Here is a 108,266-nt window from a genome sequence, read left to right on the forward strand (position 1 = left end):
TAGCTCCGGACTGAAATTTCGGTAAGGAAAAGGTCGCTCAGTTCGCTGGCTCACTTCGCCTTACTGAAAATCTCGAAAGCGAAGCTTTCAAAAGAAGATTTTCAGTCCCCTTCGTCTAGAGGCCTAGGACACCGCCCTTTCACGGCGGTAACAGGGGTTCGAATCCCCTAGGGGACGCCATATTATCGCGTCACAGTCGATTAATACTGTGAAATAGGCTGGAGTTTTTTAGCTCCGGACTGAAATTTCGGTAAGGAAAAGGTCGCTCAGTTCGCTGGCTCACTTCGCCTTACTGAAAATCTCGAAAGCGAAGCTTTCGAAAGAAGATTTTCAGTCCCCTTCGTCTAGAGGCCTAGGACACCGCCCTTTCACGGCGGTAACAGGGGTTCGAATCCCCTAGGGGACGCCATATAGAAAAACCAGCCAAACGGCTGGTTTTTTTGTTTCTACCCCACACTAGTCTACTTTTATCGAGTTCCCACATACATTTTCTTCATGGCTTGTTACGATTACGATTCAAATTAAGAGGTGCATTATGCAGCAATATCCAATAGGGACTCCAGGCACGCCGTGGGGAGAAGAACAAAAAGCAGAGTGGAAAGCACTACAAACTGTAAAACGTAGTTATGGCGATGAGGTACTCACACCGTTGTCATCTATCATTCCAATCGGTTTTGAGCAGAAGCAGTACGGCGCATTGCCTTACGACGAAGCTCGTTTTCCGCTTTATGCGGTTGTTCCAACGTCAGTAGACAAAACAAAGCCGTCTGTATTGGTTACAGGTGGCGTGCATGGTTATGAAACAAGTGGTGTACAAGGGGCGCTTAAATTTATTAAACGTGGCTTGAAAGATTACGCTGCAGACTTCAATGTATTTGTCGTGCCCTGTGTGAGCCCTTGGGGATATGAAACCATAAACCGTTGGAACCCGATGGCGCTTGATCCTAATCGTTCCTTTTATGCTAATTCTCCTGCGCCAGAATCGGCTGAGTTGATGTCATTTGTTGAAAGCTTAGAGGTTGATCTTTTACTCCATATCGATCTTCATGAAACGACAGATACTGACAACAGTGAATTTAGGCCAGCACTCGCTGCACGAGATGGCGTAAGCCATGATAACTGGAATATCCCAGATGGTTTTTACACAGTAGCAAACTTGGCGAACCCACAACTTGCGTTTCAAAAAGCAGTTATCGATGCGGTAAGGCGTGTAACTCACATTGCACCAGCTGATGAAAACGGAAAAATTATCGGTGCAGATGTAGAAAGCGATGGCGTTATTTGCTACGACAAAAAAGCGTTATTCTTATGTGGCGGTATGACGGATGCTAATTTCGTGACCACTACGGAGGTGTACCCTGATAGTGAGAATGCTACACCTGAAATTTGCAATGATGCACAAGTCGCCGCAATTAGCGCTGCAATAGATTTCTTGAAATAGACGCTTGAACGTTTAGACGTCTAGATGTATATTGCCTTCTCGAGTGAGGAGGCGTCTTTGTATACATTTTCAGCAGTAATTTATGATGGCAACAGGCAACATCTTGTAAAGCAGGATGTGTCGGACTTGGCAGCATTTGAGGCATATTTACAGCAGCAATATGGTTGCTATGTATGTTTATGGTGTAACCAAGAACCGACTCAGTCTGTTTTGGATGTTATTGCTTCAACGAGTAACGGTACATTAGGTATTCCTGCACAACCCGCGAGTTAATTATGAAAAACCTATCGCCCTGCATAGCACAATGTAAGTTATCTGAAGATGATATCTGCGAAGGATGCAAGCGTACAATTGATGAGATAGTCGGTTGGGCTGCGTTTTCGCAAACACAAAAGCTGCAGGTAATGGAACGCTTAGACTTACTTAAAACTGTTTCGGACAGTCATAAACCTTAAACCCTTTTCGGACAGTCACAAAGCCCAATAATTAATTTAGGACAGTCACAATCCTAGATGGGTATAGTGAATAGCATAGCCTCATTCAATCTGCTACACTCTCGCGCCGAAATTCTGAACATCCTTGGAAATGCCACTCGCTATGAAAATTATGCTTGCTCCTATGGAAGGGGTAGTTGACCATTTAATGAGAGATATGCTGACACGCGTTGGTGGGTTCGATCAGTGCGTTACCGAGTTTGTGCGTGTTGTTGACCAAAAACTTCCTAAAAAAACCTTTTACAAACTTTGCCCTGAACTTCATAACGGCGGAAAAACGCCATCAGGTGTGCCAGTTAGAGTTCAATTGCTTGGGCAACATCCTGAATGGTTGGCGGAAAACGCAGTTACCGTAGCTGAGTTAGGCTCTCCGGGTGTTGATTTGAATTTTGGTTGCCCTGCAAAAACGGTAAACAAAAGCAAAGGTGGCGCGGTACTACTTAAAGAGACTCAAACGCTCTATAACATAGTTAAGGCCGTGCGTGATGCAATTCCCGATCATATACCCGTATCCGCAAAAATCAGGTTAGGGTTTGAAGACAAGTCACTTGCCATAGATAATGCAATCGCAATCACTGAGGCCGGCGCATCTGAATTAGTCGTGCATGCGCGTACTAAAACAGAAGGATATAAACCACCAGCCTACTGGGATTGGATTGCTAAGATTAAGGCACACACCACGATTCCTCTGGTAGCAAATGGTGAAATTTGGAATAGCGCGGACGCTAAACAGTGCCAGATGCAATCTGCATGTGACAACTTAATGATCGGCAGGGGCGCGCTTGCAATGCCGAACTTAGCTCAGTGCATAAAAAATGCTGAAGCACCTATGCCTTGGTCCGATGTAGCGGCGCTTTTGATTCAATACTCGGGGTATGAAATCTATGGCGATAAAGGACGATATTATCCAAATAGAATTAAGCAGTGGTGTGGTTATTTGAAAAAGCAGTATCCAGAGGCTGAAGTGCTTTTTAACGACATTCGTCGTTTAACTGTTTCGAAAGATATTGTCGACGTACTGTCACGCCAATCCTCTTAATTTTTTACGTGTTTACCCCTCACACGTTGCAGATTCCTTCAAGTTAGCTACGCTAACGAGGCACGTTGTGAAAATAAAAATAAAACTCCGGGGAAAACATGAAATTACATTCAACCAAACGCATTATTGCGCTGGCTTGTGTTTTTGCTTTTGTCGCTGTGGGATGCACAGATGAGAAGCAGGATAAAGCACAACAAAGTCAAAAAGTCGTTATCGATACTAACCCATACCCAAGCACTTACCGATCCATTGACGGTGGGCCCACGCTAATAACGAATGTCACCATTCTTGACGGCGTTGGTAATAAAATTGAAGGGGGAAGCATCTACTTTGTCGACGGGAAGGTCCAAGCAATAGGCAACTCTGGACAGTCACTAAATACTGCTGAAAATACGACGGTCATCAACGGTGACGGTAAGTGGGTAACGCCAGGTATAATCGATAACCACAGCCATCTCGGGGTTTATCCTTCTCCCTCTACTCGTTCTCATTCGGACGGAAATGAAATGACTAACCCTGTGACAGCGCAGGTTTGGGCCGAGCATTCCGTTTGGCCGCAGGACCCCGGTTTTGGTCGGGCACTTGCTGGCGGTGTCACTGCATTACAAATTCTTCCAGGTTCAGCTAACTTATTTGGCGGGCGCTCTGTGGTACTCAAAAATGTACCAAATCGTACCATGCAGGATATGAAATTCCCCGGCGCACCCTATGGAATTAAGATGGCGTGTGGCGAAAATCCAAAACGTGTTTATGGTCAAAAAGGCGGTCCAATGACTCGTATGGGGAATGTCGCTGGTTATCGTCAGGCATGGTCAGACGCCCAGGATTATATGAGAAAATGGGAAAGGTATGAGAAAGATTATGAAGCAGGCAAAGATCCTAAAGCCCCTAAGCGTGATTTGAAGTTAGAAACTCTTGCGGGTGTGTTAGCGGGAGATATACGTGTCCATATGCATTGCTACCGCGCTGACGAAATGACGGTAATGATGGATTTGATGCAGGAGTTTGACTATCAGATTGGTACTTTTCATCACGCGGTCGAATCTTACAAAATTGCTGACAAATTGAAAGAGAACAATGTGTGCTCTGCTATGTGGGCCGACTGGTATGGTTTCAAAATGGAAGCATATGACGGTATACGCGAGAATATCCCAGCCGTACATTCGGCAGGTGCTTGTGCGATTGTTCACTCTGACAGTGACTTGGGAATTCAGCGATTGAATCAAGAAGCGGCGAAAGCATGGTCAGATGGACGCCGAGCAGGTATCGATATTTCGATTGAAGACGCGTGGCAGTGGCTTTCAGCTAATCCAGCTAAGTCACTAGGAATTTTTGACAAAACGGGGTCGTTAGAGGTAGGTAAGCAAGCTGATATTGTTCTTTGGACTGGAGACCCGTTTTCGACGTACTCAAAAGCTGAAGAAGTTTACATAGATGGAGGATTAGCCTATTCACTAAATGATACAAACAGTTGGCCAGTGAGCGATTTTGAGCTGGGTCAAGTGGGCGAAGGAGACAATAAATGAATCGCATTGCAATAGTAATCTTTAGTTTGTTTTTCTCTGCAGTTGTGTTGAGTGAAAACATCGCAATTGTTGGTGGGCAGGTACACACGATGTCTAGCCAAGGCACGCTAAAATCGGCGACGGTTTTAGTTAAAAACGGAAAGGTTGAGCGTGTGATCGATGGTGTGGAGAGACCTGCTGGTTATCAAGTTATCGATGCTTCGGGTAAAGTAGTTACGCCTGGATTTATTGGTGCGATGACATCGTTAGGCCTTGTTGAAGTTTCGTCCTCATCTGGTGTAGTTGATGCAAGTGTTGAGAAATCACCAGTAACAAATAGCGGTGCGGCACTTGATGTCAGCTATGCCATTAATCCGGATTCATCGCTAATTGCAATTACTCGGTTGGAGGGCATGACGTCGGCTGCGACATCCATAATGGGCTCAGATTATATGTTCGATGGCATGGGAGCAGTTATTTCATTAAGCGACAATGCACCGCTTGTTAAAGCAAGAGCATTTATGAACGTAGATGTCGGAAGTAATGGTGCTGAAGCTGCTGGAGGCTCCAGGGCGGCGTTATGGGTTGCGCTAGAGGAGATGTTTGCCGAAGCAAAGGGGGCAAGTAACGTGTTGTCGCCGGAAAAAGGTTGGTACGGGATAAATACACGTAGCGATGTTGCAAGCCTAAAACAGGTGTTGAATGGTAGCGTCCCGTTATTTATGCGTGCAGACCGGGCAGCAGATATTCGCCAAGTTATCGAATTTAAACATCGGCATCCGACTGTCCGAGTTGTCTTGGTGCATGGAGTGGAAGCTTGGAGAGAAGCGGACGCACTGTCAAAGGCAAATATCCCCGTTATTATAGACCCTGAATATAACTTGCCAGGTGGCTTTGACCAAATGGGGGCCACGCTTGCTAACGCCGCTAGGCTTCATGCTACGGGTGTGAAGGTGGCGATAGGAATGGATACGCATAATATTCGTCTTGCTGCTCAGCACGCCGGAAACGCTGTGGCAAATGGGCTTCCTCATGAGGCTGGTATTGCTAGTTTGACAAGTGTACCTGCTGAGATATTAGGCGTAGAAAATACATTAGGCGTTCTCAAAAGTGGTGCGGTTGCAGATATCGTTGTATGGTCGGGCGATCCGCTTGAGGTAACAGAAGCGGCGGAGATCGTAATCTCAAACGGCAAAGTTATGCAGATGGAGTCTCGACAGACTAAACTTCGTGACCGATATTTGTTGCTACAGCAAACTGGTGCAGAGAAGCCTTCGCATTATTATCGCGAACTCAATTAGCATCCTTCGGACAGTCGCAATACTCCTCTGAGAAACTGTGATTGTGACTGTCCGATTTCTTTCACTTCCGTTACCTTTTCAAATGCTCGTTCGCTGAAACTGTAACGATGAGTACAATGGCGATAGCTCGATCTTAGTGTTCAAACATCGTCAAACATTTTGACTGTCCCAAATACCTCACGTCTTTGCATTTACTCATCAAATAACTTTATTTCAACGTTTCCCAGGGTCCAAAGTTTATTGGCGTAATAATTTGGCTACTACATTAGTATTCGGTAGGTGCCCGTAGTTACATGCATTTGCAAAATGCCTTATTGCTGAAGGTGAACCCGCAGAGCACTTAAATATATGCTCAAACTGACTAGACAACGTTTGCCAGGTATTAAGGGAGGTTTTTACGCTGTGTATCACAACGTACTTATTATTATGTGTAGTCGGCAACGTTGGTTTTTTGGACATTTGGCGAGTTTGGTTAAGTAGGCCCACATATTCACGTAGTGTAAAGGGCAAAGCATGACGACGGGTATTCTTTTCAGCATGACCTTTAAATAGCGCCAAATATTTCGGAGTCTTACCAACACGTTCAGCGTTAAGCCGATATTTAATACTGGTAAAATCAGAGGTGCTTGGTGTTTTTGCTATACCGGCTCGGATAGGATTTAAATCGACATAAGCCATAACCGCCGCAAGTGCTCTTTCGTCCAATATCGCCTGCGAGCGGAATCGACGTTCCCAAAAATAACCCGTGCACTTGTCTTCTTTGTTTGCCTTACGAGCAATGTATTCATTTAGCATGCGCATAAACCAGCTAATACACTGTAAGCGCTGGCGGTAAACAGACGCTATTTTGTGAACCTCTTTAACTTCATCATCCTTTAATTCCGATTTGTTTTTTACAGATAGGTAGCGCCGTATAATTGAAGGGCACTTATAAAATTTTCGCCATCTAAGAAGAACTTCATCCATACTCCAGCTGTCAGATCTGCCCTTCGCTATATGTAAAACGACATGAATGTGATTATGCATCACAGCATAGGCACATAAGTCGATGGCAAAAACGTCAGAAAGGCTATGCATCCTGTCCACAATCCATTGCCGCCGATGTTCATAATTTATTCCAGTCCTTTTATCTTTACCACAAAGAAACGACTGACGAACGCAGCGAGTAGTGCAGTGATAGAAAGGCGTTTCTTCAAGGTTGACTTGTTTATATCTTGGAAGCGGCATTGGTTTTCTCGATTTTGAAAAACAACTAGTATCTTCAATTTTCGAAAAATATGGGCCTGAGCAAAAGATTGGTTTTCGTACAGGTCGAGTTAGGGCTTTTTCGATGGATCTTTGTCTTTTAGAAGCAAATAAATAAAGCGCTATGTTTCTGACTGTCCTACCTGTTGTTCCCTGACTGTCCGATGTTCGATGTTAATGCGCGATGTTAATGCGACTGTCCGATGTTACCGCGGTCCGATGTTGCCGCGCGATACTTCCGACTGTCCGATATTGCCACAACAGCAAATAGAGCGCTAAAAAGCGCTCTATGGTTTGATGATAAATTTTATACCTTTTTCGTATTAACGAAAGAGTAGGGACTCACTTAAACGAATAAATCGACTCGAGATCCAACACGCCCATCGTTTTGTGGCGATGTTTGTTGCGTTGACGACGCCTCGGCAGGCTCGACTTGTTGAGGCTGCGATTGTTGTATTTGCTGGCGCTGCTGTGGCGCTTCGAGTAGCGTTGAAACCGGCGCAGAGTTTTGCGCAACTGATGATACGTCCATCTCAAATCCTCTCGTTAAACTTTATCAAAATATAGCACAATTATTCATCAGTGAAGATTAAATTTGTTAATTGTTCATACATAAAATCAGCAATTAATGGCTGTGCTTCCGCGTTTGGATGGATACCATCTCTTTGCATTAATTCTTCATTTAGCGCAATGTTTTCAAGAAAAAATGGGATTTTTACTACATTCTGGGTTGATGCAACACGTTCGTAATTGCCTTGAAACATCTCTGAATATCGCCGGCCATAATTTGTCGGAATTTGAATATCCTGAATAAAAACTTCAGCGCCACTTGCTTTGCTCGTAATCACTATTTTTTCAAGGTTACGCATTATCTTGTTCGTATTATGGCCTTGAAGTCCATCGTTGCCCCCAAGCTCAATGAAAACATGCGTTGGCATATGCTGTTCTAGTAGCCTTGGTAATCGAGCAAGCCCTCCATCCGTTGTTTCACCACTCACCGCAGCATTTACGATTTCAATCTTAATCTTCTCGTCTTGCCACTTATTTTGTAACAAACTGACCCAACCAAGTTGTTGCTCTAACCCATAAGCAGCAGATAGGCTGTCACCAAGAATTAAAAGAACCGCAGATTTATCATTATCCGTTTCGTAGCGCTGATCTGATAACGCTGAGTTTGGTATAAATAAGCCAAATAATGTGAAAGCAGCCAGTGCAACAAATACGGCCTTTTTGAACAGATGAATAAACACGAATTGATGACCCTTATATGATTAAAGCAGCACAAGTAACTAAGTCAGTAACTACGAGTGAAGGTACTTTACAGATCCTTCAACCAATTTCTTTTGAAGTCAAGCAAGGTGAGTCTGTTGCTATCATTGGTGCGTCAGGTTCCGGAAAATCTACACTTTTGGGGCTTCTTGCGGGGTTAGATGAAGTAACATCAGGAGAGATCTTTCTTGATGACCAACCTCTACACTCACTCGATGAAGAGCAGCGTGCAGTGCTACGTGGCAACACGGTAGGGTTTATTTTTCAAAGCTTCATGCTTGTACAAAGCCTTACTGCGCTTGAAAACGTTATGTTGCCGGCAGAAATCGCAGGCTTAGCTGATGCCAAGCAAAAAGCACTATCCATTCTTGAAGACGTTGGGCTTTCGCATCGTGCTCATCATTTTCCAAATCAATTGTCTGGTGGTGAGCAGCAGCGTGTTGCAATTGCTAGGGCCTTTATAACATCACCCAAGATTTTGTTTGCAGACGAGCCCACAGGGAACTTAGATGCGAAGAATAGCGATAAAGTTGAAGCATTACTTTTCAAGCTTAATAAAGAAAAGGGCACAACGCTTGTTCTAGTAACCCATGATAATAAGCTAGCTGAGCACTGCGATAGGCAATTAACGATGCAGGCCGGTTCACTTGTTGAAACCACGACTACACAAGAGGTTGTGTAAATGAAGATGGCATTGAGTCTTGCGTGGCGTCTTTTTAAGCACGAGGCGCGACGGGGTGAGTTGACTATCATCCTACTTGCGATTGTCTTATCTGTGGGGGCAGTTTTATCTTTGTCGCTTTTCAGTGAAAGGCTTCAGGGCGTGTTGAAGTCACGGAGCGCGGCGTTTATTGCGGCAGACGCGCAATTAAGGTCGGACAAACCCATTGATGAGGCATGGCTTACTCGCGCGCGTGAAAACGAACTCGCCACCGCTAAGCAAGTAAGCACGCGGTCTATGGTGTTCAACGGCGATATGATGTCCTTGGTAGATTTACGTGCCGTTAACAATGATTATCCACTTAAAGGGGCCGTATCGATAAGCGATGTACCGTTTGGCGTGAAAAAGGAATCGAACGAACTACCTAATTCAGGCGAAGCATGGATCCAATCAAGGTTATTTCAAACCTTAAATGTCAATATTGGCGATAAAATAGAAATAGGCGATGCTGTTTTTACCGTATCAAACGTACTGGTCGACATTCCAGATGCAGGCTTCAGTGTATTCAACACCGACCCCATCGTTCTTATGAATATGGACGACTTAGACAAAACCGCTGTCGTTGGGCCAGGAAGCCGTGCCCGCTTTATCGCCTACTTTGCGGGCGAAAAAAGCAACCTGAATGAATTCAATGATTGGCTATTTCCGCAGTTAAATGACGATTTACATTCATGGCGGACCGTAGAGGATGATGAATCGGCTATTGGTCAAAGTGTTGCAAGTGCTGAGCGCTATTTCTTGCTGGCCAGTCTGCTTGCAATAGTATTGGCGGCGGTTTCGATAGCTGTCGCAGCTCAACGATATGCACAACGCCACTTCGACCCCGTTGCGATAATGAAAACGTTAGGGGCTACCAAGCAAGTCATTCGTTTGGTATATCTATTACAGGTCATTTTTATTACGCTTTTGGGCATTATAATTGGTTTGCTTATCGGGTTTGTTGGACAGCAGATCGTTGTATGGGCACTCGCTGATAGTATTGATGTTGCGCTGTCCGTATGGCATTGGCGCCCAGTAATTATTGCTATAACGACTGGAGCGGCGTGCGCGTTATTGTTTTCGCTCTATCCACTGTTACAGCTTTTTTCAGTGCCCCCATTGCGCGTATTGAGAAAAGATGTTGAGAGCAGCGTGCGTTCTAGAGGTATTCAGTACGCAGCATCTGGCGGTGCTATTTTTCTACTTATGTTCCTATACAGCCAAGACCTTAGAATAAGTGCGATATTGTTCTTATCTGGCTCCGTCCTTGTCTTAGGCCTTCTAGGTGCTACCTATTTGCTCATCTCCCTTGGAAGAAAACTTGGCTCTGGCGCAATTGGGCCATGGCAATTGGCCTGGGCACGAATCAAACGACGTGCTATGAACAACAGTGTTCAGTTGATCAGTTTTTCAGTCACGATAATGCTACTGCTCGTTGTGTTGGTAATGCGAAATGACATGGTGTCGCAATGGCGCTCTCAATTGCCTGAAGGCACGCCAAACTACTTTCTCATTAACATCACTAGCGATCAAAAAGCGGGGTTGGACAGTCACTTTTCTGATAGCGGCGTTGAAATTGAAGAGTTTTACCCGGTTATCCGTGGTCGCTTCGCCGCGGTAAATGATGAAGGTGTAAATTCTGAAATTACCAAAGAGGAAGAGAAAGATCGAGAAGGCCGCCAAGGCTTGGGCCGAGAAGCAAACCTCACGTGGAGTAATACGTTACAAAAAGAAAATGAGATTGTTGAAGGAGCATGGCATGACAACAGTGTCATTGATGCTGGCATCGATACTTATCCTGTGTCGGTGGAAGAGGGGGTTGCTGAAAGGCTTAAAATAAAAATGGGGGATAGGCTTACCTTTAACGTAGGAAGCGAGATAGTAAAAACCCGCGTAACTAGTATACGAAAAGTTAATTGGCAGACGATGCAGCCAAACTTCTTTTTCGTAATACACCCGCAAGCTATGGAGGCTTTTAACCCGACGTATATTACGAGCTTCTTTTTACCATCAGAGCGTAAAGCGGAGCTAACAGAGCTTCTTAAACCGTTTGCCGCTATTACAATGTTTGATGTCGACGCTCGTATTAATCAACTAAGGGAGATAGTTGAGCAAGTATCCGTAGCGGTTGAGTTCATTCTCATTTTAGTGCTGCTTGCTGGTAGCTTAGTCTTAATAGCGCAGGTACAAGCAAGCATGGATGAGCGAAGGCAAGAACTGGCTATATTGAGAACGTTAGGGGCGAAAGGGAGCTTGATTCGCAAAAGTGTGGTGTATGAGTTTGTCATTATCGGCATCGTTGCTGGGCTTATGGCGGCATTTGCTAATGAACTCAGCTTATATCTGTTGCAAACAAATATATTCAAGATGACTGCGAGTTTGCACGTTGAATATTGGTTACTGTCGCCCGTGGTCGGTGCGGTAGTGGTTGGCACATTAGGCGCTGTAGCATGCTGGCGCTTGCTGTCGTTGAATACCTCGGAACTCCTTAAGAAAATGGTCTAACCGGTTTAGGACAGTCACATTACTGACTGCCCTAAACGCGTTAGCATGTTTTTTAAAGGTGCTTTTTTATTTTCGGACAGTCATAAAGTTTATGACTGTCCGAAATGAAGTGTGGTTAGGAATAAATGGCGTGAAGCGCCTCATCGACGGTTGGATAAGTAAAAGTAAACCCGGACTTTATGAGTTTGTCTGGCAATACTTTTTGACCCTCTAGAATCATATCTGACGATTCTCCCATTGCTATCTTCATAACAAATGCAGGCACATTAAAAAAGCAGGGCCTGGAAAGCGCCTTACTTAGTGAGTGAGAAAATGTTTTGTTGGTAACCGGTACCGGCGCGGTCATATTATAAGGGCCTTCGCAATCGGGCGAATTCAAAAGATGAATGATGGCAGCAACCATATCTTCAAGATGGATCCATGAAAGATATTGCTCTGCAGTCCCTAGCGTACCGCCAACACCTAGCTTAAATGGAAGCGCCATTTTGGCCAACGCGCCGCCATTTTCAGATAAAACAACGCCTGTACGCAGCGTGCAAACACGCGTTCGGTTATTCGTGACAGTATTCGCTATCGCTTCCCATTTACTGCATACATCATGCGTAAATTCTTTGTGAGGCATTGTCGACTCCACGACATCACGTTCACCTTGGCGCCCATAATACCCAATAGCAGAACCCGATATGAAAACACGAGGAGCAGAAGCACTTTCATTGATTTTTGCGACTAGCGATGCAGTGATCCCCCACCGGCTATCGCATATTTTGGCTTTCTGGCTGGTAGTCCACCGTTTGTCTGCTATTGGCTCACCCGCTAAGTTTATAACAGCATCAAATGCGCCAATATCTGCGATTTCGTTTACAGAATTCAAGTATGACAGTTCGCTCCCTAGCTTCGATTTTGCTGCGTCAGTATTGCGAGTCACTACAGTAATGCTATGACTGCTGCGCAAGCGTTCTACAAGTGCACTACCAATAAGCCCTGTGCCGCCAGTAAGCAATATGTGCATAAGTCCTCCGGTGTATCGTTATGTTACGCGGTTTTATTACACGAAAGTGTGAGCGATACAGAATCAGAAAAACGCAGCGCGTGCGGTTTATCCACTTCAACTTCAGCATAGCGTACAGAGTCATGTTCAGCAGCGATGCTCAGAACATCACCAGTAAGCTTTTCGAGTAAAGAGAAACGATTATCCTCAACTAACTTAATAATCGCCTTAGTGATAATTTTGTAGTTAAGTGCGTCGTCCATGTTGTCAGTGTTAGACGCGGTGCTTGCGTCGTAGTCAATCTTTACATTCACCACCACATCTTGCTTGTTTTTAATTTCGTCTTCGTTGATTCCTATGTAGGTGCGCAGTCTCAGGTTTTTAATTCTTATTGTAGCTAAGTTGAAATTCATAGTTGTCTCTTGTTTGTAGTTAGCGATAAGTCGTTGTAAAGTGATGTAGTTTAATTAGGAATGTAGCACAGAATGTCTATGGAACTGCGATCCCCAACAGCAAAAATCTTCATTGTTTTAGCATGTTTAGTTATTATTATGGCTGGCGTAAAGGCAGCAAGTGCCATTATGGTTCCATTTTTTCTTTCGGTGTTTATTGCCATTGCGTGTAGCCCTGTTATCCGTTGGACATCAAAATACGGCGTCCCGCGTTGGCTTTCAATTACCTTAGTTATACTGCTTATAGTTGTTTTTGGTTTTCTTCTTGCGGGCCTTGTTGGCCAGTCAATGACTGAATTTAAAGAAAATTTGCCAGAATACCGAGCCAAGTTAGATACAGAATTTGAATGGGTAGTGGCTAAACTCGCTGAATTCAATATTTACATTAACCGAGAGCTCATTGCTTCGCACCTTGACCCTGCTACAGCAATGTCAGTCGCAACAAACTTCATTAGCGGAATGGGCGGTGTGTTATCAAACCTGTTCCTCATTTTGTTAACCGTTATATTTATGCTTTTTGAAGCTGAATCGATACCTAAACGGCTACATATTGCGCTAGCCGATCCTGACATGAAGCTTAAACACATCGACAAATTCATTCGCTCTGTTAACAGTTATTTGGCAATAAAGACCGTGGTAAGTTTAGGTACCGGCCTTATTATTGGCGTGTGGCTTTATGTGATGGGTGTGGATCACTTTTTACTGTGGGCTGTGTTGGCATTTATGCTTAACTTTATCCCCAATATCGGCTCTATTATTGCCGCCGTGCCTGCCGTGCTGATTGCCTTTGTTCAGTTTGGTCTACCTTCAGCTGGCTTTGCAGCATTAGGCTTTTTACTCGTTAATACTATTATGGGGAATATGGTCGAGCCAAAGCTGATGGGCCGAGGAATGGGCTTAAGTACACTCGTTGTCTTTCTTTCATTGATCTTTTGGGGGTGGTTGCTCGGCACCGTGGGTATGCTGCTGTCCGTACCGTTGACGATGGTAGTTAAAATTGCGTTGGAGTCTCGCGAAGAGAGTAAGTGGATAGCGGTACTGCTATCGAGCGAAGGGGACGAAAAACCAGCAATCCAATAACGTTAGCTATTAGGAAACTTTATTTGAATGCTAGCCCCGCCCAAGGGGCTTTTTTCGATATGCAGCTTGCCTTCGTAAATCGCAACTAAATCACTGACTATTGCCATTCCTATCCCTTGTCCTTCAGCGTAGGTATCAAGCCGAGTACCCCTGGCCAACAACGTGGTGCGTTCGCTCTCTGGTATACCAGGGCCATCATCGTCAATTGCTATCGTTAGCCACTCTTTGTCTTGAATAACAGTAACGTTCACTATCGAGTCAGCCGCTTTACAGGCATTATCGAGAATATTTCCGCATAACTCCATTAGATCAGTTTGGTCACCTTTAAACACTGCCTCATCATTGCCATCTAAGCTTATCGTAAGATGCTTATGACCGTAGACTTTGTCCATTGCGTCTGCAAGTTTCAATAGTAATGGCCATACCGCTATTGACGCTTGCCACCCTGACTTTCCGGCGCTAGCGCGCTTTAGTTGCCGCTGGATGATATTATCTATTTGAGTTAACGACTCTATGGCCTCAAATGGCAATGAATTAGTTCCCATCGCCGCGGCAAGAGGCGTTTTAAGGCTATGCGCTAAATCCCCCAAGCTATTTTTGTATCGCGAACGTTGCTCAGCTTCAGACGTAAGTAAGCTGTTAATCGCGCGCTTGAGTGAATCAAATTCTACAGGATAGCGAGCCTCAAGCTGGTTTTTGTTACCTGTTGCGGCGTGAGCAATTTCACTAATTAGCTTTCTTACTGGGGCTAACACAAGGCTTATACCAACGATAATAAAAACAATCAGTACCACACAAAGCGTCGCTATCCATTGCCAAGCCGTGTTCACAAAGGTTTTTCGTTCCGCTGAAAACTGTGTTTTATCATTTAAAATATAAAAATGAACGGGTTCAAATTGATTACTCGATGCGAATTCGGCGGTGAATGCATATACGAAAAAGTTATCGGCATTGCCGATTGTTGTTTCGTAATTGTCTAGAAAAAGCTCGTTTCCTACATCAACCTGTAGAGAGGGGGCGTTAAGTGTGTATTCGAGGGTTGAGGCTGATTGCCAAATAACTGTATCTCGAAACACGATGACGCCAATATAGCCTGAGCCAGGCAAATTTAGCTGTTCCTCATAAAGCACTTCGGGCATGTAAGGAACATCACCATCGAGTTCGAATGCTGATAATAAACCTAAGTTCATCAGTCGAAGCTCACTCATTTTGGCTTGTGTCAGGCTTTTTGTATACGCTCCGTCGAGTATAAAAATAGTAAAGGGAGCGAATAGCGCCAATAAGACAACGGCAAGTATAATGCTTCTTACGCGCAGAGAGAGTTGCCTCATAGGTTTCTATTTATCCTATAGCCTCGCCCTCGCAAGGTTTCGATCGGTTTTATGGTTCCATCAGGGTCGAGCTTTTTACGAAGTCGGCCTATAAAAACTTCGATAACGTTACTATCTAAGTCAAAGTCTTGGTCGTAAATGTGTTCAGTTAGTTCCGTCTTGGATATTACCTTTTGAGGATTAAGCATAAGGTACTCCATTACCTTGTATTCATAAGCGGTAAGCTCAAGTGACAGGCTATTAAGTTGAATTTCTTCTGAAACGGTATCAAGTGAGATGGGGCCCATCTGAATAACGGGATTAGCTTGTCCTGACGCTCGTCGTATTAGCGCTTTTGCCCGGGCCAGTAATTCTTCATTATGGAACGGCTTAGTGAGGTAGTCGTCTGCACCTGAATCTAGGCCTTCTACTTTTTCTTGCCACCTGTCTCTTGCTGTAAGAATTAAAACGGGTGTACTTATATTCTCGCTGCGCGCTTTTCTTATGACGTCGAAGCCATCTAATTTTGGTAGCCCGATGTCAACAATAGCCAGGTCATAGTTATATTCTTGAAGTTGATAAAGCGCACGTTCACCATTATCTGCAAGGTCGACACTGTAACCACTCTCTTGAAGCAGGGTATCTAATTGGGTAAGTAACTTGCTATCGTCTTCTGCTACCAAAACTCGCATGTGTATTTAATCCTTACCGTTGGAGGCTTTAACTTTGCCTGAGCGTTTATCTACATCTACCGAAACAACCCGTCCCGATTTTTTTAACACTTTAACGCGATAACTTTTGGCTGTTTGTTCAACTTTTAAAACACGCCCTTTTTCTGCTCTTACTGCCTTTTCTGCAGCCTCACTCTTAGTAACAGCGGTATTCGATTGAGCATGCACGAGGTTGGAACTGCTTATAAGCAGAACGAAACCGAGTAATGTGGCATGTACTATTTTTTTCATTAAACCCCACCATTATTGCAAACAACGTCATTTCATTTATTCAGTATAAAGGACTGACCTGAATGAATACTGAATTTATTTAAGTAGTCTACCTTGCCAAACATCTTTCAACAATTCGGACAGTCACAACCGCTACCCTATATTTTGTGACTGTCCGAAACTTTATGACTGTCCGAAATGTTAAACCAGTTAGAAATGTGTGACTGTCCGAAACAGTAATGACAAATAAAAACGCCGGCATTGTGAGCCGGCGTTTGAGTCTTTACGTTATCGTTTACTTAAGCAGGCAGTACTTTCTTGTACGGTTTAACAGTTACTGAAGCGTAAACCCCTGCGGCTACGTAAGGATCGCAATCAGCCCATGCTTGAGCCTCTTCCAATGAGTTAAATTCTGCAACCACTAGTGAGCCAGTAAAACCAGCTGGTCCTGGGTCTGCACTATCAATAGCGGGAAAAGGGCCTGCAATAACTAAACGTCCTTCATCTTGCAACGCATTAAGGCGAGCGAGGTGGTCAGGGCGCGCCGCTAAGCGCTTTTCTAAACTGTTATCAATGTCGGTCGCACAAATCATGTAAAGCATCGTTTATCCTTTCCCCGTGGCCGCTTTCATCGAAGATACAAAATCACCAAGCTGTTTTAACATCTCTTGGCTATCGTCAAGGTGTGCAGCAATAATATTAACCGTTGCAGATCCTGATATTGCCCCTGCAGCGCCAGCTTCAATAGCTTCTTTAACCTGAACCGGCGTTGAAATACCAAACCCAAGCAACGCTGGCGCACACTCGTGTGACTTCAGTCGCTCGATAAGTTCAGATGCGGGAACATTGGCGGCGGTTTCAGCGCCGGTAACACCAGCACGGCCAAGCAAGTATGTATATCCTTTTGAATATTCGCCAATTTTTTCCATGGTTTCATCGGTCGCGTTTGGCGGCGCAATCAATATTTGAGAGATACCCGTTGCATCGGCCGCTTTTTGGAATGGCGCAGCTTCACGAATCGGTACATCGGCAATAAGAATAGAGTCAACACCTGACGCACTTGCTAGTGCATAAAACGCATCGATGCCTTTCGCCATGACCAAATTGCTATATAGCAATAAACCAATAGGTATTGATGGGTATTTAGCACGTACACGTTCAAGTAATGCCATGCACTGGCCCACGGTTACGCTATGTGACAGGGCACGAATGCTGGCTGCTTGAATTGTCGGGCCGTCAGCAATTGGGTCAGAGTAGGGGATACCTAACTCTAGTGCATCCGCTCCGCTTTCAATTAGTTGGCAAATAATGGCTTCTGATTGCGCAATATCTGGGTCACCAATCATGACAAACGGTACGAACGCGCCTTCATTGTTGTTGTCCAAACGCGCGAACATATCTGCATATCTATCCATTAAATATCATCCCCTAAAATATTGATAACGTGAGCAAGGTCTTTATCGCCACGACCTGAAAGGTTAACCACGATAATGGTTTCTTCTTCTGCTTCATCGGCCATGTTCAAAGCATGTGCTATTGCATGAGAAGACTCAAGCGCAGGAATGATACCCTCTTTACGGGCAAGCAGCTTAAACGCGTTTAGCGCCTCTTCATCTGTTACCGCTACATATTGTGCTCTGCCGATAGAATGTAGATAAGCATGTTGTGGTCCAACCGCTGGGTAGTCTAGCCCTGCTGAAACCGAATAGCTCTCTTCAATTTGGCCTTCTTTATCTTGCATAATGTAGGTATATGCACCATGTAAAATGCCTTTTGTACCTGTCACTATCGTTGCACCGTGCTCTTTGGTGTGAACCCCTTTACCGGCTGGCTCTACACCTACCAGTTTTACAGACTCTTCATCAATGAAGTCAGCAAACATGCCTATTGCGTTAGAGCCACCACCTACACAAGCCACTACTGCATCAGGCAGGCGACCTTCTTTTTCGAGAATTTGCGCTCTTGTTTCTTCACCAATCATGCGGTGGTATTCACGCACAATATGGGGGAATGGGTGAGGGCCGGCTGCCGTACCTAGCAGGTAATGCGCGGTGTCGTAGTTAGCCGACCAATCTCGCATAGCTTCGTTTACCGCGTCTTTTAGTGTACCTGAACCCGCATTCACCGGAATGACTTCAGCGCCCATTAAGCGCATACGAAAAACATTTGGAGCCTGACGTTCCACATCTTTCGCCCCCATGTAAATACGCGCTTTTAAGCCAAGTAGTGCGCATGCAAGCGCTGTTGCTACACCGTGCTGACCTGCGCCAGTCTCAGCAATCACCTCTTTTTTACCCATGCGCTTTGTCAATAGCGCTTGGCCTAACACTTGGTTTGTCTTGTGCGCGCCACCGTGAAGAAGGTCTTCACGCTTTAGGTAAAGCTTAACCTTTGGGTTGCTCACTAAGTTGCGTGATAAGGTCATTGCTGTCGGTCTGCCCGCATAATCTTTCAGCAACGACAGAAACTCTTCGTTAAAGCTAGGATCTTCTTTTGCGTCTAAAAACGCTTTCTCTAGCTGATCGAGTGCAGGAATGAGCAATTCGGGTACATACATACCACCGAACTCTCCAAATTTTGTATCTAACTGATTCATGCTATGTCCTGTAATGATTAATTTAGTATTGGCGGCAAACTGAGAAAAATGCGCTTAACTTCTCTTGAGACTTTTCGCCGGGGGCGGTTTCTACACCTGAATTTATGTCTAAAATGGCGCAACCCGCTTTGATAGCGTCCGATGCATTTTGTGCATTAATGCCGCCCGCTAGAACAATTTTATCTTTGTGATGGACTGCGTTAAGTAACGACCAATCAAAAGCTTTACCTGTGCCGCCTTTTTCTTTGCCTATTTGACAGTCCAATAAGACTTTATCGATATTACTATCGTTCAGTAATGCATTAAGGGTGGCTGGGAGTTGACCGTTTACGCCCTCCGCTTTCCAAATCTGACACGTGTCAGGTAGGGCTTGGCGTAACGTGGCGATATAGTTGCTGTCTTCACTACCATGGAGCTGCACGGCAGCAAGGCTTAGTTCACTTGCGGCTGAAACAACGCTCGCTTGTGACTCATTAACAAAAACACCAACGAATGCGCCGTCGGTTGCCTCTACCATCGCTTGTGCGGTTGACATTGTTACGTATCGAGGTGATTTTTCAGCGAAGATAAGCCCACCAAAATATGCCCCTTCTTCGAATGCAGTTTGTACTTGTTCGACCGACGTTAAGCCACAGACTTTCACCGCACCATACACCAACTTGCTAACAGCGCGTTTAAGGTCTTTTTGTGCCATTAATGCACTACCAACTAAAAACCCTTGGCATAGTGGCGCTAACCGTAACACGTCATCATGGGTATATATGCCAGACTCCGAGATAACTACAAACTCATGCGTAGCCTTGGATAACATAGGAACTAAGCGTTCGGTAGTCGCCAAATCGGTTGATAAATCACGTAAATTTCGATTGTTTATACCTATAATATTCGCTTTAAGCGCGATAGCACGTTCCATTTCTTCTTCATTGCTTACTTCGGTTAGTATGTCTAAAGAAAGCGCATCAGCGACGTCTGCCAACGCGGTGTATTCATCATCACTTAGTACGCTTAGCATCAGTAGTACCGCATCGGCATTGTAATGCCTTGCTAAGTACACCTGATAGGTATCAACGAAAAAATCTTTGTTGAGTACCGGTTGAGACACGCGTGCAGTCACGTATTCAAGATATTCAAATTTACCTTGGAAATATTTTTCATCGGTTAAAACAGAAATACCGGCAGCATGAGGAGTATAAGCCGCTAGAATCTCATCAAGGTCAAAATGTTCTCTTATCAACCCTTTTGACGGAGACGCTTTTTTGCATTCGAAGATATAACCGGCATTGGGTTCATTGAGCGATGCAAATAAGCTTTTTGTAGATGGCACTAATTGGTCTTGAAAGCTATCAAGGGGCAGCGATGTTTTTCGTGCCTCAACTTCTATGCGTTTATCCGCGACAATTTTCTCAAGCACATTAGCCATTCGTGCTTACCTCCTGAGTAATATTTGCTACCTGTTCTAACACGCGCAGTGGTGTCCCATCTTTCATCGCCTGCATCGCCATTTCTGCGCCGTCTTTAAATGAAGTGGCATGGCCGGAGACATTAAGCAATGCACTACAGTTCATGGCGATTGCTGCTCGGTGGGCCTCGTGACCTTCACCATGCAATGCAGCCTCAACATATTTTTTGTTTTCTTCTGGTTCGCCGCCCTCAATCGCAGAAAGGGGGTAAGCGGACAATCCGAAATCTTCAGCAGTGACGGTGCGTTTACGAATATCACCGTGTTCAAGATCGAAAATAATCGATTCACCATGCAGTGCAAGTTCGTCTAACCCGTCGCCGTGAACGATCATGGCGCGATGTTGGCCTAGCAGCATAAGGGTTTTAGCATAAGGTTCAAGCAGTTCAGGTGAATATACACCGAAAACCCCATGGGTTGGGCTTGCTGGGTTAGCGAGCGGCCCAAGTATATTAAACAGGGTTCTTGTCTTCAGGGCAGCGCGGACGGGGGCTGCGTAACGCATGCCTGCGTGATAAACCGGCGCAAAGAGAAATGTGAAATTTGCTTCATCTAAGCATTTTCTTGATAGCTCTGGCGTAATATCAAGCTGCAACCCGAATTGCTTAAACAAATCGGCCGACCCAGACTTACTCGATACGCTTCGGTTTCCGTGCTTTGCTACCTTTACACCACATGCTGCGGCAACAACTGCCGCTGCGCTTGAGATATTAATGGTGTTATGACCGTCGCCACCGGTACCAACAATATCCGCGAACGCATAATCTGGAGTGGGGAACGGCCTTGCATTGGCCACCATCGCACTGGCTGCACCGGCAATTTCGCTCGGAGATTCCGTTTTAATTTTAAGCGCTGTAAGCACGGCAGCAATAACGGCTTCACTTTGTTCGCCATGCATAATGCTGTTGAACAACGAGTACGCTTCTGATTGAGATAGGCTCTGTTGCGCGATTAATTGCTCTAAAATAGGCGTTATATTAAACATTGCTAAGCCCTTGTTGTGTTAAATAATCAATACTTTGCTTCAGTAATGCGCTGCCTTGTGCAGTAAGTATCGACTCTGGATGAAATTGGAAACCAAGCATGCGGTCTTGTTCGTTATACACAGCCATGATGACCTCTGAACCGTCGTCGTTAATGCACGACGCACACGCTAGCAGTTGTGGGGGAAGCGTTTCTGCCACTAGGGAATGATAGCGCGCGACATGTAATGGCTTTGGAAGGTTTGAAAACATCGCCTTGCCTGAATGCGTAATAGCCGACGATTTACCGTGCATAACCGTTTTAGCCCTTCCTACCACGCCGCCATAATATTCAACAATGGCTTGATGACCCAAGCATATTCCCAGTACAGGGTATTGTCCTGCCACAGCTTTTAGCAGTTCTGGCATACAGCCAGCTTCACTTGGCGCGCCAGGACCTGGCGATAGCATCAGTAGCACCGGCCCTTTCTTTGCTTGCGCCGCCATTTTATCAAGCAGTGTCGAGGGCGATACCGTGTTCCGATATACCTGAATAGCAATGTCTAATGTGCGTAGTTCATCCACCAAGTTGTAAGTAAATGAGTCGACATTGTCGAGGAGGAAAAGGGTAATTTGTTTGTCCATTATTGCATCTCCTCATTCAATGCTGCACGTATTGCGCTTATGACCGCTTGTGCTTTTGCGCGCGTTTCATCTGCCTCGGCTTGGGGAATGGAGTCATGTACCACGCCTGCACCCGCTTGAATAAAGGCCTGCTGATTTTTTACAAACGCTGAGCGAATAACAATACAGGTATCCATGTCGCCTTGACCGTTAATGTAGCCTACTGCGCCACCATAACTGCCTCTGCGTTTTTGCTCTATCTCGCGAATAAGTGTCGCCGCGCTGACTTTGGGGGCACCCACGAGTGTCCCCATGTTCATGCATGCTTGATAAGCGTTGAGTGCGTCTAAATCATCGCGCAATTGGCCTACCACGCGAGAGACTAAGTGCATCACATGTGAGTAACGGTCTACTTTAAGTAAATCTTTGACAAATCGGCTGCCTGGGCGACTTACTTTTGCCACATCATTACGCGCCAAATCAACCAGCATAATGTGCTCAGATTTCTCTTTCGTATCTTCACGTAAGTTTAACTCTATGCGACTGTCCAAATCGTAATCGATGCTACCGTCTTCGCGCTTTCCTCGAGGACGCGTGCCGGCAATGGGATAAATTTCAACCTGATTGGTTTCGCTATCATATTTAAGTGCAGACTCTGGCGATGCACCGAAAATGGCAAAGGTTTCATCCTGCATAAAGAACATGTAGGGGCTTGGGTTCTGTTCTTTTAATTTGGCATAAGCCAGTAGCGGAGAGGGGCAAGGAAGTGAAAATGTTCTTGAGGGCACTACCTGAAAAATATCCCCAGCCAAAATATGTTGCTTTAAATCTAGTACATCATTGCAAAATGCTTCATCGCTCTTGTCTACCTTCATTTCGTACGATGCGGGTGCCATGCTGCCTGAATTGGTCAGTTCCGGTGTGGCGGGCATATCATGTAAACGCTGATGAATTGCTTCAAGTCGCTGCGAGACTGAAAAGTACTGTTGTGCGACGTCTTTTCCACTAAACACACTGCCTATTAAATGTGTTTCTCGGGTTTGGTGATCAACCGTGATAAGCGTTTCAGCAAGATAAAAAACAAAGTCCGGACAGTCGTTTTCGCCCTCGTCGACCGCCGGCAAGGTTTCAAAGCCCGCTAGCATGTCGTAAGCAAATACACCGCCAAGAAAAACCGCATGGGGGTGTTGGCGAATAGGGATGATTCTATTTACAGCGATACGAAGTGCATCCATCACGCTGGCAGCTTTTAGTCGGCTGTCTTCATCAAGCTCGCCGCTTGCTTTGTCACACAACAGCGTAATAGTGTCATCAGAATGACTCGCCACGTGCATGCCTGGTGGTACGTGACTAATAAAAAGTGGTAATACTGAAGCACCATTATCAGAAAGTGCTTTTACCGTTACGCTATTTTCATTGCACTCTAACCGAAGGGCAGCGTCGATTAAAAGAAGGCTTTGTAAATTGTCTTTCGAGTCTATTTCCGCTGACTCAAGTAACAACGCATTTTTATTTCCTTTGCACAGATGTGAAAAGGCGGCAAGTGGATCGTCGATATATTGACCAACTTGTTCGATTGTTTCGACTTTTCCTGGTTCTGTTCCCAGATCAGCTAAACTCATTTTTGCCATTCTCCGACTGCAAAAAGATAAAAAAAAGGCCCGTTAAAACGGGCCTTTTTGTGTTTTTAATTACGCACCTATGCGCACACCGCCCGCTAATTCAGGGAGTGCCACCACCAAGCTGCAATTTTTGCTGCTGTTGATTTAATAGAAAGGTGCATAAAATTCTCGTTGTTTAGTTCAAACTTCAATAGGCATTGAAGTTGTTAGTACGTATACTCTGTCTATATAGAAGAAAACAATTTCACGATTGTGTCAACCAAATAATTGCATAAAACATTGAAAATAGATTTACATAGCCACACTCGATACTCAGACGGACACCTAACACCGGCCGAATTAGTGCTGCGTGCACACACCATGCAGGTGGATGTATTGGCAATTACAGACCATGATACCGTAGCGGGTTTAGATGCTGCACACGCGAAGCAGGCTGAACAAAAAAGACCGCTTAAAATCATTGATGGTGTTGAAATTTCTACGACATGGCATGGTTTTGACATTCATATTGTTGGTCTTAATGTTAATCGTGACTGTCCAACCTTTTTGGCGCGTTTAAGCGAGCAAGCGAATGCAAGGCAAAACCGTGCTGAGCTGATTGGAGAAAAGTTGGTTAAATGTGGTTTCAACGGCGTGTTGGAGCGCGCAATGGCGCTGGCGGGAGAAGGGCAGGTTACCCGTGCTCACTTTGCCCGCGTGTTAGTCAATAATTACGGCGTACCAACGATGGAAGCGGCGTTTAAAAAATATTTGGGTAAAGGTAAGCGTGCGGCGGTAAAAGCGCAATGGCCAAGTATTGAAACGGCAATATTGTGGATTCAAGAAGCCGGCGGCCAAGCCGTATTAGCGCACCCGGCCCACTATGATATGACCGCAAAGTGGCTTCGACGCTTGGTGTTACTTTTTGCTCAGTCGGGGGGCGATGCGATAGAAACGGCCTTCCCAGGTATTAATAAAACAAAACAAATGCTGATAAACGAACTGGCCTTAGAACATAACCTGCTAGCATCGGCAGGGTCTGACTTTCACTTTCCATCGCGATGGACTGAGCTAGGTAAAAACCTGGGTATAAACAGTGAATTAACCCCTATTTGGCAAACATGGCCGAACGAAAACCTCGTGTAGCCCTATACGCCAGCATTTATTCGAGATAAGAAATGAGTCAATTTTTTTATATACATCCAGATAACCCACAGCAGCGTTTGATCAATCAAGCTGTTGAAGTGATTAGAGAAGGCGGTGTCGTGGTCTATCCTACGGATTCTGGCTACGCAATTGGCTGTCAAATTGAAGATAAAAAGGCGCTAGAACAGTTATGCCGAATTCGTAACATTGGTAAAGACCATAACTTCACATTAATGTGCCGAGATATGTCTGAATTATCAATTTACGCCAAGGTCGACAATACAGCATTTAGACAAATTAAAAACAACACACCTGGCTCATACACGTTTGTATTGAAAGCCACTAGGGAAGTCCCCAAGCGCCTTCAAAATCCGAAGCGAAAAACAATCGGTATTCGTGTACCTGACAATAACATTGCACTGGCCTTACTTGAGGCGTTAGGTGAGCCGCTAATGTCTACTTCGCTTATTTTGCCTGGAAATACCATGGCGGAGTCAGATCCAGACGTTATCCGCGATAACTTAGAAAAACAGGTTGGTTTGATCATTCATGGCGGCTATATCGGCGAACAACCTACAACGGTGATTGACTTATCAGAAGACACGCCCGTTATTTTGCGCCTCGGAACGGGCGATCCGACACCTTTTGAATAAGTTAAAGTACGTTGACTGATCAACAAGCGCCACCATCATCCGTTCACGAGCCAGTGCAACAACCGCTGCCACTGGCTTTTATTAACGGTGAGGCGCTTATTGAGAAACCAGAAGATCTTTTTATTCCGCCCGATGCCCTTGAAGTTATCTTAGAGACTTTTGAGGGGCCGCTTGATTTACTGCTGTATCTTATCCGTAAGCAACGGTTCGATATTACCACATTACCTATTGCGGCCGTGACCAAGCAATATATGGAATACGTCGATACCATGATAGCGCTTAGGCTAGAGTTGGCGTCAGAGTATTTACTGATGGCCGCTATTTTAGCGGAAATTAAGTCGCGATTACTGCTGCCAAAGCGAAGTGATGACAACGACGAAGAAGACGATCCGCGAGCCGAACTTATTCGCCGCTTGAAAGAATATGAAGTCGTTAAACAGGCCGCAGAAGATTTAGACGTTCAGCCTAGACTAGGCCGAGATGTATTTACTGTGCGTGTTGATACGTCTGAACATGTCGCACCAATTCGCGTAGAGTCAGAAGTTAGTTTGGCTGAAATTGTGTTGGCATTTAGTGCTGCGATGAAAAGAGCACAAGCGTTTGAACATCATACTATTGAGCGAGAAGCGTTAAGTACTCGTGAGCGAATGTCACTTATTCTAAGTACGCTTAACAACGTTGAATTTATGCCTCTTGAAGCGCTGTTTACACTAGAGGAAGGGCGAGCTGGGGTAGTTGTTTCTTTCTTGGCTATTTTGGAGCTGGTAAAAGAACAGCTGATTTTATGCATTCAAGCAGGCCCTCACGCGAGAATTCATGTAAAATTAGGCAGCCATGAAGAAAATTAACACCACGCAATTGAAGCAATTGGTAGAGGCAGCAATTTTTGTTGCTGATAAACCCGTTACACGTCAAGTGCTTAAAGATACTGTGTTGAGCGAATTTACCGTAGCAGATAAAACGCTAAACAATGTGTTAAATGAACTAATATTAGATTATCAGCCAAGAGGCATTCAACTGATTGAGGTAGCTAGCGGGTTTCGCTTTCAGTCTGTTGATGCATTAAGCCCATGGTTGAGTAAATTATGGCAAGAATCTGCACCTAAATACTCAAGAGCAATGCTAGAAACATTAGCGCTTATCGCTTATCGCCAGCCAATAACCCGAGGCGAGATTGAAAGCGTTCGAGGTGTGGCGGTGAGCAGTAGTATAATGAAAACACTCACAGAACGAGATTGGATAAAGGTAGTGGGGCATAAAGAGGTGCCGGGTAGGCCAGCGCTTTATGCTACAACGAAAACCTTTTTGGACTATTTTTCACTTGCGTCATTATCTGAACTACCAAGTTCAGACGCTTTTGAAAACATGGAAACATCCAACTCGTCGCTTAAGGTGTTAAATGAGGCACCGTCTGATGATACAGACCGTGCGACCGATAACGAGCAAAAAAAGAGTGAAGTAATACATGACTGAAAAGTTGCAAAAAGTACTGGCTAACCAAGGGCTAGGCTCGCGACGTGAAATGGAACGTTGGATTGAACAGGGTCGCGTTTCAATAGATGGTACGTTAGCGACGTTGGGTGACCGTGTCGATGACACTGCAGCAATCCGTGTAGATGGGCATTTGCTTTCTCGACAAACTGAAAAACCTGTATGTCGCGTGCTGATGTATAACAAACCTGAAGGAGAGTTATGTAGCCGCCATGACCCAGACGGTCGTGATACCGTGTTCGATAGGCTTCCAGCTATCCGTTTAGGACGATGGATCACGGTTGGTCGTCTTGATATGAATACCAGTGGGCTGTTGTTGTTTACCAATGATGGTGAGCTTGCGAACAGACTAATGCATCCTAAATGCGAAGTAGAGCGTGAATATGCTGTGCGAGTGTTTGGTGAGGTAACAGGAAAAACGCTGAGTACGTTGAAAAAAGGCGTGAAACTTGAAGATGGTGAAGCGAAATTTTTAACTATATCTGGAACCCCAACCCCTGTTGGCGCGGAAGATGAAAGTATGAACCGTTGGTTCAACGTTACGCTTAAAGAAGGGCGTAATCGAGAAGTGCGCCGTTTATGGGAGTCTCAAGGCGTACAAGTTAGTCGCCTTATCCGAGTGAAATATGGTCCTATAGAACTTCAAAAACGCTTACCTCAAGGTGCTTGGGTAGAACTTGGTTTAGACGACCTTAATGCGTTGCGACAGCATGTTCAGCTGCCAGATGAAACCCAAACTATGGTTGATGTGCGCCAAGGCAAACTTGATCATGCACGTTTAAGCAGGATGAGACGCTCGGTTAAAAAGCATAAAGTACGTAAAGAGCATGGTGTAAAAAACCGTGTAGGGCGCGCGGCTAAGCGATAGCTCTCTGATTTATAATAAAAACGATTTAGCCCCTTGAGATATAGCGTCCATGGGGCTTTTTTGTATCCAAATTTAAGTTTATTTTCTTAGACTTTCCATAACACGCAATTGCATTGTAAATTAAATGTTAATATTGGCTCGCCTGATTTTGAAATATACTTTACGCTAGAGGTCGGTTTTCAAATGACGAGCTATTACTATGATTGCTGATATACAGCTGCCTGCATCGCTGAAAATTGGTGGCGGCGCATTATCGGACTTACCCAATGTACTGGCTACATTAGGTGTGAAACGCCCTTTTTTAATTGCCGATCCAATCATGAAGAAATTAGGAACTGTCGCGCAAGTGATCTCTCTTCTGCGCGGCGAGGGGATTGAGGCTGAGGCGTTTTGTGATGTGATGCCAGAGCCTGATGATTTGTCTATAGCCGGTGCGGTCGCACAGATTAAGGAAATAGGCGCTGACAGTATCATTGCACTTGGCGGTGGTAGCGCTATCGACAGCGCAAAAGCCATTGCCCTTTTGGTGTCACACGGGGGCAGCATGCGAGACTATAAAGTCCCGTTTGTGGTTAACCAGCAAAGCATCCCTGTTATCGCTGTTCCCACTACAGCAGGGACTGGCTCTGAGTGTACGCGAGTCACCGTTATCAGCGACAGTGATTCACATGAGAAAATGCTTTGTATGGGGCCAGGCCTTATGCCTAAAGCAGCTATCATTGATTACGAACTAACACTTACCGTGCCATTTCGTGTGGCGGCAGACACAGGTATTGATGCGTTAACCCATGCCATTGAGGCGTGGGTTAGTAAAAAAGCCAACCCGTTTAGCGACCAACAAGCGATTGCTGCTATGCGATTGATTGCCCCCAATTTGATAAGCGCATGTAAGGACGAGAACAACAAAAAAGCAAAAGAATCGATGATGTTGGGCGCCACCCTTGCGGGAATGGCTTTTTCAAATGCATCGGTGGCGCTTGTGCACGGCATGAGCAGGCCACTGGGCGTTCATTTTCATGTACCCCATGGAATGAGTAATGCGATGCTGTTGCCTGCCATCACAGCGTATTCGTTAACTGGCGCAGAGCAACGTTATGCTGAATGTGCAAAAATTATGGGGCTTGTTTCCGCTGACGCAGATAGCGCTCATAGTCACAGCGCGCTTATTACATTCCTCAACAAACTTAATTGTGAGCTTCAGGTACCGACAATGTCGCAATTTGGAATAGATAAGTCTCAGTATGAGGCATTGCTTGAACTAATGGCTGACCAAGCCCTTGCCTCGGGTTCGCCGTCAAACAACCCGCGAGTTCCACAAAAACAAGCACTGGTTAATTTGTACAGGCAGCTGTATTCATAGTGACAATGAGTTGCTGATTGTCTTGATTACCGTTGCTGGGTTACCCCCAATAACAATATTATCGCCAAAGGATTTAGTCACGACAGCACCTGATGCGACAACCACGTTATCACCCAATGTTACGCCAGGGTTTATCACCGCGTTACCGCCTACCCAGCAATTATGGCCAAGCGTTACGGGCTTAGCGAATTCGATACCTGTTGCGCGCTCGGTCGGGTCAAGAGGATGGGTGGCGGTGTAAATACCAACGTGTGGCGCTAGCATGCAATTATCACCTATGGTGACTTTTGCAGCGTCTAAAATGACACAGTTAAAATTTGCATAAAAGCTCTCGCCAACATGAATGTTTTCGCCATAATCGCATTTGAATGACGATTCTATATAAAGGCGTTTCCCGGTGGTGCCGAACAATTTTTTTAATAATTGTGTTCGTGTTTTATGCTCGCTTTGACATGTGGAATTTAAGATGTCGAGCTGCTTTCTACATTGAACGCGCAATGCGGTGAGTACTTTATCGGAAGGAAAGTAATTCTCACCGCTTAGCATTTTTTCTTTTTCAGTCATTATACAGGTTGTGTATGGGGCTATGCATAGACCTTACTGATTTGAATCATATCGCACAACCACTTTGTCGTTTAACGTTTGTGACTGGATGTCCAACGTCACGGGACGTTTAAGAATTATCTGCCCGTTAACTACCACAGACGAGGCGATAGTAAGCGTAGGTGGTTTGCTGTCGCCAGAATTCCAACTATCTTCACGGCTACGGTAAACGATATCGCCATTCACGACGGTGTCTCCGTCTAGTGTTATATCACCATTAAGTGAGATAACGTCTTTTTCTACCGTTGTGCCGGAAAGTTCGATATCGCCATTTACTGATTCGATATCTCTGCCTACATGGGTATGAGATGAAAGGGAGATATCACCATTGACCGTCTCAATATCGCGGCGCACTTTTAAATGTTCCTTTGCATCCACATTGCCGTTAACGATATCTATGCTTTTGATTAAAACATGCTCGCCGACTTCTAAGTTACCATTCACAATATCAACAGATTCAGCGGAAGCATGGTCGTCCATGGTAACGTTGCCATTTATCGACGAGATATCACCAGCGTTACGACGCTCTGAGACATTAATGCTGCCTATGATACTGCTTAAATCGTCTCCTTCTGCTGCGTTACTTTTACCTCCGTGGATAACACATCCCGATAGAAGCGTTACTGTTGAAAGGAGAATTACACTGGCGGCGGTAAGTTTTTTCATTGCGACATTCCTGTTTGTGCAGTTTTATTACACTGTGTAGTGCGATTGTTCTAATTGATTGGTTATATTCATGCACATTCATGCACCGTGCCATTTTTGAAAAAGCTATTATTATCATTGGTTTACTTTATTTTTTTAATTTCATCATCGATATACACAAAGCAATAAAGAGATGATTTGGTCTATTTGCTTAATTAGTAAGTTTTTTTACTAATAGTGGCCGAATTACACACAAAGAGATGGGTATTAGCTGAATTAGTGATCGGACAGTCATAAGTATTATCTTTATTGGACAGGCATAAAAAGCGCTTCGGACGGTCGCATCGGCCACTGCCGTTAGTGTCGGCGTAATGCTTGCATACTTTTATAATAGTTACATTGGTATAACGTTGCGATGACGTCGCACCCATATTTTTACAGGGAATGCATAAATGAAAGGTCTTAATTATTTAGGTGCAGTACATGCTCGATAAGCAGAATCAATTACGTAGAGCAAAGCGATTCGCTCTATTTTGCCTCGTCATTGCGGCAAGCGTTTTTGTTGCGTCGACCGTGGTTCAAAGCTACTTCCCTGAAATAGCCAATGCGCATTGGTTAGGCTTGATTAAGATGGCGAGCGAAGCGGCGTTAGTAGGTGGTTTGGCCGATTGGTTTGCCGTAACTGCGTTATTCAAACCAATTCCTGCCAAGTATCCGATACCGCACACGAATATTGTCGCGAGCAATAAAAACATTATTGCTGAAAATTTATCACAGTTTGTGAAAGAAAAGTTTTTTCATCCCGAAGCAATCGAACAGCTAATATCAACTTCTAATCCAGCCAGAGGAGCAGGTCGGTGGCTGTCACATGAGCAAAATGCTAAAAGGTTAAGTCGCTTTGTATGTGATGCACTTGTAGGTATTTTACGCGTGCTAGATGATAAGCCGGTTAAGGCGTTTATTGGTCGTACGGCGCAACGGGGGCTTCGCCAACTTGATCTTAAAAAACTTATTGCGACGTCTTTAGGTGCCATAACGCGAGATAGGCAGCATCAGGTTGTTCTTGATAAATTACTTGGGAAATTAGCGGCTACGCTTGCCGAGCCAGAAACACAACATTACATTGCTGATACGCTTGTAGTGTGGCTGAAAACAGAACATAACCGTATAGAAAAGCTATTGCCGTCGACATGGCTAAGTGAGCAAGGCGCGCTAATTGCTGTAAAAGCGGTTTCAAGCATATTAGATGATATTTATGAAGACTCAGAACATCCTTTAAGACATTCCTTCGACGAGCAAGTGCATGATTTCATCTATGAACTTGAACATAGCCCGTTAATGGAAGCGCGAATCGATGCGTATCGAGAGCAAATAATAGACGATCCTTCGCTGAATGCCTACTTGCAAGGCACATGGGAGAAACTTCAAAGCTGGTTACTGAAAAGCTTAAGCGAGAAAGAGGGGACCGCCGAGAGTAAAGTTGCGGGGTGGTTTTATGAACTTGGGATAACGCTGTCGAAGGACAGTGATTTAGCAAGTGCGTTTAATCAACACATTGGCGAGGCTGGCAAATACATGGCTCCAGAACTCGCTGACTTTTTAACTGCTCATATAAGAGATACGATTAAAGGGTGGGATGAAAAAGAAATGGCAGAGCAAATAGAGCTGAATATAGGCAGAGATCTTCAAAAAGTGCGCGTTAATGGCACCATAGTCGGCGGTTTCATAGGGGCAATTTTATACGGTGTTGAAATTGCTATTTTAGGCTAAATACGAGATTGTCAGCATCAACTTTACGTTTTAGACCGCCTTCTACTTCAGAGCGTTCCAATAAGGTGATTTGATAATGGGCCCCATATAAAGCGTTTACGGATGAGTCATCTACGCTAAATGGAGGGCCAGGCAATTTTTCTTGGTCGTAATCAAATGAAATTATAAGCTGCGGTGCAGATTGGGTAATTTCAATAATATGTGCACCGTAGTTTGCTCTAATATCGTTAGGTAGCGCCACTAGCGCAGCTCTATCGTAGACGCCATCTATTTTTCCCAAGTCATTAGATGACAAGGTGAAAATGTCTCCGACAAAAACGGTTAAGCCATCGACAGAATATTTAAGCCCTGTTGACGTGTTCTCAACCACTGGATTAACATCCAATTCTTCGAAAAGCTGTTGTGTAGCCACTTCACTCAGCTCTGCACCCACTACGGTACAGCCCTGCGATAAAAGCCAGCCAATATCTTTCGTTTTGCCGCACAGTGGGACGAATATGTTTGGGGCCTTGGCGGTGCTAAGCAAAACCGACGAATACTTTACCAGAAGTGCGTTACCTTGAGGCTCGTGAAAGGCAATTTCATTGTTTTGCCATTTGCTATGCCAAAAACTATGTTCCATTTACCACCTCAGAGGGAATAAAGTATTATTTTACCGTTTTATAGCGTGACGATCAGGCCACGCTATAAGTAAACCTATTGGTCTAGCGGTGTATTGAAGTCTTCGGAAAGTTCGAAATCGCCTTCTATTGAAACAATTCTTTCGTCTTCAAAGGTGATGATCATTTGCTTTTGAAAGTCTTCGCCGCGCTTTCTCATTCCGCGCTTCATATCGTAAACGTAATACCACGTGTCATCATCAAACGAGTCTTGAACTACTGGGTTCCCTAGAACATAAATTACTTGTTCTTTGGTCATGTCGATACGAAGCTTCTTAACGTCTCGCTCGTCTAAGAAGTTTCCTTGTGGCACATCTATACGATAAATCCAGTTACTACAGGCGGTCGATGTAAGGGTAATGCTCAGTATTACTAATATGTGTTGCAACTTCATGCGTAAATCAGTCCAGTATTGCTTTGTGTTGCCTAGTACGATTTGTACTTAGGGTGTTTTCTTGCACGCGCGAACGCATGCTACCTTGACAACTATGACCAATCAACTTCATTTTAGTTCGATACGGCGCTTTTAAGCAGTTCTTTTGCGTTTGCAAGCGCAGACTTGGTTACTTTGTCGCCAGCAAGCAGGCGCGCGAGTTCGTCGACGCGGTCTTGCTTCGTTAATGCAAGCATCTGCGTTTCTGTACTTTCGCCATCGGTAATCTTGGTCACGAAAAGCTGATTATGTGCCTGTGCAGCAACTTGTGGTAAGTGTGTTACACACATGACTTGCGACGTTTTGCCTAATTTCCGAAGTAATCCGCCAACGATTGATGCTGTAGGGCCGCTTATTCCTGTATCCACCTCGTCAAAAATCATAGTAGGTGTTGCGTTGTTGTCATTCGCAATAACCTGTATGGCTAACCCAATACGAGATAGCTCACCGCCTGATACTACCTTCTCTAATTTATCGGCATCTTGTCCTGGGTTTGTCGATGCCTTAAATGCGACAACATCAAGTCCGTTAGCACTTGGTTTCTTCAAAGGGTCGTAATCAACATCAATTTGTACCTGAGCATGCGGCATATTCATCTGTCGAATTTGCTTTTCAATATCAGCGGCAAGCGCGATAGCTGATTGCTGTCGATTATTAGACAATATCTGGGTTGTTGTCAGATACTCGTCTTTGCACTGGTTTACTTCATCTTCCAATGTGGTAAGAAGCGTCTCTTGTTCGCCAAGTGCGGTGAATTCTTCAGTCAGTGACTGGTGATGCTGAAAAAGGGCCTCGGGCATCACGTTGTGTTTACGGGCTAAATCCATCGCTTTTCCATACCGCGCTTCAACTTGTTGCAGGCGCAACGGATCGATTTCCAATGCGTCACAATAACTTCGAAGTTCGCTTGCTGCTTCTTCAACCTGAATAGAGGCTTCATTGAGCATAGCAATTATCGGTGTAAGTGTGGCGTCGTGCGCTTCGAGTTCGCCTAATCGTTCTATACTATGCTGAATTACAGAAAGTGCGTTGCCTTCATCATTTTCATAAAGGTTGTATACACTTGTTTGCGCTTGCTCAAGTAAGCTCTGTCCATTGCTCAACCTTTTGTGTTCCGTTTCCAGTTCTTCAAATTCGCCTTCTTCAATTGAAAACTCGTCTAACTCTTTTACTTGATATGTCAGCAGCTGCAAACGGTCTTCACGTTGTTGCGCCTGATTTTGCAAATCTGACAATAGTTTCTGCTTTTCTTTCCACTGCATATAAGATTGCTTTACGTTTTCTAACAACCCGTTGTGGTTGGAATAGCTATCTACCAAATTGCGCTGGTATTCTTCTTTAAGAAGTTGAAGATGTGTATTTTGTCCATGGATCGCAAGAACATACTGGCCTAAACTTTTGAGTTGCTGCAGTGATGCAGGTATACCGTTGATGAATGCTTTCGAGCGACCTTCTTTTGAGATTACACGTCGAATAAAACAACTGTTGTCATCTTCATCCGAAGTAAGTTCATGTTCATCGAGAAAATGCTTTGCAAGCGCGTTACCTTCAAGTGAAAAGTGAGCGATTATCTCAGCTTTTTGGGCGCCTTTACGTACGGCGTTGGCATCGGCGCGTTCGCCTAAACAAAGACTAAGCGCGTCGATAGCAATAGATTTACCCGCTCCCGTTTCACCCGTAATAGCGGTTAACCCATGCTCTAGCTGAATCGAAAGTTGTTTTACTACAGCAAAGTTGCTAATTGAAAGATGCGCTAACATAACTACACTTACCCATTTAACATGATATATATACAGTTAGTGTAAATATATACAGTATTTTGTTTAGGGTAAAGTATTTGTCGTTTAATTAAACGTATTTTGAAGAGGATTTTTGAAAATATCAATATATTCAAATGGATAAGGTAGGGCTTAAGGAGGGAGAATATATTCAAATGGTTGCAGGGTAACAAAAAACGCCAAAACGTTTGTAACGTTTTGGCGCTCAGTATACGATGTTATTGAGTTAGTTCGCCCGAACTCGATTCTAGGTGAGCTCTCACAAACCATTGAAATTGCTCTAGGTCTGCCAACTGGCCGGTAATCATATCTTCCGATACTGGGTCTATGTCACCCAGCGTCTCTAATGCTTTCCTGTGATCGCCGTTCACACCATTGTATACCGCATCTAGCGCCACTAGATGGTCTGTTACTAGCGCCTTGCCCAGCGCGTAGTCATCCCACGAGCGTGTTTCGACAATCGCTTTCGGTGTTCCTTTTGGTACACCACCTAATGTAGCAATGCGCTCTGCGATTGTGTCTGTCATATCACGAACAGCGTCCACCTGAGGGTCGAGCATTTCGTGTACGCCAATAAAATTTGGGCCTACCACGTTCCAATGAACATGTTTTAGCGTAAGTTGTAAATCAAGAAGTGCAGTTAAACGTTCCGCCAATACATTAATCGCTTTAGCGGCTGTGTCGTTATCCATTCCTGGTGCAGTAAACTTAATATTCTCGTTACTCATCATTACTCCTTATAAACTCTAATTGTCTGTCGATATTGCAATTTATTTTTTGCACGATATCAACGAACTCACAGTGATAGGTGCAACCGTCATACCGAAATGGTAGAGAATTTTTATTTTATCTACTTTTCAGTGTCTTAGCCGTTTTTGTAAGAGAGTTTAAGGAAATATTTGATGTGTAGAGAAAGGGAAGGAGAATGAAAAGAGTACAAGGCGTTGTAAGATTTTCGTACTTTTATCAGAAAGTAACAAACCTACACACGAAATAGTTTTGGTAACCTTTTTAAAGAGGGACCGATTCAGCGTTGAATATCAAAACGATTAAAGATGAGAGCGTGCGCAGTCAAGCGAACCATCGAACCACGCACACTTAATAGAGTTTACTGCCCCATCCTAACTTTTTACGTAGCACGTTGAAGTAGTCATAGCCTTTCGGGTGCACCAAGTGCAACTTATCGCCGCTCTTATTGATGCGTATTTCATCACCTGGCAGCACAGGAAGCACAATATGGCTGTCGCAGCTTAGTTGAAGCGAATCACTGTTCACTTTAGAGACTTTCATTGAAACTTGGCTGTCCGCATCAACTACAATGGGGCGACTGCTCAGTGTATGAGGGAACATGGGGACTAACGTAAGCGCATCAAGCTTTGGCATTATTATCGGGCCACCGGCTGATAGCGAATAGGCTGTGGAACCGGTCGGCGTAGCGACGATTAAACCGTCGCTTCTTTGGCTAAACACAAATTGATCATCGATATAAATCTCGAATTCCATCATGTGTGCCACTTTACCGTGATGCAGCACCACTTCGTTCATGGCCGAATTATTACTTTTTAATTTCTCATCTCTATATACGCCCACATCAAGCAAGAAACGTTTTTCTACAAAACATTCGCCGTTAAAGATATGGTCAAGCTGAGAGGCAATGTCATCGGGATGGATATCAGTTAGAAAGCCAAGGTTACCTCGGTTAACACCAACCACGTGGATATCAAACCGCGCAAGCACTCGTGCCGCGCCTAGCATACTGCCATCACCGCCAACGACAACCGCAAGGTCGGCATCTCTGCCAATGGTGACTAAGTTACTCGCGGTGAAATTATCAGTTTCTAATTCGCACGCGATGCTTTCTTCTACCAACAATTTGCAGCCTCGCGCAATAAGATAATCGGCAAGCGTATTAAGGCTATCGTGTGTGGCCGCGTGACGCGGTTTACCTATAAGAGCAACGGTTTGATAGGGCATGGAATGCTAACGTCCTTTCCTTTCCAATGGCAGGACATTAGCACACTTATTTTATGAAAGGAAAGCGTTACCTTGCGGTCCACCCCCCATCAAGGATCATTGCTTGACCGGTAATATTCCTTGCACTGTTAGAGATAAGGAATTTCGCCGTGTCAGCAAGCTCTTCAATGCTAATAAACTGCTTTTTCGGCATGGGCTCTAACATGATTTTGTTAATAACGTCCTCTTCGGTTAAATTGTGTTCTTTTGCTTGGGCGGCAATTTGTTGCTCGACCAAAGGCGTTTTAACGTAGGCTGGGCAGAGTGTATTGATGGTTACGTCACAATCACCGGTTTCTAATGCCACTGTCTTTGCAAACCCTAATAGGCCATGTTTAGCCGCCACATAAGCCGACTTATAGGGTGAAGCTACCACCGAATGAATCGAACCTACATTGATTATCCGGCCATAATTTTTCGCCCGCATAGCGGGTAAAAAAGCCTGAGTGAGGAGGGCTGGGGCGACCAGCATGATGTCTATTAACTGCTGCCATTTTTGCGCAGGGAACTGTTCGAGCGGAGCAACATGCTGTATGCCGGCATTGTTTATCAGTACATCCACGTGTCGTGATTCAAGCTTATCGTGAAGTGAAGCAATATGTTCTGCGTTGCACACATCAAGGGCAATAGCACTGCTGCTACCGCCGGCCTTAATAAGTGCTGATGCTGCTTGCTGTGCTGCGTCTTCATTGATATCTGCAATAATAATATGGTGGCCATCGGCCGCCATTGCTTCGGCAATACCAAAGCCAATGCCACTAGCGCCGCCAGTAATGAAAATTGTGCGTTTCATTACTCTGCTCCTTCACGCACTGTGTTCAACCCATGAAGCATAGCCTTAACCGCTTTAATCTGTGCTCCCTCACGATTGGCGTAGTCTGAAGATGTGTACCCCCACCAGTCCCAGCACCCCTGTGGGTTTAACGGCATAAACATAGATTTCTTAGTTTGTGGGTATAACACAATCATATCGTTATCGTCGGCCCACTCATTTAACCCGGTTTGAGTAACATAGGCATCGCCTACCGCGTCAGCATATTGATTACACCCATGAAAACTAATGTGTGCTTGGCATTGTTTACCGTCGGCGCAACGTTTAGGTACATACACAAAGCCTTCGGATGCGAGTGTTTTTGCGTCGCCGCCAGCAAGAGCTTGCTGGTCGATTGACACTACCTCTCCGCTAAGTGTATCGTCGGGTTCGGCAATGTCAGGAAGCAGATGCTTTAACATCTCACCCGCCGCATTATAGTTACAATTACCGATAAACGGTGTTTCAGATGTTATGCAATCACTACCACTGCTAACCGTCGGAAATGCATGTGCAATTGCTTTGTCATTCACATACTTTATGTTGTCGTCTGTAACCCACTCACTATACATAGCGTGAAGGCTATCGCTTACTTCAGCGACGACGCGGGTATCTTGCGTGCCGTGAAATAGCCATACCTTGTCATTGGCTAAGTTAGTAAGCGGTGCTATTTTGCCATTCGCTTCGTAGCGTTTTGCGGTTTCGTTTAACGCCTTTATATCAATAGGCTCATCAACCGTGTTTACGCATTGACGAAGGGCAACAGTAATATCGCCTTGTGCACACCAGTATGGGCCGCCTGCTAATACGCCCGAGCCAGACACCCAGTCGCTATGTGCAACGTGAAATTGGGTAGCCATGTAACCGCCAGATGACAACCCTGATACGGTGACATTATCTAGCTGCAAGTTTAACATTGGCGTGGCACCGGTGGCATATCCCGAGGTTGCAATACATAGCGCTGAAAATATCGTTTTTAACTTCATGTGTTATCCTTTTATTATTCTTCTAGAAAGCGGCGAATGCGCGTGCGTTGGGCCTGCACATTTGCAACGCCTTCAAGGTGTCCAAGCGAACCAGATAGCATATCAATGGCCGTGTCTTTCCCCATGCTGTTTAGCATGGCGTGGGTACGCTCAGAAAGGTAAGGCATTAACAATAAATCGGTATTCGCTGGAAGAAAGAGTGTTTTGGCTTTTATCGTACTGAGCCCTTTCTCCAAATTTTGTTGATGACCTGCTACGAATAACTGGCAGGCCCTCACTAAATAAAGAAGATGATTAGCATCCATATTTTTTGAACGGGATGCGGCTCTAGCGGTTAGCCAATTTACTATGGAATGCGATGTATTAATGTCTTGTAGTGGTGCATCTTCAAGGTTATTAAAACCCAGTAAATCAGCTTGAGAATTAAAGAACTCCGGTGATAGCGCATGTTGACTAATAAGCATTAACGATGCCGTTAATCCTTTCGATGGCGCAGTGTCTTTAGTGTAATTCCCGTTATTCCAGTTGCTGTCGAGCTTTATCGGCATTGCCCAATGCGCTAACGCAGCCGTCGTCCACCCGTCACTTTCCCCAGCACCAATTACAGAAATCATGCGAGGCACCCAGTCGGGGTAGGCGCTTGCCCAGTCAATAGCTTGCATTGAACCCATCGACGGGCCGACAACGGCGTAAAGTGACGTAATACCTAAACTTTCAAGAAGCGCTTTTTGTACATTCACAAAATCGCGAATAGTCACTACCGGAAACGATAAGCCATAAGGCTTATTCGTCTTGGGGTTAATCGACGCTGGGCCTGTTGTTATTACCTGTTCATCGTAAGCATTCAAGTTAACCAACGTATCAACACTAACAACGAAAAACCTGTTGGTGTCTATGGCTTTTCCTGGGCCAATAATGGCGTCCCAATACCCTGGTTGTGCATCTGTTGCTGCATATTTTCCCGCTGCATGCGAGGTACCAGAAAAGTAGTGGGTGACCAAAATAACGTTATCTTTGTTTGCATTTAACTTACCGTACGCTTCCCAACCAACGTGCACATTTTCAATCGTGCTACCGTTAAACGTTTCAAACGAAGGCAGGGTAAAACGCCGTTTTTCAACAAGTAGCGTTTCAGTGTTTGATGTTTCAGCTACTTCAGTAGTTGTGGCGTTGGCCGGTGTACCCAAAGTACTTAGAAGCACTAGCAATATCAGGGGGAACGCGAGGTTTTTTATCAGGCTCATAAATTATCCTTATTACATCACGCTAAAAAGCGTAATCGCCAAAGCAAGTCCAATTAGGGGCACTACCACAGTAAGCGCCGCTACTGACCAGTAAGCCGCTTTGTGGGTTTCATGGCATATTGCCCTTATGGTGGTGACGACATACCCGTTATGGGGCAGTGAGTCTAAAGCACCTGACGAGATAGATACAATACGATGAAGTTGCTCGGCCTCTACGCCTTGGTCGAGGTAATGCGGAGCAACGAGTGGCAATGCAATGGCCTGACCGCCAGACGCGCTGCCCGTTAAACCTGCGATAACGCTGACCGCGATGGCTGCACCAATAAGTTCATTACCAGGAATTTGCGTCATTAACTCGACAGTGTTTTGAAATGCATCAGTATTTTTCGCTATTGCACCAAAGCCGACAACAGCCGCCGTATTTCCTATGGCGACCAGCGCTCCGGTGGTGCCTAAGTTAATAGCCGATTGAAGGTCGTGAAAGTGCTTGTAGTTAATCACAAGCAAGGTCAGTACACCTCCGCCAAGGGCAAGAATAAGCGCCAGTTGTGCTAACGATTCGTGAAATAAAAACGAAATAATTAAAACTACAAACAAAGGCACTATGCCTGTCAGTGGGTGAGGGTAGTCACGCTCTCGAACTTCAGGATCGCTTTCTCTGGCTTCAAAATTTTCGCCGTTATTCACCGCTTTTCGGATCATTTTTGCTAGCCACCAATAGCCCAATGTCGCCATAAAGACCGCAACCACGAGACTGACTTCCCAAGCAGCAAAAGGCGATGTACCTAAATATTTAATTGGGATCCAATTTTGTATTTCAGGTGAGCCCGCCGATGTCATTGTGAACGTTACCGAACCAAATGCCATAGCCGCTGGAATAAAGCGTCTTGGTAGATTTGCATCTTTAAACAAGCTAACGGCCATGGGGTATACCGAAAATGCCACCACAAATACACTTACGCCGCCGTACGTCAATATGGCGCACGCTAACACAACCGCCATTACAGCCTGCTTGTAGCCTATCTTGTCGATAATCCATCGGGACACTGAATCTGCGGCGCCGCTGTCTTCCATGAATTTGCCGAACAATGCGCCAAGCAAGAACATAAAGAACCAAGAGGCGATAAAGCCAGAGAATCCACTCATGTATGCGCTGACAAAATTTAACTCGCCTGTAAATATCGCAATGTTGTTGGTTACTGCTACCAGTAAAGCGCACAGTGGGGCGGCAATAAACAGGTTCATACCACGGATAGTGAGTATAATTAGCAGCACTAGCCCGCCAACCAACCCAAACATACTTAACATAATTATTTTCCTTAAAAATCTGTGACCGCAGATAGATTGGAATCCGTTAAGCTATAGAATTATTTTGTTGTTATTTCAATGCTTTTCATCACTCATGCAAATGTAGCATGGAAAGAAAAGCACACAGTGTAGTGGCAGAGTGTGGCGCGACTTTGTACTAATTCCCATAGTACGATGGTACTACATACGAACCTTATAAAGTGCTCTAAAGTGATTTTGACCGCAGACATTGCATCCGACAGAACGTAAAAATATAAAATAAAAAAGGACTCACTATGTCACTATCCACACACTTTCAGCGTTACCCTCGTACTGTTTGTGCTGCCGCTGTGGCGACAGCGCTGATATCGTCTAACATCGCCGTTGCGCAAGAAACTGCAGCCGAAGCCAATGAAAAAGGAAAGCTTGAGCGAATAGAAGTAACCGCACGCAAAACCGTTGAATCTCTACAGGAAACACCCGTAGCTATTACGTCTATAGGCGCAATGGAGCTTGCAGAAAAAGGCATCACGGTACTCACCGAAGTTCAGCAATTTTCACCAAATACGACGTTGCAAACCAGTCGTGGCACCAATTCAACCCTAACGGCATTTATTCGTGGCCTTGGTCAGCAAGATCCACTGTGGGGATATGAGCCTGGCGTGGGTATTTATATCGATGATGTTTACATGGCGAGACCTCAGGGCGCTGTACTTGATTTGCTAGATGTACAACGTATAGAAGTACTACGCGGGCCACAAGGTACCCTTTATGGTAAAAATACCATTGGTGGTGCGGTCAAATATGTAACAAAAGAAATGTCGGGCGATGCCGAGTTCAATGTAGAAGCCACCTTGGGTAGCTACAATCAGCGCGATGTTCGTTTTACCGGCCAAGTACCGTTAATTGAAGATACGGTGTATTTAGGTGTTGGGTATGCCAACTTAAATCGAGATGGGTTTGGTGAGTATTTGATCAGTGCGCTTCCAAATCAAGATAAAGAGAACTACAACAAAGACTTGTGGGCAGCGAGAGTCACACTCGAGATTAATGCATCAGACGACTTATTCTTCAGACTTGGTTGGGACAAAACGGAAGATGATTCAAACGCAAAAGGGGGGTTCAGATTACTGCCTAGCTTACTAACCGATGCGCCGGTTCCTGACTCAAAATTTGATTCTTACACGAGTCTACCTACAGAAAATAAAGTAGAACTTGAAGGTTACAGCTGGTTAGCACGCTACAACGTATCCGATAATATGGAGCTGAAATATATTGGCTCACATAGAGAAAGTTATTCACCAACTAATATCGACTTTGATAATACGCCTCTACCTATTTTTGACGTGCCAGCTGAATACGAAGATTCCAATGACACGCATGAAGTTCAATTAAATTACACCGGCGACAGTTATGATCTTGTGTCGGGACTATACCTTTATGATGGTGAATCTTGTGGTAACTTTGACGCTATATTAGGAGTACTTGGGGCTTCACTTGGCGCGCCAGGTCTTACCCGTGAAGTCACAGGGTGTAACAACTCTGAGAGCTGGGCGGCGTATGCTCAATTCAATTACCAAGTAAACGATAAGTTGTCGCTATCGCTTGGTGCACGCTACACAGATGAAGAAAAAACAGCATTTGTAAACAATGGGCTAATTTTTGACAACGTGTATCCGAGCTCTGATTGGATAGAGGGGTATGTACGTCCTGATGGTCAATTAGTGCCTCAAGTGCTGGGCACTGACACCGACGGCGATGGTCTAGTTGATGCACCAGCGAAAGAAAGCTGGTCTCGATTTACGCCTCGTGTTGGCATCGAGTACCAAATGAATACCGACACCATGTTCTTTGCCAGCTACTCTCAAGGCTTCAAATCAGGAACCTTCAACCCACGAGCGCAAACTAACGAACCTGGTGTACGTCCTGAAGTAGTTGATAGTGTAGAAGTTGGTATGAAGAGTGATTTAAGCGATACACTCCGCTTGAACGTTACCTTATTTACTTATGATCACAGTGATAGACAGTATATTGGCGTCGAAGGTGACTTGTCAGACCCAACTGCGCTTGACCAACGATTACGCAATGCAGCAGAAACGGCGGCAAACGGTGCAGAAGTAGAAATGACATGGGTAGCATCTGAAAATCTACAATTCGATGTGGCCTATGGATTTATTGATTTCGAAATTAAAGAAAACAATGCGATCCCACCGATTATTGGCGCGGCAAGTACCCCTGAAAACACGTTAAACGTGAATGCTAACTATCTATTAGAAACCAGCGTTGGTGACATTGTTTTCAATGCTAATTACTACTATCGTGACGACTACCTGTTGTTTGAAACGAGCGACCTTATTGAGCAAGATGCTTATGGTATGGTGAACTTAAGTGCGCGATGGGAAAGCGTTGAAGGGGACTGGTATGCAGGTCTTCATGTGAAGAACCTTACCGATGAAGAATACCTTGTTGGTGGGTACGACTTTGTTACTCGAGATGATGCGGGTAACTTTGGTCCAGGCCTAGGCGGCGATACCACACTCATCGGGTATTACGGCGACCCTCGAACGGTTCATGTAACCGTTGGCTATCGCTTTTAAAAGCGACTGGTCCGATTCACATTTTTAAGCCCACGACAGCGTGGGCTTTTTTGTCTTAAATGAGGTTTATGTTCGTGCATGTAATCATGTCATGCGACGAAAACGCGTATTTAGCGTTAAATGACAGTGGTCTTTTGTAAAATAGAGCGTATGTTACAAGAACGCGAAAGCTAATTGTCGTTTTCGCATGGAGAATGAAATGCGTAAATGGTTTATCAGCATCTGCTTTTTGTTTTTGATTCCTCTGGAGTCGGAAATACGTGATGCTGCATCTACCACTCTGCCGGGAGAGCAATGGTCGCTGTTGGATAGTGCGACTGCTAGCGACACCGACTTAACACGTGATGACGCAAACACCGACCAAGACGATGTTGACGGCATACTAGCCTCTGTTGAATGGATATACTCACAACACCCCGCTGCTCATTTTTATACTGCGTTTTCTGTCACGTTACCCTTTTATGATCACAGAATACGCGCACCGCCAGTACTTCCTTTCCGTTAATAGTCCATCGCCCGTAGGGCATGTTTTTATTTATTATTGAAGGAAAGTAGTATGCATTCACTACCCCTATTTAAAGCTGAAGTGGTTGATCAACTAGCACATGCCACGCATTATAAGAAAGTGACGCTGTCATCACCCGCAGCCTCAATATTTACTGATTTCACCGAACATGAACCGCTTGTCATTGATTATGATGCAAAAGCTGAGTCGCTTGAGCATCTTATGAAAAAGTCTCATGTGAAAATGAAGTTAGTGCTGGATAAAAAAGGCGTATTTATAGGTATTGTTACTGCCGCTGATTTGTCTGAACGTCATATTATTCAAAAGGTTGCCCAGGGTACGCCAAGGGAGTTGCTAACCGCATTCGATTTCATGCAAGCAAAAAGTACGTTGCACTCGTTTGATTTTGAACATATCAAACACGCCACAGTGGGGGATATCGTCGAAACGTTAAAACATAATGGCCAGCACCATTGTCTTGTTATCGATAGAAAAGCACATGTCATCAGAGGCGTTATCAGTGTTAGTGACATAGCGCGAGAGCTACATGCACCGCTTGATATTCAGTCGCAGCCTTCTTTCGCTGCATTGTCGCGTATTATCGCGGCATCGGTGCTGTATTAGCCTGGCCGTTAGGATGTACTTTAAAACCACCAAGATATTGGTGGTTTTTTTTATCACTTAAGCTCTGCCCCCATGGTCTATTGTTTCTGTCATGTTATTATGGTGTTAATAGATTTAGTAGTTGATGGACCTCTCGTGCCGACCAGCATTTTAATTGCCGATGACCACCCGTTATTTCGCGCTGCCATGTGCCATGCGCTTAATAGTAGCGATAACCTGACACTAATGGAGGCCTCCACGTTTCCAGAAACCATGGATGTTTTGGCCAATAATGCCCATATAGATATCGTATTTTTAGATTTGGGTATGCCTGGAACTGAAGGCTTAAATGGGCTCTCTGAGGTTCGAGCTGAATATCCCGACGTGTTGGTTGTTATTGTTACCGCTCAAGATGCGCCAGATATCGTGCAGCGTGCGTTGACGCTTGGCGCAAGTGGATTTATTCCAAAATCTGCGTCGGTAGAGTGTATCGTTGAGGCGGTTAGCACCGTGTTAGAGGGTGAAACATGGTTACCTGAACACATGGGCTCTACTTTAGAACATAGTGAAAAAGTAGACGACTTTAGCATGCGTTTGGCGCAGCTCACGCCACACCAGCTGAAAGTACTTAAAATGGTGTCTGACGGCTTGTTAAATAAACAAATAGCTTACGAGCTCACCATTTCTGAATCTACGGTAAAGCAACATGTCTCAGCCGTATTAAAAAAGCTGGGCGTAATCAATAGAACAAAGGCTGGCATAGCATTTAAAAATACTATGCGAACCGGTAGTTAGTGTTGCTTACTTATTACTAAATGCTTTTTTCAGATAAGCATTAAACGCCGGCGCCGCCGCGCGCTTGTCTTTCTCTATCTGTTCTACTTCTGGCATGGCTTTGAGGGTTTCCATTAACGTCTTGCTTCCTGGTGCATGTTCATAAAGGTCAACATCAAATAGTTTTTTGGCCACAGGAGCTGCAAGGTCCATAGAATAAAGAAACATAATATCGGCTGCCGTGAGCGTGTCGCCCGCTATGAAAGGGGCAAAGTCGGCCGCACGTGCAAGGGATTGTGCCCCGTTAAACAAAGCACGTTTCACTTCTTTTTTCGTATTTTCATCTACTGGTACTCCCCAAAAAGCTTCGGTGTGGCAACGCCTTGCAGGCAGTTCAATATATAATTCTATTAGCTTCACCAACTCTTTCACCTTGGCACGAGCAAAGGGTTCAGTAGGGTAAAGTGGGGGCTGCGGTGCTATCTCATCTAGGTATTCAAGAATAACATTGGTCTCGACCAACACGCCTTGTTCGGTTTGCAACGCAGGCACTTTTCCCGTTGGGCTAATTGCTAAATACTCTGGCGTTTGGTTTGGGTAAGTCGTTACCGCTTCGTATTCTATCCCCTTTAGCGCCATCGCCAATTTAATCATGTTGTAATAGTTGCTAACGTCAAAGCCATACAATTTAAGCATAGTGAATCCTCAAAGAAGTGTTGTAATACATTCATGCTTTATTAAATAACGTGCAACATATCTGTAGTTATAGATGACTATAAAAGCCAATTTGCAAGTGATGTTGCTTTGAAAATAATCCGCTCGCTAAATTAAAACGTAAAACACACATACGAAAAATATAAAGCGTAAGCCGTGTTATCAAAAATTATTAAACGTTTAATCAATAGGCCCAGCCAGCGTTCATCAATTATTAAAAGCAGTGATGAGGCCATTTCGCTTTGGCAGGATACTGGCCAAGTTTATTATCTTGAAAACACAATTAAGCTTACATACACCTCAAATAGTGGTGAAATAACCCTCGAAAAACTGACTATTGATGGACTTCGAAGTGCGGTACAAGCGATTGACGCTATGCCTGATAATTCGCCGTTTGCGAGATCTAATGTTGCAAACCAAGACGATGCTTTTGTTATCAGCATCTGTGGCGTAACGTGGCAGGAAAATGACAACAGTGTTCGAATAAAGGCAATTCCTGAAGCGGCATTACTAAGAAGTAAAACCGCTTGTTTTAGCAAATCACAAGCAGTATTTAGACACGCATTGTTGCTTGAGCATGATGACCTATTAACGCCGGTCTCAGCCGGCGGGCAAGGTGGTGCATTTACGTACAACAGAATATCGCTAGCAGCTTTTACAGATCAAATCGCTCGGGCAAACGCTCGTATTGCGCCAAAAGGTAAACACACTATTACGGTGGGCATTGATAACTTTTCTACCGCATTTACCGAACATGAACAGCAGGCTATCGACACATTGCTACCACTTAATGACGGCAACAAGCTACAACAAAAATAAAACCATTGCTTATATTGCTTCACCTTTCCCCATATAATACGCCTTAACCAAAGGCTTAAAATTCCAGTTGATTAAATCCACATCAAAAGCATACGCGCCCACGTTGTCTGCCCAACGTTCGGATGGAATGCCAGTGGGCCACGTTTGAATATAAACCAGTTTCCCTTCAATGCAATGAAGTACTGATGAAGACTGCTCGCCAGTGGGCGATACATACTTTGTTTCAGATATCACAGAGCCCGGCTCGCAAGCCGCATTAAAGAAAACAAAGCCTCGGTATTCTCCCTTATCACTAAGCGTAATGAGGGCTGCATAATCTTCATCAAGATTAACCTTTCTTAGCGCTGGCGAATAGCCGTCTTCTTGCTTAATTTGAACGCCAATTGATTCATTTTGCCATTGCCAGCCTGTGCTGCCTAGATAATGAAGCGCACTATTCTTTGCATTGTGTGATCTCACTATTTGAAAAGACTGATAGGCGCTAATTGCAACAATGGCGAGCAATAAAGCGCCTGTAACATAAATCAAAAGCAAGTGGTTTTTTCGACTCATAGATGCTCCACAATGTGTGTCGTTATATACGACAACACAGAGAGGTTTGGATTACTCTTCATTTGGCAGAAGGGAATAGGATGTTTGGTTGGGAAGGAAGAAAAAAGTAGTACTGAACTCGAGAGCTAATAGGGCAGATAATCATTTTTTAATTTTAGCCACATAACGTTGTCAAGGCTTGCCTGCGCAGTATGAATATTACAAATGCTGTAACTTTGTATAAATAACCTATAATTACTATTGTTGTTTAACGTGTCCAAATCATTAGCCTAATTGAGCATATAATTTTAACTTTTTTTAATTATCATCACTTCAGCTTATTACTAAACCGGAATGTCATTGAAAATTGATAACAACGAGTTGAAGGAAAATGGAGAAACGCGAGAGCTGTTAACACAACTGTTAACGCCGATGGCTGCGGCATTCTTTTTTCTCTACATGCTACTAACGTTAAGCCATTACTTCTTACTTCCTGACGATTATAAATGGACACTGGTCAGTTTAGCGCTATTTACTACCGTGTTCAGTTTTGTATTAATGCGTAAGTCAGTAGAAATTTCAGCGCATCATCAACGTTTAGGTATTCTTTCACTCTTATTGTTAGGGTCAATAAATAGCCTTGCTCACCTGTGGCTTTCTCAATCGTCCGAACAAACTACAAACCTTTTTTTAGTCATTCTTGCTTGCGGCATTGTTTTATCTAATCGCTCTCAGTGGATAGCATTGATTACGCTTAATTGGGCTGGATGGCTTATTGTAAACGTCGTTGCTGATATTCCGTTGATGCTTCACTTTTTCTTTTCCATGTTAATGGGAACGTTATTAAGTTGGTTTTCACATTTGAGCCGACAAAAACTTGTCAGTAAACAGGTTGAATTAACGAAACAAAGAGATTACGCGGTTACACACGAAAAAGAAGCAATGGCTGCTAATGAAGCAAAAAGTGCCTTTTTAGCCAATATGAGCCATGAAATTCGGACACCTATGAATGGCGTTATTGGCATGATAGAAGTGATTAGCCGTACTAGGTTGGACGAGCAACAATCCAAGTTCGTTGCAACAATAAAACGTAGCGCAGACTCGTTAATGGTGATTATCAACGACATCTTAGACTTTTCGAAAATAGAAGCGGGAGAGTTAACCCTCGAACACATAGAGTTTGATTTAAACCAGTTCATGTACGAGGTAATTCAAGAGCAGAAATTTCAAGCTGATAAAAAAGGTTTGCGGATTGAACTTATTGCAGAAAGTGACAACATCACCAGGGTAGTGGGTGACCCCCTTCGCCTTAAACAAATCTTTAATAATTTACTGTCAAATGCGATTAAATTTACTGAAACGGGGTGTGTTACTGTTCACTATAATATAACGTTTTCCGAGGACGCACTCGTTCTAAACGCAGAGGTAAGTGATACCGGCGCTGGCATAGATGAAGCAGTCATCCCAATAATATTTGATTCATTCTCGCAAGCGGATTCATCAACAACGAGAAAATTTGGAGGTACAGGGCTTGGCCTTGCGATCACTAAACAGATTTGTGAATTGATGGGCGGAGAGATATCCCTAAAAAGCGAGGTAGGGAAAGGGTCGACCTTCGCGTTTTTTGTCACACTGATGGTTCCCGAACAGCCAGACAATGAGACGAAGGTTGCTAGCGTTAGTTCTCACCCTACTGACATGAATCTATCCGTACTATTAGTCGAAGACAATGAAATTAATAGGCAAGTCATGTTGGCTATTTTAGGTGGTATGGGCGCAGACGTTGACGAGGCAAGCGACGGTTGCAAAGCGCTAGATAAGCTGATGAAATCCCCTCCAATACCATACGATATCATTTTGATGGACTGCCAAATGCCTAATTTAGACGGTTACGAAACGACGCGTCGCATTCGTGCTGGTAGTGTAGGCGAGGACTTGTCATCTATCCCAATTGTCGCGTTGACCGCCAATGCTATGGAGAGCGAAAAACAAAAATGTTTTGACGCCGGCATGAATGACTACCTTACTAAACCGGTTAATATTGAATCGTTAACAGCGGTGTTGCTATCGTACCAGCGTAAACAAGACACCGCGCAAGTTTAGGCTTTTTATTTTTCTGTTTGTCTTGGTGTGTTATACGAGGGCTCTGACGGTTAGAGGCAATATACAAACTTAATAGGCAACGCATTATACATTGGTAGGGTTTAGCACATTATTTGTGCACAAGACTACAATATAGGGTATTTTATTATCGAACTTTTTCGTCACTATCTTTAGTATATACAGGGATGTACAGGAAGCGCGCTAATGTCATTAAAAACAAGATTGTTGTTCTCTGTCGTTCTACTTGTGTCTCTATCTGTCCTAGCGCTAGCTGCGTATACAACGTACGTCGCTGTTAATACTTCTACTACTGCATTAGCTGCCTCCTCAGAGGATAAAATGCGCCAACAAGGCGTTCAAACTAAGCAAGCAATTAAAAACTATTTGGCTTTCAATGAAAGCCAAATTAGAAATTTTTCGTCTTCTTCTCTCGTATTTAATGCCGCCAATGACTTTGTTCCCGCGTTTAATCGCTATACGGAGCAAAGAGGAGAGCTAACAAGCGCGCAAAAAAACACGCTTTTCGATTATTACAAAAATGATTTCGCAACGCTCTATAAAAAACGAAATGATGCAGTGCTATCTGAGCCTACACGGCTTGTGGAAGGCCTGACTAATACTTCCCAAGCGCTGCAATATGACTTTATAGCGGCATCTCAATTCCCAATTGGCGAGAAAGACAAATTAACGACATTGAGTAATAACAGCGATTATGCAAAGTCGCATGCAAGGTATCACGATGAAATCCGGCAGTTTCTTCAGGAATTTGGCTACTACGACATTTTTATTGTCGAACCCAAGAGCGGCGAGATTGTTTACAGTGTCTATAAAGAACTCGATTTTGCCACTGATTTGAAAGAAGGGCCTTATGCTGATACCGGGATTGGCAACGCTTTCTCTGCCGTTATAGAGAAAGGTGACAACAATTATGTCGCTATAAGTAAACTTGAGACCTATTTGCCGTCATATGACGCTATGGCAGGCTTTTTAGCGTCAGCCATTACCGACGGTTCGGGTGAGATAACAGCAGTTTTAATTTTTCAAATTCCTATTGATAGAATTGGCGCAATACTCACTCATAACCAAGAATGGAAAGACAGTGGGTTTGGCGACTCGGGAGAGACTTATCTAGTATCGCCAGATGGATTATTGGTTACCGAAAGTCGTTTCTTTTTAGAAGACAGAGAAAATTACTTAAAAGCAATTAGTGCGACTTCACCGAGCACAGCAAAGAAAATAAAAGACGCGGGGACGTCAGTCGGGCTTCAGAGAGTTGATAGTGTTGCTAGCGGTAAGGCACTAAACGGTCAAAAAGGTTTTGAAATGGTGAAAGACTACAGAGATGTATCTGTCTTTTCATCGTATTTGCCGTTAGCCATTGGGGAGCATACTTATGGGCTTCTCGCCGAAATTGATGTATCTGAAGCGTTAGCGCCTGCACAGCACCTGCAATCGAAACTAGTGTATTCAACTCTTATTGTGGCTGTTGTTATTCTTGTCTTCGCAGTAGTGGTTTCCCTTTTGCTTGCGAAGAAAATAATTAAGCCTTTGGAAGAATTAGGTGAGGCCTGTAGTGCACTATCAAGCGGAGACGGCAATCTTACCATTAGGTTAAACGCAACACGTATTCCTGAAATCAATAATGTGATAACACCATTCAACGCGTTTATTACGCAAATTCAGCATATCGTTGAGCAGATAAAAAATAATTCAGACAAGCTGTTATCCTCATCAGATGAATTAGCTGCGTTAGTGGAGCAAAGTAAAAAGGGCGTGGCGATACAGCTTGGTGAAACAGAAATGGTAGCAGCGTCAGTCGAGGAGCTTTCTGTGTCTATTGCAGAAGTATCTCGTAATACAGTTGAAACGAGAGACGCCAGTACGTCAGCCATGGCAAGTCTGAAAGAAAACATGGACCGAGCCGACCTCGCAGCAGGCAACATCAAGCTGTTGGTGAAATTAATAAGAGATTCTCAGAACGTTATCAGCACAATGCAAAATGAGGTGGGTTTGATTAATAGTTTACTGAGTGACATTACCTCTATTGCAGATCAAACAAATTTACTTGCTCTAAATGCGGCTATTGAAGCTGCAAGAGCAGGAGAAGCTGGGCGAGGATTCTCAGTGGTCGCCGATGAGGTGAGAGCGTTGGCTAATCGCTCTCAGGAAAGCACACACAAGATATCTTCAATAGTAGATCGAATGAATGATGCATCTAGCCTCTCGGTGAAAGAGATGGAAAAAGCGTCAACGGCAGCAGATGGCGGTATACATTTGGTCGACCTTGTTACTACTGCTATGAATGAGCTGTCTCATATCATTTCTCAAGTAAGTGCAATGGCTGAGACGGTAGCGACTGCCACCGAAGAGCAAAATGCGACATCTGATAGTGTAAGTGGTAACGTCAACAGTATTGCTGAACAAGCTGAAGAGCTTAATACGGGTATCGGTTTGGTAGCAGAGTCGGCGACGTCACTGTCTACTATGGCCAAAGAATCAAGCAAACTGGTAAGTGGGTTTACAGTGTGACAACACGCGCTTGCATATCTCTATGTTCTATATTTTGCCAAAGGATACGCAACCGCTTGTCGGATTTGTGGGTGAATTGACGCTAACTCCTCAAAAAATAAAAAATGATCAACTTTAAGCCGATGAAGTCTTTTGAAATGCTCATCGGTTAACGCGGTTTTCTCGATAAGAGCGCTTATTAGTGTTTTGTAGTCTTGTTTATCAATATTGTGAGTAGCAAGTTTTATATCTAGTGCAAGCATCAGAGCATCGCGACCATGGGGATAACCGCTATAGTCCTTTGGACGTTGGAACGCGGGATCAGATAATGCTTCTATCGCTTCATCAACGGCATAGTGCGCTAACTTATTGTATACAACCCCAGGATAAGTATTCTCATGGTGATAAAAATAGCGCTCTGTATCAGCGTAGTCATCGGGGCTACCAGCGAGGCATGCTTCAAAGCTAAACACACTGAAGTTTATATACTGAACGATGTTAAAAATATCATCCATAGAACGTTTACCAAATTTTTGACAATAGCGTTCGGTGAGGTGATATCGTTCAAACGGGTTCAGTTCGTTAATTTGTGCGAGAACACCAAAAGGAATGTCTTTAAGGGATTCCGTGGATGCCGCTATCGCGTCGACCCTGCGGGTATCCAAGGACTGGCTGCTCATTTTTTCATAATAGGCATCAACCAATGTCAGTGATTGTTGCTTTAGTAGTTGGACGTTCTCGGTGAAACTATTGTCGGCATTGATATAAACAAATACATCATCAATGCTTATTAGTGGCGGCACCAACGACTGTAGCGCTTTCTTCTTTTCACGACAGGTTTTCGCCTTTTCATTGAATTCGTCTATCAGCACTTGGCTTTGAAACGCATCACGTTTCAGTTGATTTTGTAGATGTAACGGTAATGCGGAATCAGGATGTATTGATAGTTTATCAATATGCTGAGGAAGAATCGATAAGCCTTTTAGTTGGTTTACGATAGGTCGTTCAAGCATCGCTATATACCCCGCCAACATTGGTTTTTTTGCATAGAGTGAGGAAACGATTTCAACGCGAAAACCGCGTTCACCTAATTCGGTCATCATCGCCTTTTGAATTTCGGTAAACTCGTTTTTCTTCTCATTTATTGCATTAAAAACAATGGTATTGAGAGGGTTAAAGAAAAACGCACTGTGTTGAAGATTAGGCTGAGAGAGGATGAGTTGCATTGCATGTAGTGACTCAATTTCAATCGCTGCTTGCAAAGCGGTTTGTAGCGTGTTGTGTTTTGTGTATACGGGTTCGTTATTAAAGGCAAAACTCGACAGTAATTTCTCTAATACTTCATTGCTTGCCCCTGAACGCACCGCTTGGGTGAAAAGCAAATGGCTGACTGGGTATTGTGCGGCGATATCGTCAACAAATGCTTGGGATGCGGTTGCCAAACTATGACCAATAACGACGTCGGGGGTTATAAGGAATTTGTTTCTTCCTCTTCTTATCGCATAGCCGTGTTTATCGTTGTTTTGCCTAAAGGCATGTGTAGCTTGCATGACTTTTTCAATATCTTGTTGCGCCGCAGCCTCAACTATATCTTGCAGAAGATAGGATGCATTTCTTATTTCATCGATTTCTTCTTGGGTAGGCTTAAATGGCGCACGCTCGAATTTCTGTTGTTGATTCGCTAGTTGAACGCGATGTAAATTTAACAGTGCATTTGAGGTGTCAAAATAGCCTTCTTCTTGAAGTAAGAACACGGCATCGCTAAGAATACGGCTATTATCTAGCGCCAGAAGTTCACTATTTATTGCATTTTTTACGCGCTGAAGTTTATCCCAAACCTCTGCGTTTTCTACTTCGCATTGACTGTAGGACTCACTTGCCGAGTAGATTTTTGTAGCGTTTTCTAATGCGTTTGCGGTGCGACCTGGCGTTAACGGAGCAGTCATCAGCCTATAGTTTTCAGGTTCGATAGTAGAGTCTGACGCATCGGTACTTGGTGCGGTGTTGTTGAACGCCTCTTCTTTCTCGTTTGTGACAAAGTATATACCGATGCCCAGCAAAGTGATGACGAGCGCGACAGCACCTAAAATAGCCTTTCGGTATCGATTATAGTCCTTTATAGTCACCGTTGAACACTCCATAGAATTGACTACTGTATAGCATAACTGTATTAACGAGGCTCATGATACGTTACTCACGTACAGGCTAAAACCAATCGATTTCTGCCTTTCGCGTTTTGCTCTCATTATTCGGTACGTATTAACTGAATCGCTGCTTTAAAATTCGTTTTAACGCGCTGGGTTTTATGGGTTTTGGCAAGTACGCTATCCCCATGTCAGCGGCCGTATCCCTTATCTCACTATTTCGGTTCGCAGTAATTAACAGGCGCAAATCGGGGCTGTGTGGCAGCAATGCGATTTCTCGTAAAACCTCTGTGCCCGTTTCACCAAAATTAAGGTGATAGTCTGCAATAATTATATCTGGCTTCATACCGCATGCCGCTAACGCTTCCTTCTTGCTCATCGCAGTGACGACTGTCGCTCCCCAATCTTCAAAGAGGGCTTTCATGGCGCAAGTAACTTGCTCATCATTTTCGATAAGCAGAAGCCGTTTTTTGTGCAGAAACTGTGACGGTTTCTCATCGTGCAGCGCTACGGCGTTGCTTTTTACGCTCTCCGTTATGCTTTGAGTCGCTTTTTCGCATTTAGGAACCGCAATTGCAAAACAGCTTCCTTTATTAAGCTCAGATTGTAGGGTAATAGTGTGGCCAAGCAGCTTACATACTCTGTCTACAATGGTTAATCCAAGCCCAATTCCCTGTGAACTGCGCGGGCTTTCTAGCTGGTGGAATTCACTAAAAATCTTTGTCTGTTGATTGGGAGCAATTCCAGGGCCCGTGTCGTAAACACATATGTGAAGTAACGGCGTGGCAGTCGTCGCTGCGTTTGCTGTTAGCTTTCTTCTTACGCCCACTACTACCGTACCCGTCTGTGTATAGCGGATAGCGTTAGATAATAAGTTTTGAATAATCCGTCGAAATAAATGTTTGTCGCTGTGGGTAAAACTGCTGGTTTTTATATAGTGAAGTTTTATGCCTCTTTGCTTTGCTATCAGGCTAAATTCCTTACATAGCGATGATAGAACGTCGTCTATCGCGAACGTCACTTTTTGCGGTTTCAGTACACCTGAATCTAATTTGGTCATGTCGAGCAGCATAGTAAGCAGTGTCTGTGCATTGTTGAGCGAGTTTACAACACCTTCTGACAGGCTAGAGAGTTCGCTACCTTTTGTCTTCTTTTCTAGCATAGACGCAAAAAGCGTGGCCGCATTGAACGGCTGCATGAGATCATGGCCGGCCGCAGCAAGAAATTTTGTCTTACTTTCATTTGCATCATCGGCTTGCTGTTTTGCGTAGCGAAGTTCCTCGGTTCGCTGCTCCACGCGAGCTTCTAGTTTACTTTTAGACTGCGTTAACACGTCTTGAATCGCGATATATTCGGTAATGTCGCTGTAGGTGGTAACATAGCCACCGCCAGGCAGGGGAGAGCCGTTAAGCTCTATTACTTTTCCGTCGGGCTGTTTACGAACGTATTTATGGCGACTACCTTTCAGCATATGGCCAATTCGTTTCTCTATTTCTTGCGGGGCTTCTTCGCCGTTACCAAATAAACCTCTTTGTGCGTTGAAATCTAAGATGTCGCTAATCGGCATCCCCGCTTTTAGAAAGCCTCTTGGATAATAGAAAAGCTCGACATACCGTTCATTCCACGCCAGCAATTGCAGTTTGTCATCCAATACACTAATACCTTGCTCTATATGCTGTACTGACGACTGCAATACTTCATGATTAAATTGGAATGACTGCGAGGCCTCTTCGACCCAATCTACAAGTTCGGGCAAGGAGTCTGACCCGGTGTCTGCAATCGCACCTAATAAAATACGAGCGCTAGGCCCGCCGACTTGGGCGGCTAATAGTTGCTCTACTCTGTTCAATAACGCATGACTTGCGTAGCCAGTAAGGTGTGCGCGAGATACGTCAACAGAAAGTTGTTTTAATAATGTATCGTGGCTGTCTTTATCAAGTACCCGTTGCGTAAGCGACATCAAGTCACTTACCTTCACCATCAATTGCGGCGAGGCAAGGTTGATATCTCTTACATCGCTTGCGCGACGGGGGGATGCCGACTTGCCGGTCAATAGTGCTACTAATACAAATGTCACGCTATTGGCAATTAACGAACAAACAAACCCTATGCCTAACTCAGCATCTGACGGCGGCGTATTAAAGTAATAACTCGACATTAAACTAGGATAAAGCAATAACGCGCACCAACATGTGAACCCAGCAAGAAGACCACTTACCGCTGCGGCCTTTTTACTTTTCTTCCAATACAGTCCGAACATCAAAATGGGTAAAGATTGGCTTAACAACGCAATTGCGATAATACCGCTTTTAACGAGCGGGGCAGCTTGGCTTACATTGAGGTGGTACCAAAGTGCTACCGACAGGACAACCAGTACCGTAAGCCGCCGTATGGTTAGTATTTTACCAGGCTGCATGGTGTGGTTTGGTTCAGTACGTAACCGTGCTTTTATCCACAAAGGGGTAACTACGTTATTGGCTATCATTATTCCAAGTGCTAACGTTGCGACAATAACCATACTGGTAGTGGCAGACAGCCCCCCAAGAAATGCAATAATAGAAACCTCGAGATTATTAGCATAAATAGGCAGCGCGAGTACGTAGGTATCGGAATTTACCGTGTCAGGTAACAGCATTTTCCCTGCTAGTGCGAGAGGAATAAGAAACACGGTCATCCCTAATAAATACATAGGAAAAAGCCAACGAGCGGTTCTAAGTTCACCTTCACCATTTAGCTCTACAAAATTCATATGAAATTGACGGGGCAGCACAAACATAGAGCAAATACCCAACATGACATGGGTTAGGTAAACCAAGGGGGCGCTGTCTGCATAAATCACATTGCTTGCGGCCTCGTTCGTCGACGCCTTCGCGACAAGGTCGAGTACACCGTCGAACATAAAGAAGCAAACAAATACGCCTACTGTCCAAAGAGCGATCAGTTTAAATAACGATTCAAAAGCGATAGTAAGAAGCAAACCGGGGTGCTTATCGGTAAGGTTGAGCCTTCGTGTACCGAAAACAATGGCGAATAGTGCCATTAATGCGGCAACGTAAACACTCACATTCTGATTTGTGTCGGGAACGCTGGGCGCGATGAGGCCGATACTCTTTGTTATGGCGTCGAGTTGCAGTGCTATATAGGGAATAACACCAATAAAGCACAGGAGTGTGATAAAGGCAGCAACTAAGTGCGAATGTTTGTATTTTAAGCCAATGAGATCTGCCAGCGACGTAATATTGTGTTGCTGGCATAGGCGACTGATATGAACAACAACCGGAAAGGCAAACGCCATGGTTAGTATAATACCCATGTAGGTTGGGACTATTGCCCATCCGTACTCAGCGGCTTGTGATGTTGTACCAAAAAAAGCCCAAGACGTGCAGTGAACGCCCAGCCCTAAGCTATAAAGTATCGGGTGTTGCCGATTATCTTTAAGCCGCCGTTCGCCCAAGAAGGCAATGACAAACAAGGTGATAAGGTAAACACCTATAATGCTACTTACTGTCCAGATGTTTAGCATTTACCAGCCCAAAAAAATACACTCGGTTACGTTAGCATATTTTAGGGGGCATAGTGCAATGCCATAGCGCGACTTTCTGCACTCAACATTTTTAAAGATCTATCCACAATTTTATTGTGGTTACCCTTGATCAAGCTAAAACCAGCCCCATAACTAAGCGCAACAAGGCAATTTGCACTGCACATCAGCCGTGTAGGGTAAACAACTAGATTTAGAAAAACGTTTGGAGGTAGGCATGAGCGATAATCGCGATGTGCAGGCAGATCAAGAAAATACAGTAGATGAAACTGTTCAAAGCGCTGAAGAAGCGCAGGTAGAAACATCTGAAGCTGAGAGTGTAGAGTTAGATGAAAATGCACAGCGCATTTACGAACTTGAAACTGCGCTGTCTGAAGCTCAGGCGACGATTAAAGAACAACAAGATGGCGTATTGCGTGCACGTGCTGACGCAGACAATGCACGCCGTCGCGCTGAAGGTGAAGTAGAAAAGGCGCGTAAATTTGCCCTTGAACGCTTTGCTGGCGAGTTGCTTCCGGTTATCGATAACTTAGAGCGCGCTATCGAAATGACTGATAGCGAAAACGAAGCGATTAAGCCCTTGCTTGAAGGGGTCGAAATGACGCACAAAACTTTCTTAAGCACTATTGAGAAATTTGGATTAACCCTTATTGACCCTCAGGGCGAAAGCTTTAACCCTGATTTACATCAAGCGATGTCAATGCAGGAAAGTGCTGACCACCAACCTAATACGGTAATGGCGGTGATGCAGAAAGGGTATCAAATTAACGGCCGTTTGTTACGCCCTGCCATGGTAATGGTATCGCGCGCGCCAAGCGGTGGTGTTGATACGCAAGCGTAATTCACGTTTTTGCGATAAACACACAAATATGTCAGTTTTTTTACTGACAAGTATTGAAAAGATTGGGGAATAACCCCACTAAAAGTACAGACTTTAGAAATTATTTCGGAGACACGAAATGGGTAGAATCATCGGTATCGATTTAGGTACAACAAATTCATGTGTCGCAGTTTTAGACGGCGACAAACCTCGCGTAATTGAAAACGCGGAAGGCGATCGTACAACGCCATCAATCATTGCTTATACAGCTGACGGCGAAACGCTTGTTGGTCAGTCAGCGAAGCGTCAGGCAGTAACAAACCCTGAAAACACATTATTCGCTATCAAGCGTTTAATTGGTCGTCGCTTCCAAGACAAAGAAGTACAACGTGACATCGACATTATGCCTTACAAAATCGTAGGTGCTGACAATGGCGATGCATGGGTAGAAGCGAAAGGCGAGAAAATGGCGCCTCCACAAGTTTCTGCTGAAGTACTTAAGAAAATGAAAAAGACCGCTGAAGACTATCTTGGCGAAGAAGTTACTGGCGCGGTTATTACGGTTCCAGCTTACTTCAACGACTCTCAGCGTCAAGCAACTAAAGATGCTGGTCGTATTGCAGGGTTAGAAGTTAAGCGTATCATCAACGAGCCAACAGCTGCTGCACTTGCCTACGGCATGGACAGAAAGCAAGGCGAAAACGTTGTTGCAGTATACGACTTAGGTGGTGGTACATTCGATATCTCTATTATCGAAATTGATGAAGTAGATGGCGAGCATACGTTTGAAGTACTTGCGACTAATGGTGATACTCACCTTGGTGGTGAAGATTTCGATAACCGCGTAATCAACTACCTTGTTGAAGAGTTTAAGAAAGACCAAGGCATCGACCTTCGTAAAGATCCGCTAGCAATGCAGCGTCTTAAAGAAGCGGGCGAAAAAGCTAAGATTGAGCTTTCTTCTTCACAACAGACAGAAGTTAACCTGCCTTACATCACCGCTGATGGGTCAGGTCCTAAGCACTTAGCCATTAAACTGACTCGTGCAAAACTTGAATCTTTGGTTGAAGATTTAGTAAAGAACTCGCTTAAACCTCTTAAGCAAGCGTTAGAAGATTCAGACCTATCGGTAGGCGACATCAACGACATCATCCTTGTTGGTGGTCAAACACGTATGCCGCTAGTTCAGAAGTATGTAACTGAATTCTTCGGCAAAGAGCCACGTAAAGACGTTAACCCTGATGAAGCAGTAGCAGTAGGTGCGGCAATTCAAGGTGGTGTGTTATCTGGTGACGTTAAAGACGTACTACTATTAGACGTTACGCCTCTGTCTCTAGGAATTGAGACGATGGGTGGCGTAATGACTGCGCTTATCGAGAAGAATACGACTATCCCAACGAAAAAGTCGCAAACGTTCTCTACAGCAGAAGATAACCAGTCTGCGGTAACGGTACACGTACTGCAAGGTGAGCGTAAGCAATCAAGTGGCAACAAGTCTCTTGGTCAGTTCAACCTTGAAGGTATTCGTCCAGCCGCGCGCGGTGTGCCGCAAATCGAGGTTACTTTCGACCTAGATGCTGACGGCATTCTTCATGTGTCTGCGAAAGATAAAGACACAGGTAAAGAGCAGAAGATCACGATTAAAGCATCTTCAGGCTTAAGCGATGAAGAAGTCGAAAAAATGGTAGCAGACGCTGAAGCGAACAAAGAGGCCGATGCGAAGTTTGAAGAACTCATTCAAGCGCGCAACCAAGCTGATGGCATGATCCACGCTACACGCAAGCAGCTTGAAGAAGTGGGTGACGCACTAAGCGCTGAAGATAAAGCGCCTATTGAAGAAGCACTTACAGCACTTGAAACTGCGTCTAAGGGCGAAGATAAAGCGGAAATCGAAGCGAAAACACAAGAACTTATTCAAGTGTCTAGCAAGTTGATGGAAGCGGCTCAAGCTCAGCAAGCTGGCGGAGCTGAAGGCGGCGAACAGCAAGCTTCTGGTCAAGCAAACGATGACGTTGTTGACGCTGAGTTTGAAGAAGTGAAAGACGACGACAAAAAGTAAGCTGTTGCGATAAGCCCGGTTCGCCGGGCGGTTTTAAGCAGTTCAGGCGCAGCAGGAATATCTTGTTGCGCCTTTGTTGTGTAAATGACTTGGTTTGCAAAGGCCAAAGCAGGTTATTTTCACAACAGTCAGAGGTAGATTCGATGGGTTAGCTTTTAAATCTGTCGACAGAAAGTAGGATAAGTAACCGATATGTCGAAACGTGACTACTATGAAGTACTTGGGATAGACAAGAGTGCTGGCGAACGCGAAATAAAGAAAGCGTATAAAAAGCTAGCGATGAAGTATCATCCTGACCGTACACAAGGCGATAAAGACCTGGAAGACAAGTTTAAAGAAATCCAGGAAGCCTACGAAATATTGTCTGATTCGAAAAAACGCGCAGCGTATGATCAATACGGTCATGCTGGTGTCGATCCTAATCGCGGTGGCGGTGGCTACGGTGGTGGTGCCGATTTTGGTGATATCTTCGGCGATGTGTTTGGCGATATTTTCGGCGGTGGTGGTCGTGGAGGCCGTCAATCTCGTGCACGACAAGGGTCTGACTTACGCTATAACCTTGAGCTTTCACTTGAAGAAGCGGTACGAGGAAAAAGTGTTGATATCCGCGTCCCCACATTGGTCGAATGTGACGTATGTGATGGGTCTGGTGCGAAAAAAGGGTCCTCACCTAAAACGTGCCCAACGTGTCACGGAAACGGTCAGGTTCAAATGCGTCAAGGATTCTTCGCTGTTCAGCAGACATGTCCTACATGTTCTGGGAAAGGCAAAATCATTGAAGACCCGTGTAATAGCTGTCATGGCCATGGTCGCAAAGAGAAAACGAAAACGCTTAACGTTAAAATTCCAGCAGGGGTTGATACCGGCGACAGAATTCGTTTATCAGGCGAAGGGGAAGCTGGGGAAAACGGTGCACCAGCCGGTGACCTTTATGTTCAGGTACATGTTCGCGACCACGATATTTTCCAACGTGATGGCAATAACTTGTATTGCGAAGTTCCGCTTAGCTTTACCACCGCTGCGTTAGGTGGTGAATTAGAAGTTCCCACGTTAGACGGTAAAGTGAAGCTTAAGATTAGCGCTGAAACACAAACTGGGCGTATGTTCCGTTTACGCGGAAAGGGCGTTAAGTCAGTGCGAAGCGGTGCGGTTGGCGATTTAATGTGTAAAGTGGTAGTTGAAACGCCAGTTAAGCTTTCAACACGCCAGAAAGAACTGCTTCAAGAACTTGAAGAGTCTATGGGTAAAGCATCAAGCAAGCATAGCCCTAAGGCACAAGGTTTCTTTGATGGTGTTAAAAAGTTCTTTGACGATTTAACGAAATAACGCGTTAACATTTTTATAGAAGCCCTCAATATGAGGGCTTTTTTATATTTGCTTTTAAAAATGTCAAAATACTCGTTTAAAACCTTGCTTAATTTGCGTGTATTCGTCACGATTAATGATAAGAAGGTAATTTCGCTATAGAGCGTTTTCATTACGCTACGTAGCAGGTAAAGCACGTTTAAACACGAAAGGGAAAGAGTAATGAAAAATGCAACTAATACCTTGGGGTCGATAAAGGCATTAACGGTAGCAGCAACATTGGCATTCGGCATTTCTGGTAACGTTGCAGCGGACGAAGTAACACAAGCGTCGTCTATGAAACATGCAAAAGCAGCAACCAATTATCGCCAAGCAATGTTTACGTTAATACGCAGCAACATGGCGCCATTGGGCGGTATGGCCAAGGGCGCATTACCTTATGATGAAAGTGTTATGATGACCAATGCCGTGCGTTTAGAGCAGCTAGCTGACATGATGACCGACTACTTATCTGTTGATACACGTAGCTTCAACGTTAAAACAGGTGCGAAAGACGCAATATGGAAGAACTTTTCTGACGTTGAAGGCAAGGTCTTAGCGCTTAAAACTGCTGCGCAAGGGTTACAAACGGCAGTTAAATCGGGCGATGAGACAGCGTATCGAGGGGCCATTGGCAAAATTGGCGCTAGTTGCAAATCTTGTCACGACGATTACAAAAAAGATTAAACAAAAAACGCGCCTAAAAGGCGCGTTTTTTTACGTTAACGCTGTGTTATTCGTCGGAATCACTGTCACGTTCTTGTTGTAATGTTGAATACTCAGTACGAGAGATGAGTTCATCATCATTACGGTCAATGCTATCAAATGCTTTCGTTACACCACTTCGCGATGCTTCTGCTTTCGTCAACGTACCGTCACTATTAATGTCCATCATATCGAATTCACTTTTTGCGATAATCGTGGTTTCGGTTTCAACCTTGACTTCTTTTTCAACGACGTCATCTTTTACTTCGGACTTCGCGTTTTCATGAAGCTCGTAGGTTAGCTTTTCATCTTTGGGCGGTACCGCTGGCGTGTCGTGCAGTTCAACCATGCTATGCTTCATTGCTTTTACCGAGGCAACGACATCACCGTCAAAATGCTGAGGGTGCTTTGTTACATGTCGATTAAACTCTTCCATCGAAATTCTCATGTCTGAGTTGGCATCAATTTTTGAAAAGTGCGCGAAAATTTCATCATCGTCTGCTTCCTCACGAGAGATATAACGATTATCGTCGTTATCTAAATCGGCAAACGTTGTATCAATTTTCTCTAAACCTTCACCGGCAACTACACTTGCTGAAAGGGCGGTGCCAATTAACGATGCTAATACTAACTTTTTCATATCAAACTCCTTGATTTCTAATCTCTGTACAACCTTTAACAGAGGTGATAATTCAAGTTAGTTCATTCATTTCACATGCCAATTGATTAAAACTCTTTAATATCAGTGCATTAAGTTGCATCACTAAGTGTGTGTATCATTATGATGTGCGTTATCTATACAAAACACTGCAATTATTACGCAGTCGGATAAACCGTGTCTTGTACACGCCTATTTAAGTTGTTGCTTAAGTGACTTTGCTATTTTTGCAGATTCTTCAAATACGTCTTTTTGATTGGCAAAATGAGGGTGGTGAACAAATTCGCACATCAACTTCGGAATATCTACTAGGGGCAAGACGTGGGTAGGGTGGTCGTTCATGAGTGCCTGAAGGGGTAAGTGCGGCTCATAGGCATCGGTCGGCGATTGTGCGACAGTAATGCCGCCTTGGTGAGTGGTTTCAATCATACCTTGCGTGCCGTCATCCAGCTTCCCGGTGAGCAGTATAGCGATTGAACGGTCTTTGTATTCACGGGCGCCAGATTTGAAAAGAAAGTCGATAGAAGGGCGCCATGGTTCGTCGTCAGGCAAATCAGAATAAAAGATATGATTATCGTCAACGCCGATATGTAAATTGTCTGGAGGAAGGTAAATGTGACCAGAACGCACCAGTTCACCCGCCTCAGCGACTTTCACTGGTAAGTTTGACTTCGCTTCTAAAAGCGGTAGTAATCCCGCTGAGTTTACTGTGCTGTCCCTTAGCCTATGAAGCAAAAAGAATACCGGAGAAGGAAAATCCTCCGGTAGCATAGATGCAAGCGTACTAAACGCGTTTACACCACCGGCGGAAGCTCCAATAAAAAACACGGGGTTAATTCCAGGGTATCGCGCAGATACATGAGCCAAATTATTTCCCTATATGTTTTTTCAACAATTTAAACAGCGATTTAATTTCTACTGGCTTGGGCAGAAATTCGATCATTCCAGCGTCTAAACAGCGCTTGATGATATCGTTGTGGACATGAGCTGACACTGCAATAACTTTTGTCTCTAGGTGTTTGCCATTGGATTGAATAAGTTTGAACCGCTCATAAAACTCAAAACCGTCCATTTCATCCATTTGTAAATCCAAAAGAACCAGAGAGTAGGTATTGTCCTTTAAGGTTTCTAATGCACGTTTTCCATTTTCTGCAACGTCATGCTGAACGCCAAATTCGTCTAAGTACGATGATATTATGAAAACGTTCGTTTCATTATCTTCGACAACAAGCACTTTCTCTTTGTCAGAGACGTCGAGTTTGTATGTTTCGTTGTGTTCCGACTCAAGGGGCTCTCTAATATGTTTTGGCGTGCGCAATGGCAGCGTTACTTTGAATGACGAGCCTTCACCTTCTTTGCTGTTAACCTCAATAGTGCCACCAATAAGCTTAACTAATTCTTTAATTATCGATAACCCTAGCCCTGAGCCACCAAACCGCCGTGCAATGCTAGAATTTGCCTGAGAGAACTTTTCAAATATTTGATTGACACTTTCCTTAGACATACCGATACCGGTATCTACCACTTCAATGACTAAATAGTAAATCGTTTGATTCCAGTTCCCGCTTGCTTTTACTTGTACCGAGCCTTCCTCAGTAAATTTAATTGCGTTTGAAAGCAGGTTAGTAACAATTTGCTGAACACGGAGTGGATCACCGATAAAATGTTCGGGTAAGTCGTTGTCCAGTACTGCTGAAATCGCAATGCCCTTCTGTTTCTTTTCTACAGAGTAGAGATCAATCAAATCTTGAATAGTTTCTTGAACAGAAAACTCTGTGTATTCGAGTGTAAGCTGCCCAGTTTCAAGTTTTGCAAAGTCTAGTAGGTCATTTAGCAGCGCTTTAAGTTTACCTGTCGCGTTATTTAAAATGGTGAGCAATCGCTCTTGTTTGACCTCATCTGCAATATTTAAACGAAAGACTTCGTTAACGCCCACTATGGCGTTCAGAGGTGTTCTTATTTCGTGGCTAACGTTTGCCAAAAACTCGGTTTTTGCTTGGCTTGCTCGATGAGCTACAAGACGTTTCTCTTCAAGTTCTTTCTGTTGAAGCATAATGGTAGTGTTATCAATGAAACTTAATATTGCACCTTCTACCTGATTATTCGTGGCCATAAACGGCATGATATGTACGTTAAAATGTTTGTCATCACCGATAACCTGAAGCACTTCTTCTTTTTCGGTATTAATAACTTTAGTGGTTAGTTTGATTATCTCATCTGACTTAAACGTTTTTTGTAAACGGCTGCCGAAATTCCCTAAGCTGTCTTGTAGGGAGAAAAACGCCTTTGCGGCGACGTTTGCCTGCACAGCACGAAGATTAATGTCGACATAAACTAATGGGAACTGAAGAGAGTTTTTAAGATTGACTAACTTATTAGTGACCACCTCAAGGGCGGTTGTCTTTTCATTAAGTTGATCGTTCATCGTCACCAATTCTTCGTTGGTTGACTGTAACTCTTCGTTAGTCGTTTCTAGCTCCTCATTAGAAGACTGTAGTTCTTCATTAGACGACTGAAGTTCTTCGTTCATTGATTGAAGTTCTTCGTTCGAAGTTTCAAGTTCTTCAATTACCGTTTGTATATGCTCCCTCGCCATCGAAAGTTCGTCTTCTAACTCTTTAACGCGATCTGAGTTTTCGTCGGCTAGCGTTTTTTCGCCTACCTCTTTCAGTTCCCCTAAGCGATTAAAACAAACTAATAAAAATGACTCTGACGCTTCTTCAACAGAAATAGGATAAACCGTCATTCTAACTTTATAGGCGGTGCCCTCTATTGAAAGTCGGCGGGGCTGTCCTTCAGCTAATGCTTTCGTTCTTATTGCTTTGTAAACAAGTGGACGAATTTCATGCTTAAAAACTTCAATAATAATCTCATTAAGATTAAGAGAAGGCTTTCCTTTTGAAAATTTTATATAGGTGGAGCTTTTTCCGTAGCTGTGTTCAATATCAAGGTTGTCATTAACCAAGATGCACGCATCACCGAGTTGCTCTACGAAGGTTTCAGGTAACTTGGGCGCAGACGAATCATCGACCGGGGGACGCGTATCGCTGACAGAGTTACCCACCGTTTTCCCACTTAAGTAGAAACGTTGCGGGTTAAAAGATGTCACGCTTCGCTTCTGAAAAATACGCTCTTGTGAATGGACAGTTCTAAAGATATCTGTCACTTGAGACGTACTTTCAGATTTGCCTAAGAACATATAGCCGCGTTCTCGCAGTGAGTAATGAAATATGCGATACACTTTTTTTTGTAGCTCTTGCTCAAAATAAATAAGCAGGTTGCGACAGGTTATTAAATCGATACGCAAGAAAGGCGGATCGTCCACAATATTATGGCCAGAAAACAATATGACGCGTTTAAGCTCATCAATAATTTCGTAACCGTTACTCTTTTTCTTGAAATACCGTTCTTTGTATAGAGGTGGCACATCAGCCATAGATGCTTCGCTGTATATTCCTTTACGTGCAATGGCAAGTGCATTTGCATCAACATCGGTGGCAAATATTTGATGGTCGCCCGAGGCGAGTTCATCTATCCCCCCCAAGGCTTCTGTGAGCATAATTGCAAGACTATAAGCCTCTTCACCTGTGGCACACCCAACCACCCATAATCGTAGCGGCTCGCCTTCACCTTTTTGTGAAACGATATCGTTAAGGACAGGTGACAGCTGTTTAAATGTGGCAGGGTCTCTAAAAAAGTTAGTTACTGATATCAAAATATCTTTGTACAGCAATTCAACTTCGTCGGTTTGACGACGTAAAAGGTCAACATAAGAATTAAAGTCATTTAAACGGTTTGCAAGCATTCGGCGTTCAATGCGGCGCTGAAGCGTTGCTTTTTTATACTGCTTAAACGAAACGCCACACTGCCTTCTCACTATATTTATAAGTTCGGCAAATCTATCTTTTGTCTCGCTAGCATCTATTTTTGCGCGTAATGCTTCGGGTAATTTAGAGCTTAAATCACTAAGGTGTTTACCTATTTCAGTCGGGGTTAAGATGAAATCGACACAGTCGGTATCAATTGAAGCATTCGGCATTCCGTCATACGCTGCTGACTCGGGTTCTTGGGCATAAGTACACCCGCCTGACGCGCGAATGACCTTAACACCATGAGCACCATCGGACCCTGTCCCTGATAGCACAACGCCAATGCTACGTTCGCCTTTTTGCTCGGCTAACGACTTTAACAACGTATTGACCGATGGTTTAGCAAGTGCTTTTGCATCAGGCGAAGCAAGGTGAATAGTATTATTCACTACGAATACATCGTACTTTGGTGGCGTGATATAAATAACGTTAGGTTGAGCTTCAATACCATCAACGATAGTTTGAACCCGCAATGATGTGACGCGTTGAATCAACTCGGTAAGCTTGCTCTCGTGCTTTGGCGACAAATGGAGTGCAATGATGTAAACCATATTAGCATCAGAGGGCAATACCTTGCACAACGATTGAATCGCATCGAGGCCGCCCGCAGACGCGCCTACTCCTACCCAGAAAAAAGACTGTTCAGCCTCTGGTATGTCCATCTAATTGTCTCAACAAATTCAAGTATCTATAACATTATAGTACCGTGCTAAAGCACCGAAAGCTAATGATGTTTAGTAATAGAAATGGTCAGTAAAAGCGAAGTTAAACTGATTTGGCGCGCTTAAACGCCAACATCAACAAGCCAATGCATAATATTTAGTAAAAACGATTCGTTTTGCTCTGCTCCGCTAGACGTCATCCCGAGGATATTTCCCGTTGTGGTGTCGCGTTGAGATGAAAACATCATTCCTTCAGAAAATACAGCAACGCGACCTTTACCTAGTGTTAGAACGGCACCTTGACTCCACCCGTCGATAGCAATTCTTGGTGTTGTGGCATTTACTTGAAATGGTATGGCTGGCTCGATGGATATTGCGTTCCTGCCAAGGTTAAGTAGCGATAGCGCGTTTTTCGGGACTGTAAATGCAGAGCCACCAAATGTTTTAACATGAGTGACTTGCTTATAGGCTGGCTTGGTAGTGCTTTGTTGTTGAATATAGAAAGGCAACGATTGCGTGTTACTGAACTGGGCTATACCATTTTTACTCGTCGAGCTTTCTTTTGGAGAAGTGGTGATATGCGCCGTGAGAGAGCGGTCTGTTTTTCTGAAAATCGCGCTTTTTACGTGCCCATTGCTAAACGTAAACCCAAGCGACTGCGCCAGGTTTTCTATCACTTTGGGGAAAGGAGTATGGTCTGCAATTAACATCAGTGCCCCACCTTTTGCTACCCAATCAGTAATGGCAGTCACCTCGTCACTATGTAATGCCTGATTATAAGGGGGATGCCAATCTTTTCGTGGTTTGTCGAGGGCGTTAGCAATAACTAAAACATCTGCTTGGGATAACGTCTTCAGCGTAAATTTTTCAGTATTGGCCCGCACGATAAACCCGTCGCTACGCAGCACCTGTGCGAAAGGCTTATATCTGCCCGTAATCGATAAGAAATTGTTGTGTGCATTGTCTACGATAACCGTAGGGCTATGGTGAGGGGCAAAACTCGCTACGGTGTTTTTGGGTTTAAAACTAGGATCTGCTTGCTGAGGACTTTCAGAGCAAGATGTCAGAACCATGATAAAGAAAATAGCGGTTAACCAGTTAGGGTGGGGCATCGACAACTCCTTGTGACAATCTGCACGCAACGAGAGCAGAGTAACATTGCACTGCAAACCGCACCATTAAGGCCAGTAAATTTCTTTTTCGTTTTTGCAAAGTTTACAAAGTATCTCATGAAAAAAATAAAATTTTGTTACGTATCAAAGCGTTGGGCTTGGAGTCATTCTTGCTTAACTATGAGTAATTATTCGTAAACTAGGCATATCTTAATGACTGAAATCTCCCAAAGTGTATATATTGCTTTCTTTTTGTATTTAGTAATGTTGTTGGTTCAATGGGCCGTTGCAACCGTGAGTAAGGCTAAGCAACCTAACGCGGTACCGGGAAAAATTGACAAAACACTTTCGCACGATAGCTTCGTGTTCAGGGCGCACCGAACGTTTCACAATACAATTGAAAATAGTCCGCTCTTTATTGGTACTGTCTTATTTTCGTTCTCGCTGGGCTACCAAGGTCTATGGTTTGCGGGACTGGTTTGGCTGTATTTACTCGCCCGTGTTGTTCATATGGTGCTCTACTACGTTATCGCAACTGAAAAAAATCCAAGCCCACGCAGCTATTTTTTCTTGATTGGCTTAGTTGCAAATATCGCGTTGCTCGTGCTTTTAGGGGTAAGGCTTATTTAGAAATTTGGGCGTGACGGTAGAAACAAATTTCGTTTTTTCAATGGCTTAATTAATCTACGCCTGAAGTCTTATACGTTACACAGGGTAGGGTGCGTTACGGTAAGCGAAAGGATTCGTTGCCGGACACCAACATGACATATTTATCTGAATATAGCGCTTCTACCAATGAACCAGAGCAATTTTGGCTCGAGAAATCGCAAGCGTTACCCTGGTTTACCTCTCCACCAGGTGCCTTATCAATTGATAATAACCAATATCATCAATGGTTTGCAGGTGGGAAGCTTAACACGAGTTATCTTGCACTAGATCATCATGTTATCGCCGGACGGGGTGATAAGACCGCGCTTATTTATGACTCGCCCGTTACTAATACGACCCAGTATTGGAGCTATTTAGAATTGCTTGATGCTGTAGCAACGTTTGCCGGTGCTTTGGCACGCTTGGGGGTAAAGAAAGGCGACACGGTGGTGATTTACATGCCGATGATCCCGCAGGCCACTATAGCGATGCTTGCGGTGGCAAGGCTGGGCGCGATTCATTGCGTGGTATTCGGTGGTTTTGCAGCAAAAGAACTTGCTGTAAGAATTGACGATGCGAAACCTGCGGTGCTCGTTACTGCGTCTTGTGGTATTGAGGGTAAAAAAGTACTGGCTTATAAACCCTTGGTTGATGAGGCTATTTCACTGAGCAAATATAAACCATCTAGCTGCGTAGTATTTCAGCGTCCTAATGTAACCGCTGACCTGACGCCTGACTATGACTATGATTGGCATCATCTCACAGAAACAAGTGAACCGGCTGAATGCATCGAGGTTGATGCGACAGACCCTCTTTATGTTCTTTATACATCGGGCACTACCGGAAAACCAAAAGGTGTGGTTCGTGATAATGGAGGCCATGCTGTGGCGCTGCATTATTCGATGGAGGCTATTTATGGTATTAGCCAAGAAGATGTATTTTGGGCTGCCTCTGATGTGGGCTGGGTTGTTGGTCACTCTTACATTGTTTACGGGCCGTTGATTAAAGGCGCGACCACGGTGTTATACGAAGGAAAGCCCGTTGGAACACCTAACGCGGGCGCGTTTTGGCGCGTTGTTGAAGCACATAAGGTCAATGTATTGTTTGCAGCGCCAACTGCGTTTCGCGCTATCCGAAAAGAAGATCCTAATGGACAGCTTATCGAAAATTACAATCTTTCATCGCTGCGCACGATATTCATGGCAGGCGAGCGTTTAGACCCACCGACGTACTATTGGACAGTCGAGAAAACCGGTAAGCCTGTTATCGATCATTGGTGGCAAACTGAAACCGGCTGGCCTATTTGCTCTAATCCTGTTGGCGTTGAAATGTTAAAGACAAAACCAGGATCGTCAAGCGTTCCAACACCTGGTTTCAACGTTAAGGTGCTTAACGCCAGCGGTGCAACGGAAAAAACCAATCAAAAAGGGGCAATCGTTGTATCTCTGCCGCTACCTCCGGGATGCCTATCAACTATTTGGCAAGATCATGAGCGTTTTAAAACGGGTTATTTAACCGAGTTTGAAGGGTACTACAGTACAGGTGACAATGGTTATATAGACGATGATGGCTATATTTTTATTATGGGGCGCACCGACGATGTGATTAACGTAGCAGGGCACAGGTTATCTACCGGAGAGATGGAAGAGATATTGGCATCGCATCCAGCGGTAGCAGAATGCAGTGTTATTGGTATTGCCGATAAATTAAAAGGGCAAAGTCCGGTAGGGCTTGTTTTATTAAAAGATGGCGTCGATATCGACGAGGAAACGTTAGAGCATGAACTGGTTAAAGCGGTTCGAGAGACTATTGGGCCGGTGGCAAGCTTTAAACGAGCCATTGTCGTGAAGCGCCTGCCAAAAACAAGGTCGGGTAAAATATTGCGCAAACTGTTGAGGCAAATTGCTGCAAACGATGCGTTTTCTATTCCATCGACCATTGATGACCCTGCCAGTGTTTATGAAATCGCGGCATTGATGCAAGATAAAGGGTTAGTCGCTGGACCTATACGTGAGTAACAACGCACAATAAAAAAGAGAGACAACCCTCTCTTTTTTATTGTGGAATATTTGGGGTTAAAAATAGTCGTCTACAACAGGCACAGGAGGATAGATTTCAATGGCATAGTACAACGCGCCTGCAACACACAATGAAATAATAACAGCCAAAAGCATGCGAGAGCTTTTGATGCTGTAATCATTTGTACGCTTTTTTCCGTGTAACATTGCTGGCACTAGAGGCTGCTTTTTATAAAAGGTATAAAAGGTTATGGCGCCAATATGAAGTGCTATCACATAAATAAGTGTGTCAAACGCGACATGATGTAGCCAATTCATCACCTCGATAGTATCGCTATCAGCCATTTGCCTATATGGGCCATCTAAAAATACATCGTCGGTCATAAATAACCCTGATATGCCCTGTACGGCAACAAGCACCAACATGATAACGACAAACCAACCGCCCAAAGGGTTATGACCCGCCGTCGGGGCGGCTTTTCTTGAAAATAATGTTTGTATGTATTTAACGACGGAAGAAGGACCGGTCACAAACTGTGAAAATCGCGCATACTTCGGCCCTATGACACCCCAAATGATGCGAAAAGCAATGAGGCCGAGCGTAAAGTAACCGATATAGAAATGCCATTGAACCGCATTATCCAACCACGCCGCAGTCACATATTGGGCCATTAGGCTGGCTACTAATAACCAGTGAAAAAGTCGGGTGGGAAGATCCCAAATTAACGCTTTTTTCATCATCATTGAGTCATTCGAAGTAATAGTAATATGCTATCGAAGCGTAACCATAAACACGAGCCTTTTGTTCTTATTTTTGTCCTGTGCACCGAAAACTATTGCAGGAGCAGCAAAGCCCTACTAGCTTAAATGGACTGCTTTTAGTCTCAAACGGTATAACATTCACATTGCAATAGTGTCTCTATTTGGCAAAATGCGTTCTATCGTTTATGAAATAAGAAAACTGATAATGAAAGTAGGTTTGTTTGGCGCCAATGGTCGCATGGGAAGAGTACTTGTCGAAGCACTCGATTTAAGTGAAGACGCAACGTTGAGCATTGCAACCGTACGTGATGATTCTGCGTGGGTGGGTATGAATGTGGGGGAGTTGGCAGGCATTGGCAACAAGCCAGTCACATGCAGCCCAATCTCTTCGCTTCAGCATGATAGTGCTGATGTCATGATTGACTTTACGCTTCCTGCGGTTATCGAAAGTAATTTGGCGTGGTGTGTTGAGAACAAGATGCCTGTAGTGATTGGAACAACAGGTCTCAATGATGCTCAGCTTGCCGCGCTTGATGACGCAGCTAAGCATATCCCGATTGTTTTCGCAGCTAATTATAGTGTTGGCGTAAACCTGATGCTTTCACTGGTCCGTCAAGCGGCCAGCGTATTGGGCAATACTGCTGATATCGAAATCACAGAAGCACACCATAGATTTAAACAAGATGCGCCTTCAGGTACTGCAATGGCCATTGGTGAAGCGATTGCTGACGAGCTAGGTCGCGACTTAAAAACCTGTGCAGTCTATGGGCGAGAAGGTAAAGAACCAGAAAGAGACCAAGGTACTATTGGCTTTGCGACCGTTAGAGCAGGAGATATTGTAGGTGAACATACCGCACTGTTCGCCGATATCGGTGAAAGGTTAGAAATTACGCACAAAGCATCTAGCAGACTGACCTTTGCGAAAGGCGCTGTTCATGCTGCACAATGGTTGCATGGCAGAGAACCTGGCCTATACTCAATGGCACACGTACTTGGTTTGCCGTCGTAAGTGGGTTCAAAATGCGTTGATGAACGAAGAGGCATCGCGATGCGGTCTTCTTCTGTGCATTAAAATTAAACACTAAGCTGTGGTTTTGGCGGTTCTAAACCAAAAAGGTTGTTAAAGCGGTATTTTACTAAATAAATGCAAATAAATTAGACATTTTCCGAGAGTCATGTATACTCGCCGGAATTTGCCAGAATTTCGCTTTTTGAGGCTTGAAACTAAGCTGAAGAACGCGGTTTTATTAGCTGCAAAGATCGTAAAACGGGGTGTGTGTTTTTCACTTGTCCCGTTTTTTGTGGGGTTTGAACAGGAAACTGTGCAAACGCATAGTTATCCTTAATCTGGAGGTTGACTTGGCTAATTCTGCCCTTTTGGTGTTAGAGGACGGTTCTGTTTTTAAAGGTACGGCGATTGGTGCGCAAGGCTCCGCCGTTGGGGAAGTTGTTTTTAATACTTCCATGACAGGCTATCAAGAAATTATTACCGATCCATCCTACGCTGAACAACTCATCACACTTACATATCCACACATTGGCAATACAGGCGCTAACGAAGAAGATGTCGAAGCAGATAAAATCTGGTCGAAAGGTCTTATCATTCGTGACCTACCGCTTGTTGCTAGTAACTTTCGTTCACAACAGTCATTATCTGAATACTTAAAAGCCAAAGGCGTAGTAGGTATTGCTGATATCGATACTCGCCGATTAACACGTATTCTTCGTGACAAAGGCGCGCAAAACGGTTGTATCATTTGTACAGATAGCTTAGATGAAGCAGATGCGTTGGCTCAGGCTAAAGCATTTCCAGGGCTAAAAGGTATGGATTTAGCGAAAGTGGTTAGCATCACCGAGCCAAAGACATGGACAGAAGGCAGCTGGGAACTGGGCAAAGGTTACGTCACACCAAGTAACTCGAAATATCATGTTGTTGCTTATGATTATGGCGTTAAGAATAACATCCTTCGTATGTTAGCTGACCGCGGCTGTAAGATTACGCTGGTACCCGCGCAAACGACAGCGCAAGACGTTTTGGCAATGAACCCTGATGGTGTTTTTCTTTCTAATGGCCCTGGCGACCCAGAGCCGTGCGACTATGCTATTGCAGCAATAAAAACCATAGTTGAAACGGGTACGCCGGTATTTGGGATTTGCTTAGGTCATCAACTACTCGCGCTAGCGAGTGGTGCTAAGACAGTGAAGATGAAGTTTGGTCATCATGGCGCTAACCACCCAGTTAAAGATCTGAAACGCAATGTGGTTATGATCACAAGCCAGAACCATGGTTTCGCGGTAGACGAGTCTAGCTTACCTGAAAACTTAGAAGTTACTCACGTTTCACTATTCGATAAGTCGTTGCAGGGTATACATCGCACAGATAAACCTGCCTTTAGTTTCCAAGGTCATCCGGAAGCTAGTCCAGGTCCGCACGAAGCGGCGCCACTATTCGACCATTTTATTGAACTTATCGAACAACATAAGCAGTAGGAACGCGTTACTATGCCTAAACGTACAGACATTAAAAGCATTCTTATAATAGGTGCTGGCCCTATTGTTATTGGTCAGGCCTGCGAATTTGACTATTCAGGTGCTCAAGCCTGTAAAGCCCTTCGTGAAGAGGGGTATCGTGTCATTTTGGTGAATTCAAACCCCGCCACGATTATGACCGACCCTGAAATGGCCGACGCTACGTATATTGAGCCTATTCACTGGGAAGTAGTACGTAAGATTATTGAGAAAGAGCGCCCTGATGCTATCCTCCCAACAATGGGTGGGCAGACCGCATTAAATTGTGCACTTGACCTTGATAAACATGGTGTACTTGCCGAGTTTGGTTGTGAACTTATTGGCGCCACGGCTGATGCGATTGATAAAGCAGAGAACCGCGAGCGTTTTGATAAGGCAATGAAAAGCATTGGCTTAGAGTGTCCTCGTGCTGAAATTGCTCATACGATGGATGAAGCGCACGATGTCCTAAGCCGTATAGGTTTTCCATGTATTATTCGCCCGTCTTTTACAATGGGTGGAACGGGCGGCGGTATCGCGTATAACATTGATGAGTTCAATGAAATATGTAATCGCGGTTTAGATTTGTCGCCTACGAGTGAACTGCTTATCGACGAATCGTTACTTGGTTGGAAAGAGTATGAAATGGAAGTGGTACGCGATAAAGCAGACAACTGCATTATTGTGTGCACAATCGAAAACTTCGACCCGATGGGCGTCCATACAGGTGACTCAATCACCGTAGCACCAGCACAAACGCTAACTGACAAAGAGTTTCAGCTTATGCGCAATGCTGCAATGGCAGTGCTACGTGAAATTGGCGTTGAAACGGGTGGCTCTAACGTACAGTTTGGTATCGATCCAAATACTGGCCGCATGGTCATCATTGAGATGAACCCGCGAGTGTCTCGTTCTTCAGCCCTAGCGTCAAAGGCAACAGGTTTCCCGATTGCCAAAGTTGCAGCGAAACTTGCTGTAGGCTACACGCTCGACGAATTAGCCAACGATATTACAGGGGGGTTAACCCCAGCATCATTCGAGCCTTCGATTGATTATGTTGTGACTAAAATTCCTCGCTTTAATTTTGAAAAATTTGCTGGAGCTAATGATCGCCTTACGACTCAGATGAAGTCGGTAGGTGAGGTGATGGCAATAGGTCGTAACCAGCAAGAGTCTTTGCAAAAAGCACTTCGTGGTCTAGAAGTGGGTGCTAATGGATTAAACTCCATGGTTGACCTTGATGATCCTGAGTCACGCAATAAGGTGATTTATGAGCTTCGTCAACCGGGCGCTGAGCGTATTTGGTACATCGGTGACGCATTCAGAATGGGAATGACCGTTGATGAGGTGTTTAACCTTACTAACATCGACCGTTGGTACCTTGTGCAACTTGAAGACCTTATTCTTCTTGAGGCAAAGGTTGCAGAGCATGGCCTACCGAATATCGACGCTGACTTTATGCGCACATTAAAACGCAAAGGGTTTTCTGACTCTCGTTTAGCAGAGCTAACAAAAGTTGCTGAAAGTGATATTCGAGAAACGCGCCGTAGCTTTGGTATTTCACCGGTTTACAAACGCGTTGATACTTGTGCTGCAGAGTTCTCTACTAGCACAGCGTACATGTACTCTACCTATGACGAAGAGTGTGAAGCAGCCCCTACTAATAATGAAAAGATTATGGTGTTGGGTGGCGGCCCTAACCGTATTGGTCAAGGTATCGAATTTGATTACTGTTGTGTTCACGCTGCGTTGTCTATGCGTGAAGATGGTTATGAAACGATCATGGTTAACTGTAACCCTGAAACGGTTTCAACTGACTACGACACATCAGATCGACTTTATTTTGAGCCGGTTACGCTAGAAGATGTACTCGAAATTGTTGCGAAAGAAAAGCCAAAAGGCGTCATCGTTCAGTACGGTGGTCAAACTCCGCTTAAATTAGCACGGGAGCTTGAGGCTGCAGGCGTTTCAATTATGGGGACGTCGCCAGAAGCTATCGACCGTGCGGAAGACAGAGAACGTTTCCAGCAAATGGTAAACAAACTCAGTCTAAAGCAACCTGCGAATGCGACGGTAACTAACGTCGAGCAAGCATTATTGATGGCTGAAGAAATTGGCTTCCCACTTGTTGTTCGCCCATCCTATGTATTAGGTGGTCGCGCAATGGAAATCGTTTATGACGTTAAAGATTTGAAAAGGTACTTAACCGAAGCGGTAAAAGTGTCTAACGATGCACCAGTCTTGTTAGACAGGTTCTTAGACGATGCCATTGAAGTTGATATTGATGCAATATGCGACGGAAAAGACGTTGTTATTGGCGGCATTATGGAGCATATCGAGCAAGCGGGTGTTCACTCTGGTGATTCTGCCTGTTCGTTACCGCCTCACTCACTGTCTAAAGACATTCAGGACACAATGCGAGAGCAAGTGCGTGCAATGGCCTTAGAACTTGGTGTGGTTGGTCTTATGAATACGCAGTTCGCCATCAAACACGGCGAGGTGTACCTTATTGAGGTTAACCCTCGCGCTGCGCGTACCGTTCCTTTTGTATCGAAAGCGACGGGCGTACCATTAGCAAAAGTTGCTGCTCGCGCAATGGCTGGTGTGAGCTTAGCTGACCAAGGCGTAACAGAAGAAGTGATTCCTCCGTTCTATTCGGTTAAAGAAGTCGTGCTGCCGTTTGCTAAATTCCAAGGTGTTGACCCACTTCTTGGCCCTGAAATGCGCTCTACAGGCGAAGTGATGGGGGTGGGTGACTCGTTTGAAGAAGCCTATGCTAAAGCTAACCTTGGCGCTGGTGCGCCGTTGCCAAAGTCTGGTAAAGCGCTCATTTCTGTTCGCAACAATGACAAGTCGAAAATAATCGAGTTGGCAAAAGTGCTAGTGGAAGCTGGGTTTGATATTGAAGCCACTCGCGGTACTGCGACGACGCTTTACGATGCAGGCATTAAGAGCTCTGTTGTTAATAAGTTATCTGAGGGGCGTCCGAACATTGTTGATGCTATTAAAAATGGTGAATACGCTTATATCATCAACACCACTGAGGGACGTAAGGCCATTACCGATTCAGTGTACATTCGTCGCGAAGCGTTGCTTAATAAAGTAACCTACACCACAACGATGAATGCAGCGTTCGCAACAATTAGAGCGAAGTCTGCTGATGATCGAAATAAAGTCTCATCAGTACAAGAGCTACATGCGAGGCTTAAACACTAATGACATAACGAAGGATACGCGGTATCCTTTCGTCATTACATTTGTGTGAATCAAAAAAAGTGCGCCTATTGGCGCACTTTTCTGTTAAATATTTATCAGCCAGATGAGACTGTATCCATGAGTCAGTATCCTATGACAGCACGTGGCGCAAACCTATTGCGTGACGAATTAAACGAACTTAAAACTAAAACCCGCCCTCGTATCATTGCTGATATCGCAGACGCGCGTGAGCACGGTGACTTGAAAGAGAACGCGGAATATCATGCTGCACGAGAGCAACAAAGCTTTTGTGAAGGCCGCATCCAAGATATCGAAGGTAAGCTTTCTAACGCTCAAATTATTGACGTCACAAAAATGGATAACAACGGCAAAGTGATTTTTGGCACTACCGTCACTATTTTGAACGTCGACAACGAAGAAGAGACAACATACCGCATTGTTGGTGATGATGAAGCGGATATTAAAAATAATCTTATTTCGGTAAATTCCCCAATCGCTCGCGGGCTTATTGGCAAGCAGCTTGATGATATGGTGACGATTAAAACGCCAGCCGGCGCTGTCGAAGTTGAAATCATCGAAGTTGAATATATCTAATCAGATATATCACCCATTAGTATCAAAAACACCGCTGTTCTGAGCGGTGTTTTTTTACATCTACATTACGTTCACTTTTGCGCCTGAGACTGCAATTACTCAACAACCTCCTTGCTTTATTAAAAAAAATTAACGTTAAACGTCGCTATACGCTGGCTGCTTTTTAATCAGCTTCTATACTTTAGTTCAAAATATAATTATAGCGGTATCGACTCACTTCCCTTTATCACCTCTTTAAAGGTGCTGTTGAAGATAGCCGTGTTGAATATGGCGCAGCCTTACAGCGCGACGCTAAGTTGTAAACCCTCAAAGCAATGGAGTGTGAGAACGTGTTTCTTCTACGAAAGCTATCAATACTACAACTCACTGTTATCAGCGCATGCGTGCTTGGGTTTTCGATAATATATCTGGCATATAAAGATGTAAGCCAGTCTTATCAAAAGACCCACTATGCCGAACAAGATGTCCAAGTGATCACGCTTATCGCGGCAGTGGAAAGGGTTGCCCATCACCATGCGGTAGAGCGTGGACTTACAGCGGGTTTTCTAGGGAACCCATCTGATGAGGCAAAGGCACGTTTGGTCGCGCAAAGAGAGAAAGCTGATGGTGCTGTGACCACGCTTTCCGCACTACTACGAAATCAACAACAAGGCCTGATTAATGCTGATAAAATTGTCGCGCCTTTACTCGAGTATATTGAGAGCAAGTCAGACATACGACGCGAAGTAGACAGCGTTAACGGTAAACGTGCTTTTTTATATTACAGTACACTAAATAGCAAAGCGTTAAGCGCCGCAAGCAGACTAACGCTAGAAATAAGCAATACAGAAGCAAAGCAATATTTATCAAACGTTTTACTGTTTGCTCAGCTAAAAGAAAAGTTAGGACAACGAAGAGGTAAAGTAAATGGTGTGCTCGCAAATCGCAGCATATCAACGCCGCTTATAAATGAGATAATGAGCTATGAGAACGAGATTGCGTATCTATCAAAAAAGCTTAAGTTAAGCCTTGAAACGAGTAAACAGAGCGCGTTTAGCGCGTTATTGTCTAACAGCAACTCGCAAAGAATTGAGGATATTACTCAGTCAGTTTTATCCGACGCTGTAAATTTCGACCTGTTACCATCAAGTTCAGAATGGTTTTCTATGGCGAGCGCGCAAATTTCTGATGTGGCCGGCTTTTTAAAACAAGCCGTCGAAAGCGTGGAAAGTTTTGCGATAGAACAGCGTGAAGAGGCAAACTTTTCACTGACCCTTACAGCTATCGTCATTGCCTCGGTCTCAGTATTTTTAGTACTAGTTTACAAAGCATTGCTGTCTATCCTAAATCGTCAACTCTCAAAGCTCGTCAATAATCTCGAAAAAATAGCAAATAACGGCGATCTTACCATCGATATTGCAATGAAAACAGATAACGAACTCGGGCAAATATCCCGCTCTGTCAACCTAACGATTTTGGCCCTTCGAGACTTAATCCGAGGACTTGATCAATCAATAGCCGCTAGTTCGAGGTTATCTGCTGAGTTAGAGACCTCGAGTAAGGCGATGCTGTCCGATGCAAGCCACACGCAACAGTTGACGACAAGTATTGCATCAGCCGTTGAAGAGATTTCGATGACAAGCAGAGAAATCGCACAATCTTCATTTGAAACATTATCGGCCAGTAAGCAATTAGAATCTCTTGCTAACGAATCACTTGATGCAAATGAAAAGGTAAGAGCGACAATGGACTCTCTGAGTAATGAGATGAGGGGGGTTCAGGCAAATGCTGCTGCAATGGAACAGCAGGTTACAGAAATTGGTGCAATACTAGAAACCATTAATGCATTGTCAGACCAAACGAATCTACTCGCGCTTAATGCGGCGATAGAAGCTGCGCGGGCGGGAGACCATGGCAGGGGGTTCGCTGTTGTAGCAGACGAGGTGAGGCAACTTGCCCAGCGCAGTCGCGCATCTTCAGATAAAATTTCAGAGTTACTTACTAGTTTGCAAGGTGCCAGCGTTGTTGTCGTTAACGACGTCAATAAGAACACTGAAGCCGTAATGCAGTCAGTTAATATTTCAAATGAAGGTCGCGTTATCGCTGAAAAGGTGAAGGCGGCATCTATCAATGTGGAGGCAATGGCAAACAACATGTCATCAGCTGCTGAACAACAGTCTATCACTATGCAAGAAGTAGCCAAAGATGTTGTAGAAGTAGAAGAAGCCGCGACCCACGAGGTGTCGATAGCGACTGAATTGTCGGCATTATCAGACAAAATGAAAGAGAACAACATGATGCTTCACAGAACAATGGAGAACTTTACCATCGATTAAAATGCGTTAGATGTGTCGTTGTATTCGCGTTATGCTCTTATCTAGTTCCCACTAAAGAGTAAGCGTTAATGAGTATAAAAACCCTCGACTCCACCATCGTTTATCAGAATAAATGGCTTACGGTTCGCGAAGATAGAATTGAGCGAGAAAGTGGCCGTGAAGGGATATACGGCGTAGTAGAGAAACCTGACTTTGCTATTATTATTCCCGTTGAAAATGGTTACGTCTACTTGGTTGAACAATACCGCTACACAATAAAAGAACGTTGTTTTGAATTTCCACAGGGTGCGTGGGAGTCAAACCCTGATGCAGACCCTAGCCTACTTGCTGCTGGCGAATTGAAGGAAGAAACTGGACTTACCGCCAGCAAAATGCAGTACGTGGGGTTTCAATACCTTGCCTATGGCTTTTGTAATCAGGGCTATCATATCTATTTAGCATCGGGGTTGACGCCTGGTGAACAAAAGCTCGATGTTGAGGAAGAAGATTTAAGGGTCTGTAAGGTTAGCCTTGAAACACTTCACGACATGATCTTATCTGGTGATATAAAAGATGCATCGAGTTGTAACGCCTACGGTTTGGCTAAACTGAAAGGGTTCATTTAATCGCTATGCCGCTGGGAAGAAGCAAAATCATGTGGCTTATCGTCGTGGTATTTTGTTTAACATTAGTTTCTCTCACAAAGTTAAACATGTTGCATGATGTCGTGCTTTATCTGTATGTCGCGGTGAATACAGTGACGTTTCTTATTTACGGATTAGACAAATCAGCAGCAAAAAATAATCAAAGACGTGTGTCAGAGCGCACTTTGCATCTTTTCGGGCTTGCTGGAGGCTGGCCTGGTGCTTTCGCAGCGCAGAACGCATTTAAGCATAAGCGAAGTAAACCGGCGTTTATGACGTTATTTTGGCTAAGTAGCTTTTTTAATAGTGTGGCGCTCTTAACGTTTATTGTCACTGGCGTTACCGAATGAGTTCGTTCGTTGCTGAAAAGTCACGTATGTCATGGCTTGTTACAATCGTGTATTTGCCTTCGCCTACGTTGTTTAGTTTACTCATGCTTTACCAACCTACAGCGTAATGTAAAAAGGAACTGTTATGACACTGAATCGAGCCGGCGGTATTGCTTCAATTATTTGTGCTCTCACCTATGTATTCGGCTTCGTATTTTTTTTCGGTATGCTTGGTACGCCATCAGATAATTCAGATACAGGGCGCCTACAATTTTTGATTGGCCAACGTGATATATTCTTTTTCGGATACATCGTTATTGGTGTCATATTTAGCTTAAGTTTATTGCTACTTAATCAATCGCTTCACCGTCGTTTCAATAAAATATCGCCTGTTATCGCAAGTTACAACGCAACATTAGGTGTGATATGGGCATCATTCGTGTTAGCGAGCACGTTTGTTTTTCTGGTAAGCCTTTCCTTTCTTGCCGATTATGCAAACGTCGACGAAAGTGGTGCTGTTATTGCGCTGAAAGCAACCAGTGTTGTAGTAGATGCCCTAGGCGGGGGAATTGAATTACTCGGTGCGCTTTGGGTTTTGTTAATAAGTTATGTATGCCTTAAAGCAAAGGTTTACCATAAAGCCACCCACGTGCTTGGCGTTGCGGTTGGCGTTGCCGGCATGCTGACACTGCTCACAGGCCTTTCCTTTTTATCTGAAGTTGCACTATTTGAGGCCACTGCAGCTGTGTTTGGTTTAGGTCAAATTGTGTGGTTTATTACACTTGGCATTCATTTATTGAACGATAGCGGTGATTAAGCTAGGCGTTTTATATTCATGTGCTCTGGTACTAAGTAGAGCGCACTGACTTTCTTAACTGTTTATTTCGCGCCACTATTGGCGCATAATCGTCTACGTCTTAGTCAAAAAAATAAGGCCCATCGCCTAAAAACCACTAAGCCATACTAATAATAAAACGTCTCCCACCGATAAATGGACTGCCTTACTCATGAAATACATAGTCATTGTATTCATAGCGCTTGCATTGCTAGGCTGTGAAGCTACACCTGTACAAAACGCAGGTCAGATAAAAACAAAAACTAAACTTAATACGAATATTGAATTACCCCTTCCTGTCTCTGTTGCCTATCACGTGGATAAAAGTACGCCTGAAAATAAGATAAACTTTTTCGGAAAGTTAGAAGATGCTACCGAGCTTGTAACGCAAGGCATATTTGAACGTTCGGAAAAGCTTAACGCTACGAGCGACTTTGACTATTTAATTCAGCTTGCGGCGGTAAGTGATTGGGATTTTATGTGGGGTGGATACGAATCTGATCTTGTAATCATTGTTAAAAACCGCAAAGGTGAAACGGTTTTCAAACGTAATGTAGAAAGCAAAGCGAGTGGTACCGGTGGGTTTTACGACCTTAATGCGGTATATAACGCGTTTGCTAAGAGTATCAAAGAGAATCTATTCGATTTTTTGAATACCAGCGGTAATAACTTAATTGTGTCAGACGCTGACAGAGCGAGCGAAGTTTCTATCAAAGCCTTTTTTGATGACATAAACCCAGAAGGGACCGGTACGGGTTTTTATATCGATAATAACGGTACGTTGGTTACTGCTGCCCATGTTGTCAGCGAGTGCATACTGGTTGAAGTGAACCATAAAGGACAAACTTACGTCGCTGATATTGGTAAGAAAAGTGCGCTGTTAGATTTGGCCGTACTCACCACGAATTACGCAAATAGCCACAGTATTTCTATCAGCAAAGATACGCCAATTAGTTTGGGTAAACCGCTATTCGCGACCGGCTTTCCATTATCGAATCTACTCTCTGATTATCCCTCCCTTACGGTGGGGAATGTTACTTCTCAAGGCGGTTTAAAAGGTGCCCAAGGAAGCTTTCAGTTCTCAGCGCCTGTTCAACCTGGAAACAGTGGTGGTGCAGTAGTCGATTATAAAGGGCAATTACTCGGTGTGGTTTCTGGTTCGCTTAATCAAGCGATGATGTTATCTGAAGCGGGTACGACATCACAAAATGTGAATTTCGCCATCGATACTTCTTTATTAGCCAAGTTTTTAGACAATGGTGGATTCGCATATAGTGCGAATGCGGCGTCGCCTAACTTTGAAGAAGCGTCGAAAAACGCGGTTGAGTACACTAATCAAGTGCTGTGTTATAAGTAACGGAATATTAAAAATGAAAAATTATTTTATTAGAATAATGCCAGTGTTCGTTTTCAGCGTGTTCGCACTTAGCGCTAGCGCGCAAGACAATGGTGCGCCAATATTTGAATATACCCATGAGGGCAAAGTCTATCCTCCTGTATTCTTCGTTACGAACGTTGACAACAAGTCAGTAAAATCAAAACTCGAAGAGTATGTGGCTTTTTCCGCGTTAGATGAAAAGGCGGTTGGATTACCGATCGGCGTAAGGGTATTAAAGGGACACAGAACAAAACAAGACGGCACGCAGGCCTCTACTCTTATGCTATCGGCAAGCACATTGGGCATTATTCCCATAGTCTCTAACACAGAGTTCAAAGTGCGTTATGATGTATTTGTTCAAGGTAAGTCGATAGAAAGTTTCGAATATACAATGGATTCTACCGACGTAGATAATCTTTGGACATCTGCTTACAAAGAGCATGAGACGTCTCCAACAGAAGAACGTTTTTTATTAGACACCATACCGCAGTTTCTAAAAGAGCTACGTCAATCTGATGTGGTGCAACAGACATTTGCAGAGTATTGGGAATACTTCAGCGAATAGTATTTGAGGCTGATATTAAAAGCGTGCAAATAAAAAAGCAGCGCCGCAAGGGCGCTGCTTTAAACCAGGGAAATCTACTTTATCTTGTGTCGCGCTAGTTTTCGATTAAGCGTGAACCGATTTCAATTTGTCTAGGTTTTTTCGCTTCTGGTATGACTCGCTCCATATCGATATGTAGTAAGCCATTCTCCATGTCTGCTGCTAACACCTTTACATGGTCACCTAACTGAAACTTCCTTTCGAAATTTCGCTCAGAAATACCTTTATGTAAAAATTTACGCTCCGCCGTTTCTTTCTCTTCGGCTTTCTTAGTGCCGGTAATCGTCAACGTATTGTCTTGCACTTGAATATTGACGTCCTCTTTGCTAAATCCAGCGATGGCCATGGTAACGCGATATTTATCGTCGCCAAGCAATTCGATGTTGTAAGGAGGATAGGTATTTTGCTTTTCTGATCGAGTAGCGGCATCAACAAGTGACGCTAAGTGGTCAGAACCAATGAATGAACGGTAAAGTGGAGATAGATCGATAGTACGCATAGTCATATCCTTTAAATTAAGCAATATGTAAAAAGTTTGTGCCCCGACAATTCGGCGGCGTTTAGTGTCGACCTGATGCTTCAGCGCCGACATAACAGATATGTGACTGCTTGTTCATTTTTCAATGTTTATCATGCAATATTATTTAAAAAAAGCCAAATGTTAAGCTTAAGCATCTGATTTTAAATGCTTTTAATTTTTAATTTTTAATTTTTTTATTCGGTATTGCGTTGTTCGCATCAAACCGCCTATATATAGTATTGCTATAGACTCATCGCAGTTCGTTTAACTGATGTGTTGTCGTGAGAAAAATGTGTTTACGTAGGTGGGGGAACTTTTGTTGCGAGAAAGTCTGTGCGGCCAAGAAGATAAAGCAACGGCAAATAGGTACGATAAACATATTACCATTACGGTAGGTATTGAACACTAATACAACAATTTAATCTTAAATACGGCGAAACAAGTGCTATAATTCAATATATTAATTGTCATACCAATTTACCTCTAGTGAATATGAAAAAAGAAGTTGTTGTTTTAAATTGTGGGAGTTCGTCTGTTAAATTTGCAATTATAGATGCAGAAACGGGCGAGGCAGGATTGACGGGTATTGCAGAAAGTCTGGGCAATAATGACGCTTCACTGTCTTATAAAATTGCGGATAAAAAGCAACGTGCGTCACTGCCTGACTTTGCCTCTCATACTGAAGCGTTAAACGCGATCCAACATATTATTGAATCGACGGGGGTAAAACCCATCGCGGTTGGGCATCGTGTTGTTCACGGTGGCGAGCAGTTTAAACAAGCTGCAAAGGTGACCAACGACGTGCTTGAGGCCATTGAACAGAATGCCAGTATGGCACCGCTTCACAATATGGCTAATTTAAAAGGGATTATCACCGCACAAGCAGCCTATCCCGAGTTACCCCATGTAGCCGTTTTCGATACATCTTTTTTTCAGAGTATGCCCCAACGCGCATACATTTACGCGCTTCCTATGTCGCTTTACAAAGAGCACGGTATTCGACGTTACGGCTTTCACGGCACAAGTCATAAGTTTATTTTGGACAGCGCTGCGGCCCTAATGAAAAAACCAATTCAAGATACAAGTATTATTAGCGCCCATTTAGGCAACGGTTGCAGTGTGACGGCTATTGAAAATGGGGTTGCTGTCGATACGAGTCTTGGCTTCACGCCGTTAGAGGGGTTAGTCATGGGCACACGATGCGGTGATCTTGACCCTAGTTTGCCCGGCGCATTACAGAAAAAGCTGGGTAAATCAGCTGATGAGATCAATGATCTGCTAAATAAGCAGTCAGGTTTGCTAGGAATTTCAGAATTAAGCAACGATTGTCGTACCTTAGAAGATGCAGCGCAAGACGGGCACGAGGGCGCAAAGCTTGCGCTAGAAATCTTCTGTTATCGTTTGGCTAAATATATCGCGGGGTACATGATTGCCACGCCATCACTCGATGCTATAACGTTTACTGGTGGTATTGGCGAGAATTCGTCGCTTATTAGGCAAACGACGCTCGAATATTTTGCGCACTTAGGTTTCGCGGTAGACAGTGAAAAGAATGAAGCGATGCGATTTGGGGCGAAAGGCGATATAAGCGCAGCGTCTTCTCGCTACCCCATTTTCGTTATTCCAACGAATGAAGAATGGGTAATTGCTAAAGAAGCGGCCAGCTTCGCATAACTAGGAGAAATTATGTCTCGTCGAATTATGCTTATCCCTGTTGGCACCAGTGTAGGGCTTACCACCGTCAGCATGGGTCTTGTTCGCGCATTAGAAGAACAAGCGATTAAAATAAACTTTTTTAAGCCAGTTGCCCAGCCTCGTAAAGGCGACAATGGCCAAGAACGTTCAACGGCTATTATTTCTCACCACGCAAGTGTGTCGCCAATTACGCCATTTTCTCCCGATTATGTGGAGGAAATGATAAGTAACGACAATATCGATGAATTACTTGAAGAAATTATAGAGCGTTTTGAGAACCATCAAAAAGAAGATGCGGTTACGGTTATTGAAGGGTTAGTGACTACGCGACATCATCCTTACGCAGAGCGATTAAACTTAGCGATAAGTCGCGCGCTAGATGCTGATATTGTTTTTGTATGTGTGCCAAGTAACGATGACCCCGTTGATATAAATCACCGGCTGGAGATTATCGTCGATACGTATGGCGGCCATAAAAGTAAGAAAGTTGTGGGATGTATATTTAATAAAGTTAATGCCCCTCTTGATGAACACGGCAGGCTTCGTACCGACATTGGCGTGATTGATGCGCAAGAGCACGATGAATTAAGAAGTGAGGCACTGCGAACACTGCCTATTTTTTCCAAAGGGTTGAGTTTATTGGGTACCGTGGATTGGAGCGCTGAGCTTTTATCCCCTAGGGCCATCGATGTATGTAAACACTTAAAAGCACGTTTACTTAATGAAGGTGATATCGCGACACGTAGATTAAGTAGCGTGACGTTTTGTGCACGTGAAATTCATAATATGACCCATGCGTTGAAGCCTGGGGCGTTATTAGTACTATCAGGTGATCGAAGTGATGTGTTTGTATCAAGTTGTCTTGCCGCGTTAAACGGGACAAAAATTGGTGCGCTTTTGCTTACTGGCGGTTACGAGCCCGATAGCAATGTGATGACACTATGCCGTCAAGCCATGGAAACAGGGTTGCCGATAATGTTGGTCACTAATAACACATGGCAAACGGCACAAAGTCTTCACGCATTTAATCAAGAAGTGCCTGTTGATGACAGTCAGCGTATTGAAAAGGTCATGATCCATACTGCGGAAAGCTTAGATGCAAAGTGGGTCAGCTCGCTTACCGAAAAAGTATCGCGACAAAAAATGCTGTCACCCTCTGCGTTTCGATTTTATCTTACTAATCGCGCTCGCCAGGTTAACAAGCGTATTGTGTTACCAGAGGGCACTGAACCGCGCACGGTGGTTGCAGCATCAATTTGCGCTAAAAGAGGGCTCGCACGCCCGGTATTGCTAGGCGAAGAGGCGGAAGTACGCCGAATTGCAGAGCAGCAGGGGGTGGTTCTCGGTGAAGGGGTAGAAATTCTTGCTCCTAGTGCAATTCGAAATGATTATATTAAGCCTTTGGTCGACCTTCGTGGGCACAAAGGTGTTACCGATGTGGTTGCTGGTGAATTGCTGCAAGATAACGTTACTTTAGGGACGATGATGTTGCAGCGTGACGATGTCGACGGGTTAGTCTCTGGTGCGATCAATACAACGGCGAATACCATTAGGCCGGCATTACAGTTAATTAAAACGGCAGAAAATGCATCGTTAGTATCCTCGGTATTCTTCATGCTGCTGCCTGACAAAGTATTGGTATATGGCGATTGTGCAATTAATCCCGACCCTAATGCACAGCAATTAGCGGATATTGCTATTCAGTCTGCCACGTCTGCGCAAATGTTCGGGATTGAGCCGCGGGTGGCCATGATAAGCTACAGCACCGGCACGTCTGGCGCGGGCAGTGATGTCGAAAAAGTAAGAGAAGCAACAAAAATTGCCCAATCATTGCGTCCGGATTTACTCATTGACGGTCCGTTACAGTACGATGCAGCGGCGATTGAAAGTGTTGGTCGGAGTAAGGCGCCTAATAGCCCCGTTGCAGGTAGGGCTAACGTATTTGTTTTTCCCGATTTAAATACGGGTAATACAACCTATAAAGCGGTACAGCGTAGCTTCGATCTAGTGTGTATTGGGCCTATGCTACAAGGCATGAGAAAGCCAGTGAACGATTTGAGTCGCGGTGCGCTGGTAGACGACATTGTATTTACTATCGCCCTTACTGCTATTCAGGCTGCTGCCGACCGGTAATACTGTGTTTTACAAAAAAGAGAGCGCGAAATGCGCTCCCTTTTTGGTTTGTCCTTGGAAATACTACCGTAGCCTTACGCTTTTTGCGCCCTTAAATACAAAGCGGCCCCTAATAAAAGGGCAGTCAGAAACCATACAGATAAGTCTTGCATAAGGTAATAAGGGGTGAACCCTTTTGTTGCATCAACCGGTGCGCTGATATTTGCCTCCTCAAATTGGGGGAGCATAGCGGTAACGTTACCTTTAAAATCAATAAAAGCGGTGATGCCATTGTTGGTAGCACGAATGACGGGGCGTCCCATTTCAAGTGCTCTCATTCTAGCAATTTCTAAGTGTTGCGCGGGCCCATGTGAGTGCCCGAACCACGCATCATTACTTACTGTAACAATCATATCAGTGTCACGATAGATATTGGCGGCAACTTGTCGAGGAAAAGCAATTTCAAAACAAATCGCTGGCGCAAGATGAATACCATTTGCCACCAAATTCGCCTGCCTAAAATCACCTCTAGCAAAAGAGGACATGGGCAGGTCAAATAACGGAGCAAGTGGCCTTAGCCAATCCTCGAAAGGAACAAACTCTCCAATAGGCAGTAAGTGATGCTTGGCAAACCGATTGTTGTGAAAATATTGATAAGTAGGGGAGGAGGCGTCCGGAGTTTGTTTCCCCAATACAATTAAGTTGTTCCACGCTTCCTCGGTTTCCCAATTATAATTTACGATACCTGTAATAAGCGCTGTATTCTCGTTAAACGCTCTTTCGTTAAGTTCCACAAGATAAGACTGAGCGAGGGGCTCAAGTTTTGGGACGGCAGCCTCAGGCCAAATAATAAGGTCGTTACTCCATAGCGTTTCGGTAAGTGCCATGTATTTGCGCATTGTTGGGGCATCTTGTTCTGGTATCCAGCGTAAAGACTGAGAAATATTGCCTTGCGCCATGCCCACCGAATAGGTTCCTTTGACCTCTACCCAATGATGGTGTTGTAACACCCAACCGCTGGTATAAGTAACTAAGGTGACAAGGCCCGCTTGAAGTAATTTTTGTGTATTGGTTGCCACGCCAAACATTGCGGCACATATAATTAGAAGGGCGGTAATGCCAGTCTCGCCAATAACCGGAGCCCAACCCGCCAGCGGGCTGTCTATTTGGCTATATCCCAATGATAACCATGGAAAGCCAGAAAGCATCCAGCTTCTAAGCCATTCAGAGACTACCCAGAAAAAAGGTAATGCTAAGGGCCATAACCGTGATGGGAATAGGCGTAGCGTAAGTGCTGTTGCCAATGCCGGGTAAAGTGCCAAATAACTTGAAAGCAAGACCATCAGCCCGACGGACGCTATGATTGGAAGGCCGCCAAAATCCGCAATACTGACATGCACCCAACTGACCCCTACGCCAAACCAGCCTAAGCCGAATAACCAACCGGTTAAAAAGGGACGGTGTGATAGTTTGATCGTTTGCCGTAACGCCAGAGCAACTGCCGGAATAGCAACCGGCCAAAAACTAAAAGGGGCAAACGCAAAGGTAAGGCTTGCCCCGCTTAATAACAGCAATAAATAAGGAATGAAGCGTTTCAGCGTAACTACTCCAAAGAAGGGATTGAAACCTTTAACTGGATCAAGCGACGCTTGTCTGAGTTGGTTACTTTAAATTGAATGTCACCGATGGCAACTTCGTCATTAGTTTCAGGCATATGACCAAACGCTTTAAGCACGATGCCGCCAATCGTATCTGCCTCTTCTTCACTGAAAGACGTTTCAAAGAAACTGTTGAACTCATCGACAGGTGTTAACGCTTTTACTGAATACGTCGATTTGTTAAGAGGGCGGATATCACCAGTGCCATCTTCTTCAATGTCGAATTCGTCTTCAATTTCACCAACGATTATCTCGAGAATGTCTTCGATGGTAACAAGCCCAGATACGCCGCCATATTCATCGACGACAATTGCCATGTGATAACGTTGTTGGCGAAACTCTTTAAGTAACACGTCAACACGCTTGCTCTCGGGAACAATGACAGCTTGGCGCAATATGTCACGAAGATTGAATTCACGTTCGGCATTAAAAGCGAAACTTAATAAGTCTTTGGCAAGTAGAATGCCTTCGATGTGGTCTTTGTCTTCACTTATTACAGGAAAGCGGGAGTGAGCGGACTCAAGCATGACAGGTAAAAACTCTTCTACCTTTTGCTCTACATCTATTGTGGTCATTTGAGCTCGAGGGATCATTATATCCCGCACTCGCATTTCATTCACCCCAATTACACCCTCGATCATTTCACGAGTTTGGGGATCGATAATTTCGTTCTGTTCAGCGTCAGTAATTACCGAGACTAATTCTTCTTTGTTTTTCGGCTCGCCAGAAATCGAGTACTTCAGTTTGTTAAACCAACTCTTGCCTGATGAGCCGTTGGTAGAGTGAGGGTTGTCGTCGCTCATAATGTCCATTATTTAGTTAATTCATCGCCAACGTTAAAGGGCTTCTTGAAGCCCGTCAACGCTTTATTGGCGCTTAGCATAAATTGTTACGTTAACCGCACCCGTCATTCTTTAAATTTAATCTAGAGAATGCAGCGCGTTACTTTCACTAAACCTATGCTTCGTAGGGGTTTGCAATACCAAAATTTTTAAGTATTTGAATCTCTTTCGCTTCCATTTCGTCAGCATCATCATCGTCAATATGGTCGTAGCCCAATAAATGCAATATGCCATGTACGGTCATATGCGCATAGTGGTCTTCAACTGATTTAGACTGGATTTGCGCTTCTTGGCTTATAATCGGCGCACAAATTACCAAGTCGCCTAATAAGTTTATCTCAATACCAGGCGGAGCTTCGAAGGGGAATGACAGCACATTTGTGGGTTTATCTTTACCACGAAACTGTGAATTAAGCGCTTGGCTTTCCTCTTCGTTGGTAAAACGAACAGTAACTTCTTGTTCGCCAATGCCTTCGAATTGAAGAACGGAATTCACCCACTTTTCTAACAGTGAAGCCGAAGGTATCGCATTTGCGATAGCATCAATGCCTTCATACGCTTGCTGATAATCAATGATTGCGGTCACTGTCAGTTACCTGTTTGCGCTTGATTGGCTTTGTTTTCCTGCTCGCGCTGCAAGCGAAGCGCTTCTTCTTTTTTCTCTTTCTTTATTAATTCTTGCTCAGCGTCGTATTGTTCATATGCACGAACGATTCGAGCAACTACCGGATGGCGAACCACATCGTCTGCGTTGAAGAAATTAAACGATATATCATCAACGTGATTAAGTACTTCTATGGCATGGCGCAGGCCAGAGCGAGTGCCGCGTGGCAAATCAACCTGTGTAATATCACCCGTAATAACTGCTTTAGAATTAAAGCCGATACGCGTAAGGAACATTTTCATTTGTTCTACGGTCGTATTTTGGCTTTCGTCTAAAATGATAAAGGCGTCGTTTAGTGTGCGCCCGCGCATGTAAGCGAGAGGCGCTACTTCTATTACGTTGCGCTCCATTAGCTTTTCAACTTTTTCAAAACCCAGCATTTCAAACAGGGCGTCATAGAGTGGGCGCAAGTACGGATCGACTTTTTGAGAAAGGTCACCCGGTAAGAACCCTAACTTTTCGCCGGCTTCAACCGCGGGGCGAGTTAGTAGGATACGGCGTATCTCTTGGCGCTCAAGCGCATCTACAGCAGCGGCAACCGCTAGGTAAGTCTTACCCGTACCTGCAGGGCCAATACCAAACGTGATGTCATGGTTGATAATATTCGCGACATATTGTGCTTGATTTGGGTTACGTGGCTTTATTACACCGCGCTTGGTTCTGATGTTAATTTCTTTTCCGTATCCCCCCGTTGCATCTTTCTCAACAGCACGCGCTTCTTGAATAGCTAGATGCACTTGCTCTGCATCAAGGTCTGGAATGCGTCCCTTGACCGGCTGGGTTTCTACGTACAAAAGCTTAAGTAATTCAGTAGCACTGTTTATTTGCTGAGGCTCACCCAACACTTTGAATGCATTATTACGGTAGGTGATTTCTACGCCTAATCTGCGTTCAAGTTGTTTAATGTTGTCGTCAAAGGGGCCACATAAACTCGACAAACGCTTACTGTCTGACGGTTCTAATTCAAATTCGTTACTTACCAATGTACTCAAGCTTCTGTATTCCTCACTAAATTAAAAATAGGTTTAGGCGGGGTTAAATTGAGCCACGCCTAGCTCATTAGGTAAATCTGCCTGATGCTTTGCCATGATAGATTGGGGCGAAATGGCAACACGCAAGCCCATTTCACTCTCACGGCGAATAACATCGCCCCGCAACGAATTGGTAAATACGTCAGTAACCATCACGTCAACAAATTCGCCAATCATATCGGGTGTGCCTTCAAAATTAACCACACGGTTATTTTCAGTACGGCCAGACAGCTCCATCGGGTTCTTTTTAGACGGGCCTTCCACCAAAATTCGTTGCTCGGTACCCACCATGTGGCGCGCGATACGAAGTGCTTGTTGGGTAATGCGTTGCTGTAGCAGGTGCAGACGTTGCTTCTTAGTCTCTTCACTTACATCGTCTACTGCATCAGCAGCAGGCGTACCTGGGCGGGCACTGTAAATAAAGCTAAAGCTAAGGTCGTAATCTACTGCCTGAATTAAATCCATCGTCGCTTCAAAGTCAGCATCGGTTTCGCCAGGAAAGCCAATGATAAAATCACTCGATAAGCTGATGTTAGGACGAACCTTTTTAAGTTTACGCATTTTTGACTTGTATTCTAACGCCGTATGTCCACGCTTCATGAGGTTTAATATGCGATCTGACCCACTTTGAACCGGTAGGTGTAGGTGATCGACCAATTCTGGTATGGACGAGTATGCATCGATGATATCGTCTGTAAACTCAACAGGATGCGATGTGGTGTAACGAATTCTGTCTATTCCATCGATAGAGGCAACCAGTTCAAGAAGCTCGGAGAATCGACAAACGGTTCCGTCGTGATGTTCACCACGAAATGCGTTAACGTTTTGCCCCAACAGGTTTACTTCGCGAACACCTTGTCCCGCTAGCTGCGCAATTTCTAAAAGCACATCGTCTACAGGTCGGCTAACTTCTTCGCCGCGTGTGTAGGGCACAACACAAAATGTGCAGTACTTCGAACAGCCTTCCATGATTGATACAAACGCGGTTGGCCCTTCTGCACGAGGCTCAGGTAAACGGTCGAATTTTTCGATTTCAGGGAAGCTCACATCAATCACTGATTTAGCGCCGCCCTGAAGCTGATTAATCATTTCAGGTAAACGATGCAGCGTTTGGGGACCGAATACTAAGTCGACAAAGGGCGCGCGCTGACGAATAGTATCGCCTTCTTGCGAAGCAACGCAGCCACCGACGCCAATGATAAGTTCCGGTTTATCATTCTTCAGTGTTTTCCAGCGACCCAATTGATGAAACACCTTCTCTTGCGCTTTTTCACGGATTGAGCAGGTGTTTAAAAGTATCACGTCAGCGTCTTCAGGGGCGTCTGCCACGCTATAGCCGTGTGTAGAGTCGAGTAAGTCTGCCATTTTTTCCGAGTCATACTCGTTCATTTGACAGCCCCAGGTTTTGATATACAGCTTTTTAGTCATAACAACTATTCGATAACCTGTTAGGTTCCAGTAAGTCGTTGTTAGCGCGAGTGATACATGCAGGCACGTATTGTTTAACTATTGCACTAACAAACAAAGTTAGAGGAAGATGTTCAAAATAGCCGCATATTTTACCTGTTCTCCACCGAATTTCCCAGTGGATTCGCCAGATTGCTGTCTATTTAATCTTTGCAGTTACTACCAGTAAAGATTTTGATAGAGATTCAATAATTGCCAGTTAATATTGTAAGCAATTTGATCCAGCGCAGCCCTTAATCACGTTTTTGTTTCAATGACATAGGCATTTGCGACATAATACATCGGTACGCAGAGGAGAACGAATGTACGATTTTTGTATTAATGGTGGCGGAATGGTTGGGGCGGCATTGGCCCTTGGTCTTGCTCAGCAAAATTATAAAGTGGCAGTGATCGAGCCTGCAATGCCATTACCTTACAGTGTTGAAGATGGACCTGACTTACGCGTATCGGCGATAAGTGATGCCTCGGTGACGTTGCTAAAAGCGCTTGGTGCATGGCCATTCATTACTGCAATGCGCGTAAAACCTTACACGGGGTTAAGCGTGTGGGACAACCCTGAACACCGCACGGATTTTACGGCAGAGAGTATTGATGTTCCCCAACTGGGCTTTTTTGTCGAAAACAGGTTGTTGCAGTTAGGTTGCCATGAAGCACTTGCTAACTATACCAGTGTGACACGCTTCACGTCATCGAAAATAGCGCACATTGCGTTACCGCTTATAGAAGAGCGTGACGACGCCAAAAAGGTTACGGTGACGCTAGAAAACGATGATGTCATTGAAGCGCGGTGGCTTATTGGTGCTGATGGTGCAATGTCTCAAGTTCGCCGCTGTGCGGGTATAGGCACTTCAGGATGGCAATATGCGCAACAAGCCATGGGAATTACGGTGAAGATGAACAAACCCGTTTCACCGATTACTTGGCAGCAGTTTACACCACAAGGTCCAAAAGCGTTTCTTCCTATGTTTAATAACTTTGGCTCGTTGGTGTGGTACGACAGCCCAGAAAGGCTGAAGCAACTGAGCACCTTAAACGATGCGCAGTTAATGCAACAGATTATCGATAATTTTCCTGATGAGTTATTGAAGCACGACAATCGATTTACTATATGCGCAAAGGCAACGTTCCCACTTACGCGGGCGCATGCAAGCCATTACGTCACGGGGCGCGTTGTACTTATTGGCGATGCAGCTCATACCATAAACCCGTTGGCGGGACAGGGCGTAAACTTAGGTTTTAGAGATATAGAGGCCTTGTTAGCGGTAACGTCTGAAGGGCATGAGCTTTCATCTGAGCAATTTTATACAAACCTCAAAACGCACTATGAAGCACCTCGTCGCAGGGACAACGGTTTAATGATGTCGGCGATGGACGCGTTTTATGGCTTGTTTAGCAATGATATAGGCCCCATTAAGTGGGTAAGAAACCAGCTTCTTTCTATCGCGCAGCGTATCGAACCGGCGAAAAAAGAAGTATTAAAATATGCCATAGGAATGCGTGAATGGAAGTTCTAATCATATTAGCCGTATTGTTCGGTGCACTGTTTATCATTATTCCGCTTATAGAGCGTTCGAAAATGCGTATAAGCCAAGAAGACACTGCGAAATGGTCAAAATGGATTTGGCCATTAATGGGGGTTTTATTAATTGCCCAGTTGTTAAGGTTACTTTTCTCATAGCGTCAATTTGATGAATCAATGTGCTAAAGTCAACAATGACCAATATGGTAAATCAGTGTTATGTAAACGAGTGAGGCTGAGTTGACCACTGCCGAGAAAGGTCGAGCATGACTTTATCTACCATTTCTTCAATGTACTTGTCATCACCTTGCAACATTGCATAAGTGCGCAGCCCGACAAATTGATTTTGTAGCCAGTCTGCACTGCGAGCAATGGGCGTATCTTTGGGTAGGATATTGACGTCGACCGCACGTTTCACGATATCCGCAAAACCTTCTCTTAATATGCCCATGCCATCAATAACTGCTTTTTTTGCCATACTACCCAGTAGTTCTACTTCTGTTACCGACCTTACTAATAAGCATTGGCGCATAAAGCGTTGATCTTCTTGGCACGTTAACGCCGTCATAAAGAAAGCTCGCAGTGCCTTAATTGGTTCGGGTGACTCAGCAATCTCTTGCAGTGCACTTCGGCTTTGTTGTACGTAATGTTCAACAACTAGCTTGAACAGGCCCTCTTTACTTTGAAAACGTGCGTAGATACTGCCGGGACGCATATCTAGCGCGTCTTGGATATCTCTCATTCCTGCACCTTGGAACCCTTTTTTCCAAAAAAGTACGGTGGCTTTTTCAATGGTTTCGTTGTGTGCATATGTCATCAGAGCATACCTTATTCACTGTTAGTTTGAACAAGTGTTCAATTATCACTTGAACGATCGTTCAAGTAAACCTATTATTGTTAGCACATTAATACAGTGAAACTATTTTTTGCTGACGGGTAATAATACGGAGAACATATGAGCGAATTTACGTTGTACACCAAGGATACTGCACCAGAAGCGGCAAAGCCGTTAATCGATAATTCCGTAAAGGCATTTGGTATGCTACCAAATCTGCACGCGGTTATGGCTGAGGCGCCAACCCTACTTGAGGGATACCAAGTGCTTCATGATTTAGCGCAAAAGACATCGTTCGATGCTGATGAGTTAACCGTAGTATGGCAAACCATTAATGTAGAGCATGCTTGCCATTATTGCGTTCCTGCGCATACTGCGATAGCAAAAGGCATGAAAGTAAGTGATGCGCTTGTTGAAGAACTGAGAAACGACGAAGCCTTGTCTAACAATAAATTGAATACCCTAAAACAAACGGTATTAGCCGTAACACGTGGACGCGGACATATTAGTGAGCAAGATGTTAGTGCATTTTATAATGCAGGGTATGGACAGCAGCAGTTGCTAGAGATAATTCTTATACTGGCTCAAAAAGTGATGAGCAATTACACCAACCATTTAGCTGATACACCAGTTGATGAGCCGTTTAAAGCATTCGATTGGCAGCCAAAATAAGTCGTTAAAAAGGCGCTAGCCCATTTTTAACCCGTATAAAGCGCCCTCGTGGCGCTTTTTTATTATCAACGGTAGTGGCGTAAGCCGTTACGCGTACTGACTTAATACTCTCGCAATAAGAACAAATGTTGAAGTGTATATACATTTGATATATGTTTTTTGCCGAAGCATTGTCACCGAGCACAAACAGTAGTGAAAAACAAAGAAAAAGAAAAAAACAATAAAAACAATAAAAAGAAGAAAAACAGCCAGCTAATCATCCGCATAAATGATGAAGAGCGCGCTGAGTTTGTTGACCTGTGTGAAACGTTAGATACCTCGGCCGCGCGGGAAATAAGGCGTTTTATACGACATTTTGTAGAGAAAAATTCGACGAGTTAACCCTGCTATAAGGTTCGGCAACCTCCATGTAAAGCGGTAATCGTTCTGCTAAATTAGGCATTGCCATCGCTTTATCGTTTGAGGTGCTTTCTTAACACCGTAGTTAGCGCATTGTGGTCAACCGGCTTTGTTAAATAGTCATTCATTCCTGATGAAAGCGCATTGTTAATTTCATCAGGCATGACAGATGCAGTGAAGGCAATAATGGGGGCGATAACCTCTTTCTGCCTCAATGCCTTGGCAGCATCGGCACCCGACATTTCGGGCATTTGTAAATCCATGAGTATTAAATCGTAATTGTGCTGCGTTAGAAGCGCTATTGCCTCTTTTCCTGAACTGGCCAGTGTTACATTTACACCCATACTATCTAATAATGACTTCGCTACAATTTGATTTATTTCATTGTCGTCCACAACCAATATCGAGTGCTTATAATCACTAGGCGCGCCTGATGAAACAAAAGGTGAGGGTATCGCTAACCCTTTAATCTTCAAACCATCAACGGCAGTGGCTTTGACAGAGGGCGCGGAGGTATCAGACATTGTAGTAGCTTGCGATGTTATAGAAGATGACTGTTGTTCCGCGAGTGAAAACGGGAGAGAAACAATAAAAGTGCTCCCTTCATTATGTGCGCTCTCAACCGAGATTGTGCCCCCCATACTTTCCACTAAACTTTTTACAATTCGTAGCCCTAGACCTGTACCGCCATGTGTACGACTTATATTGCTATTTGCCTGAGTAAATGCGTCAAAAATAGTGGATAGTGCTAATTCTTCGATCCCCTCTCCAGTATCATAGACAGAAAGTGCTATGCGTTGGCTATCCTTGGATGCCTCTATACGTTGAAGTGAAACGGTGACACTACCGCGTTGAGTGAATTTAATTGCGTTGCTAACTAAATTATTCAGTATCTGCAACAGACGAACTGCATCTCCAACCACATCAGTGTTAACGGTCTTATCAATATCGACATTGAGCGAAATTCCTTTGTCCTGTGCCAGTTGAGTGTAAAATGAGATGCCACTTTTTACTGTAGCGACTAAATCAAACGGGATCGATTCAATGGTCAGCTTTCCTGTATTGAGTTTAGACATATCCAGCACATCATTTAATATGCGGTTCAGTGAACTACCCGACTGTTGAATTTTCTCTAGTTTAGGCCTCGCATTTTCATTTAATTCATTACTAAGCAATACTGATGTTAAGCCAAGAATGCTATTCAGTGGGGTACGTATTTCATGCGACATTGTCGCTAAAAACTGTGATTGCGCTGCAGATGCTTGTTTTTCAAGCGCTAAAGCACGATCAAGCTGGATTTTTTGGTTATTGCTTTCGACCAATGCTGCTTCTAAATGGCTGACAAGGCGGTAAATAAGTAGCGACATTACAATGTTTGTTACTGTTAATCTTAACCACAGGCCTTGGTCGTAAGGGGTGCCGTTGAGAGGAACAAGAAAGGTGCTTCCTGCTACGATAGGCATTGCGCTAATTTGCCACCAGCCAGAAAGAAAAACGATAGGAAATATCACAATTAATGGGATAAGCGTAGCAGGCAATATTCCGTTATTTAATACAATAATGGGGGCGATTGGTATGGCGACTAAAGCCCATACTTTCGCAATATTCTGCGCATGCTTTTCAAAATAAAGTGCTGCGCAGGATGTGAGAAGACACCACGCACTAAAGCTAAGCGCCAACATCGCATTTTGGGGCTGTGAAATAACAATGACAATACCAATGAGTACCGCAAACAGCGCCATTAAGCGAAAGCCCGAACGGCGCAGAGATAGCTTTACATCGTAATTCGGTGAGGGCAACTGTGATTCAGATAACACGTAATATCACCAATGAGTACAACACATGTAAAAATTAATGCTGTAAAAAGTATAGATGATATGGTGACTTTATATATTAATCCTTAGTCAAAGCCCTATTCCCTTATGTTGTTTTGCTGACAAGCTCAGTAGGAAAGGCTTTGTGTGATGTTTAAATCTTACACTTAAATACGTCCGAGACACCTATAATTACGTATTATTATTTGATAGATAATCAGTCGCGAGTTCTCACGATAAATAAGAGGAAAGGGTTTGTCTTCAATACATTTTTATCAACCAAAAGAGGGGCATGGCCTTGCCCATGATCCATTTAATGCCATTATTGCGCCGCGCCCTATCGGGTGGATTTCAACAAAGTCTAAAGACTGTGTGCTTAATGTCGCCCCTTACAGTTTTTTTAACGCGCTAAACTACACTCCGCCTATTATTGGTTTTTCAAGCGTAGGCGCAAAAGATTCGTTGCGTAACGCACAAGAAACGGGTGAATTTTGTTGGAATCTTGTATCAAAACCACTCGTTAATGCGATGAATAATACCAGTGCACCCTTGCCGCCCGAGCAAAGCGAGTTTTTTGATGCGGGACTTGAAACGGCGCCTTCGAAGCTTATTGATGCGCCACGCGTTAAAGCCAGTCCAGTAAGCTTTGAATGTAAGGTTACCGATATCGTACAGCTTAAAGATGCGAATGGTACACATTGCGAAAGCTGGTTTGTAATGGGTGAGGTGGTGGGTGTTCATATTGATCGCACCTTGATTGTAGATGGCGTCTACAAAACATTGCGAGGAGAACCGGTTATGCGTGGTGGCGGTGTTGGAGATTATTACACCATCGACGACAATAATCTGTTTGAATTGTTACGACCTTGAGCAGTGAAACAAAGTAAATAAAATGGGTTTTAATAAATCCGGTATTATCTTTTACGCTAAATACAGAAGTAAACAGGAACACGCATGTTGAACATGAACTTTGACGAACGAGCAGTCATCAATACTAATGATGCCGAGTGGGTCGCGTCTCCATCGAGCATGGTATGGCGCAAACCGCTAGAGCGCGAAGCAAAAGAGTCGGGCCACACGACTAGCGTGGTTAAATACGAAGCGAACGCGAGCTTTAAAGAACACAGTCATCCTCTAGGAGAGGAAATCTTTGTGCTGGAAGGTGTGTTTTCCGATGAACACGGAGACTATCCGGCTGGGACGTATATACGCAACCCTCCTGGCAGTAAACACAGCCCTTTTAGTAAAGAAGGCTGCGTTATTCTAGTTAAGCTCAACCAATTTGATAAACGAGACCTGCAGGAAGTGCGTGTTAATACGAACACCGCGCCATGGTTGCAAGGCCAGGGTGGCTTGAAGGTCATGCCGCTGCATAACTTTGAACACGAACATGTTGCACTGGTTAAGTGGCCGGTGGGAGAAGTATTTAAACCCCATAAGCATTTTGGCGGTGAGGAAATATTCGTACTGGCTGGCACATTTAAAGATGAACATGGAAGTTACCCTAAAGGAACATGGTTGCGTAGCCCCCACATGAGTCAACATCACCCTTTTGTAGACGACGAAACAATCATTCTCGTTAAGACGGGTCACTTGCCTATTGCGTTATAGCTTTTAACTTAACTGGGGTATCACTGCTAAAGCGCGAGTGACAAATGCAAAAAAGGGCTTCGGTAGAAGCCCTTTTTTATTTGAAGGTGCTGCATCGATGCAATGCTACCAAATGTTGTCTTCAGACTTTCCTTGAATGTCACAGTCGCCCGTTTTGTAGGTAACCTCTTCACCGCTATCTTTCTTCTTAAAGTAATCTTTACTTATCGAAACGATAGTAGGGGTCATCCATACAATTGCAGTAATATTAATCACTGTCATTAGGCCTAATGCCATGTCAGCCATTGCCCATACTTGTGGCAATGCGGCTTGTGCACCCCAGTAAATCATACCTAGGTAGCCAATCGTATAGGCTGCTCGACCCGCTCGGTTATCAAGTTTAAACATATGAAGGTTACTCTCCCCATAGGCATAATTCGCAACCACCGACGTAAAGGCAAATAAGCTAATTGCAGCGGCAACAAAATCAGTACCGCCTTCACCTAAATGACTGCTCATCGCATCCTGTGTGAGTCGAATGCCTTCCATCTGATCAGAGCTAGAACCGCCAGCCAGTAAAATTATAAATGCAGTAGAGGTACACAGCACCATGGTGTCTAAAAACACGCCAAGCATTTGAATATAGCCCTGAGAGACTGGATGATTAGGGTTGGGGACTGCACTGGCTGCAGCATGTGGTACTGAGCCGCTTCCCGCTTCATTTGAGTAAAGCCCGCGTTGAATACCATTTTTAATCGCAGCGCCTAATGCGCCCGCCCCAGCTTCTTGTAGACCAAATGCAGATTTTATAATGTCTAGCAGCATTGCAGGTAATTCTGAAATGTTCATAAAGGTAATGGCTAATGCAACGAGTACGTAACCTATCCCCATGAAGGGAACGACATATTCTGCGAACCGCGCGATACCCCGTAGACCACCTACCACTATTAATGCTGCCAATACGATGATGACAACACCGACATACTCACTAGGAAATGCGTAAGCATTATTAAGGGCGTCGGTAATGGTATTGGCTTGTACAGCGCTAAATACGAAGCCGTATCCAAAGAAAAGACATAACGAGAATGCGACCGCTAACCACGTTTTATTCAAACCTTGTTTGATGTAGTACGCAGGGCCTCCGCGAAACTCGCCATTTTCGTCTCGGACTTTATATAACTGACCAAGCACGCTTTCTGCAAAGCCGGTGGCCATGCCTAATAGCGCAATCATCCACATCCAAAAAATAGCACCAGAGCCACCGAGTGAAATCGCGACGGCCACACCCGCTAAATTTCCTGTACCTACTCGTGCTGATAAACTCGTACATAACGCCTGAAAGGAGCTTATTCCTTCCTTTGTCGCTGTCGTGCTTCCTTTTAATAAAGAAAACATATGGCCGAAGTGACGTAGCTGTACACCTCCTAGTTTTACGGTAAACCAAATACCACAGGTTAACAGCATTATAATTAATACTTGGCCGTCGCCCCACAAGACGTTGTTTACCGCCGAAACGAATTCGTTTATCACGCACTTTCCTTCATTGTTATTGTCATTGGGCGCTTAAGAGAAGTCCGTTTGAAACGTGGTTTCAAAGCGTAAGCCCAATAGTATTGATAGCAATAGTAGCATGAGTGAAAATAGAAGTGGGTAAGAAAAATAGGCCGTATTATTACCTTTAATAATGACTTAGGTAATTAGGCTATAGAAAAGATATAGGGGCTAGGGGCAATAAAAAAACCGCTCTAGTGAGCGGCTTTTTTGAATATGGCTGGGGTAGCAGGACTCGAACCTACGAATGGCGGGATCAAAACCCGCTGCCTTACCAACTTGGCTATACCCCAATGGTAATGTGCAAGCGATGCACGGCGCTACAATTATAAAATCGGCGCAGAAACGACACGTTATAAAACACCGGTAAACGCTAGTTGATAGCGAAATGTCTACACTTATCGAAAAAGATGGTGGCTACGGCGAGATTCGAACTTGCGACCCCATCATTATGAGTGATGTGCTCTAACCAACTGAGCTACGTAGCCGATTTGCATATTCAGCAAAAAACCGCCCAAATGAGCGGTTTCTTAGAATATGGCTGGGGTAGCAGGACTCGAACCTACGAATGGCGGGATCAAAACCCGCTGCCTTACCAACTTGGCTATACCCCAATTTTGGTGCGGAAGGAGAGACTTGAACTCTCACGCCGTGAAGCACTGGAACCTAAATCCAGCGTGTCTACCAATTCCACCACTCCCGCATAGACACTAGCTGTACAAATTATTGGCTGGGGTAGCAGGACTCGAACCTACGAATGGCGGGATCAAAACCCGCTGCCTTACCAACTTGGCTATACCCCAACAATGGTGCGGAAGGAGAGACTTGAACTCTCACGCCGTGAAGCACTGGAACCTAAATCCAGCGTGTCTACCAATTCCACCACTCCCGCGCAGCTAGACACTCCTAACAGAGAATATGAGAATTGGTGGCTACGGCGAGATTCGAACTTGCGACCCCATCATTATGAGTGATGTGCTCTAACCAGCTGAGCTACGTAGCCTTTCATTTCTCTTCCCTCTCAGGAAGTGGCGCGTATTATGCGTATATGGTCGCCTACCGTCAACCCCTTTTTTGCTAACTTTTTTTAAATGCTCAATATGTGTGCGCTGAGGCACAATTTACATTCAAAACGCCGAGAATTTAAGCAAAGAGGAGGCTTGGCGAATAGGCGTTACCCGCGAGATGACGTGATTTTTGTTTGGTAATAACATACATCTATAGGCCGTGGCGCGTACGTTTTGTCATGGAAAAACGGGTTGTCTAAGTGACGACCTGTTGTCGTTCTAGTCTGATATTCTTCGTGGGATGGACGTTGAACGTAATAATGTATCTCGTTGCTTGCCCCTATTGATGCGTTATGTATTTTACTATTTTCAGTAAGCGCTTTTAGAACGCCGCCATTTTCAATGCCGCCTCTTGGAAGTTGTTGTAATGCGGTCATGCCTTTAAGCACTCGCCCAATAACAGACATGTTTCGGTCTAAATGGCGGGGGGCTTGTCCAATGACAATGTAAAGTTCGGTACTGGCAGTGTCTTTTTCACTGTTTCTTGCAAATGCGACCGTCCCGGGGCAGTGCACCCCCCACATTTCTTTGCGCTTACTATCTACACCAACTGCAAACCCATCTAGAAAGCCTGTTGCAGGAGCAAACATATCATTAGTTTCGACGATGTGAACGTCATCTGAGATTGGTACAATAAACTCTGCCCGAAGTGGCGATAACAAAGATGGCGGAAACCCAGTACTATCATGCGTATCATTACTTCCAGCTTGCGCTACAAACCCTTCGACCACTCTATAGAAGTATTGATTGTCGTAAAACCCTGCTTTTATCAGTGACGCAAATCTTGCTACGTGTTGAGGGGCAAGCGTTGGGTGAAGGGCAATAACCACATCGCCATAGAGGGTATTAAACGTCACGAGATGTTCGGCGGGAACCGCATACCAATCAGTTGATTCTGAAGGAGAGGGCGCGTCATCATCGGCATGCGCATTACAGCTGACCGCAATGCTTAAAAATATGAGCAGTAAACATTTTATCGCGAGGGAATGAGGTGTTTTAGTAAGGAGAGAAAAAGTCGACATCGGTGTGCTCTGCAATAAAAGTATGCGTTTGTTATAGCAGGACTTTACGTGCAATCACAAATAAAAAAGCCGCTATTAAGCGGCTTTAAAAAAATGACGTGGCAATAATGCTCTACACGTTAAATCTGAAGTGAATAACATCACCGTCTTTAACGATATAATCTTTACCTTCTAAACGCCATTTGCCCGCGTCTTTAGCACCTTGTTCACCGTTAAATTCTACGAAATGATCGTAACCAACGATTTCAGCGCGAATAAAACCTTTTTCAAAGTCGGTATGAATTTTACCTGCTGCTTGTGGGGCCGTTGAGCCTTCAGGGAAAGTCCACGCGCGCACTTCTTTAACACCGGCAGTGAAATACGTTTGAAGTGTCAATAAGCTGTAACCTGAACGGATTACACGGTTAAGGCCAGGCTCTTCTAAGCCCATATCTTGCATGAACTCTTCGCGCTCATCGTCTTCAAGTTCAGCAATGTCAGACTCGATAGCAGCACAGACCGCCACAACGACCGCGTTTTCAGCAGCTGCAATCTCGCGAACTTCGTCAAGGTAAGGGTTGTTTTCAAAACCATCTTCATTAACGTTAGCTACGTACATGGTTGGCTTTAGCGTAAGCATATTCATGTAGCTAATGGCGTTTAATTCTTCTTTAGTCAGCGATAAAGAACGAAGCAATAAACCCTCGTCTAGGTGTGGTTTAATTTTTTCTAGTACTTTTAGTTCGTACTTTGCTTCACTATCGCCGCCTTTTGCACGTTTCGCAACGCGATGTAATGCTTTCTCTGTAGTTTCTAAGTCTGAAAGCGCTAACTCGGTGTTGATTACGTCGATATCGTCTTTAGGACTTACGCGACCGGCAACGTGCACAATATTTTCGTCGTCGAAGCATCGAACAACATGACCAATAGCGTCTGTCTCACGAATGTTTGCTAAAAACTTATTGCCAAGCCCTTCACCTTTTGAAGCGCCTTCAACAAGCCCAGCGATGTCCACGAATTCCATTGTGGTAGGAATAACGCGTTGCGGTTTAACGATTTCAGCCAACTTGTCCAAGCGAAGATCAGGCACAGGAACAACACCGGTGTTTGGCTCGATAGTACAAAACGGGAAGTTAGCCGCTTCAATACCTGCTTTTGTTAATGCATTAAAAAGTGTTGATTTACCTACGTTTGGTAGGCCAACAATGCCGCATTTAAAACCCATGTTATGGACCCTTGTTTGGAAAAGTTATATCAGGCTTAAACTGACGCTTTATGGGCGTGCAGTCGGTTTTGCGCTTGCTTAAGGTCTTCTTTAAGCAGAATTTCAGTACACCGAACGGCTTCGTCTATCGCGCTATCAATGGCGGATTTTTCGTCAGCGGGTGGTTTACCGAGTACATGGCCAGTCACGCGGCTTTTATGCCCAGGATGACCGATGCCGATACGCAAGCGTAAAAAATTCTTATTGTTACCCAATTTAGCCACAATATCGCGAACGCCGTTTTGACTTGAACTGCCGCCCACTTTGTATTTTGCTACACCGGGTGGTAAATCGAGTTCGTCAAACGCCACTAATATTTGCTCTGGTTCTATGCGATAAAAATTAGCAAGTGCTGCTACACCTTGGCCACTTTTGTTCATAAAGGTAGTTGGATATAACAAACGAACGTCTTTACCGGCAATGGTAATGCGTGCTGTCTTACCGAAGAACTTAGATTCTGATTTTAGGGGGGCGTTATAGGCATCGGCAAGCTGGTTAAGAAACCATTCACCGGCATTGTGTCGAGTATTATCATATTCGGGGCCTGGATTACCCAGGCCCACGATTAGGCGAATGTCAGCCAAGAGGATTATGCCTCTGGAGCTTCTTCTTCGCCGTCTTCTTCTGATTCAGCTGCTTTAGGAGCAGGCTTAACAGTTACTACAGCAAGGTTGTGTGCTTCGTCGTCTTTTCCAAGCTCAACAGAAGTTACACCAGCTGGTAGTGTTAGGTCAGACAAGTGAAGTGTTTGACCCATTTCAACAGCAGCCATATCTACTTCTATAAACTCTGGAAGATCTTTAGCTGGGCAAGTAACTTCGATTTCAGTTACGTGGTGCTCAGCAATACCGCCAGCTTTAACAGCTGCAGATGCTTCTTCGTTTACGAAGTGAAGAGGTACGTTAGTGTGTACGTCTTGACCAGCGATAACACGTTGGAAATCGATGTGCATGATTTTTGGCTTGTACGGGTGACGTTGCATGTCTTTAACCAATACTTCTGTTGCTTTTCCGTCAACGTTCAAAGTAAGAACGTGTGAGTAGAAAGCTTCAAACTCAGAAGCTTGAAAAAGTTTGTTATGCGCTAGCATGATAGAAGCTGGTGCTTCTTCACCACCGTAGATGATACCAGGCACTTTGTCTTCGCGACGTAGGCGGCGGCTCGCACCTTTCCCTAGGTCTGTGCGAGCAGAAGCGTCTAGGTTAAAAATTGCATCAGACATTGAATGTCTCCAAAATTATATAAGTTATGGGGTAGGTTTTTGCGACCAAAACCTACGGTTAAATACGTGTAAATGAGTAGCCTCGCGGATAGCAAATTACACAGCCCGAAATTCAAGGGCGGCGAATTCTACCACTGCACCCCATAACTTACAATTGAAAGGCAAATAAAAAAGAGGCGCTAGGGC

At 44.3% G+C, this 108,266-nt stretch carries 95 protein-coding genes and 9 tRNA genes; 49 read left to right on the forward strand and 55 right to left on the reverse strand.

The window, feature by feature from the left end; genetic code table 11:
- Positions 1 to 104: 104 nt before the first annotated feature.
- From AC27EZ_RS16275 to AC27EZ_RS16310, 8 genes are all read left to right on the forward strand, one after another.
- A tRNA-Glu gene (locus tag AC27EZ_RS16275) sits at positions 105 to 180 on the forward strand.
- A 153-nt stretch (positions 181 to 333) separates the two neighbouring features.
- Positions 334 to 409 (forward strand) — tRNA-Glu (locus AC27EZ_RS16280).
- Between the two features lie 126 nt (positions 410 to 535).
- The gene (locus tag AC27EZ_RS16285; protein WP_487136337.1) at positions 536 to 1,441 is read left to right on the forward strand and encodes a M14 family metallopeptidase; all 906 of its coding nucleotides are present in this window, start codon (positions 536 to 538) and stop codon (positions 1,439 to 1,441) included.
- Between the two features lie 57 nt (positions 1,442 to 1,498).
- A complete protein-coding gene (locus AC27EZ_RS16290; RefSeq protein WP_487136338.1) occupies positions 1,499 to 1,714 on the forward strand; it encodes a hypothetical protein in 216 nt (71 codons plus the stop codon).
- A 2-nt stretch (positions 1,715 to 1,716) separates the two neighbouring features.
- On the forward strand, positions 1,717 to 1,896 hold the full coding sequence (locus AC27EZ_RS16295; RefSeq protein ID WP_487136339.1) for a DUF1289 domain-containing protein: 180 nt from the start codon (positions 1,717 to 1,719) through the stop codon (positions 1,894 to 1,896).
- A gap of 142 nt (positions 1,897 to 2,038) precedes the next feature.
- Positions 2,039 to 2,974, forward strand: a complete 936-nt coding sequence (dusC, locus tag AC27EZ_RS16300) for a tRNA dihydrouridine(16) synthase DusC (RefSeq protein ID WP_487136340.1) — start codon at positions 2,039 to 2,041, stop codon at positions 2,972 to 2,974.
- A 98-nt stretch (positions 2,975 to 3,072) separates the two neighbouring features.
- Positions 3,073 to 4,500, forward strand: coding sequence for an amidohydrolase (locus AC27EZ_RS16305; RefSeq protein ID WP_487136341.1), 1,428 nt, complete (start codon positions 3,073 to 3,075; stop codon positions 4,498 to 4,500).
- On the forward strand, positions 4,497 to 5,780 hold the full coding sequence (locus tag AC27EZ_RS16310; RefSeq protein WP_487136342.1) for an amidohydrolase family protein: 1,284 nt from the start codon (positions 4,497 to 4,499) through the stop codon (positions 5,778 to 5,780). Before AC27EZ_RS16305 ends, AC27EZ_RS16310 begins: the two co-directional genes overlap by 4 nt.
- Positions 5,781 to 6,017: 237 nt before the next feature.
- On the opposite strand, the gene AC27EZ_RS16315 is transcribed toward AC27EZ_RS16310, so the two are convergent.
- From AC27EZ_RS16315 to AC27EZ_RS16325, 3 genes are all read right to left on the reverse strand, one after another.
- Entirely contained in the window at positions 6,018 to 7,007 is a 990-nt protein-coding gene (locus AC27EZ_RS16315; protein WP_487136343.1) for a transposase, read from the reverse strand.
- A 364-nt stretch (positions 7,008 to 7,371) separates the two neighbouring features.
- On the reverse strand, positions 7,372 to 7,557 hold the full coding sequence (locus tag AC27EZ_RS16320; RefSeq protein WP_487136344.1) for a hypothetical protein: 186 nt from the start codon (positions 7,555 to 7,557) through the stop codon (positions 7,372 to 7,374).
- A 40-nt stretch (positions 7,558 to 7,597) separates the two neighbouring features.
- Complete coding sequence (locus AC27EZ_RS16325; RefSeq protein ID WP_487136426.1) at positions 7,598 to 8,269, reverse strand: arylesterase; 672 nt, start codon at positions 8,267 to 8,269, stop codon at positions 7,598 to 7,600.
- Between the two features lie 23 nt (positions 8,270 to 8,292).
- On the opposite strand from AC27EZ_RS16325, the gene AC27EZ_RS16330 reads away from it, so the two are divergent.
- A complete protein-coding gene (locus AC27EZ_RS16330; RefSeq protein ID WP_487136345.1) occupies positions 8,293 to 8,976 on the forward strand; it encodes an ABC transporter ATP-binding protein in 684 nt (227 codons plus the stop codon).
- Positions 8,977 to 11,499 (forward strand): ABC transporter permease, encoded by a 2,523-nt coding sequence (locus AC27EZ_RS16335; protein ID WP_487136346.1) that lies wholly within the window; start codon positions 8,977 to 8,979, stop codon positions 11,497 to 11,499. It begins immediately after the preceding gene.
- 115 nt (positions 11,500 to 11,614) lie between these two features.
- Here the strand turns inward: AC27EZ_RS16335 and AC27EZ_RS16340 are convergent, their stop codons facing one another.
- Entirely contained in the window at positions 11,615 to 12,508 is an 894-nt protein-coding gene (locus tag AC27EZ_RS16340) for a TIGR01777 family oxidoreductase (protein WP_487136347.1), read from the reverse strand.
- 23 nt (positions 12,509 to 12,531) lie between these two features.
- A complete protein-coding gene (gene folX, locus AC27EZ_RS16345; RefSeq protein WP_487136348.1) occupies positions 12,532 to 12,900 on the reverse strand; it encodes a dihydroneopterin triphosphate 2'-epimerase in 369 nt (122 codons plus the stop codon).
- A gap of 72 nt (positions 12,901 to 12,972) precedes the next feature.
- Here folX and AC27EZ_RS16350 point away from each other — a divergent pair, with 72 nt between their 5' ends.
- Positions 12,973 to 14,019, forward strand: a complete 1,047-nt coding sequence (locus AC27EZ_RS16350) for an AI-2E family transporter (RefSeq protein WP_487136349.1) — start codon at positions 12,973 to 12,975, stop codon at positions 14,017 to 14,019.
- A 2-nt stretch (positions 14,020 to 14,021) separates the two neighbouring features.
- On the opposite strand, the gene AC27EZ_RS16355 is transcribed toward AC27EZ_RS16350, so the two are convergent.
- The 10 genes from AC27EZ_RS16355 to AC27EZ_RS16400 all read right to left on the reverse strand — a co-directional run bounded on the left by AC27EZ_RS16355 (position 14,022) and on the right by AC27EZ_RS16400 (position 23,533).
- On the reverse strand, positions 14,022 to 15,350 hold the full coding sequence (locus AC27EZ_RS16355) for an ATP-binding protein (protein WP_487136350.1): 1,329 nt from the start codon (positions 15,348 to 15,350) through the stop codon (positions 14,022 to 14,024).
- Entirely contained in the window at positions 15,347 to 16,021 is a 675-nt protein-coding gene (locus AC27EZ_RS16360) for a response regulator transcription factor (RefSeq protein ID WP_487136351.1), read from the reverse strand. The genes AC27EZ_RS16355 and AC27EZ_RS16360 overlap by 4 nt, the downstream gene beginning before the upstream one ends.
- Before the next feature lie 6 nt (positions 16,022 to 16,027).
- Positions 16,028 to 16,291 (reverse strand): PepSY domain-containing protein, encoded by a 264-nt coding sequence (locus tag AC27EZ_RS16365; RefSeq protein ID WP_487136352.1) that lies wholly within the window; start codon positions 16,289 to 16,291, stop codon positions 16,028 to 16,030.
- A gap of 278 nt (positions 16,292 to 16,569) precedes the next feature.
- Positions 16,570 to 16,872: a YciI family protein gene (locus tag AC27EZ_RS16370; protein ID WP_487136353.1), complete on the reverse strand. Its 303-nt coding sequence runs from the start codon at positions 16,870 to 16,872 to the stop codon at positions 16,570 to 16,572.
- Between the two features lie 3 nt (positions 16,873 to 16,875).
- Positions 16,876 to 17,685 (reverse strand): tryptophan synthase subunit alpha, encoded by an 810-nt coding sequence (gene trpA, locus AC27EZ_RS16375; protein ID WP_487136354.1) that lies wholly within the window; start codon positions 17,683 to 17,685, stop codon positions 16,876 to 16,878.
- Complete coding sequence (trpB, locus tag AC27EZ_RS16380; protein ID WP_421134191.1) at positions 17,685 to 18,866, reverse strand: tryptophan synthase subunit beta; 1,182 nt, start codon at positions 18,864 to 18,866, stop codon at positions 17,685 to 17,687. Before trpB ends, trpA begins: the two co-directional genes overlap by 1 nt.
- A 22-nt stretch (positions 18,867 to 18,888) precedes the next feature.
- Positions 18,889 to 20,286 carry a bifunctional indole-3-glycerol-phosphate synthase TrpC/phosphoribosylanthranilate isomerase TrpF gene (trpCF, locus tag AC27EZ_RS16385; RefSeq protein ID WP_487136355.1) on the reverse strand — a complete coding sequence of 466 codons (1,398 nt, stop codon included), beginning with the start codon at positions 20,284 to 20,286 and terminating at the stop codon, positions 18,889 to 18,891.
- Positions 20,279 to 21,310 carry an anthranilate phosphoribosyltransferase gene (gene trpD, locus AC27EZ_RS16390; protein ID WP_487136356.1) on the reverse strand — a complete coding sequence of 344 codons (1,032 nt, stop codon included), beginning with the start codon at positions 21,308 to 21,310 and terminating at the stop codon, positions 20,279 to 20,281. Before trpD ends, trpCF begins: the two co-directional genes overlap by 8 nt.
- Positions 21,303 to 21,932: an aminodeoxychorismate/anthranilate synthase component II gene (locus AC27EZ_RS16395; RefSeq protein ID WP_487136357.1), complete on the reverse strand. Its 630-nt coding sequence runs from the start codon at positions 21,930 to 21,932 to the stop codon at positions 21,303 to 21,305. Before AC27EZ_RS16395 ends, trpD begins: the two co-directional genes overlap by 8 nt.
- On the reverse strand, positions 21,932 to 23,533 hold the full coding sequence (locus tag AC27EZ_RS16400; protein ID WP_487136358.1) for an anthranilate synthase component 1: 1,602 nt from the start codon (positions 23,531 to 23,533) through the stop codon (positions 21,932 to 21,934). The genes AC27EZ_RS16395 and AC27EZ_RS16400 overlap by 1 nt, the downstream gene beginning before the upstream one ends.
- Before the next feature lie 279 nt (positions 23,534 to 23,812).
- Here AC27EZ_RS16400 and AC27EZ_RS16405 point away from each other — a divergent pair, with 279 nt between their 5' ends.
- The 6 genes from AC27EZ_RS16405 to AC27EZ_RS16430 all read left to right on the forward strand — a co-directional run bounded on the left by AC27EZ_RS16405 (position 23,813) and on the right by AC27EZ_RS16430 (position 29,030).
- The gene (locus AC27EZ_RS16405) at positions 23,813 to 24,658 is read left to right on the forward strand and encodes a PHP domain-containing protein (protein ID WP_487136359.1); all 846 of its coding nucleotides are present in this window, start codon (positions 23,813 to 23,815) and stop codon (positions 24,656 to 24,658) included.
- Between the two features lie 32 nt (positions 24,659 to 24,690).
- Entirely contained in the window at positions 24,691 to 25,311 is a 621-nt protein-coding gene (locus tag AC27EZ_RS16410) for an L-threonylcarbamoyladenylate synthase (RefSeq protein ID WP_487136360.1), read from the forward strand.
- A gap of 11 nt (positions 25,312 to 25,322) precedes the next feature.
- Positions 25,323 to 26,159 (forward strand): segregation and condensation protein A, encoded by an 837-nt coding sequence (locus tag AC27EZ_RS16415; protein WP_487136361.1) that lies wholly within the window; start codon positions 25,323 to 25,325, stop codon positions 26,157 to 26,159.
- Positions 26,146 to 26,784, forward strand: coding sequence for an SMC-Scp complex subunit ScpB (scpB, locus tag AC27EZ_RS16420; RefSeq protein WP_487136362.1), 639 nt, complete (start codon positions 26,146 to 26,148; stop codon positions 26,782 to 26,784). The genes AC27EZ_RS16415 and scpB overlap by 14 nt, the downstream gene beginning before the upstream one ends.
- Complete coding sequence (gene rluB, locus AC27EZ_RS16425; protein ID WP_421134200.1) at positions 26,777 to 27,670, forward strand: 23S rRNA pseudouridine(2605) synthase RluB; 894 nt, start codon at positions 26,777 to 26,779, stop codon at positions 27,668 to 27,670. The genes scpB and rluB overlap by 8 nt, the downstream gene beginning before the upstream one ends.
- A 199-nt stretch (positions 27,671 to 27,869) precedes the next feature.
- On the forward strand, positions 27,870 to 29,030 hold the full coding sequence (locus AC27EZ_RS16430) for an iron-containing alcohol dehydrogenase (protein ID WP_487136363.1): 1,161 nt from the start codon (positions 27,870 to 27,872) through the stop codon (positions 29,028 to 29,030).
- Here the strand turns inward: AC27EZ_RS16430 and AC27EZ_RS16435 are convergent.
- Both AC27EZ_RS16435 and AC27EZ_RS16440 read right to left on the reverse strand, forming a co-directional pair.
- Positions 29,025 to 29,594 carry a sugar O-acetyltransferase gene (locus AC27EZ_RS16435; protein WP_487136364.1) on the reverse strand — a complete coding sequence of 190 codons (570 nt, stop codon included), beginning with the start codon at positions 29,592 to 29,594 and terminating at the stop codon, positions 29,025 to 29,027. The genes AC27EZ_RS16430 and AC27EZ_RS16435 overlap by 6 nt on opposite strands.
- Positions 29,595 to 29,627: 33 nt before the next feature.
- A complete protein-coding gene (locus AC27EZ_RS16440) occupies positions 29,628 to 30,299 on the reverse strand; it encodes a hypothetical protein (RefSeq protein ID WP_487136365.1) in 672 nt (223 codons plus the stop codon).
- A gap of 462 nt (positions 30,300 to 30,761) precedes the next feature.
- Between AC27EZ_RS16440 and AC27EZ_RS16445 the strand changes: the two genes are divergently transcribed.
- Entirely contained in the window at positions 30,762 to 32,048 is a 1,287-nt protein-coding gene (locus tag AC27EZ_RS16445) for a DUF445 domain-containing protein (protein WP_487136366.1), read from the forward strand.
- Here the strand turns inward: AC27EZ_RS16445 and tmpT are convergent.
- From tmpT to AC27EZ_RS16490, 9 genes are all read right to left on the reverse strand, one after another.
- The gene (gene tmpT / locus AC27EZ_RS16450; RefSeq protein WP_487136367.1) at positions 32,035 to 32,670 is read right to left on the reverse strand and encodes a thiopurine S-methyltransferase; all 636 of its coding nucleotides are present in this window, start codon (positions 32,668 to 32,670) and stop codon (positions 32,035 to 32,037) included. The two genes, AC27EZ_RS16445 and tmpT, sit on opposite strands and share 14 nt — an antisense overlap.
- 74 nt (positions 32,671 to 32,744) lie before the next feature.
- Entirely contained in the window at positions 32,745 to 33,101 is a 357-nt protein-coding gene (locus AC27EZ_RS16455; protein ID WP_487136368.1) for an outer membrane protein assembly factor BamE, read from the reverse strand.
- A gap of 113 nt (positions 33,102 to 33,214) precedes the next feature.
- Positions 33,215 to 34,900: a DNA repair protein RecN gene (gene recN, locus AC27EZ_RS16460; RefSeq protein ID WP_487136369.1), complete on the reverse strand. Its 1,686-nt coding sequence runs from the start codon at positions 34,898 to 34,900 to the stop codon at positions 33,215 to 33,217.
- 236 nt (positions 34,901 to 35,136) lie between these two features.
- Positions 35,137 to 35,646: a DNA starvation/stationary phase protection protein Dps gene (gene dps / locus AC27EZ_RS16465; RefSeq protein ID WP_487136370.1), complete on the reverse strand. Its 510-nt coding sequence runs from the start codon at positions 35,644 to 35,646 to the stop codon at positions 35,137 to 35,139.
- A 370-nt stretch (positions 35,647 to 36,016) separates the two neighbouring features.
- The gene (gene nadK, locus AC27EZ_RS16470; protein ID WP_487136371.1) at positions 36,017 to 36,892 is read right to left on the reverse strand and encodes an NAD(+) kinase; all 876 of its coding nucleotides are present in this window, start codon (positions 36,890 to 36,892) and stop codon (positions 36,017 to 36,019) included.
- Between the two features lie 67 nt (positions 36,893 to 36,959).
- Positions 36,960 to 37,724 carry a 3-hydroxybutyrate dehydrogenase gene (locus AC27EZ_RS16475; protein ID WP_487136372.1) on the reverse strand — a complete coding sequence of 255 codons (765 nt, stop codon included), beginning with the start codon at positions 37,722 to 37,724 and terminating at the stop codon, positions 36,960 to 36,962.
- The gene (locus AC27EZ_RS16480; protein ID WP_487136373.1) at positions 37,724 to 38,728 is read right to left on the reverse strand and encodes an extracellular catalytic domain type 2 short-chain-length polyhydroxyalkanoate depolymerase; all 1,005 of its coding nucleotides are present in this window, start codon (positions 38,726 to 38,728) and stop codon (positions 37,724 to 37,726) included. The genes AC27EZ_RS16475 and AC27EZ_RS16480 overlap by 1 nt, the downstream gene beginning before the upstream one ends.
- A 14-nt stretch (positions 38,729 to 38,742) precedes the next feature.
- Positions 38,743 to 39,972, reverse strand: coding sequence for an E22 family MetX-like putative esterase (locus AC27EZ_RS16485; protein WP_487136374.1), 1,230 nt, complete (start codon positions 39,970 to 39,972; stop codon positions 38,743 to 38,745).
- A 12-nt stretch (positions 39,973 to 39,984) separates the two neighbouring features.
- Complete coding sequence (locus AC27EZ_RS16490) at positions 39,985 to 41,280, reverse strand: GntP family permease (protein ID WP_487136375.1); 1,296 nt, start codon at positions 41,278 to 41,280, stop codon at positions 39,985 to 39,987.
- Between the two features lie 275 nt (positions 41,281 to 41,555).
- Between AC27EZ_RS16490 and AC27EZ_RS16495 the strand changes: the two genes are divergently transcribed.
- The 4 genes from AC27EZ_RS16495 to AC27EZ_RS16510 all read left to right on the forward strand — a co-directional run bounded on the left by AC27EZ_RS16495 (position 41,556) and on the right by AC27EZ_RS16510 (position 45,759).
- Positions 41,556 to 43,856 (forward strand): TonB-dependent receptor, encoded by a 2,301-nt coding sequence (locus AC27EZ_RS16495; protein WP_487136376.1) that lies wholly within the window; start codon positions 41,556 to 41,558, stop codon positions 43,854 to 43,856.
- A 199-nt stretch (positions 43,857 to 44,055) separates the two neighbouring features.
- Positions 44,056 to 44,361 (forward strand): hypothetical protein, encoded by a 306-nt coding sequence (locus tag AC27EZ_RS16500; RefSeq protein WP_487136377.1) that lies wholly within the window; start codon positions 44,056 to 44,058, stop codon positions 44,359 to 44,361.
- 51 nt (positions 44,362 to 44,412) lie between these two features.
- Positions 44,413 to 44,985 (forward strand): CBS domain-containing protein, encoded by a 573-nt coding sequence (locus tag AC27EZ_RS16505; RefSeq protein ID WP_487136378.1) that lies wholly within the window; start codon positions 44,413 to 44,415, stop codon positions 44,983 to 44,985.
- Positions 44,986 to 45,120: 135 nt separating this feature from the next.
- Positions 45,121 to 45,759, forward strand: coding sequence for a response regulator (locus AC27EZ_RS16510; protein WP_487136379.1), 639 nt, complete (start codon positions 45,121 to 45,123; stop codon positions 45,757 to 45,759).
- Positions 45,760 to 45,765: 6 nt separating this feature from the next.
- On the opposite strand, the gene AC27EZ_RS16515 is transcribed toward AC27EZ_RS16510, so the two are convergent.
- Positions 45,766 to 46,434: a glutathione S-transferase family protein gene (locus AC27EZ_RS16515; protein WP_487136380.1), complete on the reverse strand. Its 669-nt coding sequence runs from the start codon at positions 46,432 to 46,434 to the stop codon at positions 45,766 to 45,768.
- A gap of 174 nt (positions 46,435 to 46,608) precedes the next feature.
- Between AC27EZ_RS16515 and AC27EZ_RS16520 the strand changes: the two genes are divergently transcribed.
- The gene (locus AC27EZ_RS16520) at positions 46,609 to 47,271 is read left to right on the forward strand and encodes a hypothetical protein (protein WP_487136381.1); all 663 of its coding nucleotides are present in this window, start codon (positions 46,609 to 46,611) and stop codon (positions 47,269 to 47,271) included.
- 9 nt (positions 47,272 to 47,280) lie between these two features.
- Here the strand turns inward: AC27EZ_RS16520 and AC27EZ_RS16525 are convergent, their stop codons facing one another.
- Complete coding sequence (locus tag AC27EZ_RS16525) at positions 47,281 to 47,823, reverse strand: hypothetical protein (RefSeq protein ID WP_487136382.1); 543 nt, start codon at positions 47,821 to 47,823, stop codon at positions 47,281 to 47,283.
- A 333-nt stretch (positions 47,824 to 48,156) separates the two neighbouring features.
- On the opposite strand from AC27EZ_RS16525, the gene AC27EZ_RS16530 reads away from it, so the two are divergent.
- Both AC27EZ_RS16530 and AC27EZ_RS16535 read left to right on the forward strand, forming a co-directional pair.
- Complete coding sequence (locus tag AC27EZ_RS16530) at positions 48,157 to 49,905, forward strand: ATP-binding protein (RefSeq protein WP_487136383.1); 1,749 nt, start codon at positions 48,157 to 48,159, stop codon at positions 49,903 to 49,905.
- Between the two features lie 204 nt (positions 49,906 to 50,109).
- A complete protein-coding gene (locus AC27EZ_RS16535; protein ID WP_487136384.1) occupies positions 50,110 to 52,434 on the forward strand; it encodes a methyl-accepting chemotaxis protein in 2,325 nt (774 codons plus the stop codon).
- Positions 52,435 to 52,454: 20 nt separating this feature from the next.
- On the opposite strand, the gene AC27EZ_RS16540 is transcribed toward AC27EZ_RS16535, so the two are convergent.
- Both AC27EZ_RS16540 and AC27EZ_RS16545 read right to left on the reverse strand, forming a co-directional pair.
- Positions 52,455 to 54,539, reverse strand: a complete 2,085-nt coding sequence (locus tag AC27EZ_RS16540; protein ID WP_487136385.1) for a hypothetical protein — start codon at positions 54,537 to 54,539, stop codon at positions 52,455 to 52,457.
- Between the two features lie 133 nt (positions 54,540 to 54,672).
- Positions 54,673 to 58,080 (reverse strand): PAS domain-containing hybrid sensor histidine kinase/response regulator, encoded by a 3,408-nt coding sequence (locus AC27EZ_RS16545; RefSeq protein ID WP_487136386.1) that lies wholly within the window; start codon positions 58,078 to 58,080, stop codon positions 54,673 to 54,675.
- A gap of 235 nt (positions 58,081 to 58,315) precedes the next feature.
- Between AC27EZ_RS16545 and grpE the strand changes: the two genes are divergently transcribed.
- The 4 genes from grpE (at position 58,316) to AC27EZ_RS16565 (ending at position 63,008) form a co-directional block, all read left to right on the forward strand.
- Positions 58,316 to 58,939, forward strand: a complete 624-nt coding sequence (gene grpE / locus AC27EZ_RS16550) for a nucleotide exchange factor GrpE (RefSeq protein ID WP_487136387.1) — start codon at positions 58,316 to 58,318, stop codon at positions 58,937 to 58,939.
- Between the two features lie 118 nt (positions 58,940 to 59,057).
- On the forward strand, positions 59,058 to 60,977 hold the full coding sequence (dnaK, locus tag AC27EZ_RS16555; protein WP_487136388.1) for a molecular chaperone DnaK: 1,920 nt from the start codon (positions 59,058 to 59,060) through the stop codon (positions 60,975 to 60,977).
- 192 nt (positions 60,978 to 61,169) lie between these two features.
- Positions 61,170 to 62,303, forward strand: coding sequence for a molecular chaperone DnaJ (dnaJ, locus tag AC27EZ_RS16560; RefSeq protein WP_487136389.1), 1,134 nt, complete (start codon positions 61,170 to 61,172; stop codon positions 62,301 to 62,303).
- A 201-nt stretch (positions 62,304 to 62,504) separates the two neighbouring features.
- Positions 62,505 to 63,008 carry a c-type cytochrome gene (locus AC27EZ_RS16565; protein ID WP_487136390.1) on the forward strand — a complete coding sequence of 168 codons (504 nt, stop codon included), beginning with the start codon at positions 62,505 to 62,507 and terminating at the stop codon, positions 63,006 to 63,008.
- A 46-nt stretch (positions 63,009 to 63,054) separates the two neighbouring features.
- On the opposite strand, the gene AC27EZ_RS16570 is transcribed toward AC27EZ_RS16565, so the two are convergent.
- From AC27EZ_RS16570 to AC27EZ_RS16585, 4 genes are all read right to left on the reverse strand, one after another.
- Positions 63,055 to 63,666, reverse strand: coding sequence for an EF-hand domain-containing protein (locus AC27EZ_RS16570; protein WP_487136391.1), 612 nt, complete (start codon positions 63,664 to 63,666; stop codon positions 63,055 to 63,057).
- A 210-nt stretch (positions 63,667 to 63,876) separates the two neighbouring features.
- Positions 63,877 to 64,551, reverse strand: a complete 675-nt coding sequence (locus AC27EZ_RS16575; protein WP_421134230.1) for a chemotaxis protein CheB — start codon at positions 64,549 to 64,551, stop codon at positions 63,877 to 63,879.
- 1 nt (position 64,552) lies between these two features.
- The gene (locus tag AC27EZ_RS16580) at positions 64,553 to 68,215 is read right to left on the reverse strand and encodes a CheR family methyltransferase (RefSeq protein WP_487136392.1); all 3,663 of its coding nucleotides are present in this window, start codon (positions 68,213 to 68,215) and stop codon (positions 64,553 to 64,555) included.
- A 122-nt stretch (positions 68,216 to 68,337) separates the two neighbouring features.
- A complete protein-coding gene (locus AC27EZ_RS16585; protein ID WP_487136393.1) occupies positions 68,338 to 69,327 on the reverse strand; it encodes a DUF4350 domain-containing protein in 990 nt (329 codons plus the stop codon).
- 213 nt (positions 69,328 to 69,540) lie between these two features.
- On the opposite strand from AC27EZ_RS16585, the gene AC27EZ_RS16590 reads away from it, so the two are divergent.
- Positions 69,541 to 69,957 (forward strand): MAPEG family protein, encoded by a 417-nt coding sequence (locus AC27EZ_RS16590; protein ID WP_487136394.1) that lies wholly within the window; start codon positions 69,541 to 69,543, stop codon positions 69,955 to 69,957.
- Positions 69,958 to 70,088: 131 nt separating this feature from the next.
- Positions 70,089 to 71,993: a propionyl-CoA synthetase gene (locus tag AC27EZ_RS16595; RefSeq protein ID WP_487136395.1), complete on the forward strand. Its 1,905-nt coding sequence runs from the start codon at positions 70,089 to 70,091 to the stop codon at positions 71,991 to 71,993.
- A gap of 57 nt (positions 71,994 to 72,050) precedes the next feature.
- Here the strand turns inward: AC27EZ_RS16595 and AC27EZ_RS16600 are convergent, their stop codons facing one another.
- A complete protein-coding gene (locus AC27EZ_RS16600) occupies positions 72,051 to 72,737 on the reverse strand; it encodes a cytochrome b/b6 domain-containing protein (RefSeq protein ID WP_487136396.1) in 687 nt (228 codons plus the stop codon).
- A 223-nt stretch (positions 72,738 to 72,960) separates the two neighbouring features.
- Here AC27EZ_RS16600 and dapB point away from each other — a divergent pair, with 223 nt between their 5' ends.
- The 10 genes from dapB (at position 72,961) to AC27EZ_RS16650 (ending at position 85,118) form a co-directional block, all read left to right on the forward strand.
- Positions 72,961 to 73,764, forward strand: a complete 804-nt coding sequence (gene dapB, locus AC27EZ_RS16605) for a 4-hydroxy-tetrahydrodipicolinate reductase (protein WP_487136397.1) — start codon at positions 72,961 to 72,963, stop codon at positions 73,762 to 73,764.
- A gap of 350 nt (positions 73,765 to 74,114) precedes the next feature.
- Positions 74,115 to 75,245 (forward strand): glutamine-hydrolyzing carbamoyl-phosphate synthase small subunit, encoded by a 1,131-nt coding sequence (gene carA / locus AC27EZ_RS16610; protein WP_487136398.1) that lies wholly within the window; start codon positions 74,115 to 74,117, stop codon positions 75,243 to 75,245.
- 12 nt (positions 75,246 to 75,257) lie between these two features.
- A complete protein-coding gene (gene carB, locus AC27EZ_RS16615) occupies positions 75,258 to 78,479 on the forward strand; it encodes a carbamoyl-phosphate synthase large subunit (RefSeq protein WP_487136399.1) in 3,222 nt (1,073 codons plus the stop codon).
- 117 nt (positions 78,480 to 78,596) lie between these two features.
- On the forward strand, positions 78,597 to 79,073 hold the full coding sequence (gene greA, locus AC27EZ_RS16620; protein WP_487136400.1) for a transcription elongation factor GreA: 477 nt from the start codon (positions 78,597 to 78,599) through the stop codon (positions 79,071 to 79,073).
- A gap of 329 nt (positions 79,074 to 79,402) precedes the next feature.
- Positions 79,403 to 81,388 (forward strand): methyl-accepting chemotaxis protein, encoded by a 1,986-nt coding sequence (locus AC27EZ_RS16625; RefSeq protein WP_487136401.1) that lies wholly within the window; start codon positions 79,403 to 79,405, stop codon positions 81,386 to 81,388.
- 68 nt (positions 81,389 to 81,456) lie between these two features.
- Positions 81,457 to 81,993 (forward strand): NUDIX domain-containing protein, encoded by a 537-nt coding sequence (locus AC27EZ_RS16630; RefSeq protein WP_487136402.1) that lies wholly within the window; start codon positions 81,457 to 81,459, stop codon positions 81,991 to 81,993.
- 29 nt (positions 81,994 to 82,022) lie between these two features.
- The gene (locus AC27EZ_RS16635; RefSeq protein WP_487136403.1) at positions 82,023 to 82,361 is read left to right on the forward strand and encodes a DUF1294 domain-containing protein; all 339 of its coding nucleotides are present in this window, start codon (positions 82,023 to 82,025) and stop codon (positions 82,359 to 82,361) included.
- A gap of 124 nt (positions 82,362 to 82,485) precedes the next feature.
- Entirely contained in the window at positions 82,486 to 83,157 is a 672-nt protein-coding gene (locus AC27EZ_RS16640; protein ID WP_487136404.1) for a hypothetical protein, read from the forward strand.
- Positions 83,158 to 83,347: 190 nt separating this feature from the next.
- Positions 83,348 to 84,532: a S1 family peptidase gene (locus AC27EZ_RS16645; RefSeq protein ID WP_487136405.1), complete on the forward strand. Its 1,185-nt coding sequence runs from the start codon at positions 83,348 to 83,350 to the stop codon at positions 84,530 to 84,532.
- 13 nt (positions 84,533 to 84,545) lie between these two features.
- A complete protein-coding gene (locus AC27EZ_RS16650) occupies positions 84,546 to 85,118 on the forward strand; it encodes a hypothetical protein (protein WP_487136406.1) in 573 nt (190 codons plus the stop codon).
- Positions 85,119 to 85,212: 94 nt separating this feature from the next.
- Here AC27EZ_RS16650 and AC27EZ_RS16655 read toward each other — a convergent pair whose 3' ends face one another.
- Positions 85,213 to 85,656, reverse strand: coding sequence for an Hsp20 family protein (locus AC27EZ_RS16655; protein ID WP_487136407.1), 444 nt, complete (start codon positions 85,654 to 85,656; stop codon positions 85,213 to 85,215).
- Between the two features lie 513 nt (positions 85,657 to 86,169).
- Here AC27EZ_RS16655 and AC27EZ_RS16660 point away from each other — a divergent pair.
- Together AC27EZ_RS16660 and pta are read left to right on the forward strand one after the other, a co-directional pair.
- Positions 86,170 to 87,351, forward strand: a complete 1,182-nt coding sequence (locus AC27EZ_RS16660) for an acetate kinase (RefSeq protein ID WP_487136408.1) — start codon at positions 86,170 to 86,172, stop codon at positions 87,349 to 87,351.
- Between the two features lie 12 nt (positions 87,352 to 87,363).
- On the forward strand, positions 87,364 to 89,505 hold the full coding sequence (gene pta, locus AC27EZ_RS16665; protein ID WP_487136409.1) for a phosphate acetyltransferase: 2,142 nt from the start codon (positions 87,364 to 87,366) through the stop codon (positions 89,503 to 89,505).
- A gap of 74 nt (positions 89,506 to 89,579) precedes the next feature.
- Here pta and lnt read toward each other — a convergent pair whose 3' ends face one another.
- The 5 genes from lnt to miaB form a co-directional block, all read right to left on the reverse strand.
- Positions 89,580 to 91,070: an apolipoprotein N-acyltransferase gene (lnt, locus tag AC27EZ_RS16670; protein ID WP_487136427.1), complete on the reverse strand. Its 1,491-nt coding sequence runs from the start codon at positions 91,068 to 91,070 to the stop codon at positions 89,580 to 89,582.
- Between the two features lie 17 nt (positions 91,071 to 91,087).
- Positions 91,088 to 91,945 carry a CNNM family magnesium/cobalt transport protein CorC gene (gene corC, locus AC27EZ_RS16675; protein WP_487136428.1) on the reverse strand — a complete coding sequence of 286 codons (858 nt, stop codon included), beginning with the start codon at positions 91,943 to 91,945 and terminating at the stop codon, positions 91,088 to 91,090.
- A gap of 154 nt (positions 91,946 to 92,099) precedes the next feature.
- On the reverse strand, positions 92,100 to 92,570 hold the full coding sequence (gene ybeY / locus AC27EZ_RS16680) for an rRNA maturation RNase YbeY (protein ID WP_487136410.1): 471 nt from the start codon (positions 92,568 to 92,570) through the stop codon (positions 92,100 to 92,102).
- A 2-nt stretch (positions 92,571 to 92,572) separates the two neighbouring features.
- Positions 92,573 to 93,640, reverse strand: a complete 1,068-nt coding sequence (locus tag AC27EZ_RS16685) for a PhoH family protein (RefSeq protein WP_487136411.1) — start codon at positions 93,638 to 93,640, stop codon at positions 92,573 to 92,575.
- Positions 93,641 to 93,673: 33 nt separating this feature from the next.
- Complete coding sequence (gene miaB / locus AC27EZ_RS16690; protein ID WP_487136412.1) at positions 93,674 to 95,107, reverse strand: tRNA (N6-isopentenyl adenosine(37)-C2)-methylthiotransferase MiaB; 1,434 nt, start codon at positions 95,105 to 95,107, stop codon at positions 93,674 to 93,676.
- Positions 95,108 to 95,448: 341 nt separating this feature from the next.
- On the opposite strand from miaB, the gene AC27EZ_RS16695 reads away from it, so the two are divergent.
- Together AC27EZ_RS16695 and AC27EZ_RS16700 are read left to right on the forward strand one after the other, a co-directional pair.
- Positions 95,449 to 96,660: an FAD-dependent monooxygenase gene (locus AC27EZ_RS16695; protein WP_487136413.1), complete on the forward strand. Its 1,212-nt coding sequence runs from the start codon at positions 95,449 to 95,451 to the stop codon at positions 96,658 to 96,660.
- Positions 96,648 to 96,824: a hypothetical protein gene (locus tag AC27EZ_RS16700; protein ID WP_487136414.1), complete on the forward strand. Its 177-nt coding sequence runs from the start codon at positions 96,648 to 96,650 to the stop codon at positions 96,822 to 96,824. Before AC27EZ_RS16695 ends, AC27EZ_RS16700 begins: the two co-directional genes overlap by 13 nt.
- 58 nt (positions 96,825 to 96,882) lie before the next feature.
- On the opposite strand, the gene AC27EZ_RS16705 is transcribed toward AC27EZ_RS16700, so the two are convergent.
- Positions 96,883 to 97,482 (reverse strand): TetR/AcrR family transcriptional regulator, encoded by a 600-nt coding sequence (locus tag AC27EZ_RS16705; protein ID WP_487136415.1) that lies wholly within the window; start codon positions 97,480 to 97,482, stop codon positions 96,883 to 96,885.
- A 138-nt stretch (positions 97,483 to 97,620) separates the two neighbouring features.
- Between AC27EZ_RS16705 and AC27EZ_RS16710 the strand changes: the two genes are divergently transcribed.
- Together AC27EZ_RS16710 and AC27EZ_RS16715 are read left to right on the forward strand one after the other, a co-directional pair.
- Complete coding sequence (locus AC27EZ_RS16710) at positions 97,621 to 98,172, forward strand: carboxymuconolactone decarboxylase family protein (protein WP_487136416.1); 552 nt, start codon at positions 97,621 to 97,623, stop codon at positions 98,170 to 98,172.
- A gap of 192 nt (positions 98,173 to 98,364) precedes the next feature.
- A complete protein-coding gene (locus tag AC27EZ_RS16715) occupies positions 98,365 to 98,553 on the forward strand; it encodes a hypothetical protein (RefSeq protein WP_487136417.1) in 189 nt (62 codons plus the stop codon).
- Positions 98,554 to 98,624: 71 nt separating this feature from the next.
- Here AC27EZ_RS16715 and AC27EZ_RS16720 read toward each other — a convergent pair whose 3' ends face one another.
- Complete coding sequence (locus AC27EZ_RS16720) at positions 98,625 to 100,388, reverse strand: response regulator (protein ID WP_487136418.1); 1,764 nt, start codon at positions 100,386 to 100,388, stop codon at positions 98,625 to 98,627.
- 252 nt (positions 100,389 to 100,640) lie between these two features.
- Between AC27EZ_RS16720 and AC27EZ_RS16725 the strand changes: the two genes are divergently transcribed.
- A complete protein-coding gene (locus AC27EZ_RS16725) occupies positions 100,641 to 101,255 on the forward strand; it encodes a flavin reductase family protein (protein WP_487136419.1) in 615 nt (204 codons plus the stop codon).
- An 84-nt stretch (positions 101,256 to 101,339) separates the two neighbouring features.
- The gene (locus AC27EZ_RS16730) at positions 101,340 to 101,996 is read left to right on the forward strand and encodes a cupin domain-containing protein (RefSeq protein ID WP_487136420.1); all 657 of its coding nucleotides are present in this window, start codon (positions 101,340 to 101,342) and stop codon (positions 101,994 to 101,996) included.
- Between the two features lie 105 nt (positions 101,997 to 102,101).
- On the opposite strand, the gene AC27EZ_RS16735 is transcribed toward AC27EZ_RS16730, so the two are convergent.
- The 12 genes from AC27EZ_RS16735 to AC27EZ_RS16790 form a co-directional block, all read right to left on the reverse strand.
- Positions 102,102 to 103,505, reverse strand: a complete 1,404-nt coding sequence (locus AC27EZ_RS16735) for an alanine/glycine:cation symporter family protein (protein ID WP_487136421.1) — start codon at positions 103,503 to 103,505, stop codon at positions 102,102 to 102,104.
- A 238-nt stretch (positions 103,506 to 103,743) separates the two neighbouring features.
- Positions 103,744 to 103,819: transfer RNA gene (locus AC27EZ_RS16740), tRNA-Gln, on the reverse strand.
- A 118-nt stretch (positions 103,820 to 103,937) separates the two neighbouring features.
- Positions 103,938 to 104,014: transfer RNA gene (locus tag AC27EZ_RS16745), tRNA-Met, on the reverse strand.
- Positions 104,015 to 104,064: 50 nt separating this feature from the next.
- Positions 104,065 to 104,140 (reverse strand) — tRNA-Gln (locus tag AC27EZ_RS16750).
- Positions 104,141 to 104,144: 4 nt separating this feature from the next.
- Positions 104,145 to 104,229, reverse strand: a tRNA-Leu gene (locus AC27EZ_RS16755).
- A 24-nt stretch (positions 104,230 to 104,253) separates the two neighbouring features.
- Positions 104,254 to 104,329 (reverse strand) — tRNA-Gln (locus AC27EZ_RS16760).
- 4 nt (positions 104,330 to 104,333) lie between these two features.
- A tRNA-Leu gene (locus AC27EZ_RS16765) sits at positions 104,334 to 104,418 on the reverse strand.
- A gap of 34 nt (positions 104,419 to 104,452) precedes the next feature.
- Positions 104,453 to 104,529 (reverse strand) — tRNA-Met (locus AC27EZ_RS16770).
- 171 nt (positions 104,530 to 104,700) lie between these two features.
- Positions 104,701 to 105,615 carry a peptidylprolyl isomerase gene (locus tag AC27EZ_RS16775; protein WP_487136422.1) on the reverse strand — a complete coding sequence of 305 codons (915 nt, stop codon included), beginning with the start codon at positions 105,613 to 105,615 and terminating at the stop codon, positions 104,701 to 104,703.
- 112 nt (positions 105,616 to 105,727) lie between these two features.
- On the reverse strand, positions 105,728 to 106,819 hold the full coding sequence (gene ychF, locus AC27EZ_RS16780; protein WP_487136423.1) for a redox-regulated ATPase YchF: 1,092 nt from the start codon (positions 106,817 to 106,819) through the stop codon (positions 105,728 to 105,730).
- A 35-nt stretch (positions 106,820 to 106,854) separates the two neighbouring features.
- Positions 106,855 to 107,442 carry an aminoacyl-tRNA hydrolase gene (pth, locus tag AC27EZ_RS16785; RefSeq protein WP_487136424.1) on the reverse strand — a complete coding sequence of 196 codons (588 nt, stop codon included), beginning with the start codon at positions 107,440 to 107,442 and terminating at the stop codon, positions 106,855 to 106,857.
- Positions 107,443 to 107,447: 5 nt separating this feature from the next.
- Positions 107,448 to 108,080, reverse strand: coding sequence for a 50S ribosomal protein L25/general stress protein Ctc (locus AC27EZ_RS16790; RefSeq protein ID WP_487136425.1), 633 nt, complete (start codon positions 108,078 to 108,080; stop codon positions 107,448 to 107,450).
- Between the last annotated feature and the right edge of the window lie 186 nt (positions 108,081 to 108,266).

This window comes from Alteromonas sp. 4NH20-0056 (assembly GCF_057539655.1).

Bases quoted from the DNA above. Each gene is read 5' to 3' on its own strand.
- AC27EZ_RS16410 (WP_487136360.1), top strand. From the start codon at position 24,691: ATGAGTCAATTTTTTTATATACATCCAGATAACCCACAGCAGCGTTTG.
- dnaK (WP_487136388.1), top strand. From the start codon at position 59,058: ATGGGTAGAATCATCGGTATCGATTTAGGTACAACAAATTCATGTGTC.
- corC (WP_487136428.1), bottom strand. From the start codon at position 91,945: ATGAGCGACGACAACCCTCACTCTACCAACGGCTCATCAGGCAAGAGT.
- AC27EZ_RS16580 (WP_487136392.1), bottom strand. From the start codon at position 68,215: ATGGACATACCAGAGGCTGAACAGTCTTTTTTCTGGGTAGGAGTAGGC.
- AC27EZ_RS16660 (WP_487136408.1), top strand. From the start codon at position 86,170: ATGAAAAAAGAAGTTGTTGTTTTAAATTGTGGGAGTTCGTCTGTTAAA.
- AC27EZ_RS16495 (WP_487136376.1), top strand. From the start codon at position 41,556: ATGTCACTATCCACACACTTTCAGCGTTACCCTCGTACTGTTTGTGCT.
- greA (WP_487136400.1), top strand. From the start codon at position 78,597: ATGAGTCAGTATCCTATGACAGCACGTGGCGCAAACCTATTGCGTGAC.
- AC27EZ_RS16645 (WP_487136405.1), top strand. From the start codon at position 83,348: ATGAAATACATAGTCATTGTATTCATAGCGCTTGCATTGCTAGGCTGT.
- AC27EZ_RS16315 (WP_487136343.1), bottom strand. From the start codon at position 7,007: ATGCCGCTTCCAAGATATAAACAAGTCAACCTTGAAGAAACGCCTTTC.
- AC27EZ_RS16790 (WP_487136425.1), bottom strand. From the start codon at position 108,080: ATGTCTGATGCAATTTTTAACCTAGACGCTTCTGCTCGCACAGACCTA.
- recN (WP_487136369.1), bottom strand. From the start codon at position 34,900: ATGTTAGCGCATCTTTCAATTAGCAACTTTGCTGTAGTAAAACAACTT.
- AC27EZ_RS16320 (WP_487136344.1), bottom strand. From the start codon at position 7,557: ATGGACGTATCATCAGTTGCGCAAAACTCTGCGCCGGTTTCAACGCTA.
- AC27EZ_RS16535 (WP_487136384.1), top strand. From the start codon at position 50,110: ATGTCATTAAAAACAAGATTGTTGTTCTCTGTCGTTCTACTTGTGTCT.
- AC27EZ_RS16585 (WP_487136393.1), bottom strand. From the start codon at position 69,327: ATGCCCCACCCTAACTGGTTAACCGCTATTTTCTTTATCATGGTTCTG.
- AC27EZ_RS16475 (WP_487136372.1), bottom strand. From the start codon at position 37,724: ATGAAACGCACAATTTTCATTACTGGCGGCGCTAGTGGCATTGGCTTT.
- carB (WP_487136399.1), top strand. From the start codon at position 75,258: ATGCCTAAACGTACAGACATTAAAAGCATTCTTATAATAGGTGCTGGC.
- AC27EZ_RS16590 (WP_487136394.1), top strand. From the start codon at position 69,541: ATGACTGAAATCTCCCAAAGTGTATATATTGCTTTCTTTTTGTATTTA.
- AC27EZ_RS16700 (WP_487136414.1), top strand. From the start codon at position 96,648: ATGGAAGTTCTAATCATATTAGCCGTATTGTTCGGTGCACTGTTTATC.
- scpB (WP_487136362.1), top strand. From the start codon at position 26,146: ATGAAGAAAATTAACACCACGCAATTGAAGCAATTGGTAGAGGCAGCA.
- AC27EZ_RS16730 (WP_487136420.1), top strand. From the start codon at position 101,340: ATGTTGAACATGAACTTTGACGAACGAGCAGTCATCAATACTAATGAT.
- tmpT (WP_487136367.1), bottom strand. From the start codon at position 32,670: ATGGAACATAGTTTTTGGCATAGCAAATGGCAAAACAATGAAATTGCC.
- AC27EZ_RS16455 (WP_487136368.1), bottom strand. From the start codon at position 33,101: ATGAAGTTGCAACACATATTAGTAATACTGAGCATTACCCTTACATCG.
- AC27EZ_RS16370 (WP_487136353.1), bottom strand. From the start codon at position 16,872: ATGCTTTACATGATTTGTGCGACCGACATTGATAACAGTTTAGAAAAG.
- AC27EZ_RS16565 (WP_487136390.1), top strand. From the start codon at position 62,505: ATGAAAAATGCAACTAATACCTTGGGGTCGATAAAGGCATTAACGGTA.
- grpE (WP_487136387.1), top strand. From the start codon at position 58,316: ATGAGCGATAATCGCGATGTGCAGGCAGATCAAGAAAATACAGTAGAT.
- trpB (WP_421134191.1), bottom strand. From the start codon at position 18,866: ATGAATCAGTTAGATACAAAATTTGGAGAGTTCGGTGGTATGTATGTA.
- AC27EZ_RS16650 (WP_487136406.1), top strand. From the start codon at position 84,546: ATGAAAAATTATTTTATTAGAATAATGCCAGTGTTCGTTTTCAGCGTG.
- nadK (WP_487136371.1), bottom strand. From the start codon at position 36,892: ATGCCCTATCAAACCGTTGCTCTTATAGGTAAACCGCGTCACGCGGCC.
- rluB (WP_421134200.1), top strand. From the start codon at position 26,777: ATGACTGAAAAGTTGCAAAAAGTACTGGCTAACCAAGGGCTAGGCTCG.
- AC27EZ_RS16640 (WP_487136404.1), top strand. From the start codon at position 82,486: ATGACACTGAATCGAGCCGGCGGTATTGCTTCAATTATTTGTGCTCTC.
- folX (WP_487136348.1), bottom strand. From the start codon at position 12,900: ATGAATTTCAACTTAGCTACAATAAGAATTAAAAACCTGAGACTGCGC.
- AC27EZ_RS16400 (WP_487136358.1), bottom strand. From the start codon at position 23,533: ATGAGTTTAGCTGATCTGGGAACAGAACCAGGAAAAGTCGAAACAATC.
- AC27EZ_RS16505 (WP_487136378.1), top strand. From the start codon at position 44,413: ATGCATTCACTACCCCTATTTAAAGCTGAAGTGGTTGATCAACTAGCA.
- AC27EZ_RS16430 (WP_487136363.1), top strand. From the start codon at position 27,870: ATGATTGCTGATATACAGCTGCCTGCATCGCTGAAAATTGGTGGCGGC.
- pta (WP_487136409.1), top strand. From the start codon at position 87,364: ATGTCTCGTCGAATTATGCTTATCCCTGTTGGCACCAGTGTAGGGCTT.
- AC27EZ_RS16480 (WP_487136373.1), bottom strand. From the start codon at position 38,728: ATGAAGTTAAAAACGATATTTTCAGCGCTATGTATTGCAACCTCGGGA.
- AC27EZ_RS16395 (WP_487136357.1), bottom strand. From the start codon at position 21,932: ATGGACAAACAAATTACCCTTTTCCTCCTCGACAATGTCGACTCATTT.
- AC27EZ_RS16630 (WP_487136402.1), top strand. From the start codon at position 81,457: ATGAGTATAAAAACCCTCGACTCCACCATCGTTTATCAGAATAAATGG.
- AC27EZ_RS16445 (WP_487136366.1), top strand. From the start codon at position 30,762: ATGCTCGATAAGCAGAATCAATTACGTAGAGCAAAGCGATTCGCTCTA.
- miaB (WP_487136412.1), bottom strand. From the start codon at position 95,107: ATGACTAAAAAGCTGTATATCAAAACCTGGGGCTGTCAAATGAACGAG.
- AC27EZ_RS16295 (WP_487136339.1), top strand. From the start codon at position 1,717: ATGAAAAACCTATCGCCCTGCATAGCACAATGTAAGTTATCTGAAGAT.
- AC27EZ_RS16570 (WP_487136391.1), bottom strand. From the start codon at position 63,666: ATGAAAAAGTTAGTATTAGCATCGTTAATTGGCACCGCCCTTTCAGCA.
- AC27EZ_RS16330 (WP_487136345.1), top strand. From the start codon at position 8,293: ATGATTAAAGCAGCACAAGTAACTAAGTCAGTAACTACGAGTGAAGGT.
- AC27EZ_RS16485 (WP_487136374.1), bottom strand. From the start codon at position 39,972: ATGAGCCTGATAAAAAACCTCGCGTTCCCCCTGATATTGCTAGTGCTT.
- AC27EZ_RS16525 (WP_487136382.1), bottom strand. From the start codon at position 47,823: ATGAGTCGAAAAAACCACTTGCTTTTGATTTATGTTACAGGCGCTTTA.
- AC27EZ_RS16490 (WP_487136375.1), bottom strand. From the start codon at position 41,280: ATGTTAAGTATGTTTGGGTTGGTTGGCGGGCTAGTGCTGCTAATTATA.
- AC27EZ_RS16365 (WP_487136352.1), bottom strand. From the start codon at position 16,291: ATGAAAAAAATAGTACATGCCACATTACTCGGTTTCGTTCTGCTTATA.
- AC27EZ_RS16360 (WP_487136351.1), bottom strand. From the start codon at position 16,021: ATGCGAGTTTTGGTAGCAGAAGACGATAGCAAGTTACTTACCCAATTA.
- AC27EZ_RS16435 (WP_487136364.1), bottom strand. From the start codon at position 29,594: ATGACTGAAAAAGAAAAAATGCTAAGCGGTGAGAATTACTTTCCTTCC.
- AC27EZ_RS16600 (WP_487136396.1), bottom strand. From the start codon at position 72,737: ATGATGATGAAAAAAGCGTTAATTTGGGATCTTCCCACCCGACTTTTT.
- AC27EZ_RS16710 (WP_487136416.1), top strand. From the start codon at position 97,621: ATGAGCGAATTTACGTTGTACACCAAGGATACTGCACCAGAAGCGGCA.
- AC27EZ_RS16350 (WP_487136349.1), top strand. From the start codon at position 12,973: ATGTCTATGGAACTGCGATCCCCAACAGCAAAAATCTTCATTGTTTTA.
- dusC (WP_487136340.1), top strand. From the start codon at position 2,039: ATGAAAATTATGCTTGCTCCTATGGAAGGGGTAGTTGACCATTTAATG.
- trpD (WP_487136356.1), bottom strand. From the start codon at position 21,310: ATGTTTAATATAACGCCTATTTTAGAGCAATTAATCGCGCAACAGAGC.
- AC27EZ_RS16635 (WP_487136403.1), top strand. From the start codon at position 82,023: ATGTGGCTTATCGTCGTGGTATTTTGTTTAACATTAGTTTCTCTCACA.
- trpA (WP_487136354.1), bottom strand. From the start codon at position 17,685: ATGGATAGATATGCAGATATGTTCGCGCGTTTGGACAACAACAATGAA.
- AC27EZ_RS16530 (WP_487136383.1), top strand. From the start codon at position 48,157: ATGTCATTGAAAATTGATAACAACGAGTTGAAGGAAAATGGAGAAACG.
- AC27EZ_RS16310 (WP_487136342.1), top strand. From the start codon at position 4,497: ATGAATCGCATTGCAATAGTAATCTTTAGTTTGTTTTTCTCTGCAGTT.
- AC27EZ_RS16500 (WP_487136377.1), top strand. From the start codon at position 44,056: ATGCGTAAATGGTTTATCAGCATCTGCTTTTTGTTTTTGATTCCTCTG.
- dnaJ (WP_487136389.1), top strand. From the start codon at position 61,170: ATGTCGAAACGTGACTACTATGAAGTACTTGGGATAGACAAGAGTGCT.
- dps (WP_487136370.1), bottom strand. From the start codon at position 35,646: ATGAGTAACGAGAATATTAAGTTTACTGCACCAGGAATGGATAACGAC.
- dapB (WP_487136397.1), top strand. From the start codon at position 72,961: ATGAAAGTAGGTTTGTTTGGCGCCAATGGTCGCATGGGAAGAGTACTT.
- AC27EZ_RS16335 (WP_487136346.1), top strand. From the start codon at position 8,977: ATGAAGATGGCATTGAGTCTTGCGTGGCGTCTTTTTAAGCACGAGGCG.
- AC27EZ_RS16305 (WP_487136341.1), top strand. From the start codon at position 3,073: ATGAAATTACATTCAACCAAACGCATTATTGCGCTGGCTTGTGTTTTT.
- AC27EZ_RS16340 (WP_487136347.1), bottom strand. From the start codon at position 12,508: ATGCACATATTGCTTACTGGCGGCACAGGGCTTATTGGTAGTGCACTT.
- AC27EZ_RS16655 (WP_487136407.1), bottom strand. From the start codon at position 85,656: ATGCGTACTATCGATCTATCTCCACTTTACCGTTCATTCATTGGTTCT.
- ychF (WP_487136423.1), bottom strand. From the start codon at position 106,819: ATGGGTTTTAAATGCGGCATTGTTGGCCTACCAAACGTAGGTAAATCA.
- AC27EZ_RS16695 (WP_487136413.1), top strand. From the start codon at position 95,449: ATGTACGATTTTTGTATTAATGGTGGCGGAATGGTTGGGGCGGCATTG.
- trpCF (WP_487136355.1), bottom strand. From the start codon at position 20,286: ATGGCTAATGTGCTTGAGAAAATTGTCGCGGATAAACGCATAGAAGTT.
- AC27EZ_RS16285 (WP_487136337.1), top strand. From the start codon at position 536: ATGCAGCAATATCCAATAGGGACTCCAGGCACGCCGTGGGGAGAAGAA.
- AC27EZ_RS16705 (WP_487136415.1), bottom strand. From the start codon at position 97,482: ATGACATATGCACACAACGAAACCATTGAAAAAGCCACCGTACTTTTT.
- AC27EZ_RS16595 (WP_487136395.1), top strand. From the start codon at position 70,089: ATGACATATTTATCTGAATATAGCGCTTCTACCAATGAACCAGAGCAA.
- AC27EZ_RS16775 (WP_487136422.1), bottom strand. From the start codon at position 105,615: ATGTCGACTTTTTCTCTCCTTACTAAAACACCTCATTCCCTCGCGATA.
- AC27EZ_RS16545 (WP_487136386.1), bottom strand. From the start codon at position 58,080: ATGCTAAACATCTGGACAGTAAGTAGCATTATAGGTGTTTACCTTATC.
- AC27EZ_RS16355 (WP_487136350.1), bottom strand. From the start codon at position 15,350: ATGAGGCAACTCTCTCTGCGCGTAAGAAGCATTATACTTGCCGTTGTC.
- AC27EZ_RS16440 (WP_487136365.1), bottom strand. From the start codon at position 30,299: ATGAAAAAACTTACCGCCGCCAGTGTAATTCTCCTTTCAACAGTAACG.
- AC27EZ_RS16515 (WP_487136380.1), bottom strand. From the start codon at position 46,434: ATGCTTAAATTGTATGGCTTTGACGTTAGCAACTATTACAACATGATT.